Raw genomic sequence first — 115343 nt, forward strand, 5'->3', positions numbered from 1 at the left:
CTGCCGAAAATTACAAAGAAATTATTTAATATTTGCACCTGTGATATGGATGTGATATATATAGAATGTTTTTTGCCATTGTTTTAGATCAGATTTACCGGAGGGCAATACGTGAGCTTGTTTAAAAAGAAGGCATGGTTTTTTATGATTCTGCCTGGAATGCTTTTTTTATCGGTTTTTATGCTGATTCCATTGTTTGCGCTGATTCTCACCACCTTTTTCCATCCGGACAGTGGCTTTACGCTGGCCTCCTATCAGGAGATTCTGACAAGCGCTTATTTCCAGCAGATTTTTATCCGAAGCCTGAAGCTTAGTATCTTAAGTACGTTCATCTGCGCACTGCTGGGCTATCCCGCTGCCTTTTATATTGCAAAGTATGCTAAAAACAAGGGTATACTGATGGCGCTCACAGTCTTCCCGATGTTTACAAGCCCGGTCATCCGCTCCTTCAGCTGGATGGTCATCCTTGGTAAAAAGGGTATTGTCAACCGCATCCTGGTTTCCCTCGGACTTTTCTCAAGACCACAGAGTCTTTTATACAATGAATTTTCCATTACTGTTGGTTTTATCCAGTTGTTCCTTCCTCTTATGATTCTATCGCTGATCGGCGTGCTCGAGAGCATACCGGATGATCTTACCCTTGCGGCAAGAAATCTCGGGGCCACAGCTTTTGACAGCTTCCGTAAAATCACCTTACCGCTCAGCGCAACCGGTCTCGTAACCGGCAGTGTCCTGGTGTTTACCGGCTGCATTACAGCATATACAACACCGCAGCTTCTCGGCGGCACAGATACCCGGGTACTGTCCACCATGATTTATCAGTACGCGATGAGCCTTGGCGACTGGACGGAGGCTTCCGTTGTTGCTGTTATTATGATTGTCGTAACAATGTTGGTTTCCACAACGTTTAATACCATCAGCCGGAAAGTTAATCCGCTGGTATAAGAGGAGGCAAAGCAGGTGTCATTACTTGAACTTAGAGATATTACAGCAGGATATGGTAAAAATATCATTCTCAAAGATCTGAACCTGAATGCAGAAAAGGGAGAGCTTGTAAGTCTGCTCGGATCGAGCGGCTGCGGCAAGACGACAACACTTCGTCTCATTGCGGGATTTTCCGAGCCTGTATCCGGAAGCTTTTATTTTAACGGGCAGGACTATACGCATATCCCGCTGCATAAAAGAAATTTCGGTTTTGTCTTCCAGAGCTATGCGCTGTTTCCGCATATGAATATTTATGATAATGTCGCATTTGGGCTGAGACAAAGGAAAATGCCGGAGGCTGAGATCCGCAAGGAGGTTACCAGCATGCTCCGCACTGTGGATCTCGAGGGCTTTGAAAAGCGTCTTCCAAAGGAGATGTCCGGAGGACAGCGGCAGAGAGTCGCGCTGGCACGAGCGATGGTAATCAAACCTGATCTTATGCTGTTTGATGAGCCGCTCAGTAACCTGGATGCCAAGCTGCGTGTCAAGATGAGAGTGGAAATCCGTAAGCTGCAGCAGAAGCTTGGCTTCACGGCCATCTATGTTACACATGACCAGGAGGAGTGCTTTGCCATTAGTGACAAGGTTGCCATCATGAATCATGGTGTGATTGAGCAGATGGATACTCCGGCAAAAATCTACAGCCATCCTGAAACCGAGTTTATCGCGCGCTTTGTCGGCTTTGAAAATTTCCTGAAGCTTACGAGGCTTGGGGAAGGCTTGTTCCAGACAGAACATGGAGCAGAACTCAGGGTATCAAATGATACGCTTCCGGGACAGAGCATGAAGGCATGCATCCGCCCGGATGATATTGTGATTTCCGGAGAAGAAGGGCTTCCCAATGCGATCCGCGGAAGGGTTACCGTACAGACATTCCTCGGAAAACGGATGCAGTACAACGTCTCCACAGAGCTTGGAGAGTTTGTTGTCAATGCAGACGATGAAAAAGTATTTTCTGTCGGTGATAGCATAGTGCTGTCTCTGACACCAAATAAAATTGTTCTCATTCCATAAACCATGAGGAGGAAGTTATGAAAAGAGTATTGTCACTTGCTGTTGTTGCTGCCATGGGTATGAGCCTTGCTGCATGCGGATCTTCATCAGCACCGAAGGACACCACGGCTGCTGCGTCATCTGCAGCATCTGCTGAAAGTACAGCTGCTGCCGGTTCTGAAGCCGCTCAGGAGAGTACAGAGGCAGCCGGAGATACACAAGCTGCAGAGGGAGATCAGAAGTTTAAGGGTCAGAAGCTTACGGTCAGCACCTTTTCCTTTAATGCAGAGCTTCTGCAGAAAAATGTCTATGACCCGTTTATGGCAAAGACCGGAGCAGAGCTTGTGGTAGAAACCGGAAAAAATGCCGAGCGTGTTACAAAGATTGAGCAGTCACCGGAAAATTATGATGTTGTGGTGATCAGTGATTCCTTTGCTGCACAGCTTGCCAAGGATGGTATTTTTGATACGATCGACCGGAGTGCTCTTACAAATCTTGACTCTGTTTATGATTCCGCCAAGGCACCTCTTGGAGAGGAGTATGGTCCTGCATACACATTTAACCGCCTGGGTATTGTATATGATCCATCTCTTTGCAATGTTGACATCAAGAGCTTTGCGGATCTCTGGAATCCGGAGCTTAAGGACAGCGTTGTGATTCCGGATATCACCGCTACCTCCGGCGTACTGTTTTATTATGGCACTGCTGCAGCATTTAATCTTACTCCGGGTAAGGATGATGATGCCATCTTTGCAAAGCTTGAGGAGCTTAAGCCAAATGTAGTTAAGACCTATACCTCTGCTAATGATACCATTACCATGCTGAACCAGGGTGAGGCCTCTGTTGCAGTACTTCTGGATTACAGCTACACAACTGCAAAGCAGGCGAATGATGCCTATGTCTGGGTTGATCCGTCCGAGGGAAGCTTCTCCGGCTTTAATACACTTAACATTGTAAAGGGCAGCAAAAACAAGGAGCTTGCAGAGGAGTTTATTAACTTCTATCTTTCCAAGGAAGTGCAGGAGGCTGAGGCTCTGGACGGTGTTGACTCCCCGGTAAATACTAAGGTTGAGCTTACCAAGGAGCAGTCTCAGAACTTTACATATGGTAAGGATATGGTAGACAAGCTGATCGTTCCGGACTGGGATCTCATTACGGAAAAGAAGGCAGACTGGATTGAGAAGTGGAACAACCTGTTCTCTGTACAGTGACGAGGTTCTGATGGGTATTATGTGAATGCCTCTTAAGGACAGAAATACACAAAATACACAAATTGCTATACAGCCCGACGGAGCTTCAGCTCTGCCGGGCAGGAAACCAAAGGAAAGGATCATCAATGAAAAAGAGTAAGGGAATCCTCCTTGTTACAATCCTGGTATATTTTTTTCTGATCGGTCCGCTTGTCATCATCATGGCGGCATCGTTTAGTAATACAAATTACCTGACTTTTCCGGGACAGGGCTTTACTTTAAAGTGGTATGCGCAGGTGCTTGGCATGAGCTCTTTTATCAATGCAGCCCGAACGTCCATCATCATTGCGGTCCTTTCCACTCTGATTGCCCTGCTCCTCGGACTTCCGGCAGCGTATGCATTGAACCGCTACAGCTTCCGTGGAAAGGAAGCAATCCAGACGGCATTTCTCTCGCCGGTCATGATTCCGATGGTGGTGCTGGGCTTTATGATGCTCCGCTATGTTATCAGTGTCTTTCATGTGCCGATTCTTCCGGGACTTCTGATTGGACATACACTGCTGGGAATTCCATATGTTATGAGAGTCATTACAGCAGCGCTGGCTAATTTTGACTTTGCGATTGAGGAAGCAGCGGGAAGCCTGGGCGCAACCAAGGTCTACTGCTTTTTCCATATTATCCTGCCAAACATACAGTCAGCAATGGCATCCGCCAGTATCATGGCGATTATCAATTCCTTTAATAATGTTTCATTGTCGGCATTTCTGACAGGTCCCGGCATTAACGTGCTGCCGATCGAGATGATGTCCTATGTGGAATTTCATTTTGATCCGACCATAGCTGCGCTGGCCACACTTCTCATGGTGGCGACCATGGCGGTGATGCTGATCATTGAAAGAACGTTGGGGCTTCGGAGTGTGTTCTGATTTCCGGGATGAAAATTGTTTCAACTTAAGATGTTGTGTATAATGTCAAAGAGCGGTATCCTTGGGGATGCCGCTTTTTTGAGCTTGGTTTATATAGGAGGGTATCAGGGGATTGTATGAATGAGGAAAACAGGGAACTAAGGGAGGCATTGCTCAGCTACCGGGAGATACCAGATGAAGGAAACCGGAAGCTTGTCCTGGCGGGACTTCTGGAGTATCTGCATCATGACAAAGTATTATACATTCCGGTAACCGGACGCAGGCTTCCGGGTGGCAGAGAGCAGATCCTCACCGATAAGCTGATTAATGAGGATGGAGAAGCTTTTTTTACAGCATTTACAGATAAAGCCGCTGCTGCGCGGGACCGGAACTGTAAGCGTGTTCTGAATCTTTCTCTTGTGCGGATTTTTAATAATGTCCTGAAAGATAAAAATGTCAGCGGACTTATATTAAACCCCTACAGCCCGGAGCAATGTACACTGCTAAAAGAAACCATACAACTGCTAATCGAAGCAGAGAAGCAGTGGCAGTAAGTGTAAAAACAGCGGAAGGCATGTATTTTACGCAAAAATTCATATAAATTTCAGATTTTCGTTCTAAAAAACGATTAAAATACTTAGCATGGCTTCAGAATATATCAAACATCTCAATAATTTAAAAAACAGACTGGAGAGCATGCCAGTGCAAAAAAAGGCAGTGCTTGGAACTGGTGCTGTGCTGGTGATTGTTTCCATGACCTTTGCTACGGCACATCATCCTGCACCTAAGCCTCAGGAAACCTTGGTTTCTACTCCTTCAGATCTTATTGCTTCCGACTCGGATCTTACCGAGACAGCGGAAGCACTGCTCGCTACAGAAAATGAACTTCCGCAGGAAACCGTCGCGGAGCCAAGAGTTGGCTGGTGGCAGGATCCGGATAGCGGCAACTGGTATTATTATGGAGAGGACGGGCGGATGTTCCGTTCAGAGGAAACGCCGGACGGCTACTATGTCGGAGAGGACGGTGCCTATATCCCTCCGGTCACCGATCCGGACAGCAGCTTTGTCTGGAACAGGACTGCCGGTAAGCCCGGGGATCTCTCGGGACTGGAAATCGCCGGAAAGCCTGCGGAGTTTTATATGCTCTCGATGGCAGGGGAAACCAGCGGAGGCTCAATCATTATTGGTGACTATGGGCGCGCCTATGGATTTCTGCAGTTTGACTACCGCTATGATCTCCCGGCATTTATGAATTATGCTTACCGGAAGCACCCGGAGCTCTGGGGTGGTTTTGCAGATTATCTTGGCAAAAGTACCGGAAGCAGTGTTCTCATCAATAACCGGGATATCGCGGATACCTTTGTCAATGCGCTTTCAGAAAATTATGAGGAAGCTGTATCGGATCAGATGGCATTTGCGCGTCTTCGTTACTGGGATGATTTTGCCGATGCGATGAATAAGGCAGGATATCATCTTGATACACGGCATGTTGCGGTATCTGCGGCACTTCTTTCTGTTAATATCAACTGCGGGTCACAGGCGAATGTCTTTCTCCGCGGGCTTTCGCCGGATATGTCGGATGAGGAAATGATCCGCGGCATCTATCGGATCCGTAATACGACACTTGCGTCTCAGTATGTCGGTTCGGTATTAAAGGGAACCACCACGAGATATGTACGTTCGGAGCCGCAGATGGCGCTGGACCTTTTGTATGGCTATACAACCATTGATTCCGATATGAATTACGGTGGCGGTGTAGAGTGGCATGGCAATCCATTTTCGGATACAGTAAGTACCAAGGCAAGAATCGGCAGCATCCGTTATCAGGCAGATGCAAGCATTGCCGCAGTGCAGCAGGATGCGGAGCAGATTGCGGAAAGAGATGCTGCAAATTTTGATCTGGCAACCGCATCTGATCTTACAGAATTGAATGCATCTGTTTCTGCGTCTACGGATTCCTCTGCTTCTGCATCCGGAGCTGTATCCGGAACTGCAGCTGCATCCGGGGATGCCATTTCAGACAGAAGCTCTGAGGATGCTTCGTCACAGGAGAGCAGTGCTGCTTCAGAACCTATGGCTACTACAGCTGCGCCCAATACCTATATTTACAGTGGATCGCTTGCTGCAACAGCCGGGGCTCTTACAGCGCAGGGTACAGATACGGCGAATGCAGCTGCAGCAGAATCCACGCAGGGAGCCGAAACAGAGTCAGCAGAAGCTGTAAAAGAAGGATAAATAAAGATGTATGATATAAATGATAAGAAATCCGGGCGCGTTACATCGTCTCCGATCCGACTGGTTGCATTGGACCTCGACGGGACACTGCTGGATTCGGAGGGCAGAATTTCGGATGCCAATCTACACGCCATCCGGGCATGTATCGACAATGGAGTCGAGGTCGTGGCATCCAGCGGTCGTGCATACAATGGCTTACGGACGGAGGAGCTTGGAAATGCCGGAGTCAGATACGGAATTACTGTGAACGGCGCTGCGATTTATACCATTCCCGAGAAACACTGTCTTTATGAGGAGGCGATGACGCCGGAGTTCGGTGCATCGCTTTTACGTGAGGTTATGCGGAGAGATGTAAGCTTTGTTGCCTTTATTGATGGGATCGGATATACCGATGCGTATCAGGAGCAGGATATAAAGCGTCTGCCCTTGTCCGAAGCGACACGCCGGTATATCCATAGCAGCAGAACCTTTGTAGATTCCACACTGGATCTTATTTTGGAGAAGCAGCTGCCGGTGCAGAAAATCACCATGAACTTTTACAAGGACGCAGATGGCAATTATATTGACAGAGAAGAGCTGCGGCAGTATTTTGCGTCTATCCCCGATGTTACGCTGGTATCCGGTGGATTTAATAACCTGGAAGTCACATTATCGGATGTCACCAAGGGAAACGGTCTCCGGAAGCTCTGTAATATTCTTGACATACCCGTAGAAGCTGCCATGGGTGTCGGAGATTCGGGCAATGACTTAAGTCTGCTTCAGGCTGCAGGCGTCGGGGTCGCAATGGCAAATGCAGAGCCTGAGATCCTGAAAGCCGCAGACTTTATCACCCGCAGCAATGATCAGGATGGTGTGGCGTATGCCATTGACAGGCTAGTGTTTGGTGCGAATGTATGAGTCCTGACATCATCGCCCTGACTCCGGATTATGTGGTTGCGGTAAAGCCTGCCGGTATGGATGCCGAGCGGGATATGCCGGCGCTTTTAGCCAAGGCTTCAGGCGGCGCTTCGGAATTTTACTGTGTGCACCGTCTCGATCAGGCGGCATCCGGACTGCTTGTGTATGCGAGAAATCGCAAGACAGCAGCGGCGCTCTCGGAAATGGTTAGAGAACATCAGTTTAAAAAAAGCTATTATATCATTGTCTCAGGGAAACCTATGGAAACCGAGGGAACCTTTGAAGATCTGTTGTTTAAGGAAAGCAAGCGGCAGAAAGCCTTTACCGTTAAAACAGAACGGAAAGGGGTAAAGCGCGCAAAGCTTCTATACGAGGTGCTGGAAACAAGCTCGATCCTTAATTTTGGAAATACGGAGGAGCTGAGTCTCATCCGGGTGCAGCTTAAAACAGGCAGGTTTCATCAGATCCGCGTGCAGTTTGCGAGCCGCGGGATGCCGATTGCAGGAGATGGTAAATATGGTTCACGTATCAAATGCGGACTATGCCTTTTCTGTCAGTCACTCAGCTTCCCGGAATATAAGAAAGTACAGGGACGCACTAAGGATCTAAGCGAAAAATCTCCGAGCCTTACGTTTGAAGCCCCACTTCCTGCAGAGTTTCCCTGGAACCGTTTTAAGACCATCCTGTCTGATGTGTCCGACAGGCTTTAATCAATTTTAATCAACAGATTTACGTCAATTCATTAACATTTGGATAATAATTTAATTCAGAATTTAGTTTAGATCGAAGGAAAAGATATATGAAATGTCCCCATTGTGGAGCGGAGATCCCTGACGACAGCAGAAGCTGTCCGAGCTGCGGAACTCCGATTATCAAAATCAAACCGAAGCGTGTCTGCATGAATTGTGGATCCGAGGTGCCGGATGGTGCCGAGGTCTGTCCGGGCTGCGGCAGAAAGATTCGCAGAAGACCGGAGCAGAAGGACAGCTGCCGTAGCTCTGCAGCCGGTGCCAATGCAGGAGCTTCCACCGGATGTACACAAAAGAATGGAAGCTCACGCCAGAGCGGATTTTTTATTTTGCCCGGAGATCGTTTTGCTCTTATGCAGTGCATCCTCCCGGCAGCAGCTGCTGTGTTGTACCATAGCTTTATTTTACAGCAAAATCTTGTATTTAATCTCATAAACACCGCGCTTCTGTATGAGGGACTCATTTTCTTTTTCGGCTATATGGACTTTGACCTCCTGGAGGAGCGCTTCCACAATCTTTATGGCAGAAGCCTGGATCATCGATACCGGAGTTTGAGCTGCTTTTTGCCAGTACTTGGATTTTTTGAGAGACGGAAGCTCCCGGGGCAGGACCCTAAAGCATGGTATCCCTATCTGCATGTGGTGATTTTGATGCTGTTTCTGATCTATACGGGGCTTAGCTCATTCGCCATGCTGCCGCATCAGCTTTAAGTATTGAAACCCGGCCTTCTGTAAGCTGATATAGCATAACCGCTATCAGAGAAATCTATAGCCAAGTAAAAATATTATATAATACCCTGAAGGGGATGCATTTGTTAAGATACTGTGGTCAGCAGAATGACAGAACACAGTATCTTTTTTTATATTTAGAAATCTTTCATGCGGAGGAAGCTATGGCGCAGAAAACAGAGACTGCAAGGTATGATTTTGATACCATCATAGACCGGCACCATACCGACTGCCTTAAATATGATTTCGGTATGGAACGGAAGGGAAGAACGGATCTTTTGCCGCTCTGGGTTGCCGATATGGATTTCCGCCTGCCAGAGGAAGTGCTCCTGGATCTTAAGGCAAGGATTGATCATGGTATTTTTGGGTATACCGATCCTAAAGAAGGATATTTTGAGGCATTGAATCACTGGTTCCGGAAGCATTATCACTATACTGTGGAGCCAGGCTGGGTAACGGTAGGGCCGGGCGTTGTCTACGGGCTTGCCACCTGCGTCCGGGCATTTACCAAGCCGGGGGATGCAATCCTGATCCAGCAGCCGGTATATTATCCTTTTGGGGAAGTGATTCAGGATAACGGAAGGCAGCTTGTCAACTCGCAGCTTAGGCTTCAGGCTGGTCATTATCAGATTGACTTTGATGATTTTGAGAGGAAAATCGAGGAGTATAAGGTCAAGCTGTATCTGCTCTGCAATCCGCACAATCCGGCGGGCCGGGTTTGGACCAGAGAGGAGCTTACAAGGATCGGAGACATTTGCCTGAAACACGATGTGCTTATCGTTTCAGATGAGATTCACTGCGATTTTATTTACCCGGGGCATGAATTTCACTCCTTTCTTACGATGGACCCGAAATACCGGAGCCATCTTTGCGTACTGCATTCTCCAAGCAAGACCTTTAATATCGCAGGTCTGCAGGTTGCGAATGCTATCATCCCGGATGAGACACTGCGCGCGAGATATAAAAAGGAAAACGCTGCAGCGGGATACAGTCAGGCAAATGTTCTTGGGCTTACGGCACTGGAGTCTGTCTATACCAGGGGCGAGGAATGGTATCAGGAGCTCCTCTCCTATATCAATGGCAATCTAAGCTTTGTACGAGCGTATCTTACGGAGTATCTGCCGGAGCTTAAGCTCATTGAGCCGGAGGGTACCTACCTTCTCTGGATCGATTTTTCCGGTCTTGGATTGTCAGAGACCGAGCTTCAGGAGCTTATCACGGACAAGGCGAAGCTATGGCTTGATTCCGGAAGTATCTTTGGTCCGCAAACGGCGCAGTTTGAAAGGTTTAATATTGCCTGCCCGAGAAGCATCGTGAAGCAGGCTTTTGAGCAGCTTCGGGAAGCCGTGTCGGAGCTTAAACGAAATCGATGTTGATTTTATGTAAAAGGAGACAAATCATATGAGCTACAGCATAGAGACACTTTGTCAGCACCTTGAGGGAGATGATGTAAATGCACATTTCGGAGCGATCAGCTATCCGATTTATCAGACAGCGGCATTTGCACATAAGGGCTTTGGTCAAAGCTCCGGTTATGATTACACAAGGCTTCAGAATCCGACCCGCGCGCAGCTGGAGAAGACCGTGGCGCAGCTTGAGCATGGGATCGACTGCATTGCTTTTTCCAGCGGTATGTGCGCAATCGGCTGTGTAATGGAGCTGTTTCATCCGGGAGACCATATCCTGATTGACGAGGATCTCTATGGCGGAAGCATTCGCCTGTTCCGTGAGATCAACGCAAAAAACGGCATAGAGTTTACTTCTGCTCCTTTAAGCCGGGTAAATGTCGAGGAGTATATCAAGGATAATACCAGGGCAGTTTACCTGGAAACGCCGACCAATCCGATGATGAATGTAACCGATCTTGCGGCGCTCGCAAGGGTTACAAAAAAACACGTCATCCTGCTGATTGTAGACAATACCTTTTTGTCTCCATACTTTCAGAATCCGCTGGAACTTGGAGCTGATATTGTGCTTCACAGTGGCACAAAATTCCTCGCAGGACATCATGACGCCATTGCAGGCTTTGCCATTGTCAAGGATCCGGAGCTTAGAGACCGGCTGAGATTTCTGTTTAAGACAACCGGCGCGGGGCTGGATCCCTTTGATGCATGGCTTGTGCTCCGGGGAATTAAGACGCTGGCTGTCCGGATGGACCGGGCAGAGCAAAATGCAGAGAGGCTGGCAGCGTTTCTGGACAGCGATCCGCATGTAACAAGGGTGCTGTATCCCGGACTTCCGAAGCATCCCGGATATGAGATTATGAAGAAGCAGGCGCGGGGATTTGGTGCTATGATTACCTTTGATGTACCGTCCCGGGAATTTGCCATCGCTGTGCTTGAGCATGTGAATGTAATCCTTTTTGCAGAGAGCCTGGGAGGAACCGAGTCTCTCATCACGTATCCGGTGACACAGACGCATAGTGATGTGCCAAAGGATGTGCTGGAGCGGAATGGCATTCATGAGACGACATTAAGGCTGTCTGTCGGCATTGAGGGCGTGGAGGATCTGATCGGAGATCTCCGTCAGGCTTTTCAAAAAGCAGCAGAGCTCTGCGGTTGGAGTCAGGAGGCATGAAGCTTTTTATAGAGCAAATGAAGGTTAAAAATATTTTTATGGAAATGGCGCTGTTTATCGCAGCGCTGTTTCTTGTATCCGGATTTCTGCATTTTTCCGTGCGGGCAGAAATAGCAGCAAAGTACCTGGAAAATGGAAGCTACAGGATTTCAGTAAAAACTGAGTATCCGGAGCAAAGTACCGAAGCGTTCCCTCTTGTGGAGCGGGCGATTCTTAAGGCGCAGGACGGGGAAGCAGAAGCGGAGATCACATTCGCAGGCTTAAATGCTCCGGTCTCGGTACCGGTGGCAGCGCTTGACAGCAAGGAGTCCTATACTCTGCCGCTTGGGGAAAATGGCGCCCTGGTACATGTAACGCTTACGTTTGCATCTGACAGTCTGCCGGCAGGGGCGATCCGGGAGGAGGCATCCCCTGCATATCAGGAAGCGGAGCCGGAGAAGCTCTCGTTTACGGATGGAGAATATCTGATCCCGGTGACACTCACGGGAGGCAGCGGGAGAGTACAGATCGAGAGCCCTGTATCCTGTAAGGTAAAAGATGGATATGGCACACTGACCCTCATCTGGGATAGTCCGCATTATGATTACATGATTGTGGCAGGCAGTAAATATCTGCCGCTCGATGCATCGGAAACCCGGGAGGATACGAGAGAACGTTCTGTGTTTCAGATTCCGCTGATCTCACTTACACAGCCTATGACGGTGATCGGAGATACGACGGCGATGTCAGTACCGCATGAAGTGCAGTATACGCTTACGTTCTCCGGGGAGGAGATCCGGTCAGCGGGATACGGACCTTGGCTTTGGAATTTAAAAACCGGCATGACGATTTTTGTTTTACTGTCTGCTGTTTTCTGTGGCATAATAGTAGGCATATGGAAACACAGACAAAGAAAAAAAAAGTCTTGATGATAGAGACAGGCAGAATTGTAAAAGCAGGCTTGTTATGTGTCATACTGGCAGCGCTCATGGTCCTTAGCGGCGGATGCGGGATGCAAACGGCACCTATGAAAGAAAGCAGGACGTCAGCACAAGCCGCACCGGCGCCTGAGATCCCCGGGATTTCGTTTATTAAGGCAGAGGAAAATCAATATAGTGAGGAGTTCCGGATCCTGGATTATACGGATGGATTTCATGTTATCGAGATCCCGGAAAGCAGAGAAGCTTATCTGGTTGTACCAGAGGGCGGCAAATCACCGGCAAAGCTGCCGGAGCACATGACGGTGCTCTCCCTGCCGCTTACGCACATCTATCTTGCGGATACGGCAGCCATGGCGCTCTTTGATGCGGTAGACGCGGTTTCCGGGATTCGTTTCAGCTCCATCCGGCAGGATCAGTGGTATATACCGGAAGCTGTCGATGCGATGAAGGCGGGCGACATATTGTTTGCCGGGAAGTATTCGCAGCCGGATTATGAAACCCTGATGCTGGAGGGCTGCGATCTCGCCATCGAGTCCACAATGATCAATCACTCTCCGGAGGTAAAGGAGCAGCTTACGGAGCTTCACATTCCGGTTTTTACGGATTACTCAAGCTATGAGTCTGATCCGATGGGCCGGGTGGAATGGGTGCGTGTCTATGGGCTTCTCAGCGGTAAAGCGCCGGAGGCAGAGGCGTTTTTAAAAGTGCAGAGTGCAAAGCTTGAGGAGTTGATGGAAGCGGATGCAGCTTCAGCTTCCGATGCAGCTTCAAATTCCGTTTCGGATCCAGGTTCCTATTCAGACCCCGCCCGGACAGAAACCGGTACCTTTGCTTATTTTTATCTTAACAGCAGCGGTCAGGCGGTGATCCGGAGCGCAGATGACTACATCCCGGCCATGTTTCAGATGGGCGGGCTCAGCTATGTTTTTAAAGATTTAAAATCTCCTGACCGGAAAGCAAGTATTACGATTGGGATGGAGGACTTTTACCATAAGGCAAAGGATGCGGATTACCTTATCTACAATGGATTTCTGGGAGCGCTGCCTAATGTAGAGGAGCTTATAAACCGGAGTTCATTGTTTCAGGATTTTAAGGCAGTCAGGGAGGGACAGGTCTATACGACGTCGCCTGCCTTTTATCAGAGGACAGATGCGATGGCGGATTTTATCCGGGATGTGCATCTCATGTCAGAGGGAGAAGCATACGATATGACTTTTATCTCAAAGGTAGAGTAATGTGAAAAATTTTTTCTTTACGAAGCTTAAAACCGGCAGACGATGGGCTCTTATGTACCTTTTGATGGCGGTACTGCTGCTTCTGGTGTTATATTTCAATCTGTTTTCCGGTACGGTTTCTGTGACTCCGGCTGATTTTCTGCGGCTTGTTTTATTGCAGGATCAGGGCTCCATGGAAGCCTCCATCCTCTGGAATTTAAGGCTTCCGAGAGCGCTGATGACCGTGATTCTGGGCGGCGCACTGGCTTTATCCGGCTTCCTGCTGCAGACCTATTTTGCCAATCCGATCGCGGGACCGTTTATCCTGGGGATTTCATCCGGCGCAAAGCTTGCGGTGACGATTTGCCTTATTTTACTTTTGAATGTTTCCGGCAGCGTATCGTCCTTTGTCCTGATTGTGGCAGCCTTTGCAGGAGCCTTGTTTTCCACGGTCTGGATCCTTTATCTGTCCGGACGTGTCAAAAATATGTCTTCGATTTTGATCGGCGGCATTATGATCGGTTATGTATGCTCTGCGGCAACCGATCTCATGATTACCTTTGCGTCCGATGCGGATATCGTAAATCTCAGAAACTGGTCGCAGGGAAGCTTTTCCGGGATGAGCTGGGACAATGTACAGGTCGCTTTTCCTGTGGTCGGGGTTGCATCGGTTCTTACATTTTTTCACTCTCGGGAGATCAGCGCCTTTCAGCTGGGAGAGGGCTATGCCAGATCCGTCGGAGTTCCGGTGGTCCGCTTTCGCAGAATTCTGATTCTGCTCTCGAGTATCCTCTCCGCCACGGTTACAGCCTATGCCGGACCCGTAAGCTTTGTAGGGGTTGCCGCGCCATATCTTATAAAGCATCTGTTTCATACCTCACGACCGGAGATTATCATCCCGGCATGCTTTATGGGTGGAGCTGTTTTTACCGGAGGCGCGGATCTTTTAGCACGCATGCTGCTTCGCCCGACAGAGCTTAACATTAGTACCGTAACCTCCATCCTGGGAGCGCCGATTGTGATCATGATGCTTATGAGAGAGAGGAAGCATAGATGAGTCTTAAGGTAGAGATCCGGTCGCTATGTGCCGGATATGATAAGCAGGAAATTGTAAGGAAGTTCTCGCTTACGATCTCACCCGGAGAGATCATTTCCGTGATCGGACCCAATGGCTCGGGGAAAAGCACCCTGCTGAAAACGCTCTCCGGGCAGCTCTCCATACTTTCCGGACATGTATTTTACGGAGATAAAGAGCTTACAAATATGGGCGGCAGAGAGCGGGCAGAGCAGATTTCCGTACTTCTTACGGACCGGGTGCATCCGGAGCTTCTTACGGTGCGGGAGGTTGTAGCTCTCGGACGGATTCCGTATACCGGGAGACTAGGAGGCTTGTCGGTGGAGGATGAGCGCGCAGTGGATCGGGCGATAAGAGATGCCGGCATTGACGAGCTTCAGGAGCTTGATTTTAATACCTTAAGTGACGGTCAGAAGCAGAGAATACTTCTTGCAAGAGCCTTCTGCCAGGAGCCGGAGGTGCTGATCCTCGATGAACCGACAGCGTATCTGGATATTAGATATAAGCTTCTGCTCCTGGAGGCTCTAAGACACAAGGCGGAAACCAGCAAAATCTCCGTGCTCATGTCCATCCATGAGATTGAGCTTGCCAGTATGATATCGGATCAGATGATTCTTCTTAAGAAGGGACAGGTCCAGAGCATCGGGGCTCCAAAAGAGGTTTTTACAAGAGATAAGATCAGCGCGTTGTATGATATTCCGGAGGAGGTATTTCTCCGTCTGTATGGAAGCTTTGAGGGAGCAGGCAGGTAGCATGGAGCTCTATCGATATCGTAATCAGAAAAAAATGAGGCGGGGACTTAGTACCGGGACCTGTGCCGCAGCGGCGGCCAAGGCAGCAATGGAGGAGCTGGTGAGAGACCGGTCTGAGACGAAGGTATCTGTGCGTCTGCCGGGTGGCGAGCAGGCTTCTCTTGACGTTGCAAAAGCACCCGATGGATCCTTTTTTACCATAAAGGATGGCGGGGATGACCCGGATGCCACGAGTGGTCTGGAGATACATGTCCGTGCAGCTCGTATGGACTTCCCTCCTTTAGAGGAGGACTTAAACAGACTCCATATGTTCCATGATCCGGAGGATCCGAGAATGTATCTTACCGGCGGACCGGGGGTCGGGATGGTTACAAGGAAGGGACTGGAACAGGACATCGGTATGTATGCGATCAATCAAGTCCCGCGCAGGATGATATTTTCGTCTGCAAAGGAGGTACTGGACGCTGCAGAGATCGGGCATGCAGACCGCGTTTTATTGACGGTATCCGTACCGGGTGGAGAAGCTGCTGCATTAAAAACCTTTAATCCGAAGCTTGGTATTATTAACGGTATATCGATCCTCGGAACCTCCGGCGTGGTGGAACCCATGTCAGAGCAGTCTATTGTCGATACCATTGAGGTGGAAATCCGACAGCAGCTTGCAAACGGCAGCAGAAGCATGATTTTTGTGCCGGGAAATATGGGTGCACGATATGTGGAACATGACGTGCTGCCGAGGCTCGGGGACTTACGGCTTCCCATCATTCAGATCAGTAATTATGTGGGAGACGCTCTGGATCTTGCGGTTTCCTATGAGCTTGAAAATGTACTGCTCGTCGGAAACATCGGGAAATTCATAAAGCTTGCTGCCGGGATCATGAATACGCATTCTCATACTGCGGATGCGCGGTGGGAGATTATGGTCAGCCATGCGGCACTGCAGGGTGTGGAGACTCCGAGACTTAAGGAGCTCCGGCAATGTATCACTACGGAGGAAATGCTGACGAAGCTTCTGGAGTGGGGATCGCTGGAGCCTGTGGTCCGGTCGTTACTCTCTGAAATTGACCGTCATCTGAGCGCAAGGCTGGGAGATCGTGTCCCTTTTGGGCTTAAGATGTACTCCGAGAGGTACGGACTACTTGGAGAGACTCCGGGGACAGGTAAAATATTAAAAGCACTGAAGCATGCAGGAGGGACAGAATAATGGTTCATTTTGTAGGCGCAGGTCCGGGAGATCCGGAGCTTGTGACCGTAAAGGGACGGCGGCTCATCATGGAGGCGGATGTCATCATCTATGCAGGATCACTGGTAAACCCGGAGCTTCTTACCCTTGCAAAGGCGGATGCGGAAATTTATGACTCCAAGGAGATGGCGCTACCGGACATTATTTCCGTGATACAGAAGAAGCATCAGGAGGGGAAAGACATTGTTCGGCTCCAGACCGGGGACATTTCTCTCTACAGTGCGCTGCATGAGCAGACAGAAGCGCTCCGGGCGCTCCAGATCCCCTATGATCTCTGTCCGGGGGTGGGTGCCTTTGCAGCGGCGGCAGCAGCATTAGAAACAGAGTATACGGCACCGGAGCTGACACAGTCTGTTATTATTACACGGGCAGAGGGGCGGACACCGGTTCCGGACAGAGAATCCCTTAAAAGCTTTGCAGCGCATGGAGCCACGATGGTACTGTACCTCTCCTCTGCACTTGCAGTAAAGGTGCGGGATGAGCTTACGAATGGAGGTATGCCGGGAAACACACCTACAGCCATTGTTTATAAGGCGAGCTGGCCGGAGCAGAAGGTGTTTCGCACGACACTTCTACATTTGCCGGATGTCATGGAGCAGAACGGAATCCGAAGTACTGCGCTTATTATCATCGGTGAGGTACTTGGCGAGGAAGGCGCTGCAAAGGAAGCCTCCAGGCTCTATGCTCCAGAATTTACGACCGCATATCGTAAAGGCTCCGATGAAACGAGCAAGACAGGTGCGGTTGGAGAAGCATGAGATGCAAAGTTTCCGAAGTACCGGAAGCTTAAAGAGCATCTTGCGTATCCGGAGCGTAAAAGCAGACAAGGCATAAAAAACTTTAAGAGATAAGATGTAAGAAGGAGCGCGTGTCATGAACGCTGGTATCATTGCCTTTACAGAAAAGGCATATCGACTGGGCGAGAGGATCAAAGCACAGTGGATCGATAACGATAAGGACAATCCGCCGGACATTGAGCTTATAGCTAAAACTAAGGCTTTGCCGGAGCTGATGGATCGCCGCGAAACCATGGACATCATTGCTGCATGGTTCCGGGAAAAGGATGCGATCCTTTTTCTTTCTGCCACAGGTATTGCCGTAAGATGTATTGCACCATATCTTAAGCATAAATCTGTAGACCCCGCGGTTCTCGTCATGGATGAGGATGCCAGGTTCTGCATTTCGCTTTTGTCAGGACATCTGGGAGGAGCCAACGCACTCGCAGCGAAAATCGCAGGCTGGACGAAATCTACACCCGTGATTACGACAGCGACCGATGAGGAAGGGATGTTTTCTGTCGATCTTTTTGCCAAGGAAAATCATCTTATCATAACGGATTTTACCAAGGCAAAGGAAATCAGCGCCAAGGTACTGCGAGGTGAGAAGCTCCGTATCGTAACGGAAATCTCACAAGAGAGCCTTAAAAAATTACCCGGGGCAGACGAAGCGGAATATGTGGAGCGAGATCAGGCGGCGCAGGCGGATATCCTGATTTCCGAGCGGCGGGATGCGGAAACTGCAGGTCTTTTACTGATACCTGTCAGAATCTGTATCGGCATCGGTTCCCGTAAGGGAGTGAGCGAGGAGGCTGTCCGATATGCAGTAGAGGAATGTCTCAGCGCCTATAATCTCAGAGAAGCGGCTGTAGAAGTTATGGCAAGCATTGACCTGAAAAAATCAGAGCCCGGAATCCTGGCATTTTCCTACCGGAGCGGAATCCCCTTTGTAACCTATACAGCAGAGGAGCTTGCCGCAGTGGATGGATCCTTTAGCGAGTCCTCATTTGTGCGGTCTGTGACAGGTGTCGCCAATGTCTGCGAGCGGGCAGCAGCACGAGCCGCAGGAAAGTCCGGACGGAAAATCGCGGCAAAGACCATATACGGAGATGTTACGATTTCACTATGGGCAAAGGAATAATGATTCATACGCCGCCGCACCTGCTTCAGGCGACCGGTTGGAGCTGGTGGAGAGCTTCACTAAAGGTTCTTGCAAGGACAGATCGTTTTACAGAACGACTTTATGTGATGAGAGATTGAACGGGAATTAGGATTAAAAATAGGATGGGAGACTTTATATGGCAGTCCTTGGTACAGTTTATGTAGTAGGCATCGGACCGGGTGATCGGGAGCATCTTACACTGGAAGCGGAATCCGTGCTTAAAAAATCCGAGGTGATCGTCGGCTATACCCTGTATGTGGATCTAATCCGCAGGTATTTTCCAGATAAAGTTTGGATCACAAGCGGAATGATGCAGGAGGAGACACGGTGCCGTATGGCACTTCTGGAAGCTGCAAAGGGTAAAATCGTCTCCATGATTTCCAGTGGCGACAGTGGCGTATATGGTATGGCAGGTCTGATGCTATGCCTCGGTACAGAATACCCGGAGGTTGCGATCGAGATCATCCCGGGCATTACTTCAGCGCTCTCCGGAGGAGCTATGCTGGGAGCACCGCTTGGGCATGATTTTGCTGTCATCAGTCTCTCGGATCTGCTGACTCCGTGGGAACGCATCGAGAAACGTCTGAGACTTGCCGGTGAGGCCGACCTTGCCATTGCAATCTATAATCCGTCCTCCAGGAAGAGGAAGGAGTATTTGAAGCGCGCCTGTGATATCCTGCTGTTATCCAAAGCTCCGGAAACAATCTGCGGAATTGTAAGAAACATCGCGCGCGAGGGCGCAGAATCCAGAATTTTAACGCTTAAGGAACTGAGAGATACGGAGGTCGATATGCTGACAACCGTCTTTATAGGTAACAGTGAGACCCGTATCATTGATGGGCGAATGGTTACGCCACGGGGGTACCCGCTGTGAACATCATGATTTTTGGCGGCACCACAGAAGGCCGGGAACTTGCCCAATGTCTTATGAAAACAAGGCATAAGATCCTTTACTCTGCAGCAACAGAATATGGAGCATTGCTCATCCCGGAGAGCGGCAATCTTAAAGTCCGGTATGGCCGCATGCAGGTGGAGGATATGCTCCAATGCTTTAAGGAAGAAGATATTTCCATGGTTTTGGATGCAACCCATCCGTATGCGGTACTGGCAGGAAAAACAATACGAAAAGCAGCAAGGCTCGCAGACATACGATATCTCAGAATCCGGAGAGATCTGGAAGCGTCCACGTCTATGCTATCCGGAAGAGACTTTCGTACGTTTCCAACCGTGAAGGATGCGGCAGAGTGGTTACGTCATGAGGAGGGAAAGATTTTGATCACCACCGGTAGTAAGGAAATTGAAGCTTACACCTGCATCCCTGATTACAAGGAGAGATGCTTTGTAAGAGCGTTACCCCAGGAAGCTGTACTCCAAAAGCTTAAAGCACTCGGGTTTCCGGGGAAGATGCTCTGTCTTATGCAGGGACCCTTTTCCGAGGATTTAAACTTTGCCCTACTGAAGCAGACGGGGGCACGTTTCCTTGTAAGTAAAAATTCCGGAGAAACCGGAGGCTTTCCGGAAAAGTGCGAGGCAGCCATCCGCGCAGGTGCAGAGCTTTTGGTGATCGGAGCTCCGCCGGAGACAGATCCTCTCAAACCTCCGAGAGAGCAGGAAATGACTCTGATCCAGGCGGAAACATATCTTAGCCAAATTTACGAGTAATTATACATGATGAACTACAGGAGGCAACATTGGCAAAACGGCATTATCCGAGAATACTGATCGCGGCGACGAGAAGTGGTGCAGGTAAAACTACAGTGACCTGCGGACTTTTGTCTGCACTTAAAATGAAGGGAAAGAAACTCTGTGCATTTAAATGCGGTCCGGATTATATTGATCCGATGTTTCATCAAACCGTACTGGGGATCCCATCTGCAAACCTTGATCTCTATTTTACCGGAGAGTGTGGTACGAGATCGCTGTTTTTAGAGTATGCTAAGGATGCGGAACTCTCCGTAATAGAGGGAGTCATGGGTTTTTATGATGGACTGGGTGGGGTGTCGGAAGATGCTTCCTCCTGGCGGCTATCTGAAACCATCCGTACGCCGGTGATTCTGGTAGTAGATGCAAGGGGCGCCAGTGTGTCGATCGCTTCGGAAATTCTCGGGTTTAAGGCATTCCATCCCAACCGGATCCGGGGAGTGATCCTGAACCGGGTGACAGCTGCCTTTTATCCGAGGCTTAAGGAAATGCTGGAGGCAAGAACCGGGATAAGAGTTTTGGGATATCTGCCGGAGCAGAACGAACTTCGCGTGCCATCTCGTCATCTTGGGCTTTTCAGCCCGGAGGAGCTCCCGGATATTCAGAACTGGACTGAAAGGCTTGGTAAAAAAGCAATGGAAACGCTGGATCTTGAAAGCATTCTTAAGCTTGCAGACGTGGCAGAAGACTTCACCGAGGAGGAGCTCCGGGAGAAAGAGCATTTTTTTAATCTTCCAGTGCTGCCGGAAACAGTCCGGGTGGGGATTCCGGAGGATGCTGCATTCAGCTTCTATTACCGTGAAAATCTGGATTTACTGAAACGTATGGGCGCGGAGCTTGTGCCGTTCCATCCAATGACGGGGGAAGGTCTGCCATCAGAGCTGGATGGTCTCATGCTTGGCGGCGGATATCCTGAGCTTTACGTAAGGGATTTATCAGAAAACAAAAAGCTGCGGAAGGCTGTACGGAGAGCAGTACGGAAGCAGCAGATGCCCTGCATTGCGGAATGCGGTGGATTTATGTATCTCCAGGAGGAGCTTACTGATGCGGAGGGCTACTGCGGCAAAATGGCAGGAGCGATTCCGGGGATAGCCAAGCCACAGGAACATCTCGTCCGATTCGGATATCTCGAGGCAGAGACCTTGACAGGTGGTCTGTTTGGCGATGCTCATCAAAAAATCCGGGGACATGAATTTCATCACTGGGACTCCACAGAGATCGGTCATGGATTCCGGATCCGAAAGCCAAAGTCGGAACGCACATGGACAGAGGAGGTATATACGGATACGCTTACCGCCGGATATCCGCATTTTTATTATTACAGCAATCCGATGATGCTGTATCATTTTCTGGAAGCCTGTCTCAGGTTTAAAATCGAGCGTAAGACAAAGCTTAGATTTGACAGGATGGCAAAGCCTATTGACAGTCTTGGAAAGCTTGAGGAGCTTACGGTAAAAATTCATGGCATTTACCGGACGGAGGCGCCGCTTGCACTTACACCCCAAGCACTGGTGGTGCTGGCGGGAGATCATGGCGTTGTTAGAGAGGGTGTGTCGCAGACAGACAGCTCCGTCACCCAAATTGTGGCGGAGAACTTTGCTAAGGGTAAAACCAACACAAGTCTCCTTGCGCGTGATGCCGGAGCCGATCTTTTTATTGTGGATGTCGGCATGGATACAGAGCCCTATCCGGAAAAAGCGCTTGTTACCGGTGCGGTTGTGGACCGGAAGGTCCGGAGGGGAACCGGTGATATTGTCAATGAAAAAGCAATGCAGTATCAGGAAGCAGTCAAAGCCGTGGAAGTCGGTAAGGAGCTTGTGAGAGAGCTTCGTCAAAAGGGGTATCGTTTGATCGGAACCGGAGAAATGGGGATCGGCAATACAACCCCTACAAGCGTCCTTGCGGGATTACTTTTACAGCTTCCGGCGGAGAAGGTGACAGGGCAGGGTGCGGGTCTCTCGGAGGACGGGAGACTTAGGAAAGTAAGGGTCGTAAAGAAAACGATGCAGCGTATCCGGGAAGCAAAGACAACGGATCCGATGGAACTTCTCTCACAGGGTGGAGGTCTGGAGATCGCTGCTATGTGCGGGATGTTTCTCGGTGGTGTCGAGTACCAGATCCCGATCCTTGTGGATGGCGCAATTTCCGCAATTTCCGCACTTCTTGCCGAGCGGATGGACCTGAGAGTCCGAAATTATGTCATTCCCTCGCACATACCAAGAGAAACCGCCGGCAGGGAAGCATTAAAGGCACTCGGCATTAAAAAGCTTGCCATGATTGATGGAAATCTTGCGCTCGGAGAGGGATCCGGTACCATGCTGCTGCTTCCGCTTATTACGATGGCAGAGCATATTTACCGGGAGATGGGAAGCTTTGATGACTACAATATTGAGCCTTATAAGCGATATCAGGAGAAAAAATGATACATCTTATTACCGGCGGAGCCGGATCCGGCAAGTCAAGCTATGCCGAGCACTTGATACAGAAATTTGCAGAGCAGGTTCCGGAAGCAAAAAAGATCTATATTGCAACTATGCATCGGAATCAGGATCCGGAAACCATCCGGCGGATCCAACGGCACCGGGAGCAGCGAGCCGGCATGGGATTTAAAACCCTGGAGTGGGAAATTTTGCCGGACATTGATGCGAATACCTCCGGCGCGGAAACTACGTGTTTGTCAAAGTCGTATATTTTGCTGGAGGATCTCTCTAATCTTTTAGCCAATGAAATGTTTCTCCCAGCCGGGCATATGAAATATGATGAGGACCGGCTTTGGATGAGGGCGGAGGAAACGTTACTTACACCGATTACAGCACTCTCCAGGCAGGCTGAGGAGCTTGTGATTGTCAGTAATGAGATCTTCTCGGATGGGATCAGGTACGATCCTGATACGGAGAGATATATTACGCTGCTCGGAAGGCTCAACCAAGGCATTGGACAACAGGCGGCAACGGTAACAGAGGTTGTCGCCGGCATTCCGATCCGGTGGAAAGGATAAAAATGAAATCGTTGATTATCGCGTTTTCCATGTATTCCAGGATACCTATGCCAAAGGTTTCGTGGAGCAGAGAAAGCATGAAGTACAGTATGTGTTTTTTTCCTCTGATCGGGGCAGTCATCGGGGTTCTGAGTGTGCTTTTATATAAGCTTATGATTTTTCTGAGCTTCCCAGGATCCATAAGAGCCGCTGTGCTCCTTGCGGTACCGTTGCTGGTTACCGGAGGGATTCACATGGATGGATTTTTAGATACGATTGATGCGATCAAGAGCTTCCGTACAAGGGAAGAGAGACTGCAAATCCTTAAGGATCCGCATTGTGGTGCCTTTGCGGTAATCATCGGAGCGTTTTATCTTGTGCTAGAGTATGCATTTTTGCAGGCGGCGGATGCTGATACTGTAAAGATCATTGCTGCATCCTACGCCTTATCAAGGATCTTATCCGGAATCTCGGTGGTTCGCTTCCCAAAGGCTAAAAAGGATGGCACGCTTCGGAGCTTTGCCGATGCAGCAGACAGGAGAGTCTACCGGATCCTCCTTATGGAGCTTATCGTAATGCTTCTTGTCCTGCTCTATATGGATCCGCTTCTCGGAGCTGCGGCGATGGTGTCTGCGATGCTTGTGTTTCTCTATTACTGGTTCATGTCCCAGCAGAGCTTCGGGGGTACGACGGGGGATCTTGCCGGATATTTTTTAAGTCTCTGTGAGCTCTGGATGCTGATTTTGGTGACTATTGTTTCATTATTACGAGGAGTGCTGCTTACATTTCTGCAGTAAGTATATATTTAGAGAGGATGATGTATGATACTGATCATCGGCGGTAAGAGCCAGGGGAAAAAAGCATTCGCAGCTAAAGAATTTCCGGAATACAAGGTAGTGGAGCAATACCAGGAAACGGTACGTAAGCAGATGCTGGACGGTCTTGACCCGATGCAGGAGGCTGAGAAGCTGTTTTTACAGGGAGATGAGCAGCTTCTCATCATCACGGATGAGATCGGCTGCGGGATTGTTCCGATGGACCCGTGGGAGAGAGCGTACCGCGAGACGGACGGCAGGGTCAACGGTTATCTTGCAGAGCATGCGGAATCGGTTTACCGGGTGCTCGCCGGGATTGCGATGAAGATAAAATAGCCGGGAGTAAGCTTCTGATCACAAATGGGGAAACAATGATGAATCAAAGTACGCGGGTCATATATCTTATACGGCATGGCATGACGAAAGGAAATCTTGAGCACCGCTATCTCTCTTATACGGAGGAAAGCATCCTGCCATCGGAGGAAACCTTACTTAAAGCTTTCCGTGTGACGCATCGCGAATGTCTTTTAAGGGAGTTTGCCCCGGAAAGTACCAGTTTGGTGCTTAGCCCCCGGAAGCGCTGCATGGAGACGGCGGAGGTCCTGCTGCCGGAGCTGCGGGATCATGTCATGGTAAGAGAATGTCTTGGCGAAATGGATTTTGGCGCGTTTGAATATGAAAACTATGAGAGTTTGATGTCAGATCCTGAAAAACAGGCATATTATCAGCACTTCATTGACTCCGGAGGAGAACTCCCGTTTCCGGAGGGAGAGAGCAAGGCGGAATTTATTACTCGTGTAAGTGACGGGTTTTGTGATATACTGCAGGAATTATGGCATTCGAATGTTAAAACCATCTGCTTTGTCGTGCATGGCGGGACAATCATGGGAATTCTGGACAGCTTTTCCTATCCGCGGCGGTCCTATTTTGACTGGATGTGCGGATGTCTTGAGGGCTATCGCATGAACGCATGTATGGAAAATGGGCTGCCGGTACTTACGGAAATTACAAAGGTGACGTTACGTAAATGAAAGATCGTATTATAATTCTGCTTCTTGCATCGCTCCTGGATCTTTTGCTGGGAGACCCGCATGTGCTTTATCATCCGGTGCAGGCGATGGGGGCACTGATTCAACTCCTGGAACACGTGCTTCGCCGCATGCTACACATTCGCCCGGAAAAAGAAGCAGATCCATGGAAAAAAAGAATCGCGGGTTTTATAGTTGCGCTGCTTGTGCCGACGATCTCTGCCGGCATTACCGTAGCTTTATTGTTTGCCGCCGAAAGTCTGCATCCTTTTTTAGCCAGGCTTTTAGCTGTCTGGATCTCTTATCAAATGCTTGCGGCGAGATCCTTATACCAGGAGAGCATGAAGGTCTATGACGCACTGAAAAGGGATAAGCTTGAGGATGCCCGGAAGGCGGTATCCGGCATTGTCGGGAGGGATACGGCTGTGCTGTCAAAAGCCGGCATCATCAGGGCAGCGGTAGAAACGGTAGCGGAAAACACATCCGATGGGGTGATCGCACCGTTATTTTACATGATCCTTTTGGGACCGATCGGCGGAGTTATATATAAGGCGGTGAATACGATGGATTCCATGATCGGCTATCGCAATGACCGGTACTGGTATTTCGGTACAGCAGCCGCTCGTCTGGATGATCTTTTTAATTTCATCCCTGCAAGACTTTCCGGGCTTTTGATGGTTGAGGCATCGTTTCTGCTCCGGCTGGATGGTAAAAATGCGTGGAAAATCTTTCTTAGGGACCGAAAGAAACATAAAAGTCCCAATTCAGCGCATACGGAAGCGGCATGTGCCGGTGCGCTCGATATAAGTCTTGCAGGAGATGCGCAGTATTTCGGAAAGCTTGTGCATAAGCCGGTACTTGGGGAAGCTCTCCGGGAAATTGAACCGGAGGATATTGTCCGTGCCAATCGGCTGATGCTTGTGACGGCGTTTCTCTGCCTGTTTCAGGCGATCGTGATCCTCTTGATACTACGTCTGCTTGTACCAGGTTTTATTATACCAAGACTTCTTGCATCAGGATTTCTTGCACCAGGTCTTCTTGCGCCGGGATATTTTTTATATTGACGGGGTGCCTTAAGCTTATAATTTGTCACATGGAACATGTTTTTTAAGCATATTCAGAATCACATTTAGAATTATATTTAGAACAAAGCGATGGAAACGTATGTACATGGCGGTGATATTTACCGCGACAATATTGAGATGGACTTCTCGGCAAATATCAATCCTCTGGGGATGCCTGAGGCTGCGATTGCGGCGGCTGTTACGGGGATCCGAAGGTCCGTGCATTATCCGGACTGGAAGTCGGAAACGCTGGTCAAAGCGATTTCCGCGTTTCATGGGATACCGGAAGATGAGATCCTACCGGGCAATGGTGCTGCTGAGCTGATTTATGCCTTGTGCCTCGGATTCCGCCCGGAGAGTGCCTGGGTGCCAGCTCCCGGCTTTCAGGAATACGAAGCTGCGCTTACAGCTGCCGGGGCATCCGTGCACAGGATCTTTTTAGAGGAGAGCAATGGATTCCGGGTCGATCAGAGTAAGGATATCATTGATGTACTTCTTAAGGACCCGGATATCGCAGGAACATGTATGAAAAATGTACCGGAGGGAGGCAGGCTGGCAGAGATGACTTCCAAAATGCGAATGCTGTTTCTCTGTAATCCCAATAATCCGACGGGACAGCTTCTTAGCAAAACGGTGCTGAAGGAGATTCTTGCTTATACGGAAAAACATCATATTATGGTTGCAATGGATGAATGCTTCCTGCCGTTTCTTCCGGATGAGCAGGAATACAGTATGCTTTCAGAGCTGGAAAACTATCAAAACCTCATTATTTTCCGTGCATTTACCAAGATTTACGGGATGCCGGGGTTAAGACTTGGATATGCGGTATCAGGAAACCGGGAGATCCTTCATAAGATGCGCCGGGTGCTGCAGCCATGGAATGTGTCGATCCCGGCACAGATGGCTGGAACTGCCGCTTTGGGCGCAGAGGATTTTTTAACGGAGACCAGAGTACTTGTAAGGAAGGAGCGGGAGTACCTTGAGAACGCATTGTCGCATGGACTTGCAGAGAAGGTTTATCCCGGCTCTGTGAATTATGTATTCTTCCGAAGTCGTCCCGATTTAAAGGAAAAACTCAGAGAAAAAGGCATTCTGATCCGCTCCTGTGGAAATTATGCGGGACTGGACTCAAGATATTTCCGGATCTGTGTGAAAACGCATCCGGAAAATGAAATGCTGATCCGGAAATGGAAGGAGATTGTATGGCAAAATCCATTATGATCCAGGGCACGATGTCCAATGTCGGTAAAAGCTTCCTTTGCGCCGGACTTTGCCGTATCTTTCATCAGGACGGCTACCGGGTTGCTCCATTTAAGTCACAGAATATGGCGCTAAATTCTTATATTACGTCAGAGGGACTGGAAATGGGCAGGGCGCAGGTGGTACAGGCGGAGGCGGCAGGTATTGCACCATCGGTAAGGATGAACCCGATCCTTTTGAAGCCGACCGGAGATATGGGATCACAGGTCATCGTCAATGGAGAGGTTGTCGGAAATATGCGTGCTTCGGAGTATTTCCGGTACAAAAAAGAGCTGATCCCCGTCATCCTTAAAGACTATGAGGAGCTCTCGGAACAGAATGACATCATAGTCATTGAGGGCGCAGGGAGTCCTGCGGAAATCAACCTTAAAGAGGATGATATTGTTAACATGGGGCTCGCCGGGATGACCGACAGTCCTGTGCTTCTGGTCGGAAATATTGATCCCGGAGGAGTCTTTGCCCAGCTTATCGGGACGCTTGTCTTGCTGGAGCCGGCAGAAAAAGAGCGGGTTAAGGGCTTTATCATAAACAAGTTCCGGGGAGATCCGGGGATACTTGCGCCCGGACTTCGTATGCTGGAGGAAAAGGCAGACAAAAAGGTGCTGGGGGTTGTTCCATACATGGATATCCGGCTTGAGGATGAAGATTCGCTCTCCGAGGTCCTGTCTCATAAAAGCATCCATGGTGACATCGATATTGCCGTGATCCGACTGCCGAGGATTTCCAATTTTACAGATTTTGAGGCTCTCGACACAGATCCATCGGTCTCGGTGCGTTATGTCTCATCTCCTAAGGAGCTTGGCAATCCGGATGTGATCATCATCCCCGGCACAAAAAATACGATAGAAGATCTTATGTGGCTTCGCCAGCATGGTCTGGAAGCTAAAATTTCCAGTGCCTACCAGAAGGGCTGCATCCTGTTAGGAATCTGCGGCGGGTATCAGATGTTCGGCGAATGGATTCTGGATCCGGAGGGGCTCGAGACGGAGAGAGGCAGCCGCGTCCGCGGTATGGGGTATCTGCCCATGACAACAGAATTTGCCCATCAAAAAACGAGAACTCTGGTACAAGGCAGAACGGGGAGCTTCCAGGGACCATTGGCAGGCTTATCTAATCTTCCAGTATCCGGTTATGAAATCCATATGGGTAGAAGCGAGAGGAGAGATTCGGGTACTGCATGCAGCTCTTTTGCGGATATCCGCGAAAGAACGCATGGTTCAGATCTGCCTCGTCCGGATGGGATGCTGAAGGATCGCGTTCTGGGAACCTATCTGCATGGCATATTTGATGAAAGTGCATTTCGTACCGCTTTTGTCCGGATGCTTCGGAAGCAGAAAGGACTCCCTCCGGATAAATCACAAAATTCCGGTTTGGATTACAGAGCATACCGGGAACAGCAGTATGATAAGCTGGCGGATGTTCTGAGAAATTGTCTTGACATGGAAGAAATTTACCGCATTATGGGGATCAAGAGATGATACAGATTTATGATGGAAACGGAAAGGGTAAAACGACAGCTGCGATTGGTCTTGCCGTCCGTGCTGCCGGACATCGGATTCCGGTATTGTTTATACAGTTTTTAAAGGATGCGCACAGCGGGGAAATATCTGTGCTGCGGCATATTCCCGGTGTGCATGTGCTGCATGCCGAGCATTTTTTCGGCTTTTCCTTTCGGATGACGGAGGAGGAAAAGGAAATCAGCCGCGAGGAGTACCGGGGACTTTTAACGAGCGCTGCGCTCTTTTTAAGCGAGCATACAGAGAAAATTCCGGAAAGCAGCAAGAACCCAGCTGAACTGTGTCTCCTTAAAAATCAGGCTGCTAATAAAGATCCGTATGATATGAAGCATCAGGGTGATGGCAAAAATCTGAATGATAGAGACAGTGCTTCCCCCGACTGTTTGATTGTACTGGATGAGGTCTTACATGCTGTAAATGCCGGGCTTCTTGAGGAATCGGAGCTGCTGCATTTTCTGGATGAGGCAAAGTGCTCTCTCGGTGCGGAAATTGTGCTCACGGGCACCGATCCCGGAGAGGAAATCAGCAAAAGAGCAGATTATATCTCTGAAATCAGGAAGGTCCGGCATCCATTTGACCGTGGGATCCTTGCCAGAAAGGGGATAGAGGAATAGTCAGCACCAAAAGAATCTTATAATAGTCAGCATTGAAAGGACCTTATTTATGGTACAGGAAATCAAGCTCCTTCATATAGAAGCAAAAGACATTGAGCATCGCAGTATGGAAATCATTTCAGACACGATCCGTCAGGAGTATCCGGAGAGGATGATCCCGCAGGAGCTTCTGCCGGTTATGCTGCGAGTGATCCATACGACCGCCGATTTTGAGTATCTTGATACAATGACATTCACGGATGGTGTTGTAAGCATTTTATCCGATGCGCTCCGACAGGGTGCTGTTGTTGTGACAGACACAGAAATGGCGCGGGCAGGCATCAATAAACGCAGGCTCTCTCAATATGGAGGCGAAGTACGCTGCTTTATGTCAGATCCTGAGGTTGCAAAGGAAGCTAAGGCACGGGGAATTACAAGGGCAGCTGTCAGCATGGAGCATGCAGCACATATCCAAAAGCCTGTAATTTTTGCCATTGGCAATGCCCCGACGGCGCTCATCAGCCTTTATGAGCTTATAGAGAAGCAGCAGCTTCACCCGGTCGGTATCATTGCTGTCCCGGTTGGCTTTGTGAATGTTGTTGAAGCCAAGGAGCTCATTCTATCGTTAAAGGATATCCCTTCTATTGTTGCAAGAGGAAGGAAGGGCGGAAGTAATGTAGCTGCCGCCATTGTTAATGCAATGCTGTATCAGCTGCCAGAGAAATAGTATTGTGTAGAGGAGAAACTTTATGAAGGAAATCTTTCCAAGATCTTATGCGGCTTTTCACTGCATCGGTGGAGACTGCAGCAATACCTGCTGTCAGGAGTGGAAAATTACCGTAGATGAGGCATGCTTTCAGCGATGGAAGCATTTACCGGTCCCGGAGACGTCTGTACACGCACAGGCGGCAAAAGACAGGAAGCTTTCTTTTCATACGGAGATTAGGGATGGCGTGAGAGTAATCCGTCTTAATTCTGAGAGAAAATGCCCGTACTTAACGGAAAATAGACTTTGCAGTCTTGTAATTCGCTATGGAGAGGAGGCTCTGCCGTATACCTGTGATGTATTTCCCCGGCAGTATCATGAATTTCCAGACCGGATCGAGCGATCTTTGGTTTCATGCTGTCCGGAAGTTGTGGATCTTTTGAAAGAACCGGGATCGATGACATTCGCAGACTACTCGGTACAAGATAAAACAGGAGACTGGAAGCAGGATCTCAGAAATCTTGCCATGGGATACCTCATGGACGAAGCGTGTACTCCGGAAACGAATCTGAAACGATGCTTTTTTGTACTTCTGGATGTGGCAGACCGCAGGAAGCGGGAAGTGGAACCGGAATTAGGACGCTACCGGGAGCCTGGATTTTTAAACGAGCTATTGACTGCAATCGAAGGTCTCCCGGTAACAATAGATAGCATACTTGAGAGAAATGAGCTGTTTCTGGATCTCACATTTGAATATCACAAACAAGGCATGTATCGCAACTGGCTTCCTTTACTGATCCGGCAGGCGGAAATACTGGAAGTTGAGCTCACGCAGGATGCAAAGAACGGTCACAAGAGTATATATACAAAATACCGGGCCTATAGAGAAAGCATGCGGCAATACGATACGCTTTTCAGAAGCTTTCTGGGATCCGAGATTTTTACCAGCATGCTGCTTCCGGAATCAGAGTATCCGGACATGGTGATGATGTATGAGTGGATCACGATGGAATATGCCGCAGTGATGCATGCCTTGTTTCTTTTATATAGCATTAAGTCTTCACTTTCCTATGAAGATGTCCGGGACCTTCTTGTAACGATTACGAGGATCACCGGCTTTGATGAAGATGATATTTCTGATTATATGAAGGAGAGCTTTGCAGCTCCGGTCTGGGAGTGGGGGTATTATGCCCTTGTTACGGGATAATCCCCCAGAGTCCCCGGATTGGAGTAAGCGTTAAATAACAAAACAAGTGATAAAAAAGCTTAGCTATACAGATCAGTGTACCCAGACGCCGTCTGCATTAAGTGTATAACCGTCCGGGGTTATGGTGCTGAACCACATATTGCCATTGGCCGGATCCAGATAATACCAGTACCCGTTAATGTACTGCCAGCCGGTTGCCATGTAGCCGGAATTGTTGAAATAGTACCAGTATCCATTAATATACTGCCAGCCATTGGTCGTATAGGTGCCATTGGCATTACGATACCACCAGCCGACACTGTCCTTGATCCATTGTGCCGTGTTGATTGTAGAAGCAGATGGTCCTGTGGAGCTGTAGCTGGAAGTGCTTGAAGAGCTGCTGCTTCGGATTTCACTTGCCTCTGAGGATGTCACATAAAAGCTGTCAGAGCTCTCCCAGCTACCCTTGTTGGAGGAGTTGTATACGCCTCTCACCTTGAACTGATAGTCTCCGGAGGTTGTAAAGTAGGAAGCAAAATTATAATACTCATTGGAGGTTGTTACGGATTTTACCAGCTTGTCTCCACGGTAGAGCTTAAGCTCGTATTTTTTGGCTTCTCCATCTGAATTCCAGTAAGCAGTTCCGGCGTCTTCATCCCACTCGAGGTCAGATACCTGCAGGTCATAATCACTGGAGCTTGTATCATCATCCTCAAGATCATCCATCGTATAATAAATATAAAGATGGCTTCCGGACTTGGAAACAGAGGTTACCGTTCCGTCATCTCCACTGATGGAAACCTTGGACTTGGTAACGTTCCAGTTGTAACGGCTGGAGTTCTCAAGCTCTAATGTGATTTTAAGCTTGGGATTGTCTCCTTCCTCCCACGCATCACTTGGCTTATTGGTGACCTTGTAGCTGTCTACAGAATAGAGACTGGAATTACTTGTAATATCCACGTCCGTATTATCGTCGCCTACCTCAATGCCGGAATCAATGGTTAAGGATACGGAACTGATATTGGTTGCTGCCATTGCCGTAAATGGAATCATGCTGAGACCGAGTGATACCAGCGGCACGGCGAGCAGTTTGGTTAAGAAACTTGATTTTGCAGTCATTATATTGTCCTCCTTGATTTTCTCTTAACTTTATTATAACGGAAAAATCTGAAAATAAGCTGAAATTCAAGTGCCTTTTTGTTACAAATTTACAATAGACCATAAGCAGTAAAATGAAATACCTTCAGATCAATAGTTCAGGTAAAGAATTTACGTAGTATGGAACGTGGATCAATTTCCCGGATATCCGGCCATTGCCGGTACCCAGACGCCGCTTTGATCTACATAATAGTGATCCGGAGTCCAGGCACCTGCAAGCATTGCACCATCTGCGTTAAGATAATAATACTGCTGATTCCAGAAGATCCAACCGGTTTTCATATAGCCGTGTTCATCAAAAAAATACCATTTTTCTCCGATGTACTGCCAGTTGTTTACTGTATAGCTTCGGTCGGCATTGCAGTACCACCAACCCTGGGAGTCCTTGAGCCATGCGCCTTGAGAGCTTCCGGTGGGGCTTATGGAGGTGCTTATGGAGGTGCTTTCGTTAGCATCGTTTGAGGATGTGACACGGCCTTCTGTATTTGCACGTAATTTTGCTGCCTGCGCGGCTGTCAAGGTGATATCATCGGAGTAGATCCAGTCGCCTTTCTCCGGAGATGCGGTACGCACCCGGAAGCGATAGGTACCGGCTGCATCTATATATTTGGAAAAGTCATAACTTTCTTTTTTAGATATCTGCGAGGTTACAAGGGAACTTCCTTTGTAAAGGCGCAGGTCATATTTTACCGCGTTTCCTTCCCAGGAAGCTTTGCCTGTAGATTTTGACAGGACCGCGTCACTTACCGTTGACGTATCGTTATAGGAGTGTTTACCGGAGCTATGAGATTTGGTGTCAGAATCCTGATCGGAATTTTTATCTGAGTCATGATCAGAGCTGCTTCCGGAGGTCTTTCTGGTCCTTCCGTTTTTATCCTTGTCTTTCACATCTATCCGGATTGTAAGTGTGTGGGAACCAGTGGTAAGATCTGTTATGTCAGACCAGGAATAAGCTCCGCCATAGATGGTAATATCAGATTTTTTAAAATCGCTGCTCCAACTGTCACCGGATGAGGCCGTTACCTTAATATTCAGGATATCGTCGTCGGAAACAGAGCTTGTTACACTATATCGTGATGCAGCGGAATACTTGGATGCGGTTGCAGAGCTCCCGGAATCCAATACATATAGAGAACACTTCTTAAGTGTAGAAGCGAGAACACTGGTCGGTGTCAGACCAAGACTTAGGATCAGTAATGGCAGGATCATATATGGTTTATGCTTCATTGTAGGATTGCCTCCTTTACTATCTATAAATGCATCATAGCATGAAGCCGGAAAAATTATCTTGCGATGACTCGTCAATAAAATAACATTTTTGTAAATTTCATTAAGAATTTCTGAAAGCACAAAAGACATGACAGGACATGTAAAGGAACAGCGTATAAGAATATGGGATTTCATTGGAAAACATGAAAGAACAGCAAATATTTATGATATAATGCTTAAATCAGTGTCAGAAATATGGAGGATATGCCATGATGAATCCTGTAGAAATGATGAAAGCCGCACAGGAATTTAAGAGATTTCAAAAGGACCATCCGAGAGTGGTCAGCTTTTTCCAATATGTAATGTCGGGCGGTGTCCCGGAAGGCTCTGTGATTGAGATCAGTGTTACAAAGCCGGGACAAAAAACCTTAACCACCAATTTAAAGGTTTTACCCGAGGATGTGGAAATGATAGAGCATCTTAAAAATCTGAAGGGCTGATCATGAGAGAGTCGGATCATAACAATGAAGGCGAGAGCTACGGATGGCTTTTTCCGGATGGAAGCTTCCGGGAGAGTGACTGGGGAACGCATGGTGAGGAAGCAGAAAAAATCATCATCGAACGAGGCTGGAGCAGTGAATATTATGCCGGTGTTTCCAATGCCCGGGATTTTTTATGCTCCAGGGGATTCTGCCTGATCCATAATCCGGGACGCTGGGATATCCGCATCACCCATATTTTACCTCTTACGGAACGGCAGAGAGATTTCCTCTATGCATTCTTTATGGATCTGGGTGAGAGGGAGAAGGCGGAGAAATACCTCAGGGAGGAATTTTAAATGTTTTTCTTTTTTGGCATCAACAATGAGAGTCACAAGCTGGACTTCCATCAGACCATCATCTGCCGGATCTGTGGCAGATATGGAAGCTACGAGGTTTATATGAACTGTTTGGTTTTTTCTCTTTTCCTGATTCCTCTGTTCCGATGGAACAGGAAGTACTATGTTAAAACGAGCTGCTGTGGTTCTGTTTATGAACTGGATCCTGCGATAGGAAAGCGGATCGCCAGAGGAGAATCCGTAAGTATTGAGGATAATAATCTGTATCTTTTGCAGAAGGGCAGTTCACAAAATGACAGTCTGCATGCTGCAGGAAGCCATAAGAGATGCCCGAACTGCGGATATACTACGGATGATGATTTCAGCTACTGCCCGAAATGTGGTGCTAAGCTGGAGGAATCAGATGATTAAGAGGATTAAGTCCTTAAGGAGAATGAAGATATGAATCATAAGGAAAAAGCAGATATGCTTCACAAAAAAGGTTATAATTGCTGTCAGTCGGTGCTGCTTGCATTTCAGGATGAACTGGGTGTGGATCCGGAAACTTTGTTCCGGATCGGAGAGGGCTTTGGTCTTGGAATGGGCAATATGGATCAGACCTGTGGAGCGTTGTCTGCCGCGGTAATGATTGCCGGACTTAAAAATTCTGACGGGAATCTTGCGGAACCGAAGTCAAAACGTGCGACGTATCAGCTTGCAGACAAGCTGCAGAAAAGCTTCCTTGAAAAGTCGGGCGCACTTGTCTGCCGGGAGCTGAAAGGCATTGAAACAGGTAAGGTTCTGTGTCCATGCCCGGTGTGCATCAGCAACGCAGTCGAAATCGTAGAGGACATGCTTGAATCAAGAGCTGATGAAAAATAAAAATGCTACGCTTCCCGGATTGCTTTTTGGAGTGTGTTGAGTACACGTTTTTTATCTCCACTCCACAAGGGTGCAATCAGCAGGCTTTTGGGACCGTCCCCGGTAATCCGGTGTACAACGGTTTCCGGCGGCAGCAGCTTAAGACAACGGACGATGATGTCGCAGTACTCCTCCAGTGTCATGACAGGAAATGGACAGCTCTCAAATTCCTCTGCAAGCTTCGTACCCCGGAGGATGTGCAGGAGCTGGAGCTTAATGCCGTGTAAAACAGGTTTCAGCTTGGCAAGATAGCGGACGGTAGCCAGCATATCCTCCTGTGTTTCCCCGGGGAGACCCAGGATCACATGCACAACCACCCGGATTCCGTGATCTGTTAGACGGCGGTAAGCATCGTTAAAAGTTTCAAGCGGATATCCCCGGTGGATCCGCCGTGCGGTTCTCTCGTGAATGGTCTGAAGCCCCAGCTCTACGTAGACCGGCTTTATCTGATTAAGGTTGGAAAGCATGGAAATGATCTCCTCGGGCAGGCAGTCCGGGCGGGTGCCAATGCTGATGGCTGCAATTTCAGGATAAGAAAGGGCTTCCTTAAAGAGTTTAAGCAAACGCGCCGGATCTCCATAGGTGTTGGTATAGGATTGAAAATAGGCGATGTATTTCCGTTCACTTTCCGGTATGCTGCCGGGAAATTTCCGATTGACTCTTTCTTTTGCGAGCCGGATCTGCTGATCGATCGGAAGGAGTGGTGCGGCAAAATCTCCGGAACCTCCCTGCGAGCAGAAGGTACATCCTCCTGTACCAAGCGTTCCGTCACGGTTAGGGCAGGAGCATCCGCTCTGTAAGGATAACTTATATACTTTTGTGCCAAAGGTATCTTTAAGATAAGAGGATAATGAGTAGTATTGCATTGCTTCTGCCTCCCGGGAGTGATTTTACGGGATCATATGTGAGATCCATTACTATAGATGGTGGCATGCAATCATATTACTGCATTCTGCTGTTTTTTAAAATATGATAAACCTGTCCGGTTACCTGTTTTGGAATATGGACGGCAAAATAAATCCATAAATTGTATTCGTATAAATTTTTATTTTGTAAAAACTAAAAGAAAATGTCTGGCTATGCCGGCATTAAAAAAGAGGTAAGATTTTGTCTCAGTTAACTTTATATAATGGACGTCCGGTAAATGAGGAGGGGCGTCTGGCAAAGGAAATCCGTACATATGACCTTCTGGATACATTGGGAATACCGTACCAGAGGGTGGACCATGAAGCTGCCAATACAATGGAGGCATGTGAGGAAATCGATCAGGTACTCGGCATCTTTATCTGTAAAAATCTATTTCTCTGTAATCATCAGAAAACGAAGTTCTATCTTTTAATGATGCCGGGAGATAAGCCGTTTAAGACGAAGGAGCTCTCGAGCCAGATACATTCCGCAAGACTCAGCTTTGCTCCGGAATCGTATATGGAGGAGTTTCTGGATATTACGCCGGGATCCGTCAGTGTGATGGGACTTATGAATGATACGGACAATCAGGTGCAGCTTCTGGTGGATGAGGATGTTTACAACAGCGATGTGCTCGGATGTCATCCGTGTATCAATACATCGAGCTTAAAAATTTCATCACAGGATATCTGGGAGAAGTTTCTACCTGCGGTTCATCATGAGCCCTGGATTGTGCATCTGGAAGGAAATGTATAAGGAGTTTACTATGAAAATTACAATGCTTGGTACCGGCAATGCGCTTGTTACAGAATGCTTTAATACCTGTTACGTGATCAACGATAATGATAAGCTTTTTATGGTGGATGCAGGAGGCGGAGCACAGGTGTTTCGTCAGCTGAAATATGCAGGCATTGACTGGACCGGAATTCACGAAATTTTTCTTACGCATAAGCATGTAGATCATTTTACAGGAATGATCTGGATGGTCCGGATGATCACGCAGTATATGAAGGCTGGAAAATATGAAGGAGAAACCAATATTTACGGTCACAGCGAAGTGATTTCCCTGCTGGATGATATTTCCAGAAAGCTGCTGCAGCCGGGACCCTGTAAATTTATCGGAGACCGCCTGCATCTGATTCCGGTGGAGGATGGAGAGACCCGGATCATTAACGGGCGGGAGATTACTTTTTTTGATATTGGCTCGACCAAGACAAAGCAGTTTGGCTATATGCTATCTATGGATGATGGCAGAAGGCTGACTTGCTGCGGGGATGAACCATATAATCCTTGTGAGAGGAAATATGCAGAGGGCAGCGACTGGCTGCTTCATGAAGCCTTCTGTCTCTATGAGGAAAGAGATACTTTTCATCCTTATGAAAAGCATCATTCTACAGTAAAGGATGCTGCGGAGCTCGCGGAGAGCCTGGGCGTGAAGAATTTGCTTTTGTATCATACAGAAGATGCCAACATCCTGAATCGTAAATCGCTCTATACTAAGGAAGCCATGGAGTATTTTCATGGATCGGTTTATGTACCGGAGGATCTGGAGACCATCGAGCTCTGATGCATTAAATCAAGTACATAGCTGTAAAATATATGTAAATAGTTACATATAATTTAAAAAATGGGTAAACTATAAAAAGCGGTGCGGAACAGCATCGCTTTTTATATGTTTTACAGGGGGTATAGTATTATGACAGTTCCAGCCTGGCTATCGATTCCGTTTGCAGGTTTACTTCTGTGCATTGCGATTGTGCCGCTGATTTTTGGAGAGTGGTGGGAGTCACATAAGCAGTATGCGGTTATATTCTGGTCGCTGCTCACTGCGATCCTTTTTGCCACACAGTTTGGCATCGGAGCAGCCTTAACCAAGGTATCCGAATGCTTCTTTAACGATTATCTCACGTTTATCGTGCTGCTTTTCGGTTTGTACTGTGTTTCCGGTAATATCACATTTGAGGGCGATCTTGCGGGTTCACCGATGGTAAATGTGTTTCTTCTGGCTGTGGGTACCTTGTTATCCAGTTGTATAGGAACCACGGGATCCAGTATGCTGATGATACGTCCGGTTATCAAGATGAATGCCTGGCGCTCTAAAAAGTCGCATATCATGATTTTTTTTATCTTTCTGGTTTCCAATATCGGAGGCTGTCTTACACCGGTGGGCGATCCTCCATTGCTCATGGGCTTTATGAGAGGAGTCCCGTTTTTCTGGAGTCTGCATCTGTTTCCGGTACTGTTGTTTAATATGATCGTACTGCTGTTTGTCTTTTATCAGCTTGATATGAAGGCATACAGAAGTGATATTTCTTATGGTGGAAAGCCGGATATCTCAAAACCCGGTACAAGCCTTACCATTGGCGGCGGACATAATATTTTGTTTCTCCTTATGATCATTCTGGCGGTAATTCTGAGTGGTGTGCTGCCATCTCTGCCGGCCTTTCAGACGGGGAACGGAGAGGCGATTGGCATTCCCATCGGTGGAGGAGAAGTTTTTCCTCTTAGCTCATTGATTGAGGTGATCCTGATTCTATTAGCTGCGTTTCTCTCGTTCCGGACAACAGATTCCGGCATACGGAGAAAGAACCATTTTACCTGGGGCGCAATAGAAGAAGTAGCCATTTTGTTTATCGGCATTTTTATCACCATGCAGCCGGCGCTTATGCTCTTAAAAGAAGTTGGTCCGACACTTGGTCTGACTCACCCGGCTCAGATGTTCTGGGCAACAGGTGCATTGTCCAGCTTCCTTGACAATACGCCAACCTATCTTGTGTTTCTGACAACTGCCGGCTCTCTGGGCTTTACACAGGGAATGGCCAGTACGGTAGGCACAATACCGGTGAGGATGCTGATGGCGATTTCATGCGGTGCAGTATTTATGGGAGCAAACAGTTATATTGGAAATGCTCCTAACTTTATGGTAAAGGCAATGGCGGATGAAAATGGTATCAAAATGCCATCATTTTTTGGCTATATCGGGTGGTCACTTGCTTTTCTGATTCCGGTATTTTTACTGGATACCATTGTATTTTTTCTGTGAGGAGGGATAAGGATATGAATGGTGATCTGAACAATGATCATGTAATAGATGAAAAGGATATCAGAATCCTTGCGGAAGAAATTTATGATCTGGATGAACGGGTATACAAAGCACTCGGATCAGGGCTTGGACGAGTGTATAACTATGACCGGGATCGCTCTGTAAAGTATCTTATGGACATCTTGGAAACTCCCGGACAGGATCATACCATACGGGCTGAAATAGCCCTGATCGGCAACATGGCGCGGACCATTCCGGAAAAGGGTATTCGTCACGAGATTATGACCGAATACGATACGGTTATGAAACGATTTCAGCAAGTTTCGGCTACGTTTACCGGAGTAAAGGATAAAAAAAGAGCGGGGCTTAATGAGCTGAATAGCGCCGATATGTCCTGGCGTTTTAAGGGCGGGCATCATCTTATAATATGCATCAGCAGAACCTATGGCAGTGGCGGGAACAGCATTGGATTGAAAATTGCAGATAAGCTGCATATCAATTTTTACGACCGGGAAATTTTTAATGCTGTTCTGCGCCGTATGGAGGTAGAACAGGATCATAAAATCACGGACGACATGGGGTATGAAAAGCTGCCGGAGGGTAATGAAAGTAGTCTTGAGATCTCAGGTGTTAATGCGAATGATCCTGCACCGAGTTTTACAAATAAAAAGCTCACCTTTAGAGATATGTTGCGTAAGCTGAATCGGTATCACGGATTACCGACCAGGGATGCGCTGTTTTTTAATATGTCCGATCTCATCATCCGGATGGCAAAGGAACAGGATTTTGTAGTCATGGGGCGCTGTGCAGATCAGATCCTGAGTAATGCAGGGATTCCGCATGTCAGTATTTTTATCACGGCACCTTTTAAAATCCGGGTCAGTCGTATGATGGCGGTGGATCAGCTGGATTATCACCATGCCAAAAAAAAGCTTAAGTACACGGATCGTAAGCATGCAGAGTATTATCAATATTTTACCGGTAAGAAATGGGGAGATTCCAATAACTATGATTTGTGTATCAATACGTCCAGCTATGGAATCAATGGGTCTGTGAATTTTATACTGAATATGCTGGGCTATAACAAGTAATTATAAAGTGATTTTAAATACATGATGAAAGACGCCGTCTTGCTATTTTACATTCCGGGGTATTAGAGATCCCCGGAAAGAGATAGTAAGGCGGCGTTTATATTGGCACTAAATAAGAACGGTATAGACGGGCAAATCGACGCAAGACGGATTAATGCGTGTTTTCGTCGATTACCGCCGGATCAAATTTGGAGAAATGAATTTTTTGTGAAGCATAGATGCCGTAATTACCGGAAAAAAGATACGTCATTGCCACGGCTGCCATAAAAAATGGCGCAGCGTTAAATCCGAACATTTCAAACGCAATCATCAAGGAGGCGATCGGACAGTTTGTTACACCGCAGAATACACAGGTCATACCAATGGCTGCCGCGAGTGCAGGGTCCAGACCAAAGATATGCGCGCAGGCATTGCCAAAGGTGGCTCCGATAAAGAGTGAGGGCACGATTTCACCGCCCTGATATCCACCGGACAGAGTCACTGCGGTAAACAGGATTTTTAGAAGGAAGCCATACGGTGCAATATGGAAGCTGGAATCTCTGATGCAGGCGGAGATAATTGCAGATCCGGTACCGTTATAGGTCTGATCTCCGACAAGCATTGTCATAATAACTACAAGGATGCCGGATATCAGGACACGTATGTATGGATTTTTAAACCGGTCTGCCATCTGGTGCTTCACCTTATGCATTGTCACACAGAAAAGCACACTGACCATTGCGCAGCATATTGCAAAAACTGCAGTCATGAGGAAATGCATCGGGGTAAATTCGGGTACGCTTTCCACGATCATAGACATCTCGCTGGCGCCCAGAGCCTCTGCAACAAAATGTGCTGTGAGGGATGCCACTACACAGGGCAGAAGCGCGGAATGGTACATGATGCCGACCGTGGTGATTTCCATTGCGAGCATTGTCGCGGCAAGCGGAGTACCAAAAAGTGCAGAGAAGGAGGCTGCCATACCGCACATGATCATCCGGCGGCGATCCTCCTTATGGAAATGCAACAGATGTCCGATGCCGTATCCGAGACTTCCTCCAACCTGGAGAGCGGCACCCTCACGGCCTACAGATCCGCCAAAAAGGTGTGTGATTACAGTTGATACAATGATAAGGGGTGCCATTTTTACCGGTACGGATTCATTGTTACGGATGGAATCCAGTACGAGATTGGTGCCTCTTGGCCTATCTGCCCCCAATATATGATAGTAAAAAATAACGCCAAGACCTGCAAGTGGCAGAAGAAAAATAAGCCATCCGTGTGTTGTACGTATGCCGGTCACAAGAACGATCAGATTTGCAAAAACTGCGGAGACCGTACCGATCACGGCTCCGCAGATCAAACCAAAGCAAATCCATTTCAAACCGCTCTTCAGATCCTTCCATAAATGCATAAGATATTCTGAAGACATATAGAAATTCTTCCTCCGATATTATTTTGTAAGTGACTTCACAAGAGCTTCCTCGTCGATTGCAAGCTTGATGCAGCCCATGATACCCTGATCATCCTTGAGACTTGCAGGTACAATATAGTGCTCAATATCCTTTAACTCCTTTGTCGATAAATATCCGTTGAGCATTTCCAGAACCTTTTTACGGATCATTGGGAAAAGCTGTGTCTGGTGCATTACACCGCCGCCCAGGATGATGATCTGCGGACTTAGGATCAGGATCAGATCCGCGAGAGCCTGCGCGATGTAAAAAGACTCAAATTCCCAAACCTTTGGATTATCTTTAAGCTCAATTGCCTTCTTACCCCAGCGGTCCTCAATGGCAGGTCCGGCAGCGAGTCCCTCTAAGCATTGTCCGTGAAAGGGACAAAGTCCTTTGTAGGTATCCTCGGGATGCATGATAAGCCTCATATGCCCAAGCTCCGGATGCAGCATACCGTGGAGAAGTCTGCCATTGGTATATACTCCGCCGCCAACACCTGTGCCGATGGTGAGATACAATGCATCGGTAAGTCCCTGTGCCTGCCCATATGTGATTTCTCCGAGAAGGGAACCATTTACATCGGTGTCAAAGCCTACAGGTACATGCAGAGCCTCCTTCATTGCGCCGACAATATTATAGCCTGCCCATTTCTGCTTTGGCGAGGTCGTGATATATCCATAGGTCGGAGATTTACGATCAAGATCAATCGGCCCAAAGCAGGCGATGCCCAGAGCTTTGATATCCTTATCTTTAAAGTACTTTATGATCTCAGGCATTGTGGTGTCCGGATCTATGGTTGGGATGGACACCTGTTCCAGAATCCTGCCATTTTCATCTCCCAAAGCACATACCATTTTTGTACCGCCAGCCTCAAGTGCACCATACAACATGATAATTTCCTCCAGCATAAGTTCGCAATCTTATAACAGCGATCTGATATAGATTTAGTTTAATGTAGACGATGGTAAAAATCAATGTTTCGCTATGCAAAATGACAGGAAAATGACAGAGTGGAAAAGGAGGCGTAGAAACAGTGGAAATGACATAGAATAGAAAAGCTAAAATTCCGGATGTAAAATCAATGCCGAATAATTAAAAATATTACAAATAGGAAGTATTTAATATTTACAAAAAATATGAATATATCACAGATTCTTTTTGATATTTCGCACAAATAATGATACAATGAAAAAGAAATTAATACCATATTTGAGATAAATTGAAAAAATTAGATTTTTTCTTATAAAAATAGTGAAATACATGGAGGAGAGTATGTTTAGCGAGCTCGAACTGGAACCTGAATTTAAAGCGCGTCTGGATCGTCATTATGATGAACTGAAATGGCTGTACTCTGAGCTTTATCACAATGACACCAACGCTTTTGATTATTTCCTGACCATGCTGCATAATTACTATACCGAGAGATCTCCTGAACTCAGGGAATGGGATGAAGCAAGAGAGCTGGTTCCGGACTGGTATAAGGGCAATGAGATGCTGGGTATGCAGATGTATGTGAACTGCTTTGGTAAAACTCTGCAGGGAGTGCGGGAGCATCTGGATTATATCCGGGAAGCCGGTGCCAATTATATTCACCTTATGCCACTGCTGGAAAGTCCTAAGGGCAGGTCAGATGGAGGCTATGCGGTGTCAGACTTCCGCAAAGTGAATCCTGCACTGGGAAGCATGGAAGATTTGTCCGAGCTTGCGCATGACTGTCACGCTTTGGGGATGAGCGTCTGTCTTGATTTTGTCATGAATCATACTTCAGAAGATCATGAGTGGGCGAGAAGGGCGCGGGCAGGTGAAAAGGAGTATCAGGACCGTTACTTTTTCTTTGATAACTGGAACATCCCCAATCAGTTTGAAAAAACGGTACCACAGGTTTTCCCTAAAACTGCACCGGGCAATTTCACCTGGTGTCAGGAAGCCGGAAAGGTGGTCATGACTACCTTTTATCCGTATCAGTGGGACCTGAATTACGGCAACCCGACTGTTTTTAACGATATGACCGCCAACATGCTGAATCTCTGTAATCATGGTGTGGATGTGATTCGTCTCGATGCGGTACCGTACATCTGGAAGACTCTGGGTACCAATTGCCGGAACCTGCCGCAGGTGCACACACTTGTGAGAATCATGCGGATGGCGTCTGAAATTGTTTGTCCGGGGACGCTGCTGCTTGGAGAGGTTGTAATGGAACCGTCCAAGGTTGTGCCGTATTTTGGTACGGTGGATAAGCCGGAATGTCATATGCTTTATAATGTTACCACGATGGCGACTACCTGGCACACCGTGGCTACACACGATGTAAACCTCATGAAGCATCAGCTGCGACAGATTTTTGCACTGCCAAAGCAATATGTATTTTTAAACTATCTGCGCTGTCATGATGATATCGGATGGGGACTTGATTATGACTATTTGAAGCAGTTCGGCGTGGATGAGGTTGCACATAAGAAGTTCCTTAATGAATATCTGCGCGGATTTTATCCGGGATCCGATGCAAGAGGAGAGTTGTATAATGATGACCCGGCACTCGGGGATGCAAGACTCTGCGGCACGACAGCTTCGCTTTGCGGGATTGAAGCGGCGGAGTATGAAAGAAATGAGGAAAAGCTTGATAAGGCAATTGACCTGGATATTATGCTGCATGCGTTTCTTTTGACACAGAGTGGTCTGCCGATCATATATTCCGGAGATGAGATAGGACAGCTCAATGACTATACCTATCATGATGATCCGCTTAAGTGGGATGACTCCAGATATATCCACAGAGGGGATTTCCACTGGGATGAAGCCAAGAAGCGTCGTCTCACCAAAACGCGTCAGGGTAGAATTTTCAAGGCGCTGAGAAAGCTGGAAAAGCTCCGGGCAAAGCATGATGTATTTGAGTCTGAGGCAGATACATGGATCGTGGAGACCTATAACCCGCATATTCTCGGAATCGGACGATATTATCATGGTGAAAAGATGATTGCGCTGTTTAATTTCTCGGATTTCACGGAAACGGCGTGGGTCAATGAAGTTGAGGACTATAAAGACATGCTGACCGGCAAGGCGCGTCCGGCAAAGGCAGTGGAGCTTACTCGGTACGGATTTGCCTGGCTCATAACAAGCTTTAGATAAGGAGGTGATCAGATTGGGAAAGCTGATTTTTCTGGATATTGACGGGACTCTCACACCGGCAGGAACCAATGTTCCTCCGGAAAGCGCGGTGAATGCGATCCGTCTTGCACAAAACAGAGGTCACAAGGTGTTTTTGTGTACCGGACGTAATGTGGATATGCTGAAGCCGCTTTTAAAGTATGGCTTTGACGGTATGGTCGCAAGCTCCGGTGGCTATGTCACATGCGGGGACCAGATCCTTTTTGACTGTCCTATGACGGAAACACAGCTTCATACTGCACTGGATTCTCTGCACAGACATGGGGTTTTCTGTACAATTGAAGGTCGTGACGGTTCGTTTGGAGATTCCAGCCTGAAGGAGTTTCTGGACAGCACGGAGGGAGGAAATTCCGAGATCGAGCGCTGGCGCAAGGCACTATCGGATAATTTGGGTATCCGTCCCATGGAACAGTATGATGGACAGCCGATTTATAAGGTTGTCATCATGGCAAAAACAACAGATCAGATCGAGGAGTGCAGATCACTCCTGGAAAAGGATTTTCAGTTTGTCATACAGGATGTACCTGCCCATGGATGTGTCAACGGAGAGCTGGTAAATCGTGCTTTTGACAAGGGAAGGGGAGTCAAAAGGATCGCGGAATATCTTGGACAGCCGCTCTCTGATACGATTGGATTTGGAGACAGTATGAATGATCTGGAAATGATACAGACAGTCGGCATCTCTGTTTGTATGGCAAATGGATCGGAAAAACTGAAAAAAATCAGTGACAAAATCTGTCCGTCGGTTACAGAAGACGGCATATATCAGGCGTTTATAGATCTGGAACTGATCTCAGAATAATCGTTGTCGTGTCCGGCAGAGCTTCTGGCTGCCGCTCATAATAAAATTCTATTAAGGAAGGTAGTAAAGATGGCACTTGACTACAGAAAATGTGCGCAGGAAATCGTTGATCACATCGGCGGAAGAGAAAATGTCGCACAGGCAGCACACTGCGCAACAAGACTCAGACTCGTTATCAAGGATAACAGCAAAGTCGACAAGGAATACCTTGACAACGTAGAAGGCGTGAAGGGTATGTTTGAGTCCAATGGACAGCTTCAGCTGATCATTGGTACCGGAACAGTCAACAAGGTGTACGATGAATTTCTTAATATCACTGGCATGACTGCAGCAACCAAGGATGATGTAAAGGCCGCAGCTGCTGCAAAGCAGCCACTCTGGAAGCGGCTGCTTAAGCCAATCGGAGATGTCTTTGTGCCGATTCTGCCTGCCATTGTAGCATCCGGTCTGATGATGGGTCTGGTAGAAGCCCTTGGTAAGATTCCGGGGCTTGGATTTGCAGACTCTGACTGGTACGGATTCCTGGATATGGCAGCCAATACGGCATTTGCATATCTCCCGGTTATTGTAGCAATTTCAGCGGCAAGAGTTTTTGGGGGTAATATATTCCTCGGAGCGGTCATTGGTCTTATGATGATTCATTCCGGGCTGCTTAACGGCTGGAATGCAGGCTCTCCGGAAGCCATCAATAACTTTTTCCATGTTACGGATGGTGTGATTCCGAAGTGGCATCTGTTTGGACCGATTCTTCCTATCTCCAGGGTGGGTTACCAGGGACATGTTATACCGGTAATACTCGCCATCTTCATTATGTCCAAGGTCGAAGGATGGTTGCATAAGCATGTTCCGGAGATGCTGGATCTTTTTATCACTCCGCTTTGCACCGTACTTGTTACGGCACTGCTTACATTCTCCATTATTGGACCGATTTTCTCTAACCTTGAGACTATGGTACTGAAGGGTGCAGAGGTTCTTGTTAAGAATCCGTTTGGCGCGATGATAATGGGTGCAATTTATCCTGTTACCGTAGTTATGGGTCTGCACCATATGTATAACGTCATTGAAGCAGGTATGCTTGGAACTGTCGGACTTAATACCTGGATGCCGATTGCGTCAGCAGCCAACTTTGCACAGTTTGGAGCCTGCCTTGCTGTTGGTCTTAAAACAAGAAACCAGAAGACCAAGGTCGTAGCAGTTCCGTCCTCACTTTCCGCATCGCTTGGTATTACCGAGCCAGCAATCTTTGGTGTCAATCTGAGATTTTTTAAACCGTTTGTTGCAGGTATGGTAGGTGGTGCCGTCGGAGCAATTTTTGGAGCTCTTACCGGAATCGGAGCTACTGCATATGGAGTTACCGGTCTGCCGGGATACCTTACGATAAATAATCCTCTAATCTATACGATCCTGCTGGCAGTATCAGGAGGTGTAGCGTTTGCAGGTACTTGGATTTTCTGGAGCGATGAAGCACCTAAGAAACCGACAGCTTCTGAAATAAAAGAAGAAAAAGCAGATACACCAGTGAAAGAAGGGTTTGCCCAGAAGCCAGTGATCAGTTGTGAAGCGGGAGATATATTATCACCGGTGAAGGGAAGCATTGTAAAACAGGCGGATATCCCGGATGCAACCTTTGCTGAGGGAGTACTCGGAGCCGGTCTTGGAATTGAGCCGGAGGATGAGACAATCTTTGCACCATGCGATGGTGAAATTTCTTCTGTCGCAGATTCCAAGCATGCAATCGGTATTACCGGTCCCGGCGATATGGAAATCCTGATTCATGTTGGCATTGATACTGTTGCTATGGAGGGCGATGGATTTGAGCCGCTGGTAAAGGAGGGAGATAAGGTGACTGCCGGTCAGCCGATCCTGCATTTTTCCAAGGCTAAAATCGCAGCCGCAGGACATCCTGATGTGGTAGTTATGCTGCTTACCAATTCCGATGATTACCAGGATGTTAAGATTGCAGAGTCATAAATTACTGTGATTAAATGAAAAGTTAAATTCTGTCAGAACGCAGACTGCCGGAGCAGATACTCCGGCAACTGCCTGAAATAAAAGGAGAAAATCAGATGAAAGAAATTACTTACACAATTACCGATCCTAATGGAATCCATGCTCGTCCAGCTGGTCTGCTTGTTAAAACGCTTAAGACCTTTGAAAGTAAGGTCACAGTATTTAAGGGTGATAAGAATGCGGATATGAAAAAGCTTCTTGCACTTATGGGGATGGGCATCAAGCAGAACGATACCATTACCGTCCATGTTGAAGGTGCTGATGAAGATGCATGCGCAGCTGAACTGGAAAAGGCACTGAAGGAAAACTTCTGACAGGCAGGAGGAAAATATGCAGGTTGCTACAGGTAAAAGCGTTTTAAACGGTATTGCCATAGGTAAAATCAAAGTATATACTCCGCCAAAGGTTACGATCTCTGAAGATCTGATCGAGGATATTGAGGCAGAACTTAAGAGATTTGATGCTGCCAGGGAAAAAGCCATTACGCAGCAAAATGCTCTGTATGAAAAGGCTGTAATTGATGCAGGTGAGGACAGCGCGGAAGTATTTTCTGTCCATGCCATGATGCTCGAGGATGATGACCTTATTGATGCAACCAAAGAAATCATCAAAAACCAGAAGCACAATGCAGAATACGCAACTAAAATTGCCTTTAACAATCAAGCCAAGGTATTTGCTGAAATGGATGATCCCTACATGAAAGAGCGCTCTGCGGATATCTATGATATTGAGCAGGCAGTGCTGAATGTGCTTTTTGGCATTGATCCGGAATCCATGCAGGGTAAGGAACCGGCAATTCTCGTAGCAAATGACCTTACACCGTCAGAAACCGTCCGTCTGGATAAATCTTTGCTCCTTGGAATTATTACAAGACAGGGCTCCTTAAACAGCCATACGGCGATTCTTGCGCGTTCTATGGGTATACCGGCTCTGGTGCAGTGCGGTGAGGTACAGTCCAAATGGGACGGAAAAACTGCGATTATCGATGGCTATAATTCCTGTGTTTACATCGATCCGACAGAGGACCTGATGGCGTCTCTCAAGGCGAAGCAGGACAACGAAAAAAAACAGAAGGCACTGCTTCAGGAGCTTAAGGGACAGAGCAATACGACAATCGATGGTAAGACCATCAAGGTTTATGCCAACATTGGCGGTCCTTCGGACATCGGGCTGGTGCAGCAAAACGATGCCGGCGGTGTCGGACTTTTCCGGTCCGAATTTGTCTATCTTAATGCCAAGGATTATCCATCCGAGGATGAGCAGTTTAATGCGTATCGTCTTGCAGTAGAATCACTTGCTCCGAAGCAGGTGATCATCCGAACCTGTGATATTGGTGCGGACAAGCAGGTTGGCTATATGGGCATGCATAAAGAGGATAATCCTGCCATGGGATGTCGGGCGATCCGACTCTGCCTTACCAGACGGGACTTCTTTAAAACCCAGCTTAGAGCTTTATTAAGAGCAGCGTCCTACGGGAATCTAGGAATTATGTTCCCGATGATCATTTCTACACGAGAGCTGCATGAATGTAAGGAATTACTTGCGGAGTGTACCAAGGAGCTTAATGCGAGAGGTATTACTGTAGGTAATTACAGTATTGGAGTCATGATTGAGACTCCTGCTGCTGTCATGATTGCAGATGAGCTGGCAGAGGAGTGTGATTTCTTCTCCATTGGCACCAATGATCTTACCCAGTATACGCTTGCCATTGACAGGCAGAATGCATCACTGGATCCGTTCCTGGATACACATCATCCGGCAGTGCTCCGTGAAATCCAGATGACGATTGATGCAGGACACCGTCATGGAACATGGGTAGGTATCTGCGGAGAACTGGGAGCAGATCTGTCTCTTACGGAGACCTTCCTCCGGATGGGAGTAGATGAGCTATCCGTAAATCCGGTATCTGTGCTGCCGCTGCGTAAGACGATCCGGGGTATTAATCTGAAAAAAGAAAAATAACAATTTACGGAATCATCTAGTATTTTCAGGTTCGTTTCTATGATGTTGAAAATGAAATGATTTAATTAAAGACAGAAAAAAGGAGCTTTGTTTTGTACGAGCTCCTTTTTTTCTGCCTTGTTTCTACGCTTATTTTAACATTTTTAATTGTTAAGCTGTTAGATTATAGTTTTGCAACGCATGCGTATCAGCTTTAAGCTTCCTCAACCGTAACCTTTTTCATCACTACCTTAGTTACAGGTGCGTCCTGCCAGCCGGTAGGCACGGAAGCAATCCGGTCGACCTCATCCATACCATCAATAACTTTACCAAACGCGGCATATTGTCCATCCAGGTAGTCTGCGTCCGCATGCATAATAAAGAACTGAGAACCGGCGGAATCCGGGTCCATAGCTCTTGCCATGGAGATCACACCTCTGGCATGATGGAGATCATTTTTTACACCATTGGAATTAAACTCTCCTTTAATAGAATATCCGGGACCACCGGTTCCATTACCGTCCGGATCACCACCCTGGATCATAAATCCGGGAATAATTCGATGGAACGTAAGACCATCATAAAATCCCTTTTTTACCAGCTTTACAAAATTATCAACTGTAATTGGAGCAACATCAGGATAGAGCTCGATGCGGATGTCCTTATCATCATCCATCGTTATGGTTACGATTGGGTTTGCCATATTTAACCTCCGATATTCTTAGATTTTAATCTTAAATATCAATGATTGTACCAGTTTTTTCTGATTCTTACAATATAGCGTCAGAAATCGCGTTCAAACAGTCAGAGGAAACTAAAGAAAACTTGCAGTATTCGATTAAAGTATGGTATTATAAGACTAATGTGCCAAGGCACTAAAGTTTAGAGAAATGAGGTTATGTCACAATGGCAGACGAGGTTAAGAACGAAGAAAAAAAGGAAGAGGCTATTCCTTCCATGGATGATTTTAAGGAGGAGCTGGAAGCTTCCTTAAAACAGCATGCAAGAGGCAAGAGAGCTGATATGGCTCAGTGGGAGAAGCTGCAGGATGATCTTGACAATAAGACTGATGTTGAGGTTGAGGTCAATGAGGCTGTCAAGAGTGGCGTTACGACAACATTAGAGGGTATCCGCGCATTTATTCCTGCATCCAAGCTTTCTCTTGGATATGTAGATGAGAAGGACCTTCCTGAGTGGGTTGGCAAGAAGCTGATGGTGCGTGTCATCACTGCAGATCCGGATAAAAACAGACTGGTTCTTTCCGCTAAGGACATTCTACGTGAGGAAGCAGATAAGAAAAAAGCAGAAAAGGCTGCACAGGTTGAAGTAGGTCAGGTGCTGGAGGGTACCGTTGAGACACTTCAGAATTATGGCGCTTTTGTAGACATCGGAGATGGAGTGACTGGTCTTTTACATATTTCACAGATCTCCAACAAGAGAATCAAGCATCCGTCTGTTGTCCTGAAAGAGGGTCAGAAGGTTACTGTTAAAGTCATCGATGTAAAGGATGGCAGGATCAGCCTGTCCATGAAGGCTCTTGAAGCTGGTGCAGACGACCAGGATGAGACAAAGGATCGTGCTGAGCGTCATGACCGTCGTGACCGCGGCGAGCGTCGCTCCAGAGATGAGAGAGATAATTACAAAAATGATTTTAAGGGAGATGGTGCTGTAACAACCTCTCTTGGAAGCCTTATGAAAAAAAGCGGCATCAAGTTCTGATTGCATGCTTCATTTAAAAGCTTCTAAGCATCTTTAATCTCAAATCCGGTTCCTCTAAGGGGAGCCGGATTTTTTTGACGGTATTATCAGGATTTTATGGAAGCTTATGTGAAACAATAGATATTTTTACAATAAACTGTTACAATAAATTTTTGTTTCTGAACTTTCCATCAAAATTTTATTTGGGATTTTCTTGAATCATTTAATATACAGATACAGGAGCGTGTATGGGATATCTTGCAAAAGAAATTACGCCGGAGGAGCTGGATACCTGGAGCAGACAGGAATATTACCTCGTGGATGTGAGAGAAGAGAGTGAGTTTCAGGCAGGGAAAATGCCGGATGCCATGAGAGTGGATCTATTGAAGATCGCTGACCATGTGTCTAACATTCCAAAGGACCGTAAGGTTGTCGTCTATTGCAAATATGGTACGGTTTCCATGCAGGCAGCAGAAACTCTTGCTGAGGATGGGTATGAAGCATACAACCTTGCCGGAGGATACGGCAGATGGCTGCTGCGACAGATTGAGCGGGACCTTGCCTCGGAAGAGCGTAGAGAGGATATCGAAAAATCCATCCGTAAGAAATTTAAAAGAGATTTATACAGTAAATTTGTAAAAGCAATCTGCGATTACGACATGATCCGGGAAGGAGATAAAATTGCAGTTTGTATCTCCGGAGGAAAAGACTCCATGCTCATGGCAAAGCTGTTTCAGGAATTGAAACGGCACAATAAATTTCCGTTTGAGCTGGTATTTTTATGCATGGATCCAGGCTATAACTCGGCAAACCGTAAAATAATCGAGCAGAATGCAGAGCTTCTCGGCATCCCGCTTAACTTTTTTGAAACGGAGATTTTTGACGCTGTACTGAATATAGAGAAATCCCCCTGCTACATCTGCGCGCGTATGCGGCGAGGGTATCTCTATCGCAAGGCATCCGAGCTTGGATGTAATAAGATTGCACTCGGGCATCATTACGATGATGTGATTGAAACCATCCTGATGGGTATCCTGTACAGTGGACAGTTCCAGGCAATGATGCCTAAGCTGCATTCGACAAATTTCCCGGGGATGGAGCTGATCCGGCCGATGTATCTGATCCGGGAGGATGACATTAAGCATTGGCGGGATTACAACGGTCTTAACTTTATACAGTGTGCTTGTAAATTTACAGATACCTGTACGACCTGTCATACCGATGGACAGACAAGCTCCAAACGTCTCGAGATCAAAAAACTGATTGCGGAGCTTAAAAAGACCAATCCGTTTGTTGAGAAAAATCTGTTCCGCTCGATGGAGAATCTCTCTCCGACAACGATCCTTGGCTATCGTAAAGGCGGAGTAAAGCATAGCTTCCTGGAGTGGTATGACAAAGAGGATCTGGATCTGGGGAGAGCTGCGGAAGGTACTGCACCCGGAGAGGAGCTTTTATGAGCGAAGGCATGACACTAGACCTCTTCGGAAAGCAGGAGCTGGATGCCTGCGCGATCTGCCCGAGACATTGCAGAGTCAACCGGAATCTGGGTCAGACCGGCGTATGTGGTGTAAGCTCTGATATTTATGTCGCAAGAGCCGCGCTTCATTTCTGGGAGGAGCCTTGTATTTCCGGAAAAGAGGGCAGCGGTGCGGTGTTTTTTTCGGGATGTACGCTGAAGTGTGTGTTTTGTCAGAATTATGAGCTCGCTCACGCAGAAGCAGGCATCAAGGTTAGCCCGGAGCGTCTTACGGAAATTTTCCTTACGCTGCAGGATCAGGGCGCCAATAATATCAATCTGGTCACACCGGATCATTATATACCGATCCTGACAGCATCCATGCAGTCTGCCCGTGACCAGGGCTTACGGATCCCCTTTGTCATAAACTGCTCCGGATATGAAACCGTGGATTTGATCCGGAGGCTTGAGGGCCTGGCAGACATCTATCTGGACGATTTTAAATATATTGATGCCGTCAAGGCAAAAAAATATTCCGGTGCGGCTGATTATCCTGAGCGTGCCAAAGAATCTCTTAAAGAGATGGTTCGCCAATGCCCGCAGCCGGTATTTGATGACCGGGGGATGCTGCAGCGCGGTGTGATTGTGCGGCACCTTCTTATGCCGGGGATGGTTCATGATGCAGAACGCATCGTAAAATATCTTTATGAAACCTACAAGGATCAGATTTATCTGAGTCTTATGCACCAGTTTACTCCATTTAAAAGACTTGAGAAGTATCCGGAAATTAACCGCAAGGTTACAGCGCGCGAATATAACCGGCTGCTGGATTACGCGCTGAACCTCGGGGTTACCAACGCCTTTATACAGGAGGGCGGTGCAGCTAAGGAAAGCTTTGTACCAGCCTGGGATGGAGAGGGCATTATAAAATAAAAAAACAGGAGAATACAGCTAGGTGGAAACAATTAACGAAAAAATTAACAATACGAAGCAATATGACGTGGTTATTATTGGAGCAGGTCCCGGAGGTGCGTTCTGCGCCCTTACACTTAAAGAGGAAAATCCTGATCTCAGAGTGCTGATGATAGAAAAAGGAAGAAGGATTGAAAAGCGGGTATGTCCGAAACGTAGAACCAATTTCTGTGCGGGCTGCAAGCCATGTGCCATTACCACGGGATTTGCAGGAGCAGGAGCATTCTCCGATGGAAAGCTGAGCTTAAGCCCTGATGTGGGAGGAAATCTCCCGGAAATCCTGGGCTATGATACGACAGAAAAGCTCATGCAGGAGGCAGATGCGGTTTACCTTAAATTTGGTGCGGATAAGACGGTTTATGGCCTCAACAAGCAGAAGGAAATCCAGGAAATCCGTCGCAAGTCCATTGCCGCCGGTATCAAGCTGATTGAATGTCCGATCCGGCATCTCGGGACCGAAGAGGGGTATAAGATCTACACCCGGATAGAGCATTATCTTGAGGAACAGGGTGTGGATATGATTTTTGATACCTCCGTCGACGACATTATTATAGAAAACGGAGCTGCAAGAGGAGTGATTACGGAGGCAGGTGACCGCTTCTATGCCAAAGAGGTTGTTGCTGCCGTCGGACGTGACGGTTCTGAATGGTTCTCCGGAATCTGCAGAAGCCATGATATTGAAACCTCTGTGGGTACTGTGGACATTGGTGTCAGAGTCGAGGTAAGAGATGAAATCATGCAGTTCCTGAATGATAACCTCTATGAGGCAAAGATGATTTACCATACCCGCACGTTTGACGACAAGGTCCGGACTTTTTGTACCAATCCGTCCGGTGAGGTTGCAACGGAGTATTATGACGACGGGCTTGCGGTAGTGAACGGACATGCCTATAAATCCAAAGAGTTTAAGACCCATAACACCAACTTTGCTCTGCTTGTATCTAAAAATTTCACAAAGCCATTCCGTGAGCCGATCGAATACGGCAAATATATCGCAAGGCTCAGCAACATGCTTTGCGGAGGCAAGATCATGGTACAGACCTTTGGAGATTTCCTGCGTGGCAGACGAACAACGGAGGAACGTCTCTACCGGAACAATATCGTACCGACGCTGAAGGATGCGGTTCCCGGGGATCTGAGCCTTGTGCTTCCGTACCGTATCATGCTGGATTTAAAGGAAATGCTGGAGGCACTGGACAAGGTTACACCAGGTATCGCGAGTGATGAAACTTTGCTGTATGGAGTAGAAGTCAAGTTCTATTCCAATAAGGTCAATGTCAATGAGGACTTTGAAACATCCGTGAAAGGCTTGAGAGCCATAGGTGATGGTGCCGGCATTACCAGAGGGCTGCAGCAGGCGAGTGCCAATGGTATTTCGGCAGCGCGGTCCATCCTGAGATCACTTAACTAAAATGAACGGATTATGTACTTTTTGTAAAAATCCTAGATATAAAGTAGGAAATATCTTGCGGTATGATTTTTCCTGCGCTATAATCCCTTAAGCAGGCTGAAAATGGCTCTGCAATCCTATAATCAATAATTAATATCTGTTTTATTTATGGTATTTTAATGGAGGAAAATATGGCAGATTTACTGAATGTAAAGGATCTGGCAGTATCCGTAGAAGATAAGGAGATTCTTCACGGCGTGAACTTAACAGTAAACCGTGGAGAAACCCACGTATTGATGGGACCGAATGGTGCCGGTAAGAGTACACTGGGCAATGCACTTATGGGCAATCCTCAATATAAAATCATTGGCGGAAGTATCTTTTTTGAAGGTGAGGATATCACCAATGAGCCGACAGACAAGAGGGCAAAGAAGGGTATGTTTTTATCGTTCCAGAACCCGCTGGAGGTTCCGGGTATCACACTTGGCAACTTCATCCGTTCTGCTCTTGAGCAGAGAACCGGAGAGCACATTCGCCTCTGGGACTTCCGGAAGGAGATGAAGCGGGCGATGGAAATCCTCAATATGGATCCGGCGTATGCGGACAGAGATCTTAATGTAGGATTTTCCGGAGGAGAAAAGAAAAAAGCTGAGATTCTGCAGCTGCTTATGCTGAAGCCGTCACTTGCAATCCTGGATGAAACGGACTCCGGTCTGGATGTAGATGCGGTACGTACGGTATCCAAGGGTGTCGAGGAATACCAGAAATCTATGGATGGCGCGCTGATTATTATCACGCACTCGACCAGAATTCTGGAGGCTCTGCATGTAGACAAGACGCATGTCATTGTCAACGGAACCATGAGAGCAGAGGGAAATGCCGATCTTGTGGATAAGATTAACGAGCAGGGATTTGAGGAGTTTGTCAAGCAGTAATTGAAGGAGATACCGATGGCAAAGGAAAAAGCTGAGGTCAGAGATATTGACCGTTCCATGTATGATTTCCGGTATGAAGAAAAAGATACGGACTTTTATAAAATCCAGGAAGGTCTGACACCGGAGATTGTAGAGGAAATTTCAGAAAAAAAGGGCGATCCGGAGTGGATGCGGGAGTTCCGCCTGAAGTCGCTTGAAATATATAATAAAAAGCAGGTTCCGCAGTGGGGTCCTTCCATTGACGGACTGGATATGAATAACATTGTTACTTATGTAAAGCCCAAAACCAAGATGACGGCGGACTGGGACGAGGTTCCTAAGGATATCAAGGAAACCTTTGATAAGCTGGGCATCCCGCAGGCAGAACGGAAGTCTCTTGCAGGTGTCGGCGCACAGTATGATTCGGAGCTTGTGTATCATAATCTGCAGGAATCCGTTGCCGCGCAGGGCGTTATTTATACAGATATCGAGTCCGCGCTGCATGGTCCGTACGCGGAAATGATTCATGAGCATTTTATGAAGCTGGTTCCTCCGACAGATCATAAATTTGCAGCACTGCATGGTGCTGTTTGGTCCGGCGGATCCTTTGTATATGTTCCGAAGGGCGTTTCTGTGGAAATTCCACTGCAGTCCTATTTCCGTCTCAATGCTCCAGGCGCAGGTCAGTTTGAGCATACCCTGATTATCGTGGATGAGGGTGCACAGTTGCACTTTATCGAGGGATGCTCGGCTCCAAAATACAATATTGCCAACCTGCATGCAGGATGTGTGGAGCTTTTTGTCGGTAAAAACGCGAAGCTCCGTTACTCCACCATTGAAAACTGGTCCAAGAACATGTATAACCTCAACACCAAGCGTGCCATTGTTGATGAAGGCGGCGTGATGGAGTGGGTTTCCGGTTCCTTCGGGTCACATGTTTCCTATTTGTACCCTATGACGATTTTAAATGGCAAGGGTGCACGTATGGAGTTCACCGGTGTTACATTTGCAGGCAAGGGTCAGAATCTGGATACCGGTGCCAAGGTGGTACATAACGCTGAGGATACCAGTTCCTATATCAGCACACGGTCCATTTCCAAGGACGGCGGAATCAGCACATATCGTTCTTCAGTAGTCATCAACAATAAGGCCAAAAACAGTAAATCCTCTGTTTCCTGCCAGTCTCTGATGCTGGATGATATTTCAAGATCCGATACAATCCCGGCTATGGATGTAAGGACACAGCAGGCAGATGTGGGACATGAGGCCAAGATCGGACGGATTTCCGATGAAGCGGTATTTTACCTTATGTCGAGAGGTATTTCCGAGGAAGATGCTCGCGCGCTGATTGTTTCCGGCTTTGCAGACAATGTTTCCAAGGCACTGCCACTCGAGTATGCTGTTGAAATGAACAACCTCATCCGTCTGGAGATGAAGGGTGCAATCGGATAAGGAGGCAGAAATGGAAAAAGAAAATTTACTTGTAAATGTGCTTCCTTCTCCAACCTACAACTGGCTTAAGATGAATGAGGCTAAGGTTCAGGTTCCGGAGGTGCTTAAGGAAGGAAATCCGATCGTGGAGAGACCTGTCTGCATCGCAGCTTCTGCGGTTTCCTACCAGGAAATGCAGGACATTGCCGGCGGTATGGGCTATGATATGGATAAGCTTGTAAGGGATGCAGGAGTAGATGTACTTAAGCTTCATGCTGGAGAGGGTGTCAAGGCTTCCCAGCCGGTGCAGGTGAGATTTGCATATCAGCAGGAAGACAACCTTTTAAATGCGGTTTTGATTGAGGCGGAGGACAACAGCGAGCTTACTGTTGTGATGGATTTTTACGCGCCGGAGGATGCGCATGGCTTTGCCGGAGTGCAGACCAAAATCCGGCTTGGTAAAAATGCCGTTGTAAGACTCATACAGGTACAGAGACTTGGTCAGGGATTCCGCTTCTTTAATGATATAGGCAGCGTTACCGCGGAAGGTGCTTCCTTTGAGCAGATTGAGCTGATCCAGTCCGGTACAGAAACGTACCACGGTTCCAGAACAGACCTTCTCGGTGCACATAGTACTTTAAAGACGGACATTGCCTACCTCTTAAAGAATGATGACCATCTGGATATGAACTACATTGCAAACCACATTGGCAGAAAAACCAACTGCAGCATTAATGTAAATGGTGTCCTGAGAGACACCTCCAGTAAGCTGTTCCGTGGAACTATTGATCTCAGAAAGGGAGCCAAGGGTGCTGTAGGCAACGAGATGGAGGATGTGCTTCTGATGGATGATCACGTGGTCAATCAGACGATCCCTGTGATCCTCTGTGATGAAGAGGATGTGGAAGGTAACCATGGCGCTACCATCGGCAGAATCGACGAGGGACTTTTGTTCTATCTCGAGTCCAGAGGCATGAGCCGGAACGAGGTTTATGAGATGATGGCAGAGGCAAGAATTGATGCAGTGATCAATCAGATTTCGGACGCAGAGACCCGGGAAACGGTATACAAGCATCTGACAGGACATGGCGCTGTGAAGTTTGCAGATTAAGTCAGAAGGGGAGAAACCATGCAGGAAATTTCAAGAGAACAACGGCAGCTTGAGGATCAGAAGATTCTGTCAAAATTTTTGATTTTCAAGTCTGCGGATTTTACATATCTTGACAATGCGGCAACCACGCAGAAGCCGGAATGTGTTCTGCAGGCAATGAACAATTATTACCGGACGCAGAACGCCAATCCGCTCCGTGGACTGTATAAGCTTTCCATCGCCGCAACGGATGCATATGAGGATGCAAGGGAAGAGGTTCGGAAATTCCTCAATGCGGAAAGCACAGAGGAAATTGTATTCACAAGAAATGCTACCGAGAGTCTTAATCTTGTTGCCTACAGCTATGGCAGAGCTTTCATAAAAGAGGGTGACGAAATTGTCATCACAATTATGGAGCATCACAGCAATATGCTTCCATGGCAGCAGCTGGCAAAGGAAAAGGGTGCGAAGCTTACATACATCATGCCGGAAGAGGATGGAACCATCACAGAAGAGGTGTTCCGTTCCTATATGAATCCGCATGTCAAGCTTGTAGCAATGACACAGGTTTCTAATGTACTTGGCTGCCGCAACGATGTAAAGACCTTTGCAAGGATTGCACATGAAAACGGCGCGGTATTTGTCTGTGACGGCGCACAGTCCGTCCCTCACATCAAGGTGGATGTACAGGATCTCGATGTAGACTTTCTGGCTTTTTCCGGTCATAAGATTTACGGACCGATGGGCATCGGCGCATTTTATGGCAAGAAAGAGCTTCTGGACAAGATGCCGCCGTTCCTTTTTGGCGGTGAGATGATTGAGTACGTCACAACGGAGGGCGCCACCTGGAATGAGCTTCCGCATAAGTTTGAGGCTGGTACGGTGAATGCCGGCGGGGCGGTTGGACTCGGAGAAGCGCTTAGATATGTGAGCTCCATCGGTATGGACCGGATCGAGGAGCGGGAGGCACATCTTACAAAGCTTCTGATGGAAGAAATGAAAAAGGTTCCGCATGTGCATATTCTGGGATCACAGGATCCTGAGAAGCACTACGGAATCGTTACATTCACCATAGATGGAGTGCATCCGCATGATATCGCGGCAATTTTTGATGAGCATAATGTAGATATCCGGGCAGGTCATCACTGCGCGCAGCCGTTGATGAAATTCTGCGGAACTCCGAGCACGACGCGAGCAAGCATCGGTCTTTACAATACGGAAGAAGATATTTACAAGTTTATTGAAGCGCTGAAACTGATCCGAGGTGAAATGGGGTACAATGGCTAATACATTTTATAATGAGGTTCTGACTGATCACAATATTCATCCGACACATAAGTATAAGATGCAGGATGCAACGTATTCGCTGGAGGGTGTAAATCCGAGCTGCGGAGATGATATTGTGCTGTATCTTAAGGTAAACGACCAGGGCGTCATTGATGAGGCGTCCTTTGACGGAGATGGCTGCGCGATTTCGCAGGCAAGCGCGGACATGATGTGCGATCTGATTTCCGGCAGGAGCAAGGATGAGGCACTGCATCTGTCAGAAATTTTCCTGCGAATGATTAAGGGTAAGATTACCGATGAGGAGAAGGATGAACTTGAGGAAGCAGGGATCCTTGAGGATATCTCCCATATGCCTGCACGTGTAAAATGCGCGGTTCTCGGCTGGCATACGATGGATGAAATTTTTAAGGATGCTGACAATGGCAAGGTAGATCAGTATTCCGGAAAATTTGATTAAATCAATTGTTTCTTAAGGCTTATAAGCAGCAGTGGGATATATCGTTTCCTCCTGCTGCTTATTTTTTGAATTTTTTAAATTTTTCTCTTTTTTATGACAATATACGGATACGCTTGAAAGTAAAAATTCTCTTGGATATAATGTATCCGTATTATTTTGGCTGGAGAAGATAAAGCAGGCATATATATGAATTTTACCAGATACCATATTGAAAGCACACTTGACAATCTGGATAGCAAAAAGCTTAAGATCGGACATAAAATACAGCATGTCGCAGCGATGGCAGTGGTGATTCTGCTCCTGTCAGGAGTCGTTTTAGGTGCTGCTCTTGGATTTGGTATGTTCCGGGGAATACTGGATTCCGCGCCGGATATTCATTCAATTCATGTAATGCCGACTGCCTATGCTACCCGCACCTATGACCGGGATGGAAATCTCACTGCTACACTTGTTACCGAAGGCTCGAACCGTGAAAAGGTGAGCTTTGAGGAAATCCCGACGGATATGATCAATGCCTTTGTTGCGATTGAGGATGAACGATTCTGGGATCATAATGGTATCGACATGAAATCCATTTTGAGGGCTATACATGGAGTTTTTACAGATGATGACTCCGCCGGCGGCGGATCCACACTTACGCAGCAGCTCATTAAAAATAATGTCTTTGGCGGTGGACTTCATGAAGGTAAGTTTGAGAAGTATATCCGTAAATTCCAGGAGCAGTATCTTGCGCTTGAGCTTGAAAATCAGCCGGGAGTAGATAAGCAGACGGTAAAGAAAAACATCATCACTGCTTACTTAAATACGATTAATCTCGGATCCAATACCCTTGGAGTAAAGGTAGCTTCTCGGAGATACTTTGATAAAGAGGTATCAGATCTTACATTATCGGAGTGTGCTGTCATTGCGTCCATTACGCAGAATCCTTCGGCGTTAAATCCAATCACCCATCCGGAAGCCAATAATGAAAGACGCAAGAGAGTTCTTTCTAATATGAAAGAACAGGGATATATCACAGATGCACAGTACAAGGAAGCACTTGCGGACAATGTATATGACAGAATCAAGGATGTCGATGTACATACCAAGGAAGTGGATAAACCATACTCTTACTTTACAGACGAGCTGACTGCACAGGTGATCCAGGAGCTGCAGGACCGTCTCGGCTATACCAAGGAGGAGGCGAGAAATCTGCTCTATGCCGGAGGCTTGTCGATCTACACTACGCAGGATCCAAAAATCCAGGCGATTGTCGATGAGGAGGTCAATGATCCTGCAAATTATGATTCCGTTAAGTATTCGGTAGACTGGAGACTTACCGTACGGCATAAGGATGGCTCAATCGTAAATTACTCAGAGAAGGATCTGCTGCGTTACATGCGTGAGATCCTGGGAATGAACTTTAACGGTCTTTTTCTGCAACAGGATTCTGCCAAGGAATACATAAAGAAATATAAAGCACAGCTTCTCTCGGATACGGATGAAATTGTCGGAGAGACGTATAATACCCGTCTGGAGCCGCAGGTTTCCGTTGTCCTGATGGACCCGCATACCGGAGAAGTGCTGGCAATTAACGGTGGCCGTGGAGAGAAAACGCAGTCTCTTACACTAAACCGTGCAACCAATACACTTCGTCAGCCCGGATCTACCTTTAAGGTGTTATCTGCCTTTGCGCCGGCGATTGATAAGTATGGTGCAACCCTGGCAACCCCGTATTACGACGCGGAATATACCATCGGCGACAAGACATTTAAAAACTGGTACAGCGGCGGTTACCTTGGCTATCAGACGATCCGCGATGGTATTCAGTATTCACTTAATATTGTTGCTGTACGGTGTCTCATGGAAACCGTACAGCCTGTTAATGGTCTTGCCTATGCGAGATCCCTCGGTATTACATCTCTTTTGGACACGGATGCCAACCCCGCGCTGGCACTGGGAGGCCTTACTTATGGAGTTTCCAATCTGGAGCTGACACAGGCATTTTCCTGTATTGCGAATGGAGGCAAGCTTAATAAAGCAAAATTCTTTACTAAGATTCTTGATCAGGATGGCAAGGTGCTGATTGATACCACAGAGGATACACCCAAGCAGGTGGTGCAGCTGGAAACAGCATATCTTTTGACTTCCGCCATGGAAGGCTCCATGCTGCCAAACAAGGCCTTTGCCAATGGACTAACTGTGCGGTCCACATCTACCAGAGCACATTTTGATGGTATGAGTCTGGCGGGAAAATCCGGAACCACAACAAATAATGTAGATGTCTGGTTTGAAGGCTTTTCTCCATATTACATCACCGGCATTTGGGCAGGCTGCGATGAAAATCAGTCGCTGAATGATAAGAAGACCGGTGAATACAATGGCGGTACAGGCTTTCACAAGGATATATGGAAAAAAATCATGAGCAGGGTGCATGAGGGACTCCCGGATCCAGGATTTACAAAGCCTGCTGATATCGTAGAGGCGGAGGTTTGCCGGAAATCAGGGAAGCTTCCGATCCGGGGCTGCAGCAACGATTACAGAGGAAGTGCAGTTATCACAGAATACTTTAAAAAGGGTACGGTGCCTATCGAAGACTGCGATGTGCATTATAAGTGGGGAGGTATTAAACTTCCTGAGGATGAGGAGGATAAGCAGACGGATGATCGCGATTACTCCTACCGTAGTTCACCTGAAGTGTCCGATCACAGTAGTAATGAAAGTGCTGTAATTGATGATGCAGGTCCGGTGACAGAGACGGAGCATGAGACAGAGGAAATCTCTGATGATGGCCCCGGTACCGTACAGGAAGAGCATGATGCAGATGATGCGGAGCATGGCGAGGAAGGCTGAAGATTTATATGATTTATGAAGTTAGAAATTCCCCATAATAAAAGACTGTACTTTTTCATCTAAACAGGGTTCATACGCTCTCGGCAAAGAAAGAGGAAGGATGGCAGCAAAATACATAAAAGAAGCCGCGGATGGCTTTTATGAAGAAAAAAAGTCACGCTTTATCAGTACGATTTTTCCGCTTTCCACAGAGGAAGACGCACTTGCCAGGATACAGGAGGTGCGCAAAAGGTACTATGATGCAAGGCATCACTGTTTTGCTTATGTGATTGGCGCCAAAAATGAGATTTCCAGACAATCGGATGATGGGGAGCCATCACAGACTGCCGGGATGCCGATTCTCAGCGTACTGCTTGGCAATGACATTCATAATGCGCTTATTATTGTCACGCGATATTTCGGCGGTACTCTGCTTGGTACAGGCGGACTTGTACGTGCGTATACCAGTGCAGCTAAGGACGCGGTGGAGCATGCAGAGCTTTTAACACTGCAGAACGGCTTTAGAGTGAGTGGAGAAATTCCGTATACGCTGGTCGGAAAAATTAAGTATATGGCAGAGACTATGCAGATCCGCGAAGAAAGCAGCGAATATACAGACAAAGTGAAGATGACGTGGCTGGTTCCGGAGGAAAAGAAAGAACAATTTGAGACACAGATCAGAGAACTCAGCGGTGGTAGTGTTTCTCTTGCAATGGATAAAGCGCAGTGGTATAATTTGTAAGGTTTTTTTTCCGGAGGGGCTGATTTACGGAAATTCCGGTGATTCTGTCCTGATTTATATAGAAAACTTGTTATTTAGATACAAGGAGAATTGAATGAAAGAAAAAAGAGAGAATATTAGAAACATTGCGATTATTGCCCATGTCGATCACGGTAAGACAACTCTGGTTGATGAGCTTCTGAAGCAGTCCGGTGTATTTAGAGATAACCAGGAGGTTGGAGTAAGAGTCATGGACTCCAATCCGATCGAGCGTGAGAGAGGCATCACGATTCTCTCTAAAAACACTGCTGTTACGTATAAGGGTACAAAGATCAATATTGTCGATACTCCCGGTCATGCGGATTTCGGAGGAGAGGTAGAGCGTATCCTTAAAATGGTAAATGGTGCGATCCTCCTTGTCGATGCCTTTGAGGGACCGATGCCGCAAACCCGTTTCGTATTACAGAAAGCGCTGGATCTCAGGCTTCCAGTTCTGGTTGTAATTAATAAAATAGATAAGCCACAGGCACGTCCGCTCGAGGTAGAGGATGAGGTTCTGGAGCTTATGATGGATCTCAATGCATCGGATGAACAGCTGGACTGCCCGTTCCTTTTTGCTTCCTCCAAGCAGGGCTTTGCCAAGAAGCATCTGGAGGATCCGGATGTAGACATGCAGCCGCTCTTTGATACAATTCTGGACTGGATTCCGGCACCGGAGGGTGATCCGGATCAGCCGACGCAGATGCTGGTATCGACGATTGACTACAATGAGTTTGTCGGCAGAATCGGTATTGGAAAGATTGAAAATGGTTCCATCCGTGTAAATCAGGATGCGCTGGTTATCAACCACCACGATAAGACGAAACGTCAGAAGGTAAGAATTACAAAGCTTTATACCTTTGACGGACTGAAACGGGTAGATGTTCCGGAGGCTTCCTTTGGTGAAATCGTTGCAGTATCCGGTATTGAAGACCTGCATGTTGGAGATACCATCTGTACTGAGGCAAATCCTGTTGCCATCCCATTCCAGAAAATATCCGATCCGACCATTTCCATGGATTTCATGGTAAATGATTCGCCTCTGGCAGGTACAGAAGGCAAGTATGTGACTTCCAGACATATCCGCGACAGACTGTACCGCGAATTAAATACCGATGTTTCTCTGAGAGTCGAGGATACCGATTCCGCGGATACCTTTAAGGTTTCCGGTCGAGGAGAGCTGCATCTTTCTGTTCTGATTGAGGAAATGAGACGTGAGGGCTATGAATTTGCGGTTTCCAAGGCAGAGGTTATCATGAAAACCGATGAGCAGGGACGTAAGCTCGAGCCTATGGAGATTGCTTACATAGACGTTCCGGATGAGTGCACGGGTACCGTCATTCAAAAGCTTACGCAGAGAAAGGGTGTCCTCAATGGCATGAGCTCTCTTGCAACAGGCTATACAAGACTTGAATTTGAAATTCCTTCCAGAGGACTGATCGGTTACCGTGGTGAATTTATGACCGATACCAAGGGAAATGGTATCCTTAATACAGAGTTTGAGGAATACGGTCCATACAAGGGAGAACTCAGCTACCGTCATAATGGATCTCTGATTGCCTTTGAGGCTGGAGAAGCAGTAACCTATGGTCTGTTTAATGCGCAGAACCGCGGAACCTTATTTATCGGACCCGGTGAAAAGGTCTATGGTGGTATGGTAATTGGTCAGAGCCCGAAATCTGAGGACATTGAGGTGAATGTCTGCAAGACCAAGCATCTCACCAATACCCGTACATCCTCCTCGGATGAAGCACTTAAGCTGGTTCCACCTAAAAAGATGTCTCTTGAGCAGGCAATCGATTTTATTGATACCGATGAGCTTCTGGAGGTTACTCCGGAGAATCTGCGTATCCGTAAAAAGATCCTTGATCCTGTACTTAGAAAGAGAGCAGGTTTTGCCAGAAAACAAGGCTGATTAAAATAACAGAAATCTGCAGGAGACCGCAAATTCCGGTCGCCTGCATTTCAATATTTGTGTATAATACAATAAAAAGTTTCTAAGATATTTATCGGACTTGTTCCGAAATATGGAGGATTTCATGGCACTTTTTAAAGGAGCAGGAGTAGCTCTTATTACTCCATTTAAGGCTGATGGTTCTGTGGATTATGATGTACTCACCCAACTGATTGAGGAACAGATTGCCGGAGGCACCGATGCGATTATCGCTTGTGGAACTACCGGAGAAGCTTCTACTATGAGTGAGGAGGAACACATGGATGTGGTCCGCTTCATCATAAACAAAGTAAACCATAGGATTCCGGTCATTGCAGGAACCGGTTCAAACTCTACCGAGACAGCGGTCAAGCTGTCTAAAGAGGCTGAGGAGTATGGTGCTGATGGTGTATTGCTTGTTACTCCATATTACAATAAGGCAACACAGGGTGGATTGATTCAGCACTATACAACCATTGCAAAGGCGATTTCCATCCCATGTATCCTTTATAATGTACCGTCGAGAACCGGTGTAACGATTCAGCCGGAAACCATGGCATATCTCTATAATAATGTAGATAATATTGCCGGTATGAAGGATGCAACCGGAAATATTTCCATGACCACAAAGCTTATGACGATGGTGGATCGTGATTTTATGCTTTACTCCGGAGATGATGACGAGATTGTACCGATCCTTGCTGTCGGCGGTTCGGGTGTAATTTCTGTGCTCTCTAATGTTGCTCCGAGAGAGACGCATGAGATCTGTCAGAAATGGTTTGACGGAGATATTGAGGGATCTTTACAGGCGCAGCTCAAGGCATATCCTCTGATCAAGGCGCTGTTTAACGAAGTGAATCCGATCCCGGTCAAGGCTGCAATGAACCTGCAGGGTAAGAAGGTTGGAGGGCTGAGACTTCCGCTCACAGAAGCAGAAGACAGCACGAAGCAGCTGCTGGAAAAAGAAATGGCAAAGTACGGCATTTTATAAAAACCGGTAAGGCGGATGATTAATCTGAATCATCCGCCTTACTTGGTATTTACATTAAAGGAGAAATACATGGTAAAAATTCTGCTCAATGGTGCACTTGGCGAGATGGGTAAAAATGTTCGTCTCTGTGCCGGAAACATGGAGGATGTGAAAATTGTCGCCGGAGTCGACCGGGAGGAAAGACTCGATGATCCAGGTATTGGATACCCGGTATACGCATCCTTTGCTGATGTAAAAGAGGACTTTGATGTCATTATAGATTTCTCGGTCGCAAAAGCCGCAGATCAGCTGTTGGATTTTGTATCAAAAGTTAAAAAGCCATTGGTGTTTTGCACTACAGGATTGTCGGAAGCGCAGCTTCGTAAGACAGAAGAAGTTTCGGCATCGGTTGCCATACTACGCAGTGCCAATATGAGTCTTGGAGTCAATCTCCTTCTGGATCTCGTGGCAGAAGCTGCCAGGAAGCTGTATAGCAAGGGCTTTGATATTGAAATTGTCGAGCAGCACCACCACAGAAAAAAAGACGCACCATCCGGAACCGCTCTGGCGCTTGCGGATGCTGTGAATGAAGCTCTGGATCATCAGCTCACATATGTCTATGATCGTTCGACGAGAGATGAAGCCAGACCGCATGATGAAATCGGAATCAGTTCTGTGCGCGGCGGCTCCCTACCGGGAGTTCATGATGTGATCTTTGCCGGAGAGGACGAGGTGATCACATTCAATCATACCGCATACTCCAGATCTATTTTCGCTAACGGAGCTCTCAATGCAGCCAAATTTTTAAAGGACAAGGGTCCCGGAATGTATTCCATGAAGGATGTAATTGCCTGAAAAGAAAGGAGACTATATGGCAGACCAGCACAATCGTTACACAAGCCCTCTGACCGGACGTTATGCATCAGATGAAATGCAGTATATCTTTTCACCGGATAATAAATTCAAAACCTGGAGAAAGCTCTGGATCGCGCTTGCAGAGACAGAGCATGAGCTTGGACTTAACATTACCGAGGAACAGATCGAGGAACTGAAACAGCATCAGGACGATATCAATTACGAGGTTGCCGAGGCAAGGGAGAAAGAAGTCCGGCATGATGTTATGAGCCATGTCTATGCATATGGCGTAGAGTGTCCTAAGGCAAAGGGAATTATCCATCTTGGCGCGACATCCTGCTATGTAGGAGATAACACAGATATCATTATTATGCGGGAAGGACTCAGACTGGTCCGTAAAAAACTGATTAATGTTATCAATGAGCTTTCCAAGTTTGCTGTAGAATACAAGGATCTGCCGACGCTCGCATTTACGCATTTTCAGCCGGCACAGCCGACGACCGTGGGTAAGAGAGCAACGCTTTGGCTCAATGATCTTGTGATGGATCTTGAGGATCTCGAGTACGTACTTCATTCGCTTAAGCTCCTTGGGTCAAAGGGAACCACAGGTACTCAGGCAAGCTTCCTGGAGCTTTTTGACGGAGATCATGAAAAGTGCCGGAAGCTAGATCAGATGATTGCGGAAAAGATGGGCTTTGATGCATGCTATCCGGTTTCCGGGCAGACCTACTCCAGAAAGGTGGATTTCCGTGTACTGTCAGTGCTTGCCGGGATTGCGCAGTCTGCACATAAATTCACCAATGATATCCGTATGCTGCAGCATATGAAGGAGGTGGAGGAGCCGTTTGAGAAGCATCAGATCGGTTCCAGCGCGATGGCATATAAGCGGAATCCGATGCGCTCCGAGCGTATCGCGTCCCTGTCGGATTATGTTATGTCAGATCTCATGAATCCGATGCTGGTTGCATCTACGCAGTGGTTTGAGCGTACACTGGATGATTCTGCTAATAAGAGACTATCCGTACCGGAAGGATTTCTTGCTATTGATGGTATCCTGGATCTGTACCTTAACGTGGTAGATGGACTTGTAGTATATCCTAAAGTAATACATAAGCATCTTATGGCGGAGCTTCCGTTTATGGCAACGGAAAACATCATGATGGATGCGGTAAAAGCCGGCGGTGACAGACAGGAACTGCATGAGAGAATCCGTGAGCTCAGTATGCAGGCAGGCAGGACAGTGAAGGAAGAGGGTAAAGATAATAATCTGCTGGAGCTTATTGCAGCTGACCCGAGCTTCCATCTTTCACTGGAGGATCTGAAGGCATCCATGAAACCGGAACGTTATGTTGGACGGGCACCGGAGCAGGTAACAGAATTTGTAGATGAGGTTGTGAAACCGATTCTTGATAGGAACAGGGAGCTTCTGGGACTTACCGCAGAGATCAAGGTCTGATCTCAGAAGTTGTGATGTACTTTTTTACAATTCTTTGGAATCGTAAATTTATGTTTAAAGCCGCAGGTAATTCCTGCGGTTTTTTGTAATGGTTTTTCTAATGTCTCTTGAAAAACCGAGGGCATTCCTTTATACTTTAAATGCTTGCGGAGATGGAGGAACAGCATGAATTTAAAACGACTACTTGCGAGGATTGCGCTTGCATTCATTTTAGTACTTCTTGTACTGCTTCTTTACTCTGCATTTACCGGCAGGACGCAAATGCTTCTTGCGCTTCTTTTTTGTCTGATTGTTGTTCCGGTACTGATTTATGTTTTTATCTGGTTCACCGATCTGATGAGAAGAAAATAATATTTTCAGGTTTTCAAACCACGAATCCGGCGCCGTCCGTGAGCTGAAAAGGTGGGGAGAAATCGACAGTCTTGAGGCTGTATTTTAGGAGGATTTCAATGGTTCGTGCAATTGTAGGAGCTAACTGGGGCGATGAAGGTAAAGGCAAGATCACTGATATGCTTGCAGAGCAGTCAGATATCATCGTGAGATTTCAGGGTGGTGCCAATGCCGGTCATACGATCATTAATGATTATGGCCGCTTTTCTCTGCACCTTCTGCCTAGTGGAGTATTTTATCAGCATACTACTTCTGTCCTTGGCAATGGCGTTGCACTCGATATAGAAAAATTCATCAAGGAGCTGAAATCTCTTGTGGATGCCGGCGTGCCGACTCCAAAGATCCTGGTTTCCAATCGCGCGCAGGTTATGATGCCCTATCACGTATTGTTTGATTCTCTTGAGGAAGCGAGACTTGCCGGAAAATCCTATGGTTCCACCAAATCGGGTATCGCTCCGTTTTTCTCGGATAAGTTTGCAAAGATCGGACTCCAGGTCAATGAGCTTTTTGATGAAGATGTCCTCACGGATCGTTTACATAAGGTTGTTGAAATTAAAAATGCAATCTTAAGAGAGCTGTATCACCAGCCAGAGCTTAAGTATGAGGATCTGCTTGAGGAAATGCACCGCCAGAGAGATCTTATCGCGCCTTATCTTGCAGATACATCTAAGTTTTTGAGAGAGGCACTTAAAGAGGGTAAAACGGTTTTACTTGAGGGCCAGCTTGGTACGATGAAGGATCCGGATCATGGTATTTATCCGATGGTTACTTCATCCTCTACTTTGGCAGCCTATGGCGCAGTTGGAGCAGGTATCCCGCCATATGAAATCAAGGATATCATTGCCGTAACAAAGGCATATTCCTCCGCAGTCGGGGCTGGTGATTTTGTTTCGGAGCTTTTTGGCGAGGAAGCGGAGGAGCTTAGGAAAAGAGGCGGTGACAAGGGCGAGTATGGCGCAACTACCGGACGCCCAAGAAGAGTTGGCTGGTATGATGCTGTAGCATCGAGATACGGATGTCAGATGCAAGGGGCAACGGAAGCAGCACTTACCGTACTGGATACGCTCGGATATCTTAAGGAGCTCAAAATCTGCACAGGGTATGAGATTGATGGCAAGGTTACAAAGGATTTCCCTGTAACTCCGTTGCTTAATAAGGCAAAGCCTGTATATGAAACTTTACCGGGATGGAATTGTGATATCCGTGGCATTGCAGAGTATGATAAACTCCCGGTGGAATGCAGAAATTATATTGATTTCATAGAACGAGAGATTGAAACTCCGATTACTATGGTTTCCAATGGACCTGAGAGACATGCAATTCTCAGAAGAACTCCGAAGATCTAAGCTACTTTCCATATCATGCAATATTGGTATGTATAAGAAGTCAACAAATAATATAAAAAACAGCAGGGCCGGCGATGGTTCTGCTGTTTTCTTTTGACATTGAAATAACAAACTTGTATAATATTTAACAAGAGCAGATGATTTAAGAGGTGCAAAACGATGGCTAAAAAAGAAATTTCACAGGGTGTTATTTTACGACTTCCAAGATATTACAGATATCTTGAGGATCTTATGGATCAGGGCGTGGAGAGGATTTCATCCAATGAACTTAGCAAGCGGATGAAGCTCACCGCATCTCAGATCCGGCAGGATCTTAATAACTTTGGCGGCTTTGGACAGCAGGGATACGGATACAATATTAAAAATCTGCATGATGAGATTGCCAAGATTCTTAATATTGACAAAGATCATAATATGATCATTATCGGTGCAGGACATTTGGGACAGGCACTTGCCAATTATACCAATTTCCGTAAAAGAGGCTTTTTGATTAGGGCAATCTTTGACAAAGATCCAACGTTGATCGGAAAAAAGGTCGGGGATGTAGAAATTCATCCTATGGAGGATATCGATTCCTTTGTAAAAGATAACGCGATCAAAATGGCTGCCGTTTGCATCCCAAAGGAACCGGCGGTAAAGGTGGTAGAGCAGTTAATTGCAGACGGTGTTGTCGGTATTTGGAATTTTGCACATGTGGATCTTGAGGTTCCGGAAGGTGTTGTGATTGAAAATGTGCATCTCTCCGAATCACTTATGAGATTGTCCTATCGAGTTGGAGAGAAATACAGGGAGAGAACAGAAAAATGATTTCCGGAACCGGCTGTGATTTACTGGAAATTGCACGCATCAAGGCTCTGATGGAAAAAAGCTACAGCAATAAAATCTTCACAGATCAGGAGCGCCGGCAGGCAAATGGAAAGATCTCCATGCTTGCCGGCGATTTCAGCGTAAAGGAGGCAGTCGCCAAGGCGCTGGGGACAGGATTCCGGGGCTTCCGACCCATCGATATCGAGGTACTTAGGGATGAATTGGGGAAGCCCTATGTCGTATTGTCTGATAATGCTAAAAAAAGATTGCAGGAGATCGGGGGTAAAAGCATACATGTTTCTATTTCCGACACCAGGGAGCTTGTGATGGCATTTGCCGTAATAGAGGGTGATGAGATTTAATTTATGAAATTGCTTACAAACATAGAAAAGTCGGAGCTGATCCGGGCAATACCAAAGCGGATCGAGACAGCAAACAAAGGGACCTATGGTAAAACACTGATCATTGCCGGATCGGAGGGCATGTGCGGCGCCGCGTTTTTATCAGGACTTGCTGCATATCGTTCCGGCGCAGGGCTTGTCAAGCTACTGACGGTCGACTCTAACCGAAGCATTTTACAGTCCTTATTACCAGAGGCGATTATTGAAACCTATGCAGAAGGCATGGACCTCAATGAACTGATTTCCCGAAACCTGTTCTGGGCGGATTTTATTGTAATGGGTCCTGGGATGGGCACCACAGAGCTTTCCATACGAGTGGTAAAATATGTGCTCGGCAAGCTATCGCTGATTTCAGGACAGGCGCTAAAACTCCGTCCAAGAGGCCTCAGACTCTTGGTTGATGCAGATGGGTTAAATATTCTATCTATGGATCCGGAGGCGATGAGGGTATTTGATGTGACTGCAGATAAAATTCCTGTCATAATTACGCCGCACCCAATGGAAATGTCACGGCTTTCCGGACGGGAACCGGCAGAAATTATTGAACATGCAGAGGCCTATGCTTTGGAATTTTCTGAAGCGCATCATGTCATTGTACTTCTTAAAGGAGCCCATACGGTTATTACGGATGCAGCATTGTCTTTAAAATTTATAAATCACCAGGCAAGTCCGGCACTGTCCAAGGGCGGATCTGGCGATGTACTATCCGGCTGTATCGCGGGTATCGCGGAAATTCTTCATTCGCCAGAACATCCCGGAGCAGCAGGAGCTGCATCTCCGGAAAATAGGGGCGCGGCAGATTTTGCCCGGAGAAAGGAACTGCTATTTGCAGGATCCATTGGTTCACTGGTTCTCAGCGCGGCTGGTGAAAAGGCATCGCTCAGATATGGTGAGCACGGTGTGCTTGCGAGAAATACTGCCGATGAGCTTGGTAAAATGCTGGATGAATTACGGCTCAGTATAGAAAATACTTGATTCCGATTGTTTTTTCGTTTATATTATTACAGTTTGAACTATATTACTTTATGGATAGATGATTTGAGGAGATAAATATGTCAGGACATTCTAAGTTTTCTAACATCCGTGCAAAAAAGGAAAAGAACGATGCCGCAAAGGGTAAGATCTTTACTCTGATCGGTCACGAAATTGCATTAGCTGTAAGAGAAGGCGGACCTGACCCTAGCAATAACTCCAAACTTGCTGCAGTTGTTGCCAAGGCCAAGGCCAACAATATGCCAAACGATACCATCAATAACGGTATTAAAAAGGCAGCAGGTTCGATGGATGCAGATAATTTTGAGGAGCTGCAGTATGAGGGATATGGTCCTAATGGTGTAGCCATGATTGTCAAGGTACTTACAGATAATAAAAACCGTGCTGCAGCTGATGTGCGTTCTGCCTTTACCAAGGGTAAGGGATCCCTTGCAACACAGGGTGCGGTTTCCTTTATGTTTGATGAAAAGGGGCAGATCATCCTGGATAAAGAAGCAATGGATGATATGGGTAAAGACTTTGATACACTCATGGATCTTGCAATTGAGGCAGGCGCCGAGGACATCAAGGATGAGGAAGATTCCTATGAGATCATTACGGATCCCAACGATTTTGCTGATGTTCGGGAGAATCTCGAGAAACAGGGAATCCCGATGGCAGAGGCGGATATTGTCATGATTCCGCAGAACTATGTTTCTGTTACGGATGAGGAAGCAGTCAAGGGACTCCGCAGAACGCTTGATCTGCTGGATGAATCTCAGGATGTTCAGAGCGTTTATACAAACTGGGCTGAAGAAAATGATGAGGATGTCCAGTAATCATAGGAGTAAAGCGCATATACATCGTATTTATATTTGATTTATGTAAAAGATCAGCCGTCGCGTTAATGTCTTCTAAGACATTAACGAAACGGCTGATTTTTTCATATCATTTTGCTTCCTTGACTAAAATGGCAGGTTTTACCGTAACGGAATAATTGGTATGATAGATCACAAATCCCGGCGCGGCATTTGGAACCTTTTTAAGGTTTTTACGTATTGTATAGTCTACATCCACCTTGGCGTCAGCTCGATGCGATGAAAAGTAGGCTGCCAGCGCGGCTGCTTCCAGAAACATACGATCCGGGAGGGACTCCATCGGAGCACCTCCGGTTTTAACAATAACATGTGAACCTGGTACATTTTTTGCATGCAGCCAGAGATCTCCGCCATCGGCAATTTTAAAAGTTACTTCTTCATTCTGATAGTTGTTTTTACCGACAAAGATATCATATCCATCGCTGGAAATATAATGATATGGATGCGATTTCCGTTGGCTTTTGACCTTATCCTTGCCGCTTACCTTATGCAGAAAACCAAAGTCAGCCATTTCACGCCTGATTTCTCGGAGATCCTCCTCACCGTCTGCAATATCTAGCGATGTCTGAATAGATGCAAGATGCTGAAGCTCGCGCCTGGTGTCGGTAAGCTGTACCGTTACGTTTTCTTTGGTGCGTTTTAGTTTGTCATATTTCTCCAGGAATCTGGCAGCATTTTCTGATGCAGTGCTGTCGGCTTTTAAAGGAATCGTGATTTCCTTTCCAGTATAAAAATTCTCACATGTAAGACTCCGTTCTCCGCCCTTCAGCGAATATCCATAGGTGTGGAGAAGCTCACCATAGACGCGATACTTATCCATATCCTCTGTGTTTTTTAGCTGGGCCTCCTGAATCGCCAGCTTTTTAGCAGTTCGCTCCATCAAGGTATTTACTACCTTGCGAAGATCCGTGGATTTCTGCCGTATCCTCGAGGTCTGATCCTTCTCAGCATAGAAGGTCCGGATCACTTCTGACATGGATGTAAATTTCTTTTCTGTGAATGCAGGATTTCCTTCATATGCTACAAGATGAATGGCGGAGAACTCCTGCGGAATATCTTCCTTATATAAAATGTTAGGCTGCGGAGCTTTTTCCAGTACTGCATGTCCTATGATACTTATAAAGCTTTGATACAGACGAGAAAGCGCCTCGCTTGTCTGACAGTTTGAGGACAGGTCCGGGTCAATACCGGCACGAATACACATTTCCGAAGCAGTTAACGGACTCAAGCCTGTGATCGAATGAAACAATGCTTTGAATGTCGGCTCCGGTTTTGTATTCATAAGATGGATAAAGGAATCCGAAGTAAGCTCAAGAGGATTTTTCTTTCCGTTGGAGTCAGGAATAAAGTAAGGACGGTTTGGTAAGACCTCACGTACCGAGGACTGAGATGCAGAAATCCTCTTGATGGAGTCAATAATCGTGAAATCCTCTCTGATCAGGATAATATTGGAATATTTTCCCATCAGCTCCACAGATAAAATACGTCTGCCAAGATCCCCCATCTCATCCAGATGCTCAATCTCAAACAAAATGACTCTTTCCAGTCCGTCCTTCTTGAGATCCTGATCCGGCTGTCGGATGGAAATAATAGTTCCATTACCAATATGCTTTCGGAGTGCCATACAGAAGGAAGGCGCGGTAATCGGAGAGGGCTTGTTATCCATGGTAAAGCAGCAGAGCGGCAGAGATGGATTGACGGAAATCTGTAAGCGGTAATTATCCTTCTGGTTCCGGATCAAAAGCTGGATTTCATCTCTCTCCGGCTGTGATATTTTAGCGATTTTACCACCAATAAGATGATCATTAAATTCTTTAACAGTCGCTGATACGACCAGTCCATCGTATGCCATAAAAACCAGACGTTCCTTTCTTTACTTATGTTTGCAGGTGACGTATAATTTTATTACGATTGTCTGGAAAAATCAAGCGAGGGAGACCTGCCTATCTTTTCCGAAATCTAATTCTACGATTATATCATGGAGGATCGATTCTTTTATGGATCTTAAAAGCATGACCGGGTTTGGCAGATCAGAAATCTCCACTGCGGACTACCGCATTTCAGTAGAGCTTAAATCTGTAAACTCCCGGTTCCTGGATTTGAATATCAAAATGCCCAAGAAATTCAATGCGTTGGAAGCCAATATCCGGAATACATTAAAGCAGTTCATCGCAAGAGGAAAGGTAGATCTCTATATCACATATGAATTATACAGTGAGGGAGATCGTTCCTTACGTCTGAATCTTGAGCTTGCACGCGAGTACCTTGATTCTGTCAATAAAATTTCCGACGTACTTAAGATTAATAATTCAGTTAATGCTGAAAAACTTGCGGAGATGCCTGAAGTACTCGTGCTCTCGGAGGATTCTGAGGATGATGATGAGCTTTGGAACCGTCTTAAGCCGGCATTGGAAGGCGCTCTCAAAAACTTTGTAGCTACACGTATCCTCGAAGGAGAAAATCTCCGAAAGGATCTCATCATCAAGCTGGAGGAGATGGAGGCTATTGTTAACCGCATTGATGCAAGATCTCCGGAAATTGTCAGCGCATACGAAAAAAAATTAAGAGAAAAAATTGCAGAGCTTCTTGGAAGTGCGGGGGTAGACGAGTCCAGACTGGTTCAGGAAGTGACAATCTATGCAGATAAAATCTGCACAGATGAGGAACGGGTTCGTCTTCATAGCCACATTTCTAATATGAAGAAAAAGCTCATGGATGGCGGTCCTGTCGGCAGAGAGCTTGACTTCCTGGCACAGGAGATGAATCGGGAAGCAAATACAACGCTGTCTAAAGCCAACGATCTGATTGTATCAGAGGATGCCATCGGTCTTAAAACAATTATTGAAAAAATACGTGAGCAGATTCAGAATCTTGAATAAACTATAGTAAAATAAGATACAATTTTACTAGAAAGGAGCAGTCATGGAACAAGGACAACTGGTAGTGGTTTCTGGCTTTTCCGGCGCCGGAAAAGGTACTATCATGAAAAACCTGATATCAAAATATCCTAATTATGCCTTATCTGTTTCAGCGACAACAAGGAAACCACGTGAGGGTGAAGTGGACGGCGTTGCCTATCATTTTATGAGTAACGATCAGTTTGAGGAGATGATTGCACACGGCGAGCTGATTGAATACGCCAAATATGTTAACCACTATTACGGAACACCCAGAAAATTTGTAGAGGAAAAAATTCGCCAGGGCAAGGATGTGATTCTTGAAATTGAAATACAGGGCGCGATGAAGATCCGTGCACAGTATCCGGATGCGTTGCTTGTTTTTATTACTCCACCTTCTGCGGAGGAGTTGAGAAATAGACTGATCCATAGGGGGACGGAGAGCCTTGATGTGATCAATCAGAGGCTGAAAAGAGCCATCGAGGAATCAGAGGGCGTCGAGGCCTACGATTACATTCTTATAAATGACGATATTGACACCTGCACCGAAAAACTGCATAATCTTATACGTGCTGCCCATCAGAGGACAGCCATGCATATGGATATTATAGAAAGCATCAGAGAAGATCTCAGGAGGATTTAAAATGTTACACCCATCATATAATGATTTAATCAAGTCACTCAGTAATAATGATGACGGATCCAAGGAAGTGGAGTCCAGATATTCTGTAGTTATTGCTGCCGCAAAGCGTGCCCGTCAGCTTATTGATGGAGAGGAGCCTCTGCTTCCAAATGAATATGGCAAGAAGCCTCTTTCTGTTGCCATTGACGAGATTTCTCAGAATGTTGTAACCATCGAAAGAGGCTCCGAGGTGGATGACGATCCGATTGCACTCCCGGATGACAGTGAAACGGATTTCTCTGCATATGAGGACGACGAAGATGAGAGTGCTGCAGAGGAAGCCGAGAAGGAAGAAGAGGAAGAAGCAGAATCTTCAGGCGAAGACAATTATGAGTCGGACAGCGAAGCATAAGTTATGAAAATATATATGATTTCGCTTGGATGCGATAAAAACCGTGTAGATTCCGAAAAAATGCTGAGTAATCTGCTTAATAAATATCCCGGATCAGAAATTACCGAGGATCCGGAGGAAGCAGATATTGCGGTGATTAACACCTGTTCCTTTATCGGACCAGCTAAAGAAGAAAGCATCAATACCATCCTTGAAATGGGAGAGTACAAGAAAACCGGCAGACTACAGAAGCTGATCGTTGCCGGCTGCCTCGTAGAGCGATATAAGGATGAAATCCGTAAGGAAATGCCGGAGGTTGATGAGGTCACCAGTGTCAGTGATTATGTGGATCGTCTGGATGCACAGATGGCAAGAGTAGAAAGCGGCGAGAACTATACGCAGTATCTCAAAATTGCAGAGGGGTGTGACAAATACTGCACCTACTGTATTATTCCAAAGCTGAGAGGTCATTATCGCTCGATCCCGATGGAGCATCTGTTAGCGGAAGCCAGAGACCTTGCGGAAGCAGGAACAAAGGAGCTGATTCTGGTTGCGCAGGAAACCACACTCTACGGAACAGATCTTTACGGCAGGAAGGCTCTGCCTGAGCTTCTTTCCAGACTTGCGGAAATTCCGGGCATTGCCTGGATTCGTATCCTTTACTGCTATCCGGAGGAAATTGATGATGCGCTGATTGCAGAAATCAGAGATAATAAAAAAGTATGTCATTATCTGGATATTCCTATCCAGCATGCATCCGATAAGATCCTTAAAAATATGCATCGCAGGACCCGGGAAGCGGAGCTGAGAACTCAGATTCAGAAGCTTCGTTCAGCAATTCCGGATATTGTACTGCGTACAACACTCATTACCGGATTTCCGGGAGAAACGGATGAGGATTTTGAAATTCTGAAAACATTTGTTTCCGAGGAAGGATTTGAGAGACTCGGTGTATTTCCTTATTCACGGGAGGAGGGAACTCTTGCCGCGGAGATGAAGCCTCAGGTTCCGGAGAAAATCAAACATCAGAGACAGGATGAACTTATGCGTCTGCAACAGCCCATTGCGTTTCGTAAGGCGAAAGAGCAGGTTGGCAGAGATCTTACGGTACTGATTACAGGTTTTCAGCCGGAATCCAATCAATATATTGCGCGTTCTTATATGGACGCACCGGATATTGACAGCTATGTTTATGTAAATGCAGGTTCTAATCATAATCTTATCAGTGGAGATATGGTAGAGTGCCATATTACCGACGCTGATGGGTATGATCTCATAGGAGAATTAAAATGAATTTACCTAACAAGCTTACAATGCTGAGAGTTTTGCTGGTTCCGGTTTTTGTGGTCCTCTTATTATACAGAGATGGAACTGAGCAAAGCTTCAGAATCGCTGCATTGATTATTTTCTGCATAGCATCTTTTACAGATTTTCTGGATGGTCAGATTGCAAGACGGAACCATCTTGTTACAAATTTTGGAAAATTCATGGATCCACTTGCCGATAAGCTCCTGGTCTGCTCCGCGCTAATCTGCATGATCGAGCTTGGACAGCTGCCTGCATGGTACGTTATTATCATTATCGCAAGAGAATTTATTATTTCAGGCTTCCGGCTTGTTGCAAGCGATAATGGCATTGTCATTGCGGCATCCTGGTGGGGAAAATCCAAAACAGTTTCACAGATGCTTGCAATTATTCTGCTGATACTAAATGTTCCTGTGCTTAAAACCTTCACGATGCTTGTAACGATACTTGCATTGATCCTTACCGTGGTTTCCCTTATTGATTATATTGCAAAAAACAGTAAGGTACTGACGGAGGGAGGCATGTAACAGGAGCAGCAGGATGATATTGGCTGATAATCTGTACTGGGGTAAGCATGCCAGTGAGCACAAGGCATATATCCTTAAAAATCTGAAAAACCGCACGCTGGAGCCTGCCACTTATGTAATTACGGAAGCCCAAGCGCCAAATCTTTATGAAATCTATAATTCCACGATGCTTCTGAATCCTTATCAGGATACATCTACGATGCGAGTCCTTGGCATCGGATATGGATATAAAGATACCCTGGAGTGCCTTAAGCTTATGATCCTGGATGGGATACGGAGAGAAAGCATATGATTATTACCATTTTAAAAATCATTGGTCTTGTGCTTCTTGTTTTACTGCTTTTACTCATTCTGCTCCTGCTCCTTGTTCTGCTGCTTCCGATCCGGTATAAGCTGGATGGCGATTTCCCTGCAAAGAAAACGGGCAGGCAGCCTTATGCAGAGTTTCATGCAGGTTGGCTTTGCAGCCTGCTTCAAGTCAACGGGAGACTTGATCACCGGGGATTAAGCTATAAAGTAATGGCTGCATGGAAAACCATTACTGAGGTTTTGCCGGAGGAAGATCCGCTATGACAGGACAGCAGCTTAAAGAGTTTGCTGCCTGGCTTAAGGATGAGGACAACCGTGAAGCAGTACGACTGATCATAACGGAACTTAAATATTTTCTAAAGCATGCACGTTTCCGCAAAATATCGGGTCATGTGAGATTTGGAATAGAGGATCCGTATACTATGGGCAGAGTGCTGAGTCTGATCAGTATATTTTATCCGGTATATGCAAGAGATCTTACCGTTGTGCCCCAATTTGATGAAACCTATATAGAAGGCGAGATTCACATCCGGGGGCACATTCGCCTGATCCATCTTGCACTGATTATATTTCGCATACTGAAGAACAAGCAGCTTCGTGCGTTGATTTTTGATGGAGGTACTGATGGCAGCAGAAAAAAATAATGTAAAAGAACTGATGGAGACACTGTTTCATGGTATGGACGGATTTGTCACCAGTAAAACCGTCGTCGGAGAGCCGGTAAAGCTGAATGATGCTACCTTGATCCCTTTGATGGAAGTGACGGTTGGCATGGGAGCCGGTGGTTTTGCACAGGATAAGGACAAAAAAGACGGTAATGGCGGAGCAGGCGCCATGAGCTCAAAAATTACGCCGACAGCGGTTCTGGTGCTTCAGCATGGCAATATCAAACTGGTTAACATAAAAAATCAGGATGCCGTAACAAAGCTCCTGGATCTGATCCCGGATGCTCTGGACAGAATCACCGGAGGAAACCGGATTTCTGCGGACGCAGAGGCAAAAGCCGAGAAAATGCTTGATCAAAATCCGGAAACGCAGGAATCTTAATTGTCATTATAAAAAAATACTTGCATTTCATTATATTATTTGCTATTCTATTTAAGTCGCTTATTTGGTATGTGACAATTACTGCAAGAGGGAGGTGCAACCATGGCAAAATGCGCAATTTGTGAGAAGGCAGTTCATTTCGGAAATAAAGTAAGTCATTCACATAGAAGATCCAACAAGATCTGGAAGGCTAACGTTAAGTCTGTCAGAGTAAAGGTTAATGGCGGTACAAAGAAGATGTATGTATGTACTTCCTGCTTAAGATCCGGAAAAGTTGAGCGTGCTATTGCAGGTAATGCTTAATTTATCTGTATCATGAGATGAATGTATTCAACGGGGGCACTGCGATATGAAAAATATCGTGGTGCCCTCTTTTGGTGAAAGAATATGCTTCCTTTGTCTCATATGAAAAAATGCACACAAGGGTCGCCTTATGATATAATCTACATGCAATATGAATGTCCATCGATACTATGAATCTTATGGAGGTAATATATGAAGGGAACGATTGCATCTAAAATGGGTGAAATCACGATCAACCCCGATGTCATTGCAACGTATGCAGGAACAACTGCTGTTGAGTGCTTTGGCATTGTCGGCATGGCCAAAATGTCCGTAAAAGACGGAGGCTTTGCAAGATTACTTAAGAGAGAAAGTCTTACCAAAGGTATCTCCGTGGAGATTGAGGACAATGCAATCAACCTTGATTTTCATGTAATCGTTGCATATGGCGTCAGCATTCAGGCAGTAGCTGACAATCTGATTGAAAACGTCAGATACAAGGTGGAAGAGTTTACCGGCATTGAGGTAAGAAATGTCAACATCTATGTAGAGGGCGTCAGAGTTATCGATTAACAAGGAGGATTTTACCTGTGGGTAAACAGATAAACGCAAACCAGCTCCATGATGCATTTCTCGCTGCAGCCAACAACCTGAATGCAAATAAAGAGTTCATCAATGAACTGAACGTATTTCCGGTTCCGGATGGAGATACGGGTACAAACATGACAATGACAATCATGTCTGCGGCAAAGGAAGTCGCTGCTATTACAGAGCCTACAATAGAAAATGTCGCAAAGGCAATGGCTTCCGGCTCTCTCCGGGGCGCAAGAGGTAATTCCGGTGTTATCCTTTCACAGCTGATCCGTGGCTTTACAAAGGAAATCCGCGAGAACCAGGATATAGATAATCTTGTCCTTGCCAGAGCGTTTTCCCGAGCTGTGGAGACTGCTTATAAAGCAGTTATGAAGCCGAAGGAAGGTACAATCCTCACTGTGGCAAAGGGAATGTCCGAACGCATTACAGAGCTCTCTGCCTCGGAAGAGGACGTTGTCGTTTTGCTGGATAAGGTCATCAGCTACGGTGAAGAAGTACTTGCCAAAACTCCGGAAATGCTCCCAGTCTTAAAAGAGGCAGGCGTTGTAGATTCCGGTGGTCAGGGACTCATTACCGTATTGAAGGGTGCCCTTGCAAGTCTTAAGGGAGAACGTGTCAGCCTGGATATTGCTTCTGAGCCGGCAGCCTCCACAGTAGGTGCTGCGCCTCAGGAGAGAAAGTCCAGAGGAGACATTTCCACGGCAGATATTAAATTCGGCTATTGTACGGAATTTATGGTCAATGGTGATCATGAGTTTTCTGATGATGAGGTTGACGGGCTGAGAGCTTGGCTGAGTGGTGTCGGCGACTCCATCGTATGCTTCTCAGATGGAAACATTATCAAGGTTCATGTACACACCAATCACCCGGGAAATGCATTTGAGAAGGGTTTATCCATGGGATATCTCTCCAGGATGAAGGTCGACAATATGCGGCTCGAGCATAACGAGGTTTTAATTCAGGACGCTTCTAAAATTGCAGCGGAGCAAGAGCATAAGAAGGAAAATGCGGAGCGCACAGAAGGTGAGCTGAAGGCCCCGGAAAAGCAGGAAACAGCGAAGGAGTATGGCTTTATTTCTGTATCTGCCGGAGATGGCCTGACGGAAATCTTTAAAGGAATCGGAGTGGATTATGTTATCGAAGGCGGACAAACGATGAATCCATCTACCGATGACATTTTACGTGCCGCGGAGCAGGTAAACGCAAAGCATATTTTTGTGCTGCCAAATAATAAAAATATCATTATGGCTGCAAACCAGGCAAGAGACCTGATGGAGGATCGGGAGATTATTGTGATTCCGACAAAGACCATTCCTCAGGGAATCAGTGCTATGATCTGCTTTAGTCCTGAACTCTCGGTAAAAGAAAACACCGAGTCCATGACAGAAGCATTGAGTACGGTACATTCTGCAGAGGTTACCTATGCTGTGAGAAATACTTCCATCGACGGACATGCGATTTCCGAGGGCGATATTATGGTCATTGGTGATGCAGGGCTTTTGTCTGTTGAAAAGAATATCGAGGATGCGGTGCTGGAAGCTGCCAAAGAGATGGTCGATGACGATTCGGAAATCTTAACACTTTATTATGGTAAGGATGTCAAGGAGGCAGATGCAGAAGTACTCGCTGATCATCTACGTGCAAAATTTAAGCATGTGGAAGTGGAGCTTCAGTATGGCGGACAGCCCATATACTATTATTTCCTCTCAGTGGAATAATTTCTGAAACATCATACTTAAGGGCCAGATCATCGGATCTGACCCTTTGTTTATATAGAGATGAAACTGACAGATTTAAAGGGAATTGGTCCCAAAACGGAACAGCGATTTCATGCACTGGGAATACATTCGCCTGAGGAGCTTGTGCATTATTATCCTAGAACGTATCTTACCTATCCTGCATTGGTCCACATTGCGGAGCTTAAGGAAGGCGAGACGCAGGCATTTACAGGTGCACTTGACCGAAATGCATCCATTGCGAATGTCAATGGTCTCAGGATGACCACGGTATACGCAAGAGATCTGAGCGGTAAGCTGCGGCTTACCTGGTTTAATGCACCCTACCTTAACAGTATGCTTAAAGCAGGCACTGTGTTTGTGTTTTACGGCAAGGTCAGCGCATGGAAAAACAGCCTCCGGATGAATCAGCCAAAAATTTATACTTTGGCAGAATATCAGAAAAAGATCGGGACACTGGAACCTGTTTATGGACAAACCAAAGGTCTGTCAAATCTGACAATTCAGAAGGCTGTACGACAGGCGCTCCAATCGATCGGGCAGATGGGTTCCGAAATGAAGCCGCTCGGGGAAGATTTTGTTCCTTTGGAAATACGGTATAACCGGAAGCTCATGGACCTGAGAGAGGCGCTGTTTAAAATTCACTTTCCGGAAAGCTTTACAGAGTACCAGGATGCACGGAGAAGATTTGCCTATGATGAGTTGTTTCTTTTTGCACTGGCCCTTGCTGAAAAAAAGAAAACAAGAGATCACGCTGCCTCCTCGTATATAATAGGAAGGCATGCAGAAGTAGATCAGTTTTTAAAGAATCTTCCATATGAGCTTACCAGGGGACAGCAAGAAGCCATCCGCACAATCCGGGAAGATCTGTCCGGCGGCTTTGTAATGAATCGGCTTTTGCAAGGAGATGTCGGTTCCGGAAAAACCATTGTAGCCATGACGGCTATGCTGGAAGCTGCCTTCAGCGGATACCAGTCTGCCTTGATGGCACCGACCGAGCTCTTAGCTGTGCAGCATTTTGAAGCACTTAGTAAAATCATTAAGGAAAATCATTTTGACTTTCATGTAGTGTTAGTCACCGGTGCTCTGAGCGTAAAGCAAAAGCAGGAAGCTTATCGGAAAATCCGGAATCATGAGGTCGATTTTATTATCGGAACTCATGCACTGTTTCAGGAAAAAATAGAATTCCATGAGCTTGCTCTGGTTATTACAGATGAGCAGCACCGGTTCGGGGTTCATCAGCGGAAGGAACTATCAGATAAAGGAAGTCAGCCCCATGTACTAGCAATGTCTGCTACTCCGATTCCAAGAACGCTGGCGATGCTTCTGTATGCTGATATGCAGGTTTCTCTGATACGGGAGCGTCCTGCCAATCGTCTGCCAATTAAAAATGCGGTGGTTCATGCAGAGGATCGCAAAAAAGCATACAAGTTTCTCTATGATGAGATCCGGAAGGGTCGGCAGGCGTATGTGATCTGCCCCATGGTGGAGGCAAACGATATGCTGGAGCTGGAAAACGTTACAGATTACACAAGTACGCTTTGCCGGATTTTTCCGGGAGATATACGAATCGGGCTTTTACATGGCAAAATGAAGCCGGCGGAAAAGGATGAAATCATGCATCGCTTTTTACAGCATGAGGTGGACATCCTTGTCTCTACAACGGTAGTGGAGGTTGGCGTGGACGTTCCAAATGCGACAGTTATGATGGTTGAAAACGCGGAACGCTTTGGACTTGCACAGCTGCACCAGCTACGTGGAAGAGTCGGCAGATCGGGCTATCAGAGCTACTGCATTTTTGTAGATACGCAAAATTCCAAGGCTTCCAAAGAAAGACTGTCCATCCTGGCAGGATCCAATGATGGATTTTATATCGCAGAGCAGGATCTTAAACTAAGAGGACCGGGAGATATTTTTGGCATACGGCAATCCGGAGCGCTGAATTTCAGTATTGCCGATGTTTATGAAGATAAAGACGTATTAAAACAGGCATCGGAAGACGCTATGTATGTATTAAAAAGTGATCCGGAACTAAAAGCAGCGGAGCATGTACTTCTTGGAAAACGTCTTTCCGAATACCTGGAACAGAGTTATACTCTATGATGCAGAAGAACACCGATTCCAACAAATACACTTCCTTAAGAAAGGATACGATATGAGAGTAATTGCAGGAACTCGCAGGAGACTCCAGCTTAAAACCATTGATTCTATGGATACCAGACCTACGACGGATCGGATCAAGGAAACATTGTTTAATATGATTCAATTTGACATTCCGGGAATAGATTTTCTGGACCTTTTTGCAGGCTCCGGTGGTATAGGTATTGAAGCATTGTCAAGAGGTGCGAGACGTGCGGTCTTTGTAGACAGTAATCCTAAGGCATGTGCCTGCATCCGTGATAACCTGGAGCATACAAGGCTTACCGATGTTTCAGAGGTTATCCAAAGTGATTTCATGTCTGCACTCAGCAGGCTTAAAAACCGGGAGTATCACTTTGGCATTGTCTTTATGGATCCGCCATACAACAATGGTATGGAACGAAAGGCATTAAGGCTGATACATGATCTGGACTGTGTGGACACGGAAACCTTATTTATCATAGAGGCGGATATGAATGACGATATGTCTGATCTTCCAGAGCTGGGATATACGATTACAAGAGAAAAGCTGTATAAAACCAATAAGCATGTTTTTCTCAGAAAAAAATAAGAGGATAGAATGAAAATTGCTGTGTATCCGGGATCATTTGACCCGATTACGTTAGGACATCTGGATATTATTGAGAGGTCTGCCAAGATGGTGGATCGACTGATCGTGGGCGTGCTGGTAAATCAGGCAAAAACTCCATTGTTTTCTATGGAGGATCGTGTTAAAATGATTCAGGATTTGACAAAAGATTATGGTAACGTCGAGGTACGGGCATTTAAAGGTCTTCTGGTGGATTTTGCACATGAGTGCAAGGCTACCATTATTGTCCGGGGTCTTCGGGCTGTTACGGATTTTGAGTATGAACTTCAGCTGGCACAGACCAATAAGGTGATTGCACCTGACGTTGATACTATTTTTCTTACTACAAATCTCAAATATTCCTATCTCAGCTCCAGTACAGTTAAGGAAATCGCAAGCTATCATGGCGATATTACGCCGTTTGTTCCGGAAGAGATAGTTGAAAAAATAAAAGAACAATATAAGGTGGATCATTGAGATGAGCAGAATTGAGCAGTTAATCGGAGAAATTGAGGAGTATATTGACAGCTGTAAATATCAGCCGTTATCCAATACAAAAATTCTTGTAAATAAAGAGGAGATGGAGGAGCTTCTGGTAGAACTCAGACTCCGTGTTCCGGATGAAATCAAAAAATACCAGAAGATTATTTCTCAGCAGGATGCAATTCTTGCCGATGCCAAAAATCAGGCGGAAAGTATGATCGCTGATGCCAAAGCTCAGACAGAGGAAATGGTATCGGAAAATGAAATAATGCAGCAGGCATACAATAAGGCAAATGAGCTGGTTCAACAGGCGCAGTCGCAGGCAGATACCATCGTAAACAATGCGGTTACGGATGCCAACAACATTCGCAGCAATGCGATTAAATATACCGATGATATGCTTGCTTCACTGGAAACGATTATCAGTCGTTCCATGGAAGATGAGAGAAGCAAGTTTGAAGCTATGCAAAACTCACTCCAGAACACCTATAATATTGTCACCACCAACCGTCAGGAGCTGAGCACTGCTCTGCAGCCTGCAGCGAATGCTGCTCCGCAGGATGCCCAGGACCAGGGTAATGGTCTTAATGTTCCACTGGGAAATCAGTAATGCAACGGGTAAAATCCGGAGAGATCAGAGTCGGATTAAAAAACTACCTTGCAGCATGTAAAATTACGTTAAGTCAATAGCTTCCATATGCACCCTGTTCTGCTGATGTGCGCCTGTTTAAGGCTTGGTACATCTTACAGACGGGGCGTTTTTTAATAGACCTTTTTATAGACATCAGAGCAAAGTCGCGATGTATAGATAATAAAAAAGATTCTGCAAAAGAAATTTTACAGAATCTTGAAAGAAATCGATGCGACTGGATTCGAACCAGCGGCCTCTGCGTCCCGAACGCAGCGCTCTACCAAACTGAGCCACGCATCGTTTAAATTATTTGTTGTCCGTTTGTTCTCCCGAACAACATGTTAAATGATACTAAATATCTTTAGACTTGTCAAATACATTTTGCAATTTCACTTATCTTTTTTTGCCCCTTTTTGTTCTTTTTTTAATCAGCCTGTTGCTGCGTAATTGCATCGCGAAATTATATTTGAAATTATATTTGAAATTATATTTGAAATTACATTTCAAAAAAGAACAAAATTTTGTGGATTGCCGGGGATATGCTATAATATATAGAAAACAGATTGGAAAGAGGGATCGAATGAAGTGTATCAGAGAACAGCTGGAGGAGCTGGAGAGAAATACGTTATCAAAATATGCATCATTGTCCTCGGAATCTGCGGGGAGAGACCGGTTTGAGCCGGAGGATGATATCCGCCCGGTTTATGAGCGGGACAGAGACAGAATCCTGCACTGTAAGTCATTCCGGAGATTAAAGCATAAGACACAGGTTTTTATTGCTCCGGAGGGAGATCATTACCGCACAAGGCTGACCCATACACTGGAGGTGAGCCAGATTGCCAGAACCTTTGCCAAGGCGCTCCGCCTCAATGAGGACCTGACGGAAGCAATCGCACTTGGACATGACCTTGGACATACCCCCTTCGGGCACAGTGGAGAACGTGTGCTTAATGAGCTGTGTCTGGAAGGCTTCTCACATGTACAGCAGAGCGTACGAGTGGTTGAGGTACTGGAAAAGGGCGGTCAGGGACTAAACTTAACAAAAGAGGTCCGGGATGGAATCCTGAACCACAGGACATCCGGTACGCCGCATACACTGGAGGGACAGGCGGTAAGATTTGCCGATAAAATTGCCTATATCAACCATGACATTGATGACGCGATCCGCGCCGGGCTTTTTGCCGAGTCGGATTTACCAAGGCGGTATACGGATGTGCTGGGGCACAGTGTCAAGGAGAGACTCAATACGATGATCCGTGCGGTGATTTTTGACTCTGTAGATCAGCCAATGCTCAAAATGGAGCCTGAAATTGAGCAGACCATGAAAGGTCTCCGTCAGTGGATGTTTGAAAATGTATATATCAGCGGAGAAGCCAAAACTGAGGAATGGAAGGTGAACTCCATGATCCGCCTTTTGTTTGACTTTTATATGAAGCATCCGGATGAAATGACAGATGAGTATACTTCGATGCTGGAGCGGAACCTGTCTAATATATCAATAACAGATCCTGATAAAGAGCATAAGGAAGAGATCGCGCGGCAGCGCTCAGTCTGCGACTATATTGCAGGCATGACAGATGATTACTGCACAAATAAATTTATGGAATACTTTGTCCCAAAAGGCTGGAAAAAGTACTGATACAGTGAGGTGAACCATTTTGTATTATTCCGATGAGGTTGTTGAGGAAGTAAGATCCAGAGCCAATATTGTCGATGTGATCGGGAACTATGTGGCTCTTAAAAAAAAGGGAGCCAATTATTTCGGGCTCTGTCCTTTCCATGGAGAAAAAACACCTTCCTTTTCTGTTTCGCCGGGGAAACAGATGTTTTACTGCTTCGGCTGTGGCAAAGGCGGGGATGTCGTAAAATTTCTTATGGATTACGAAAACATCACCTTCCCGGAAGCAGTGGAAAAGCTTGCGGAGCAGGAGGGTTATCAGCTTCCGACACAGCAGTACGCAGATCCCAAGGCAAAAAAGGATCGGGATATCCGCGGCAGACTGATGGAGATCAACAAGCTCGCGGCCATGTTTTATTATGCCAGTCTGAGATCCGCCCGCGGTGAGATCGGCATGAATTATTTTAAAAAGCGCGAGCTCAACGATTCCACCATTGTACACTGGGGACTTGGGTATGCGGATCAGACAAAGGACAGTCTGTATCAGTATCTAAAATCCAAAGGCTTTGATGACGCGATTCTCAGGGAGTCCGGTTTGATTACATATTCGGAGAAGGGGATCTATGATAAGTTTTTTAACAGAGTGATGTTTCCAATCATGGATTATAACAACAGAGTGATCGGATTTGGCGGTCGCGTTATGGGACAGGGGGAACCCAAGTACCTGAACTCTCCGGAAACCAAGCTGTTTGATAAATCGAGGAATCTTTTTGGACTGAATTTTGCCCGGAAGACCCGCCTTAAATTTATGATCCTCTGTGAGGGCTATATGGATGTCATCAGTATGCATCAGGCGGGCTTTACCAACGCGGTCGCGTCCCTTGGAACAGCTCTTACGGACGGACAGGCAAGACTCCTGAAGCGATATGTGTCAGAGGTGCTATTGACATATGATTCGGACGGGGCGGGTGTAAAGGCTGCAAAACGGGCGATCCCGATCCTCCGGAATGTCGGCATAGAAACCAAAGTCATCAATATGAAGCCGCATAAGGATCCGGATGAGTTTATCAAGGCTTTGGGAAAGGAAAAATTTCAGGAGCGTATCGACCAGGCACGTAACTCATTTTTATGGGAAGTGGATGTGCTGAAGCAGGGGTATGATCTTAAGGATCCTGCCGGACAGACAGCCTATGTCAATGCAGTTGGAGAGATGCTTGCGGAAAGATTTACAGAAAAGCTGGAACGGGACAATTACATTAAAGCAGTAGCAAGAGAACAGATGATTGACGCGGACGGTCTCCGGCGGCTTGTGTATGAAAAGGACAGTCAGAAAAACAGTCTGTATGGTAAGAAAACGTATACACAGACAAACTTCACGGAGCGTAAACCTAAAAAGCCGGTGGAATCTGCTATACAGAAGTCGGAACGCCAGCTGATCACATGGCTCTCGGACAAGCCGGAACTCATTCAGCTTGTACAGAAATATATACATGAGGAAGACATTTCCGATGAAACCTATCGGACCGTGCTTGGCATGGTATACGCCCAGATGCCTCCCACAAAAATTATGGATCATTTCCGTGAGGACAGTGATACCTATAATAAGGTGGCTGCTATGTTTAATGGAAACCTCCTCTCTCATGAGACGGATGAGTTTGAGTTCCGGCGGGGACTGGAGGATGTGATCAGAAACATTCGCATGTCTGCACTCAATGAAAAAATCAACCAGGAAACCGATGGCAAAAAACTGACAGAGCTTTTCCGGCAGCAGACCGAACTGGAAAACCTGCATTTATCATGATGAATTTACCCTACAGATTAAAAAGGATTGTGGCGCATGTTCCGGAGGATAGCCGGAAGGCAGCGGATATCGGATGCGACCATGCGTATGTCGCGATCGAGCTGATTCACCAGCATAAGGTTGAAAAGGTCCTCGCATGTGATGTGCGGGAGGGTCCTCTGAGAGCTGCAGAGCGAAACATCCGGGCTGCCGGCGTGAGTGACCAGGTGGAAACCCGCCTGGGGGATGGGCTTCATCCGGTCCGAAGTGGTGAGGTGGATACCGTGATTATTGCAGGGATCGGCGGAGAGCTTATGATCCGGATCCTGGATGGGCGTCTCGGAGATTTTAAACGATTCATCCTGTCACCGCAGTCCGAGCTTAGTAAGGTGCGCAGGTTTCTTACCGACAACGGGATGGAGATCTCGGACGAGGAGATGCTTACGGATGAAGGCAAATACTACGTAATTATGTCGTGTACTGCCGGAAACAAGACTTCGGTCCGCGGGCATGCGCAATATGAATATACTTATGGCTGGAAGCTGCTTGAGAAAAAAAGCCCGGTACTTCGTGCGTATCTTTTAAAAGAACAGGAACGTTATCTTGGAATCCTAAAAAAAACACAGGATCCGGTAGTCCTTCGTGACTATATGGATCTTACAAAAGCCTTGGAGGTTTATAAATGAGTATCACAGTAAATGATATTATCAACAAACTGGATGCGCTGGCGCCCAGAGCTGCTGCCTGCGAATGGGACAACCCCGGCTTGCTCGTGGGCCGCTCAGATCAGGAGGTATCCAAAGTGTATGTTGCACTGGACGCAAGTTTGGATGTAGTGAATGCTGCCATTGAGGAAGGCTGTGATCTGGTTGTTACACATCATCCCATTATTTTCCATGCGATTAAATCCATCAATGATGAAACCGGACTTGGAATCAAGCTGCTGGACCTGATCCGTAATGATGTGGCGGTGTACTCCATGCACACAAATTTTGACAGCTGTCCGGGCGGTATGGGAGATCTGGTCTGCGGGAGGCTTGGTCTCAAAAAGCTTGCACCGATGGAATATACCAAAGCTCCAATGACTCCCAATGATGGAAATGCAGCTCCTGAAAAAGCATTGGCAGAGGAAGCACCCTACGGAATCGGTTTTATCGCAGAGCTTCCGCACAGCATGACAGCAGAAGAATTGAGCCTTCTCGTCAAGGAAAAATTTCAGCTTCCATTTGTACAGTATTACGATGCCGGATCCATCATCCGGAAAATTGCATGCTGTCCCGGCTCCGGCAGAGGTGAGCTTAAAACCGTGCTCGGGCATCACGTAGACGCCTTTCTTACCGGTGATATGGGACATCATGAGGGACTTGACTATACGGAGGAGGGCATTTCTCTGATTGATGCCGGACACTATGGGCTTGAGCATGTATTTACTGAGTATATTGCAGATTTTATAAAGGGGAGCTTTCCGGAAGCGGAAGTACTTACGGCGCCGCTCCATTTCCCTGCAGCACTCGTTTGAGATACTGAAATTCGAGGTATTGAAATGAATATTACAGCAAATGGTATTACAAAAGCTTTTCATCGGGAGAGTATCTGGAGAGATGTTGCGAATGCTTTCCAGCAGTATTACCCGCTTGACATTTTGCTGGTAAAGGATGGCAGCAGATTTTATGAGCTTCATAAAAGATGTCCGGATCAGGATATGAAAGTCGAGTTTATAACTGCAGCCTCCCGGATCGGCATCATGACGTATCAGCGCTCTGCAATCTTTATGATGCTGAGAGCCTTTTATAATGTATGTGAAACAGTTCCAGGATTTGAAGTTATCGTGGATTATACGATCGGAAATGGCTTTTACTGTTTCCTTAAAGGTTCTGTAGAGCCGACAAAAGAACTTCTGCAAAAAGTAAAGGACAAGATGCAGGAGTATCAGGAGCAGAAAATTCCAATCCTGAAGCGTTCTGTCAATACAGAGGATGCGATCCGCTTTTTTGGCAAGGTTGGGATGCATTCAAAGGAGCATCTGTTCCGCTATCGTATGACGAGCAGAGTGAATATCTACTCCATGAAGAACTTCTCCGATTATTTTTATGGTTATATGACGATGGATACCGGATATATCCGCTGGTTTGACCTGATTCCCTATGGAGAAGGTTTCATCCTGCTGCTTCCGACCGAGGAGCATCCGGATCAGCTGCCGGAATTTAAACCATCTCATAAGCTCTATGAGGTACAGCAGGAGTCTTCTAAATGGGCAAGGACCATAGGTATCTCCAATATCGGAGCATTAAATGAGATGATCGTGCGGGGACAGACGGATAATCTGATTCTTATGCAGGAAGCAATTTTTGAAAAGACCGTTGGAAATATTGCAACCCGTATTGCACATCAGAAAAAAAGAATCGTACTCATTGCAGGACCATCCTCCTCGGGTAAAACCACATTTTCCAAACGATTATCCATTCAGCTGCAGGCACTTGGACTGCATCCGCATCCGATTACAGTTGATAACTATTTCAAAAACCGGAAGGATGCTCCGAGAGATGCCAATGGAAACTATAATTTTGAGTCCATTGACTGTCTGGATCTGAAACAGTTTAATGATGACATGAATGCGCTGCTCAAGGGAGAGCGGGTCCCCATGCCAACCTACAATTTCATCAGCGGCGAACGTGAATACAACGGGAAATACATGCAGCTCTCGGATCAGGATGTGCTTGTGATTGAGGGCATTCACTGCCTCAATGACCAAATGTCCTATGCTCTGCCGGAGGAGTCCAGATTCCGGATTTATATTTCCGCTCTTACGCAGATTAATGTAGATGAGCATAACAGAATCCCGACAACAGATGGCAGACTATTACGCCGGATGGTGCGAGACAACCGGACGCGAGGATATTCGGCGCAGCAGACCATTGCGATGTGGAAAAATGTCAGGAAAGGTGAGGATGAAAATATCTTTCCATATCAGGAGAGCGCAGATGTGATGGTAAACTCATCCATGATTTATGAGCTCCCGGTGCTGAAAATTTATGCAACGCCTTTACTGTTTCAGATCCCGGAGGATGCGCCGGAGTATCGCGAGGCAAAGCGGCTTTTAAAGTTTCTTGACTATGTGCTGCCGATCAGTCCGGAGCTGATCCCAAGTAACTCTATCGTACGGGAGTTTATCGGCGGCTCCTGTCTCGATGTCGGTTAAGGACTAAGCTGCGATGTCAGATGAAAAAATGAATACCTCGATTTCAGATGATCACGAGAGATTTGACATTTGGCTTTTTTTTTAATAAAATACTGGCTTGAGTATTGCAGGTGGTCGCTGCCGGAACCGCGAAAGCTACCGGGAGAGGAAAGTCCGGGCTTCATAGAGCAGGATGCCTGATAACGTCAGGTTGAGGTGACTCACAGGATAGTGCAACAGAAATAAACCGCCGGCTTGTCCGGTAAGGGTGCAAAGGCAGTGTAAGAGACTACCGGTCTCGTGGTAACAGGAGACGCTCTGTAAACCCCATCCGAAGCAAGACCAAACAGAAGGCTAAGGGCTGCTCGTCTGCCTTCGGGTAGGTCGCTTGAGACTTATGGTGACATAAGCCCTAGATAGATGACCGCTTAATACATAACCCGGCTTACAGCAGTACTCAGAATCATAAGGAGGCCTGATCCGATGGGAGAAGGCTTCTTTTTTTATTTCTTATTATGACTTGACAAGCACGCCGCAAAGACGTATCATAACAGCAATATCGTAAAACCGTTGACGGAGAGAAGTAGCAGATTCCCGATATTACAGAGAGCCGCGGAGGGTGGAATCGTGGTATAAAGAGCATTTGTGAATGGACTTCGGAGGGCGTTTCGGAAGAAGCTTTAAGGTTTTCATCTGGCTTAGTATGAAACGACGGGTACTGCACCGTTATCAGGCAGCACATATGCTGGTATGTGTTAAAAGTGACCAAATGGTAATATGAGTGGTACCGCGGATCAATTATTCGTCTCATGCAAGGGTGGAAGCCCTGCATGGGATTTTTTGTTATTCGGGACACTTCCGGTCACAAACTCCAGTGCGAAACAAAAATATTTCAGTTACTACGGAGGAAAAGTACAATGAAAAAAAGATTAATGGCAGTTTCCATGGCAGCTGTATTGCTCGGTGCTTCCCTTGCAGCATGTGGCTCATCCAAAACACCGGATGCTTCAACACAGGCGGAATCAAAGACTGAAACCAAGGCTGAGGGTAATGCAGCAACAGAAGCAGCCAGTGAAGCTGCAGAGACTACTGCTGCTTCCCAGGACGCAGGCGGAGAGAAGACATTCAAGGTAGGTATCCTTAAGTTTATGGATCACCCATCTCTTAACCAGATCGAAAACAATGTTCTTGAGGAGTTGGATGCACTTTCTGTCAATGGTGTAAAATACAATTATCAGAATTATGTATTAAATGGACAGGGAGATGCCACCGTGCTGAATCAGATGGCAGCGCAGCTGATTTCTGATGGTGTGGATGCAGTGATCCCGATTGCGACTCCAGCAGCGCAGATCATGCAGTCTCAGGCGGAAGGTAAGGATCTGCCGATTGTTTTTTCTGCAGTATCTGATCCTGTTTCCGCTAAGCTGGTTTCATCCATGGATGCACCGGGAGCCAACATTACCGGAACCTCCGACTTCCTTAATACCAATGCAATTATGGATCTCATGCTTGCGGCAAATCCGGATACCGATTATGTAGGACTTTTGTATTCCAAGAGTGAGGATTCCTCGGAGGTTCCGATTGCGGATGCCAAGAAATATCTGGATGAAAAAGGCATCAAATATATTGAAAAAACAGGTACCACGACAGATGAGGTTAACCAGGCGGTGGACGCGCTGATCGCCGAGGGCGTGGATGCGATCTTTACGCCGACGGATAATACAATCCAGAAGGCAGAGCTTGCATTTTATGAGAAATTACAGGACGCCAAGATTCCTCATTACGCAGGAGCGGATTCCTTTGCTCTGAATGGTGCGTTTGTGGGTTACGGTGTAGATTACGCTAATCTCGGTAAGGCAACTGCTGACATGGTGGATCAGATTCTGAACCAGGGCAAGGATCCGGCAACGCTTGGTGTCGAAACCTTTGATAATGGTATCGCAACGATCAATACGGATACCTGTGAAGCGATCGGATACAATCTCGATGATGTTAAGACTGCTTTTAAGCCGCTCTGCACGAAGATTGTAGAAACAAAGACCACACAGGAGTTTGGCGATAATAAGTAAAGCAATAATCTGGAGGAAAATTTAAGTGACTGCTTTTTTAACAGCTGGAATTGTGCGGACCGCGCTGGAAGTCGGTTTGATCTATGCACTGGTTGCGCTGTCTCTGTTTATCAGCTACAGCATCCTTAATATCTGTGATCTGTCCACGGATGGATGCTATACTCTTGGATGCGCAGTAGGAGCGATGCTTACCATTGCGGGACATCCGTTTCTCGCGGTTCTCGCCGCGATGGCTGCCGGAGTCTGCTCCGGTTATGTAACTGCACTCTTGCAGACAAAATTTGGTGTAGAGAGTATCCTGGCAGGCATCATAGTAAATACCGGACTTTATACCATTAATCTTGCAGTCATGGGATTTTCCTCCAATGTTTCGATTTTCGGCAAAGACACTCTGTTCAGTCTTTTTGAAAGTCTCAGCGGAGCTCCATTCTGGCATGACTGGAATAAAACGGTTTTTCTCGTGCTGATGATACTTCTGGTATGCTTCCTGATCCGCTGGTTCCTCGGTACAACACTTGGCTTATCGATCCGTGCGACAGGAGACAGTCCTGCCATGGTACGTGCATCCTCGATCAATCCGGGATTCACTGTTACCGTAGGACTCTGTGTTTCCAACGCGCTTACCGGACTTGCAGGCTGTCTCATCGGGCAATACAACAAGACCTGTGATATCAATCTGGGTACCGGTATGGTCACCGTTGCGCTTGCATCGCTTGTCATCGGAGAGTCGCTGTTTGGCAGAGGCAGGATGCTGACCAGGATCTTTGGGGTAATTATAGGATCCTGCCTGTATCGGTTTGTGATCTCGCTTGCGCTGCGCCTCAATGTACCGACGGAAACCTTTAAGCTTGTGTCTGCAGTGATTGTCGCAATCGCCATTGCAGCGCCTAAGGCACGTCAGATTCTGAAGCTTAAGCATCAGGAGATTAGCAGCCGGAAAGAACGGAGACTGTATCGTGAGGGGGCAAAGCATGCTGAAGATTGAACATATTTCCAAGACCTTTTATCCGGGTACGGTCAATGAAAAAAAAGCCCTGGATCATCTGAGTCTGACCATGGAAGATGGGGATTTTGCAACCATCATTGGCTCCAATGGTGCCGGTAAGTCGACCTTGTTTAACGCGATTGCGGGCAGCTTTTTTACGGATACCGGATATATCGAACTTGATGGAGAGGATATCACCTTTACTCCGGAGCATGTAAGAAGCCGCTATATCGGGCGGCTCTTTCAGGATCCGCTGATGGGCACGGCTCCGCATATGACGATTGAGGAGAATCTCGCAGTAGCGTATCTGCGCGCTTCTGATACGAGACATCATCTTTTTGGCAGAGTTTCCAGAAAGGACCGGGAGATGTTCCGTGAACAACTCGCACTTCTGGATATGGGGCTGGAGGATCGCATGAATCACCCAGTTGGACTTCTGTCCGGAGGGCAGCGGCAGGCGCTTACACTTTTAATGGCAACGATGGTGACACCTAAGCTGCTCCTTTTGGATGAGCATACGGCAGCACTGGATCCTGCTACTGCAGCCAAGGTTCTGGAGCTGACCAAAGACATTGTGAAGGAACGTCATATTACCTGTCTTATGGTAACCCATAATATGAATCAGGCTCTTGAGCTTGGTAATCGCACACTTATGATGAATACCGGTACCATTGTGCTGGATGTTAAGGGCGCGGAACGTGAGGGAATGACTGTTCAGGATCTTCTGGATCGCTTTGCAGTCGGATCTGGCAGGGAATTTAATAACGATCGGATCCTTTTATCTACAAAAGAGGACATCTGATATAAACCTCGCTGTCGGTATTTTTCTACTGTTAAGCTGCTTCTTTTACAGCAGAAATTACTTTTCTTTATAGACTACATTTCAAGTTTCTATGTCCCGTTCTCTTGTAACGGGACATTCTTTTATTGTATAATTTGTATAGAAAATTTCGTCCAGTCAAGGAGGCAAATATGATCAAACAGCATTTTGTGATTACCATTGGCAGACAATATGGATCCGGCGGAAGATTGGTTGGCAAACGGCTGGCAGAGGAGCTTGGGATTCATTTTTATGATAATGATATTTTAAAGCTCACTTCTGAACGGACAGCTATTGGTGAGCAGTATTTCCGTATGGCAGATGAAAAAGCAGGAAACAATATCCTGTATAAGATTATCAATAATCTGACTCCGGATATCGGCAAGCCTAATCTTGATGATAATATTGTATCTCCGGAAAACCTTTTCCGTTTCCAGGCAGAAGTGATCCGGGAGATTGCAAAAAATGAAACCTGTATTATCGCCGGCAGATGCGGAAACTACATTTTAAAGGAAAACAATACACCAAATCTTGTGAACCTTTTTGTATATGCCGATATGACGACACGGATACAGAGAGTCATGGATTATGATAAAATCAATAAAGAGGATGCGGAAAAGCGGATCCGAAAGATTGACAAGGAGAGAACGGAGTATCATAGATACTATACCGGTGAAGACTGGATGAATCCAAGCAGCTATGATCTTCTGATCAATGCAAGCCGGATCAGCTATGATGAGATGGAAGTTCTCATGAAGGATTATATCAGGATGAAGGGATTTATAGATTGATGAAGATCACCGTAAGAAGCGCATCCATGCCACTGCATGGCACGATCACTGTACCGGGCGATAAGAGTATCTCCCATAGGGCTGTGATGCTGGGTGCATTGTCCGATGGAACAACACATGTAAGCGGTTTTCTTAACGGAGCTGACTGCCTTTCTACTATTTCCTGCTTCCGTAAAATGGGTGTCGAAATTGCACTTAGTCCGGATGAATCCGAGGTGGTGATCCATGGCAAGGGCATGCACGGATTAACAGCCCCCAAGGACACCTTGGACTGCGGCAATTCCGGTACAACTACACGACTTCTCACCGGGATACTCTCCGCGCAGGCTTTCACCTCGGTGATTACCGGCGATGAAAGCATACAGAAGCGTCCGATGAAGCGGGTGATGCTGCCACTGAGAGAAATGGGAGCTGATATCCGTTCAATCTACGAGAATGACTGCGCGCCCATGGAAATTCATGGAAAAAGACTACATGGCATTACGTATGTTTCACCTGTTGCGAGTGCACAGGTGAAGTCTTCCATTCTTTTTGCAGGACTTTATGCGGATGGCAGTACAACCGTGATTGAGCCATCCCTGTCGCGAGATCATTCCGAACGTATGCTACAGGCGCTTGGCGCTTCCGTCCAGACGGAGATACTTCCGGGCGGCAGGGCAAAAATCACGGTGGAGCCGTGCCGGAGTCTTACGGCATACCCGGGGACACTGGAGATTCCTGGTGATATTTCTTCCGCAGCTTATTTTATTTCTGCGGCAATGCTCGTCAAGGGGTCCGATCTTGTCATCCGAAATGTCGGAATCAATCCTACGAGAGCCGGGATCCTGGAAGCTTATCAAAGCATGGGAGCAGATATTACCTTGGAAAACAAAAGACTTGCCGGATCCGAGGAAATGGCGGATATCCATGTACGATATCACAAGCTGCACGGTACAGAAATCGGCGGAGTTCTGATTCCAAGGCTTATTGACGAGCTTCCGGTGATTGCAGCTGTTGCTGCGTCCGCAGAGGGTGAGACAATCATCCGGGACGCATCAGAACTTAAGGTGAAGGAATCCAACCGGATCCGGGTCATGGTCGAGGGTCTTATGAAGACAGGCATCAGTGCCGATGAAACAGAAGACGGAATGGTGATTCATGGACAGGGTACAGACCTTAAGATCCAAAGTACGGAAATTGATACCAAAAAGGATCACAGGATTGCCATGACATTTGCGGTACTTGCGCTTGCAGGAGATCTTAATACTGCAATTACACTTAAGGATGCAGAGTGCATCCGGATTTCCTATCCTTCCTTTTTTGAGGATTTTAAAAAAGTGGTTGACAACAGAGAGTGCCTTTGATAGTATTATCAAGTCGCAAGTGACGCGGCTTGATATGGCAGATTGGTCAAGAGGCTAAGACGCAGCCCTCTCACGGCTGAATCCCGGGTTCGATCCCCGGATCTGTCATCAAAAACTTAGAAAAGCATACCGGCTTTCCCGGTATGTACTGCGGCAGATTGGTCAAGAGGCTAAGACGCAGCCCTCTCACGGCTGAATCCCGGGTTCGATCCCCGGATCTGTCATTAAACCAGATCTTACGGATCTGGTTTTTTGTTGTCTTATGGTATCCTGAGTGAGGAAATCCTTGAACAGATCTACTTTATGGGATGTTTACGTCATGGTTTGGAGGTATGGTTTATTTTATGAAACATATTACCGAGTACAAAAACATAGTTTTTGATATGGGATGCGTGCTGATGGACTACGACCCTGATCGGTCGATCAGGAAATATACCAGCGATCCGGATATCATCCGGGAAATCCGCAATACGCTGTTTCTGTCCATGGAGTGGTTAAAGCTGGACTGCGGTCTGATTTCTGAAGAAACCGCTATCGAGAGAGTGCTTCCAAGACTATCGTCGGATGAAGCACGCGAGATTGCAGAAAAAGCGTTTAGCCATTGGGATGAATATAATATGTGGATCAAGGATGGCGCAGAGGAAATGATTCATAAGGTTCATGACCGTGGTCAGAAAATCTACATTCTTTCCAATGCAAGTGCCAGACTTCCTAAAATATATCGCCGGGTTATGCCGGCAGCAGAATTATATGATGGAGTTTTTTTCTCCGCAGAATATCAGTGTATAAAGCCGCAGGATCTCATTTATCAGACCTTTTTTAAGACCTTTCATTTACATCCGGAGGACTGCTTTTTTATCGATGATACCCCGGAAAACATTGAGGCATCGAGACGCAATGGCATGGAAGGCTATGTTTTCAGCGATGGAAGGATTGCCACATTAAAACATGTTCTGGAATTTTAACACGCACCACAAAGAGGAGACAGGAAGTATGCCGGGAATATCCGATATTAAGATACATCGTAAATCATATGGTCCAGTCATGCAGATCAATAATTTCACGAATCCGGATGGTTCAGAGCTTGATTATCTTACGTTCCCGGCATTGGAATGCTATGATATGGTTCAGCATGCGGTTTCCACACGTTTCGGCGGTGTGAGTAAGGGAATTTTCAGCAGTATGAATCTGAGCTTCACCCGCGGAGATGACGACAATGCAGTACGGGAGAATTTCAGAAGATATGCAAGACTATTTCATACGACAGAGGATCACTTTGTATTATCTTATCAGACGCATACGGTGAACGTACGAGAGATCACGGAGGCGGATGCCGGCAAGGGGCTTACACGGGAGCGAGGATTTACAGATGTTGATGGTCTGGTCACAAACGTACCCGGTCTGGTACTCGGAATTTTTGCGGCTGATTGCATTCCTCTTTTATTTCTGGACCCGGTTCACAAAGCGATTGGAGCGAGTCACGCGGGATGGCGCGGCACCGTAGGCAGAATCGGACGGGTTACGGTAGAAAAAATGCATGCCCTCTATGGCACGGAGCCGAAAGATCTGATTTGTACCATCGGTCCGGGAATTTGTCAGGACTGTTATGAGGTGTCAGCGGACGTTGCGGATCAGTTTATGAAAGAATTTCCTCAGCATGTTGTTGAAATTCTGAGAGAGCGAACAACTACGGATCAAGGAGAGCGTAAGTTCCTTCTGGACCTTTATCGTGCCAACTCGATCGTACTGAAGGATGCAGGAGTTTTGCAGGAGCATATTTCCATTACGGATATCTGCACCTGCTGTAATCCCGCGCTTCTTTTTTCTCATCGTTTTACGCACGGAAGGCGTGGAAATAACGCGGTTTTTATGAAGCTTCAGCGGGAGCGCTGATGTAAGAACAAGGATATTTGCAAAAACTCCTTGCAGAGCCAGCCGATTAAGCTTATGATAAAAGTTCGTAAGACAAATCACAGCTACAAATACATAAGATAAAGCAATGTGAACCATCATATTGCATTTGGAGGAAGCCATGGCATTAATTATCCCAAAGGATTATGATCCGAGATTATCGGTAAGAGAAACGCAGGAAGCAATTAAATATATCCGCGATACTTTCCAGAAGGAATTTGGGCGGGAAATGAACCTCAGCAGAATTTCCGCGCCGCTTTTTGTACCCAGAAGTTCCGGCTTCAACGATAATCTTAACGGTTATGAAAGACCGGTCAGCTTTGATGTGCCATGGTGGCCGGATGAAACCATTGAGGTAGTACATTCCCTTGCCAAATGGAAACGTATGGCGCTTAAGAAATACGGATTCCGTCCCGGAGAGGGTCTCTATACCAATATGAATGCAATCCGTCGGGATGAGGAGCTTGACAACGTGCACAGCTGCTATGTGGATCAGTGGGACTGGGAAATGGTTATCAACAAGGAGGATCGGAACCTGAATACGCTGGAGGGTACGGTTCGCATGATTTTCCGTATCATAAAGCATATGGAGCATGAGGTCTGGTATAAATATCCGCAGGCTGTAAAGAAGCTGCCGGATGACATTTACTTCATTGATTCTGAGACCCTGCTTCAGATGTATCCTGATAAAACACCAAAGGAACGGGAAAATGCCATCTGCAAGGAGCATGGCTGTGTATTTATTTCCAAGATCGGAGATAAGCTGTCCAATGGCAAGCCACATGATGGCAGAGCACCAGACTATGATGACTGGCAGTTAAATGGCGATATCCTTTTCTGGTATGAAACTCTGGGCTGCGCGCTTGAGATTTCTTCCATGGGTATCCGTGTGGATGAGGAGAGCCTCAGGTCTCAGCTCAAGAAAGCAGGCTGTGAGGACCGTGAGAAACTGCCATACCATGAGATGCTCTTAAAGGGTGAGTTGCCGTATACCATCGGCGGCGGTATCGGTCAGTCGAGATTATGCATGCTGCTTCTGGACCGCGCACATATCGGTGAGGTGCAGGCAAGCATCTGGCCACAGGATATGATTGACGAATGCTTCAAGCATAATATTTTCCTTCTGTAATACGAAATACCTGTTCCTGAGAAACTACTAATATATAACAGCCGCCATATCCTTTCATGGGTATGACGGCTGTTTTCATAATGACCGGTATAAGATGATATTTTGAGCCGCTTAGAGTTCATTGCCAACCGCCTGCTTTGCAATCCGGTCTACAAACTCGTTAAAACGAACCCCGGTATGTGCCGGAACCTTGTGAAACTCGATCCGGATGCGTGCGGACTGCGACTGCATAAACTGCTTATAGGCAATCGTCCCGGCTTTGTTGGTTTTCCATCTGCCCTGTGCCCACATCTCAATCCCCATATAATCATAAAAAATCGTAATGCTTTGAGCGCCGGCACGGACAGCCTCCTGCACAGCCCGCATGGATCCATGAATCTCCCCGGCAACATTACGCATGGATGCAAGGTCCGGATCTGAACCGGAGCCTTGGAAGCTTTGGTACGTCCCATCCCGGTGCATGAGCAGCACACCATATCCGAAGACATGCGTTGCATTATTAAAACTTCCGTCAACATAGGCAAGACACTCGGTGTCTACAGAGTCAAATTCCGCGGTAACATCAAAAGCACTGATCCCCTGATCGTCTGATCGCCCCGGGTTTTTTATTTCCGAATGAGAACCAGACATAGGTACATCCTTTCTCGCTACGGAAATTTTCCGCCTGGATTCTGATCCACCTTTGATGCTATGCTTCTGAGATGGCATAGCCCTCCCAGGACCAGCAAAGCGCTCCGCCTCCTCACGAGTCTTGAACTTTTTATATACTGCGCCGGAATACCCATCGACTTCCGCCTTGCATGCTTCCCATGAGAGATAGACCCCTGGCGTTCTGCCCTTTTGGACTGCGTAATAAAACATTCTAACATCTCCTATTTATTTGCATTTTATTAGGGATTTTAACATGGAAACATTTGCATGAAAAGATGGCTTATGTTATTATCGCGGAGAACTCAAGGATACATACATGTTGGGAGGATGCGCGATGTCAAAAGAATATAAGGCAGTTCTGCTCGACCTGGATGGCACTCTGGTAAATACACTTTACAGCCTCCAGGACACAATGAACAAGACGATGGAGCATTTCGGACTGGATCCGATTTCCATAGAGCAGGTGAAAAAATATATCGGAAACGGGTATCATGTTTTTGTAGAAAAATCCATCTCAGCTACAGCGGATCGGTATTACAGAGAAGCTGAAAAGTGGGAAGCCCGGGATGAGGATAAGGCTATGGACCTGGATCAGAAGGCAGATGAGATCATGGAGTTTTATGATGATGCCTGCGACTTCTACATTCGCCTTTTTGCCACGAACTGCACATATGGAAATGAAGCTTATCCCGGCATGAAGGAGAGTCTTGAGATACTGAAACAAAGAGGTAAGAAGCTTGCCTGCGTAACCAATAAATCACTTGAGGAAGCCAATAAAGTGCTGGATCAGGTCTATGGAGCCGGCTATTTTGATTATGTTTCCGGAGATGATGGTACGCATCCTCTGAAGCCGGATACCGGAGTAGTCAACGATGTCTGCACAAAGCTTCAGATTCCTGTTTCAGAATGCATCTTCGTCGGAGATACCAGAACCGATATGGAAACTGCGGCAAAGGCTGGGATGCCGTCTGTAGGATGTGCATTCGGATACCGGGGAGCAAAGGAGCTTGAGAAATATCATGCGACAACGATCATTGATCATGCAGGAGAGCTTGTTAAGGCAATTGATTCCATCTCCCGCTAACGACGCCTGGATGCGAATGCGGTCTGTTTAGAGAAATTTCACATTCCCGCGGGGGAAAGACCAACCGTACAGGTTGACAAAGCCTTTACGCGGGGACTATAATTAGCAATGCTTTTTAGAGAGTGCTAATGTCCCTGACGGATCCAGGTTATGGCGTGTCCGCAGGGTTTTGTTATTGCCATTTTGAGAGGAGTATAGTTATGACACGTATAGATATTGTCTCCGGCTTCCTGGGAGCGGGTAAAACCACATTTATTCAGAGACTTCTGGATGAGGCACTGAAGACCCAGAAGGTGGTTCTCATCGAAAATGAATTTGGAGAAATTGGTATTGATGGCGGCTTTTTAAAGGAATCCGGCATTGAAATCCGGGAGATGAACCAGGGATGTATCTGCTGCTCACTGGTCGGAGATTTTGAGAAATCTCTTACAGAGGTAGTAAACAGATATCAGCCTGATCGTATTATCATTGAACCGTCCGGTGTCGGCAAGCTCTCGGATATTATTGGCGCGGTAAAAACCGTGTCCGGAAAGCTTGATGTCGTACTGGATGCTGCCGTTACGGTCGTTGATGCCAAAAAGGCAAAGCTTTACAGCAGAAACTTCGGCGAGTTTTTTAATAACCAGATCCTGTACGCCGGTACGGTTGTTCTTTCCAGAACAGATATTGCGGATGATGCTAAAATTGAGGAAGCGGTTAAGATTGTAAAGGAAATCAATCCTAAGGCAACTGTCATTACCACACCGGAGGAAAAGCTTACAGGTGAGCAGCTCATCAATATCATTTCGGGTAAGGATACCCTGGAGGATGATATGATGAAGGAGGTCATGGACCGGGTTCACGAGCATGAGCATGAAGAGGAAGACGATGACGATCATGACGTAATCGAGACTCTGAGCAATGGTATCAGCATCCATCACCATCATGATCACCATCACCACCATCACGAGCATGACCATGAGGCTCACGAGCATGATCATGAAGAGGAGCATGATCATGATCACCATGACCATGACCACGACGAGCATGATCATGACCACCATGACCATGAAGATCATGATCACGAGCATCACGAGCATGAGCACCATCATCATCACAATCATGATGCGGATGAGGTATTCACAAACTGGGGTATGGAAACACCGCATCCTTTCAGCAAGGCAAAGCTTGCCGAGATTCTTAAGGATATGTCTGATTCCGATAAATTTGGAACGGTCGTAAGATGTAAGGGTATGCTTGAGATCGCGGAAGAGAAGGGCAAGTGGATGTATTTTGATCTGGTACCAGGTCAGACAGAGATCCGCGAGGGCAGTCCTGAGTATACAGGCAAGGTTGTCGTTATCGGCTCGGATCTTAAGGAAGATGTACTGAAGCAGGAATTTTGCGGGGAGAATTAATATATGGCAGAAAACGAAAATTACGAGAGTCTGAGAGATGATCAGATTCCTGTATTTGTCATAAACGGATTTCTGGAAGCCGGAAAGACGGAGTTTATAAAATTCACAATGGAGCAGGAATACTTCCAGACGGAAGGAACCACAATCCTGCTTCTATGCGAGGAGGGCGAATCCGAATATGATCCGGCTATGCTCAAGCGGAACCATACGGTGCTGGTTCCAATTTCTAAAGAGACCGAGCTCACCAAGGAGTATCTCGGTAAGCTTGCTGAAAAGTATGATCCGGAGAGAATCCTAATCGAGTGGAACGGCATGTGGAATCAGGACGATCTGTATGATGGTCCAATGAGCGAAAAGCTCCTTGCCAAAGCACAGAACCGGGAACCGGGTTACGAGGTATCCATGCCGGAGGACTGGGTCATCTATCAGGTGATTACCATTTTGGACGGCTCCAGTTTGGATCTTTATCTTAATAACATGAAATCCTTCCTGGGACAGATGTTAAGAAGGGCAGAGCTTGCGATTGTAAACCGCTGTGACGGCATCAGCAATGACAAGCTCGTGGACTATCGTAGAAAAATCCGTGCAATGGGACAGAATGCCATGATTGTCCTGGAAGATAAGGATGGCGAAATCCCTCAGGATACTTTGCCGGAGGATCTGCCATATGACATTAATGCGGACAGAATCGATCTGAAGCCGGAGGACTATGGCACCTGGTTTATTGACTGCATGGATAATCCGGACCGCTATATCGGTAAAGAGGTTTCCTTTGATGCGATGATTCTGAAGCGGAAAGGAAGTCCCGCAAATGAATTTGTTCCGGGACGTATGGCGATGACCTGCTGTGCACAGGATATGACCTTCCTCGGCTTTGTCTGCAAGGGAGATCCGAAGGAGCTTAGTGCCTACAAGACCAGAGACTGGGCTAAGGTAACGGCAAAGGTTGGTATGGCGGAACGGGAAGAATATAATGGCGAAGGACCCGTGCTGGAATGTCTGTCTCTCGTAAGAACGGGCGAAATTTCCGATCCGGTTACATTCTGACCTCATTGTGCTTAAATTTGTAAGAAACATATATATAAAAGAGCAAAAGGACCTTCAGTTAAAGCTTTAGTCCTTTTGCTTTTTTATTCATTGATTATATAAGTAATAACATAGAGTTATATAATTAAGTTCTGCTTGCAAATATTATAAAGCTGGATTATAATGCACACATATCAAAGATATTAACGCGTTAAAGCAGATTAGTGCAAATTGGTTAATATTGAGGGGGAAAATTATGAAAAAAGTAAAAAAACTTACAATTGTATCTATGACAGCGATTCTTGCAGCTTCCTCACTTGCAGCATGCGGATCTTCCTCTACGCCCAATGCAACAACTGCGGCAGCTGCTGCAGAAACCACTGCTGCATCAGAAACAACGGCATCCAATGAAAGTACTTCAGCGGCAAAGGAGAGCTCACAGGCAGCAGCCGAGTCCGGTGGTGCTAAAACAGCAGGAGACAAGAAGTTTAAGGTTGGTATCTGCCAGCTGGTACAGCACAACGCTCTGGATGCAGCAACCAAGGGCTTTGAAGAAACTCTTAAAAAAGAGCTGGGAGATAACGTAACAATTGACCTTCAGAACGCTCAAGGTGATTCGGCAACCTGTGCAACGATTGTCAATGGCTTTGTTTCCAATGAATATGATCTCATCATGGCAAATGCTACACCTGCTTTACAGGCAGCTGTATCTGCAACTACAGATATCCCAATTCTCGGAACCTCTGTAACCGATTATGGCACTGCGCTTAACATGAGCAATTTCAGCGGTACTACCGGCATTAATGTTTCCGGAACCTCAGATCTTGCGCCACTCGATCAGCAGGAGGATATGATCCTTGAGCTGGTACCGGATGTAAAGAAGGTTGGTATTCTGTACTGCTCGGCTGAGGCTAACTCCAAGTTCCAGGCAACACAGATCGAGAAGTATCTCGATGAGGACGGTGTGCAATATCAGGAGTATACATTCTCCGATTCCAACGATCTGCAGTCGGTAGTTACCTCTGCTGTTGGAAATATTGATGCGCTTTACATCCCAACCGATAACACGGCAGCTTCCAACATGACCGTTGTTAACAACGTAACGGAACCTGCAAAGATTCCGGTCATCTGCGGCGAGGAAAATATGATGAAATCCGGCGGACTGGCAACACTTTCCATCAGCTACTATGATCTGGGTGCTGCAACAGCCAAGCAGGCGATTGATATCCTTGTAAACGGCGCGGATGTTTCCACCATGGAAATCGCCTATGCAAGTGCTACAACCAAGGAGTACAATAAAAAATATGCTGATGCGATCGGTATCACAATCCCGTCCGACTATACTGCAGTGGAATAATTAGCGATTCCGTACTTTACAGAACTGCATCAGTATCAGTATAATAAACGAAATAGCGCAGGTGCTATAGTGCCTGCGCTTTTTTATGAATTGAGACAGGAGAGTATTTATGGCAGCCTATTTTGCATCCCTTAATCCGGTAGCGCTTTGGAATGCTGCTCCCGGAGGTATCGCGCAGGGTCTGATCTGGGGTATCATGGCACTTGGCGTTTACATGACATTCCGAATCCTTAATTTTGCGGATATGACCGTGGATGGTTCCTTTGCCCTTGGCGGAGCAATCGCCGTCATGCTGATGTTAAAAGGAGTTAACCCGGAGATTGTGCTGGTAGTATCATTTCTTGCAGGTCTTGGCGCCGGCTTTATCACCGGCTTTTTACATACCATGCTGGGTATCCCCGACATTCTTGCAGGAATTCTGACACAGATTTCTCTTTACTCGATTAATCTGAACATCATGGGTAAAGCGAATCAGGCGGTTCCCGTTGGTCAGGTGAGAGTATTCTTTACCTCCAATATCCGTTATCTCGGACAGACAATTGCCCTGACACTGGTGGTGGATGTAATCCTGATTGCGATTTTTTACTGGTTCCTCGGCACTGAAAACGGCAGTGCGATCCGTGCGACCGGTATCAATGCGCATATGTCACGCGCCCAGGGCATTAATACGAACCGCATGAAGGTGGAAGCTCTCATGGTAGGAAATGCCCTTGTTTCTTTATCCGGAGGCATCCTTGCAGAATATCAGGGCTTTGCCGATGTCAAGATGGGACAAGGCTCCATCGTCATTGGTCTTGCTGCCGTCATCATCGGAGAGGTGCTTGCACAGCTTGTTGCAGGTAAAAGGCTTAACTTTATCCTGCGATTGAGTTTTACCGTGATTGGCGCCATCGTATATTACATGGTCTATGTTTTTGTTCTCTGGCTTAAGTTCCCGGCGGATGATATGAAGCTCCTGACTGCAATTGTGGTAGCGATCTTCCTGGCAGTTCCATATTTCCAGGAGCAGAAGACAAGCTCCTTCCATGGGCTGAAAAGAAGAAACGCAAAGCTCAGGGAAGCCATGCGCAAGGCTGCGGAGGGCGATGACGTGATTAATGATACAGCAGCTGAGGATGAGCGACAGGAGCAGACGACAGAAACCGGGAAGGAGGCAGACTGATGCTGGAGTTAAGACATATTTACAAAACATTTAATCCCGGAACCATCAATGAAAAGAAAGCGCTGGTTGATGTCAATCTGACACTTGAGGACGGCGACTTCTGCACAGTGATCGGCGGTAATGGCGCCGGTAAATCTACGATTATGAATGCCATTGCCGGAGTGTGGCCGCTGGATTCTGGTATGATTCTTGTAGATGGAGTAGACATTTCCGGACTCTCGGAATACCAGAGAGCTCCTTTTTTTGGACGCGTGTTCCAGGATCCGATGACTGGTACCGCTGCAGATATGCAGATTGATGAAAATATGGCGCTTGCTGCAAGGAGAGGTCAGAAACGAGGGTTACGCTGGGGCTGCACAGCCAGAGAGCGTCAGACTTATCGCGCAATGCTGTCGAGACTGGACCTTGGACTTGAGGACCGCCTGACTGCAAAGGTCGGACTGCTCTCCGGAGGTCAGCGACAGGCGCTTACACTGATCATGGCAACCATGAAAAAGCCCAAGGTATTGCTGCTGGATGAGCACACAGCGGCGCTGGATCCTAAGACTGCGTCCAAGGTATTGCAGGCGACCGACCAGATTGTAACAGAAAACAATCTGACGACTTTGATGGTAACCCACAATATGAGGGATGCCATCGCTCATGGCAACCGGCTGATCATGCTGGACAGCGGACATATTATCTATGATGTAAAAGGTGAGGAAAAGAAAAAGCTAACCGTTGAGGATCTGCTTAAAAAGTTTGAGGAGGTGTCGGGAGGCGCCTTTGCCAATGACCGTATGATTCTCTCAAAATAATCAGAGGCAGGGAGCTGTCTGCCGGTTATGAACTGATTATATAAATCTGATTCTCAAGTAAAAGTCTGCCGATTCTGTCGGCGGACTTTTTTCGGTCTGTATATATAAGAAAGGTCAATTTAGGATAACGAAACTCAGACTCGCTGAGATTCGTTAACATACGCACACGAATAACATTGTACTTCTTAGTGAAAAACTGCTATGATAGGAACCTATATAAATTATATAAGGAAGTCGTATGAAAAAACCTAATATCAAAATAAAATTTGAGCCAGGCTCTGATCGGGACAGACTCCTCCTTAAAATTTCCAGTATCATTTTGATTGTACTGGTGCTCCTTTTATGCGGGGTACTGATTGCACGTCGCACAGGCTCAACAAACGGAACTAAGAAGCGTTGGCAGGCTTCCGCTATGAGTGAGCTTGCGTCTGCTTCAGACCTCTCCGACGCAACAGTATCCGAGATCAGGAATTTAACCGATGCGCTTAAGGCGGAGACAGTAAAAAATACAATTTCAGAATATCAGAATCTTGGAATTGTGCAATGCAGCTCTTACATCAATCTCCGTTCTGCACCGGACCAGAAGGATATTTCCAACATCAAAGGGATGCTGTCCAATCACGCGGCGGTTGACATTATAGAGGAGCACCCGGAGGGTGCGGATGGGTGGATGAAGATCCGTTCCGGCGGCATGGAGGGTTACATTTCGAGCAGCTTCGTCATTACCGGAGAGGAAGCAAAGGAACTTGTGCCGGAGCTTATCGAGAGCAGGGCATGTATTGTTACCGATAAACTGAGAATCCGTTCCACACCTGAAATCAGGGACGGAAATACCGTCGGTTCTGCCGCAAAGGGAGAGAAATATCAGGTCCTCCGCCGTATTGGCTCGGACTGGCTGGAAATTGTGCCGGATAACATCGATGGCGTAGATGTGGCTTACATGTCATCTAAGCCGGAGAATGTTTCCATGTCTTATGGGCTCGATGAAGCCCGAAGCCTTGATTTAAGGCAGAAGGTGCTCAACATGTATGACCATCTGGGCGTTTCCAAGGCATCCGATTATGTAAATGTCCGTAAAACGCCGGAGGAAGATGGCATCAACAACATCGTCGGGAAGCTTCCTGGATTTGCCGGTGCCAATATCCTCGGGGAAGAAAATGGCTGGTACAAGATTCAGTCCGGTAAGGTTACCGGATATGTTAGGGCTGATTTTATTGCGAGCGGAACAGAAGCGGAACAGCTTGCCGTGAACCACGCCCAGGTTATGGCAATTGTCAATACAGATGCTTTGAATGTGCGCTCTGAACCATCTACAGACTCGCAGGCATGGACGCAGATCACCAGGGATCAGCGTTACAGCGTGATCAATCAGCTGGATGGATGGGTGCAGCTGGATCTTGACAGCGGTGATGATGAAGACACAGAGCAGGGCTCTTATGTTTCAACCAGAGACAATAATGTATCTGTTACATACGCACTGCAGGAAGCGGTAGAGTATTATCCGGCCCTTGACGCAGCAAATAAAGCGGCAGCATTCCGTAGTCAGATTGTAAACTTTGCATGCCAGTATGTCGGCGGCAGATATGTCTGGGGTGGAAATTCGCTCACCAACGGTGTAGACTGCTCCGGATTTACACAGCAGGTACTGAAGCATTTCGGAATCTCTGTGCCGAGAGTTTCCAGAGATCAGGCAAGGACCGGTACGGCTGTCAGCAGTCAGAACATGAAGCCTGGTGATTTGATTTTTTATGCCAACCGTAGGGGCACCATTAATCACGTTGGTATGTACATTGGAAACGGGCAGGTGGTGAATGCTGCCTCCAGAAGGTCCGGAATCCGCATTTATCGCTGGAATTACCGAACGCCTGTCGCAATCCGCAATGTCATCGGAAGCTGAGAATAAGAGATCCCCGGCAGTATCCAGCAGACAGTCTGATAAAAGTTTTGAAATGATTTGAAACTTCTCATTGTATTCTATACAGGTATACGCTATGATTAAATCGTTTTTGAAACTTTGAATCACATCTTATCAGGGGAATACACATGGCTAATTATGTAATCAGCTGCTGCTCAACGGTAGATATGCCGGAGAGCTGGGTAAGAGAACGTTCGGTATATCCCGCATATTTCCATCTGTATGTGGGCGAAGATGAGTATCTGGATGATTTTTTCCAGTCAATTCGTCCTGACCAATTATATAAAAGGATGCTGGCGGGGGAGCCGACCAGAACCTCTCAGGTTAATGTAGAGGAGTATGAGGAGCATTTCCGTAGATTTCTTAAGGATGGTAAGGACGTTTTGCATATCGCCCTTTCCAGTGGAATATCAGGAACTGTCAATTCAGCCAGAATCGCCGCGGAGGATCTGAAGGAGGAATTTCCGGACCGTAAAATTTATATCGTAGATTCACTTTGCGCATCCTCCGGATATGGACTTCTGGTGGATAAGGCTGCCGACCTCCGGGATAGCAGTTCATCAATCGAGGAATTGCGGGACTGGCTGGAAGAACATAAGTCAGAGGTTCAGCACTGGTTTTTTACTTCGGATCTTACCTTTTTTATCCGTGGCGGCAGAGTATCAAAGACTGCCGGGTTTATAGGCTCAGTCTTAAATATCTGTCCACTGCTGCATGTTGCTGCTGATGGCACACTGCAGCCGGTGGAAAAGGTCCGCACCAAAAGAAAGGTTATAGAAAAAACCGTAAGTAAAATGGCAGAGCTTGCCGTTCATGGCAGTGAATATGATGGGAAGTGCTTTATCAGTCATTCCAATTGTTTGGAGGATGCGGAAGCTATGCGAAGCCGGATTGAGGCTGTATTCCCGCACATGAAGGGTAAGGTGCAGATTTATCCGATCGGCTCAACCATCGGCTGCCATACCGGTCCCGGAACCGTGGCGCTCTTTTTCTGGGGACAGAAGCGATAACAAATTTTTATATTCATTGTTGCATGGCATTGACTCATTGGATTTTCTATTAGTGTATAAGGATATATTGAGTATACATAATGAGCCTTTACTAAAAAAGAAGACGTTTCCCCGGTATATACTGGGAAACGTCTTCTTTTTTTGCTTCTTTTGGTTCAAAAGGTAATTTATCAGAGCAGGGCATTCCGGAATTCTTTGGAATTAAATTTATAATAATGTGTCGGTCGTCCAAGATGCGAGGCTTTTTTAGGAGTATCCTCTGCCTCGGTAAGATCCAGAATATGAAGCTCTGTCAGCTTCACCAAAATCCTGCTCGCGGAACGTGGTGTAATTCCAAGCAGAGTAGCAAGATTCATGGAGCTTAAAATCTGCCCCTCATCCTGCTCAAACATACTGATCAGCTTCAGGATGTTTGTTTCATTGATGCCTTTGTCTCTTGCAAAAGCCAGTGCCTTTTCGTTAGAGTAGCTGTAGATCAGCTTGGTGTCAGCAGACAGAGGTCCTGTTACCGTGCCTTCCTCACCGACAAAAAATGCATCATTTCTGCCATAACGATTTGCCTCAAGCAGTGCGTGCTCTGAGAAATAGCGGCTTCTCTCCCGAGAGGATCCCAGTCCTGCACCTATGCGGAAGGGAAATCCTATTTTTTTTCTAAGATCCAGTAAAATCGGCCGCAGTGATTCAGCTTCAAATGTCCCTGCATCCATCTGTGTATGCAGTTCAAATTGATTAAACCCCTGATTGATGGAAAAATGCAGGTGATTGGATTTGCGATAATCCGCAAGCATTTTATAAATGGTGGCTTCTCTGTATTCCTGCTCCTCCTGGTCAATGTCCTCACCAAAGGGTAAGCGGATCAGGATATTGAGCTCATCCTTCTGTTCAATGCTGTCAAGCTTCAGTTCATTGAGTGCTGATTTAATAGACTTGATGATCATCTCCCTGGAAGGCCAGACGGCTACATACGGGATATGCAGTTCGTCCAGACGTTTCAGATTATTAATACTCCTTGAAAGGATAAGATCAATCTTGCCCTGGTCAAAAAGATCTTTGGCATAGCTTGTAATGTGCCGGTAGTCGTAATGGGTGTCATTAAAACAGTAGGGCATGTTCTCTGGCTTGATATACTGATCTATATCCATATAATGATTGGTAATCGTCAGGAAATCGCAGAATACCCGATTTAACGGGATATCCGGATGCTCAATTTTAAAATTCAGCAGGATGGAGAGTACATCGATGGTTTCATATGCAGTAAATGCACATGGAATCCGGTTGTCGGGAAACTTGTTTTTCATGTAATGATATCCAAGCTCTCCGGAAAAGAATATGACATCACATTTTCCCCGACACTCATCATAAATACTGTCGATGTCAGACATCTTTTTATAGATGTATGTATGGAACTGACATCCAAGGTCCATTTCACTAATGGCTTTATCAATGGGCTCCAGCCCATGGTCAGGGCTGACCACGGCAACACTGATCATATTACAGCCTCGCTTCCAGATTTTGTAAAAGACATAAACGACATAAACTATATTGAAGATTACCACTGCAATATGTAAAAGTCAATTGCTCCGGGGATGTATAATTAGACATACAGTTTAAGGCTGATACTATCGAGGGCTGTCATTTTGATAAAAAATCGTATATAATAAATTGGTTCATTAATTATTAGCGAGGATTTCATGGGTAGACCAAAAGGAAGCAAAAACAAATCAAAAAATACAGAAAGAAACAGAAGCAAG

The 115343-nt window shown here is 46.6% G+C and carries 113 protein-coding genes, 3 tRNA genes, 1 other RNA gene and 1 other annotated feature (2 of these 118 cut by a window edge); of the genes, 107 read left to right on the forward strand and 10 right to left on the reverse strand.

Annotated features, from left to right (window positions below):
* From ACTNEN_RS00260 to fliB, 32 genes are all read left to right on the forward strand, one after another.
* Positions 1-29, forward strand: partial view of an amidohydrolase gene (locus tag ACTNEN_RS00260; protein WP_441204062.1) — the end only. It extends 1300 nt beyond the left edge of the window; 29 of the gene's 1329 nt are visible here — the last part of the coding sequence; its start codon lies off the left edge, out of view; the stop codon is at positions 27-29.
* 82 nt (positions 30-111) lie between these two features.
* Positions 112-945, forward strand: coding sequence for an ABC transporter permease (locus ACTNEN_RS00265; RefSeq protein ID WP_441204063.1), 834 nt, complete (start codon positions 112-114; stop codon positions 943-945).
* A gap of 15 nt (positions 946-960) precedes the next feature.
* Entirely contained in the window at positions 961-1998 is a 1038-nt protein-coding gene (locus ACTNEN_RS00270; RefSeq protein ID WP_441204064.1) for an ABC transporter ATP-binding protein, read from the forward strand.
* A 17-nt stretch (positions 1999-2015) separates the two neighbouring features.
* Positions 2016-3188 carry a polyamine ABC transporter substrate-binding protein gene (locus tag ACTNEN_RS00275; protein WP_441204065.1) on the forward strand — a complete coding sequence of 391 codons (1173 nt, stop codon included), beginning with the start codon at positions 2016-2018 and terminating at the stop codon, positions 3186-3188.
* A gap of 125 nt (positions 3189-3313) precedes the next feature.
* Entirely contained in the window at positions 3314-4093 is a 780-nt protein-coding gene (locus ACTNEN_RS00280; RefSeq protein ID WP_441204066.1) for an ABC transporter permease, read from the forward strand.
* Positions 4094-4209: 116 nt separating this feature from the next.
* The gene (locus ACTNEN_RS00285) at positions 4210-4626 is read left to right on the forward strand and encodes an SseB family protein (RefSeq protein WP_441204067.1); all 417 of its coding nucleotides are present in this window, start codon (positions 4210-4212) and stop codon (positions 4624-4626) included.
* Between the two features lie 142 nt (positions 4627-4768).
* A complete protein-coding gene (locus ACTNEN_RS00290) occupies positions 4769-6307 on the forward strand; it encodes a hypothetical protein (protein WP_441204068.1) in 1539 nt (512 codons plus the stop codon).
* Between the two features lie 6 nt (positions 6308-6313).
* Positions 6314-7204: a Cof-type HAD-IIB family hydrolase gene (locus tag ACTNEN_RS00295; RefSeq protein WP_441204069.1), complete on the forward strand. Its 891-nt coding sequence runs from the start codon at positions 6314-6316 to the stop codon at positions 7202-7204.
* Entirely contained in the window at positions 7201-7914 is a 714-nt protein-coding gene (locus tag ACTNEN_RS00300; RefSeq protein WP_441204070.1) for an RluA family pseudouridine synthase, read from the forward strand. The genes ACTNEN_RS00295 and ACTNEN_RS00300 overlap by 4 nt, the downstream gene beginning before the upstream one ends.
* An 89-nt stretch (positions 7915-8003) precedes the next feature.
* Positions 8004-8663 (forward strand): zinc ribbon domain-containing protein, encoded by a 660-nt coding sequence (locus ACTNEN_RS00305; RefSeq protein WP_441204071.1) that lies wholly within the window; start codon positions 8004-8006, stop codon positions 8661-8663.
* Positions 8664-8845: 182 nt separating this feature from the next.
* Positions 8846-10057: a MalY/PatB family protein gene (locus ACTNEN_RS00310; RefSeq protein ID WP_441204072.1), complete on the forward strand. Its 1212-nt coding sequence runs from the start codon at positions 8846-8848 to the stop codon at positions 10055-10057.
* 25 nt (positions 10058-10082) lie between these two features.
* Positions 10083-11258, forward strand: coding sequence for a trans-sulfuration enzyme family protein (locus tag ACTNEN_RS00315; protein WP_441204073.1), 1176 nt, complete (start codon positions 10083-10085; stop codon positions 11256-11258).
* Positions 11255-12166: a hypothetical protein gene (locus ACTNEN_RS00320; RefSeq protein ID WP_441204074.1), complete on the forward strand. Its 912-nt coding sequence runs from the start codon at positions 11255-11257 to the stop codon at positions 12164-12166. The genes ACTNEN_RS00315 and ACTNEN_RS00320 overlap by 4 nt, the downstream gene beginning before the upstream one ends.
* A complete protein-coding gene (locus ACTNEN_RS00325; protein ID WP_441204400.1) occupies positions 12166-13413 on the forward strand; it encodes an ABC transporter substrate-binding protein in 1248 nt (415 codons plus the stop codon). The genes ACTNEN_RS00320 and ACTNEN_RS00325 overlap by 1 nt, the downstream gene beginning before the upstream one ends.
* 52 nt (positions 13414-13465) lie before the next feature.
* On the forward strand, positions 13466-14449 hold the full coding sequence (locus ACTNEN_RS00330; RefSeq protein WP_441204401.1) for a FecCD family ABC transporter permease: 984 nt from the start codon (positions 13466-13468) through the stop codon (positions 14447-14449).
* A complete protein-coding gene (locus ACTNEN_RS00335) occupies positions 14446-15219 on the forward strand; it encodes an ABC transporter ATP-binding protein (RefSeq protein ID WP_441204075.1) in 774 nt (257 codons plus the stop codon). The genes ACTNEN_RS00330 and ACTNEN_RS00335 overlap by 4 nt, the downstream gene beginning before the upstream one ends.
* Before the next feature lies 1 nt (position 15220).
* Positions 15221-16423 carry a cobalt-precorrin-5B (C(1))-methyltransferase CbiD gene (gene cbiD / locus ACTNEN_RS00340; protein ID WP_441204076.1) on the forward strand — a complete coding sequence of 401 codons (1203 nt, stop codon included), beginning with the start codon at positions 15221-15223 and terminating at the stop codon, positions 16421-16423.
* Complete coding sequence (gene cobM / locus ACTNEN_RS00345; protein WP_441204077.1) at positions 16423-17220, forward strand: precorrin-4 C(11)-methyltransferase; 798 nt, start codon at positions 16423-16425, stop codon at positions 17218-17220. Before cbiD ends, cobM begins: the two co-directional genes overlap by 1 nt.
* 115 nt (positions 17221-17335) lie before the next feature.
* A complete protein-coding gene (locus ACTNEN_RS00350; protein WP_441204078.1) occupies positions 17336-18379 on the forward strand; it encodes a cobalt-precorrin 5A hydrolase in 1044 nt (347 codons plus the stop codon).
* A 157-nt stretch (positions 18380-18536) separates the two neighbouring features.
* Positions 18537-19274, forward strand: a complete 738-nt coding sequence (gene cobJ, locus ACTNEN_RS00355) for a precorrin-3B C(17)-methyltransferase (RefSeq protein ID WP_441204079.1) — start codon at positions 18537-18539, stop codon at positions 19272-19274.
* Positions 19275-19279: 5 nt separating this feature from the next.
* Positions 19280-20062, forward strand: coding sequence for a precorrin-6A reductase (gene cobK, locus ACTNEN_RS00360; protein ID WP_441204402.1), 783 nt, complete (start codon positions 19280-19282; stop codon positions 20060-20062).
* Between the two features lie 29 nt (positions 20063-20091).
* Complete coding sequence (locus tag ACTNEN_RS00365) at positions 20092-22524, forward strand: cobyrinate a,c-diamide synthase (protein WP_441204080.1); 2433 nt, start codon at positions 20092-20094, stop codon at positions 22522-22524.
* Positions 22521-23099 carry a bifunctional adenosylcobinamide kinase/adenosylcobinamide-phosphate guanylyltransferase gene (locus tag ACTNEN_RS00370; protein WP_441204081.1) on the forward strand — a complete coding sequence of 193 codons (579 nt, stop codon included), beginning with the start codon at positions 22521-22523 and terminating at the stop codon, positions 23097-23099. The genes ACTNEN_RS00365 and ACTNEN_RS00370 overlap by 4 nt, the downstream gene beginning before the upstream one ends.
* A 2-nt stretch (positions 23100-23101) precedes the next feature.
* Positions 23102-23875: an adenosylcobinamide-GDP ribazoletransferase gene (locus tag ACTNEN_RS00375; RefSeq protein ID WP_441204082.1), complete on the forward strand. Its 774-nt coding sequence runs from the start codon at positions 23102-23104 to the stop codon at positions 23873-23875.
* A gap of 24 nt (positions 23876-23899) precedes the next feature.
* The gene (locus ACTNEN_RS00380) at positions 23900-24229 is read left to right on the forward strand and encodes a bifunctional adenosylcobinamide kinase/adenosylcobinamide-phosphate guanylyltransferase (protein WP_441204083.1); all 330 of its coding nucleotides are present in this window, start codon (positions 23900-23902) and stop codon (positions 24227-24229) included.
* A gap of 35 nt (positions 24230-24264) precedes the next feature.
* On the forward strand, positions 24265-24924 hold the full coding sequence (locus ACTNEN_RS00385; protein WP_441204084.1) for a histidine phosphatase family protein: 660 nt from the start codon (positions 24265-24267) through the stop codon (positions 24922-24924).
* Positions 24921-25985, forward strand: coding sequence for an adenosylcobinamide-phosphate synthase CbiB (gene cbiB / locus ACTNEN_RS00390; protein ID WP_441204085.1), 1065 nt, complete (start codon positions 24921-24923; stop codon positions 25983-25985). Before ACTNEN_RS00385 ends, cbiB begins: the two co-directional genes overlap by 4 nt.
* 90 nt (positions 25986-26075) lie before the next feature.
* Positions 26076-27206 (forward strand): pyridoxal phosphate-dependent aminotransferase, encoded by a 1131-nt coding sequence (locus tag ACTNEN_RS00395; RefSeq protein ID WP_441204086.1) that lies wholly within the window; start codon positions 26076-26078, stop codon positions 27204-27206.
* Positions 27188-28723 carry a cobyric acid synthase gene (locus ACTNEN_RS00400; RefSeq protein WP_441204087.1) on the forward strand — a complete coding sequence of 512 codons (1536 nt, stop codon included), beginning with the start codon at positions 27188-27190 and terminating at the stop codon, positions 28721-28723. The genes ACTNEN_RS00395 and ACTNEN_RS00400 overlap by 19 nt, the downstream gene beginning before the upstream one ends.
* Entirely contained in the window at positions 28720-29376 is a 657-nt protein-coding gene (locus tag ACTNEN_RS00405; RefSeq protein WP_441204088.1) for a cob(I)yrinic acid a,c-diamide adenosyltransferase, read from the forward strand. Before ACTNEN_RS00400 ends, ACTNEN_RS00405 begins: the two co-directional genes overlap by 4 nt.
* Positions 29377-29425: 49 nt before the next feature.
* Entirely contained in the window at positions 29426-30082 is a 657-nt protein-coding gene (locus ACTNEN_RS00410) for a precorrin-8X methylmutase (RefSeq protein WP_441204089.1), read from the forward strand.
* 22 nt (positions 30083-30104) lie between these two features.
* Positions 30105-31268, forward strand: coding sequence for a flagellin lysine-N-methylase (fliB, locus tag ACTNEN_RS00415; RefSeq protein WP_441204090.1), 1164 nt, complete (start codon positions 30105-30107; stop codon positions 31266-31268).
* Positions 31269-31340: 72 nt separating this feature from the next.
* Here fliB and ACTNEN_RS00420 read toward each other — a convergent pair whose 3' ends face one another.
* Both ACTNEN_RS00420 and ACTNEN_RS00425 read right to left on the reverse strand, forming a co-directional pair.
* Positions 31341-32366 (reverse strand): hypothetical protein, encoded by a 1026-nt coding sequence (locus tag ACTNEN_RS00420; protein WP_441204091.1) that lies wholly within the window; start codon positions 32364-32366, stop codon positions 31341-31343.
* A gap of 171 nt (positions 32367-32537) precedes the next feature.
* A complete protein-coding gene (locus ACTNEN_RS00425) occupies positions 32538-33632 on the reverse strand; it encodes a hypothetical protein (protein WP_441204092.1) in 1095 nt (364 codons plus the stop codon).
* Positions 33633-33883: 251 nt separating this feature from the next.
* Here ACTNEN_RS00425 and ACTNEN_RS00430 point away from each other — a divergent pair, with 251 nt between their 5' ends.
* The 4 genes from ACTNEN_RS00430 to ACTNEN_RS00445 are packed head-to-tail and all read left to right on the forward strand — an operon-like array spanning position 33884 to position 35313.
* Positions 33884-34114: a hypothetical protein gene (locus tag ACTNEN_RS00430; protein WP_441204093.1), complete on the forward strand. Its 231-nt coding sequence runs from the start codon at positions 33884-33886 to the stop codon at positions 34112-34114.
* Between the two features lie 2 nt (positions 34115-34116).
* Positions 34117-34452 (forward strand): hypothetical protein, encoded by a 336-nt coding sequence (locus ACTNEN_RS00435; RefSeq protein ID WP_441204094.1) that lies wholly within the window; start codon positions 34117-34119, stop codon positions 34450-34452.
* Positions 34453-34863 carry a zinc ribbon domain-containing protein gene (locus ACTNEN_RS00440; RefSeq protein ID WP_441204095.1) on the forward strand — a complete coding sequence of 137 codons (411 nt, stop codon included), beginning with the start codon at positions 34453-34455 and terminating at the stop codon, positions 34861-34863. It begins immediately after the preceding gene.
* Between the two features lie 30 nt (positions 34864-34893).
* Complete coding sequence (locus tag ACTNEN_RS00445; RefSeq protein ID WP_441204096.1) at positions 34894-35313, forward strand: C-GCAxxG-C-C family protein; 420 nt, start codon at positions 34894-34896, stop codon at positions 35311-35313.
* Positions 35314-35318: 5 nt separating this feature from the next.
* On the opposite strand, the gene ACTNEN_RS00450 is transcribed toward ACTNEN_RS00445, so the two are convergent.
* Entirely contained in the window at positions 35319-36218 is a 900-nt protein-coding gene (locus ACTNEN_RS00450; RefSeq protein ID WP_441204097.1) for a TIGR01212 family radical SAM protein, read from the reverse strand.
* A 241-nt stretch (positions 36219-36459) separates the two neighbouring features.
* Between ACTNEN_RS00450 and ACTNEN_RS00455 the strand changes: the two genes are divergently transcribed.
* The 4 genes from ACTNEN_RS00455 to ACTNEN_RS00470 all read left to right on the forward strand — a co-directional run bounded on the left by ACTNEN_RS00455 (position 36460) and on the right by ACTNEN_RS00470 (position 40392).
* Positions 36460-37014 carry a prolyl-tRNA synthetase associated domain-containing protein gene (locus ACTNEN_RS00455; RefSeq protein ID WP_441204098.1) on the forward strand — a complete coding sequence of 185 codons (555 nt, stop codon included), beginning with the start codon at positions 36460-36462 and terminating at the stop codon, positions 37012-37014.
* A gap of 10 nt (positions 37015-37024) precedes the next feature.
* Positions 37025-37825 carry an MBL fold metallo-hydrolase gene (locus ACTNEN_RS00460; RefSeq protein WP_441204099.1) on the forward strand — a complete coding sequence of 267 codons (801 nt, stop codon included), beginning with the start codon at positions 37025-37027 and terminating at the stop codon, positions 37823-37825.
* Positions 37826-37930: 105 nt separating this feature from the next.
* Positions 37931-39301 carry a sodium:proton antiporter gene (locus ACTNEN_RS00465; protein ID WP_441204100.1) on the forward strand — a complete coding sequence of 457 codons (1371 nt, stop codon included), beginning with the start codon at positions 37931-37933 and terminating at the stop codon, positions 39299-39301.
* A gap of 14 nt (positions 39302-39315) precedes the next feature.
* On the forward strand, positions 39316-40392 hold the full coding sequence (locus tag ACTNEN_RS00470) for an AAA family ATPase (protein ID WP_441204101.1): 1077 nt from the start codon (positions 39316-39318) through the stop codon (positions 40390-40392).
* Between the two features lie 151 nt (positions 40393-40543).
* Here the strand turns inward: ACTNEN_RS00470 and ACTNEN_RS00475 are convergent, their stop codons facing one another.
* On the reverse strand, positions 40544-41803 hold the full coding sequence (locus ACTNEN_RS00475) for a chloride channel protein (RefSeq protein WP_441204102.1): 1260 nt from the start codon (positions 41801-41803) through the stop codon (positions 40544-40546).
* Between the two features lie 21 nt (positions 41804-41824).
* Positions 41825-42715, reverse strand: a complete 891-nt coding sequence (locus ACTNEN_RS00480) for an ROK family protein (RefSeq protein WP_441204103.1) — start codon at positions 42713-42715, stop codon at positions 41825-41827.
* 382 nt (positions 42716-43097) lie between these two features.
* Here ACTNEN_RS00480 and ACTNEN_RS00485 point away from each other — a divergent pair, with 382 nt between their 5' ends.
* From ACTNEN_RS00485 to ptsP, 5 genes are all read left to right on the forward strand, one after another.
* The gene (locus tag ACTNEN_RS00485; protein WP_441204104.1) at positions 43098-44951 is read left to right on the forward strand and encodes an alpha-amylase family protein; all 1854 of its coding nucleotides are present in this window, start codon (positions 43098-43100) and stop codon (positions 44949-44951) included.
* A 13-nt stretch (positions 44952-44964) separates the two neighbouring features.
* Positions 44965-45792 carry an HAD family hydrolase gene (locus ACTNEN_RS00490; protein ID WP_441204105.1) on the forward strand — a complete coding sequence of 276 codons (828 nt, stop codon included), beginning with the start codon at positions 44965-44967 and terminating at the stop codon, positions 45790-45792.
* Positions 45793-45861: 69 nt separating this feature from the next.
* Positions 45862-47763, forward strand: coding sequence for a glucose PTS transporter subunit IIA (locus ACTNEN_RS00495; RefSeq protein ID WP_441204106.1), 1902 nt, complete (start codon positions 45862-45864; stop codon positions 47761-47763).
* Positions 47764-47858: 95 nt separating this feature from the next.
* Complete coding sequence (locus ACTNEN_RS00500) at positions 47859-48116, forward strand: HPr family phosphocarrier protein (RefSeq protein WP_441204107.1); 258 nt, start codon at positions 47859-47861, stop codon at positions 48114-48116.
* 16 nt (positions 48117-48132) lie between these two features.
* Complete coding sequence (gene ptsP, locus ACTNEN_RS00505) at positions 48133-49764, forward strand: phosphoenolpyruvate--protein phosphotransferase (RefSeq protein WP_441204108.1); 1632 nt, start codon at positions 48133-48135, stop codon at positions 49762-49764.
* Between the two features lie 193 nt (positions 49765-49957).
* Here the strand turns inward: ptsP and ACTNEN_RS00510 are convergent, their stop codons facing one another.
* The gene (locus tag ACTNEN_RS00510) at positions 49958-50446 is read right to left on the reverse strand and encodes a peptidylprolyl isomerase (RefSeq protein WP_441204109.1); all 489 of its coding nucleotides are present in this window, start codon (positions 50444-50446) and stop codon (positions 49958-49960) included.
* 203 nt (positions 50447-50649) lie between these two features.
* On the opposite strand from ACTNEN_RS00510, the gene ACTNEN_RS00515 reads away from it, so the two are divergent.
* From ACTNEN_RS00515 to ACTNEN_RS00615, 21 genes are all read left to right on the forward strand, one after another.
* Positions 50650-51462: a S1 RNA-binding domain-containing protein gene (locus ACTNEN_RS00515; protein WP_441204110.1), complete on the forward strand. Its 813-nt coding sequence runs from the start codon at positions 50650-50652 to the stop codon at positions 51460-51462.
* Between the two features lie 227 nt (positions 51463-51689).
* A complete protein-coding gene (locus ACTNEN_RS00520; protein WP_441204111.1) occupies positions 51690-52898 on the forward strand; it encodes a rhodanese-like domain-containing protein in 1209 nt (402 codons plus the stop codon).
* The gene (locus ACTNEN_RS00525) at positions 52895-53830 is read left to right on the forward strand and encodes a radical SAM protein (protein WP_441204112.1); all 936 of its coding nucleotides are present in this window, start codon (positions 52895-52897) and stop codon (positions 53828-53830) included. Before ACTNEN_RS00520 ends, ACTNEN_RS00525 begins: the two co-directional genes overlap by 4 nt.
* Positions 53831-53873: 43 nt before the next feature.
* Positions 53874-55280: an NAD(P)/FAD-dependent oxidoreductase gene (locus tag ACTNEN_RS00530; protein WP_441204403.1), complete on the forward strand. Its 1407-nt coding sequence runs from the start codon at positions 53874-53876 to the stop codon at positions 55278-55280.
* A 170-nt stretch (positions 55281-55450) separates the two neighbouring features.
* Entirely contained in the window at positions 55451-56194 is a 744-nt protein-coding gene (gene sufC / locus ACTNEN_RS00535) for a Fe-S cluster assembly ATPase SufC (protein ID WP_441204113.1), read from the forward strand.
* 15 nt (positions 56195-56209) lie between these two features.
* Positions 56210-57625, forward strand: coding sequence for a Fe-S cluster assembly protein SufB (sufB, locus tag ACTNEN_RS00540; protein ID WP_441204114.1), 1416 nt, complete (start codon positions 56210-56212; stop codon positions 57623-57625).
* 10 nt (positions 57626-57635) lie between these two features.
* The gene (locus ACTNEN_RS00545; RefSeq protein WP_441204115.1) at positions 57636-58715 is read left to right on the forward strand and encodes a SufB/SufD family protein; all 1080 of its coding nucleotides are present in this window, start codon (positions 57636-57638) and stop codon (positions 58713-58715) included.
* Between the two features lie 18 nt (positions 58716-58733).
* Entirely contained in the window at positions 58734-59981 is a 1248-nt protein-coding gene (locus ACTNEN_RS00550; protein ID WP_441204116.1) for an aminotransferase class V-fold PLP-dependent enzyme, read from the forward strand.
* A complete protein-coding gene (sufU, locus tag ACTNEN_RS00555; RefSeq protein ID WP_441204117.1) occupies positions 59974-60438 on the forward strand; it encodes a Fe-S cluster assembly sulfur transfer protein SufU in 465 nt (154 codons plus the stop codon). The genes ACTNEN_RS00550 and sufU overlap by 8 nt, the downstream gene beginning before the upstream one ends.
* A gap of 186 nt (positions 60439-60624) precedes the next feature.
* Entirely contained in the window at positions 60625-63270 is a 2646-nt protein-coding gene (locus ACTNEN_RS00560; RefSeq protein WP_441204118.1) for a transglycosylase domain-containing protein, read from the forward strand.
* Between the two features lie 100 nt (positions 63271-63370).
* A complete protein-coding gene (locus tag ACTNEN_RS00565; RefSeq protein ID WP_441204119.1) occupies positions 63371-63991 on the forward strand; it encodes a YigZ family protein in 621 nt (206 codons plus the stop codon).
* Positions 63992-64085: 94 nt separating this feature from the next.
* The gene (gene typA, locus ACTNEN_RS00570) at positions 64086-65924 is read left to right on the forward strand and encodes a translational GTPase TypA (RefSeq protein WP_441204120.1); all 1839 of its coding nucleotides are present in this window, start codon (positions 64086-64088) and stop codon (positions 65922-65924) included.
* A gap of 124 nt (positions 65925-66048) precedes the next feature.
* Entirely contained in the window at positions 66049-66933 is an 885-nt protein-coding gene (gene dapA, locus ACTNEN_RS00575; protein WP_441204121.1) for a 4-hydroxy-tetrahydrodipicolinate synthase, read from the forward strand.
* Positions 66934-67002: 69 nt separating this feature from the next.
* Positions 67003-67767, forward strand: coding sequence for a 4-hydroxy-tetrahydrodipicolinate reductase (dapB, locus tag ACTNEN_RS00580; RefSeq protein ID WP_441204122.1), 765 nt, complete (start codon positions 67003-67005; stop codon positions 67765-67767).
* Between the two features lie 16 nt (positions 67768-67783).
* Entirely contained in the window at positions 67784-69223 is a 1440-nt protein-coding gene (purB, locus tag ACTNEN_RS00585; protein WP_441204123.1) for an adenylosuccinate lyase, read from the forward strand.
* 165 nt (positions 69224-69388) lie between these two features.
* Positions 69389-69574, forward strand: coding sequence for a phosphate ABC transporter substrate-binding protein (locus ACTNEN_RS00590; protein WP_441204124.1), 186 nt, complete (start codon positions 69389-69391; stop codon positions 69572-69574).
* A 98-nt stretch (positions 69575-69672) separates the two neighbouring features.
* On the forward strand, positions 69673-70959 hold the full coding sequence (locus tag ACTNEN_RS00595) for an adenylosuccinate synthase (protein WP_441204125.1): 1287 nt from the start codon (positions 69673-69675) through the stop codon (positions 70957-70959).
* 159 nt (positions 70960-71118) lie between these two features.
* A complete protein-coding gene (locus tag ACTNEN_RS00600; RefSeq protein ID WP_441204126.1) occupies positions 71119-71766 on the forward strand; it encodes a redox-sensing transcriptional repressor Rex in 648 nt (215 codons plus the stop codon).
* The gene (gene acpS / locus ACTNEN_RS00605; protein WP_441204127.1) at positions 71763-72128 is read left to right on the forward strand and encodes a holo-ACP synthase; all 366 of its coding nucleotides are present in this window, start codon (positions 71763-71765) and stop codon (positions 72126-72128) included. Before ACTNEN_RS00600 ends, acpS begins: the two co-directional genes overlap by 4 nt.
* Before the next feature lie 3 nt (positions 72129-72131).
* Positions 72132-73142: an NAD(P)H-hydrate dehydratase gene (locus tag ACTNEN_RS00610; RefSeq protein ID WP_441204128.1), complete on the forward strand. Its 1011-nt coding sequence runs from the start codon at positions 72132-72134 to the stop codon at positions 73140-73142.
* Between the two features lie 77 nt (positions 73143-73219).
* Entirely contained in the window at positions 73220-73978 is a 759-nt protein-coding gene (locus ACTNEN_RS00615; RefSeq protein ID WP_441204129.1) for a YebC/PmpR family DNA-binding transcriptional regulator, read from the forward strand.
* A gap of 109 nt (positions 73979-74087) precedes the next feature.
* On the opposite strand, the gene ACTNEN_RS00620 is transcribed toward ACTNEN_RS00615, so the two are convergent.
* Positions 74088-75869 (reverse strand): Rqc2 family fibronectin-binding protein, encoded by a 1782-nt coding sequence (locus ACTNEN_RS00620; RefSeq protein ID WP_441204130.1) that lies wholly within the window; start codon positions 75867-75869, stop codon positions 74088-74090.
* A 145-nt stretch (positions 75870-76014) separates the two neighbouring features.
* On the opposite strand from ACTNEN_RS00620, the gene ACTNEN_RS00625 reads away from it, so the two are divergent.
* The 16 genes from ACTNEN_RS00625 to ACTNEN_RS00700 all read left to right on the forward strand — a co-directional run bounded on the left by ACTNEN_RS00625 (position 76015) and on the right by ACTNEN_RS00700 (position 87548).
* Positions 76015-76896, forward strand: a complete 882-nt coding sequence (locus ACTNEN_RS00625; protein ID WP_441204131.1) for a YicC/YloC family endoribonuclease — start codon at positions 76015-76017, stop codon at positions 76894-76896.
* A 43-nt stretch (positions 76897-76939) separates the two neighbouring features.
* Positions 76940-77557 carry a guanylate kinase gene (gene gmk / locus ACTNEN_RS00630; RefSeq protein ID WP_441204132.1) on the forward strand — a complete coding sequence of 206 codons (618 nt, stop codon included), beginning with the start codon at positions 76940-76942 and terminating at the stop codon, positions 77555-77557.
* A 1-nt stretch (position 77558) separates the two neighbouring features.
* Positions 77559-77948 carry a DNA-directed RNA polymerase subunit omega gene (gene rpoZ / locus ACTNEN_RS00635; protein ID WP_441204133.1) on the forward strand — a complete coding sequence of 130 codons (390 nt, stop codon included), beginning with the start codon at positions 77559-77561 and terminating at the stop codon, positions 77946-77948.
* Positions 77949-77951: 3 nt separating this feature from the next.
* Entirely contained in the window at positions 77952-79220 is a 1269-nt protein-coding gene (gene rimO, locus ACTNEN_RS00640; RefSeq protein WP_441204134.1) for a 30S ribosomal protein S12 methylthiotransferase RimO, read from the forward strand.
* Entirely contained in the window at positions 79217-79759 is a 543-nt protein-coding gene (gene pgsA / locus ACTNEN_RS00645) for a CDP-diacylglycerol--glycerol-3-phosphate 3-phosphatidyltransferase (protein ID WP_441204135.1), read from the forward strand. Before rimO ends, pgsA begins: the two co-directional genes overlap by 4 nt.
* A 13-nt stretch (positions 79760-79772) precedes the next feature.
* Entirely contained in the window at positions 79773-80051 is a 279-nt protein-coding gene (locus ACTNEN_RS00650) for a hypothetical protein (protein ID WP_441204136.1), read from the forward strand.
* Positions 80048-80332 carry a hypothetical protein gene (locus ACTNEN_RS00655; protein WP_441204137.1) on the forward strand — a complete coding sequence of 95 codons (285 nt, stop codon included), beginning with the start codon at positions 80048-80050 and terminating at the stop codon, positions 80330-80332. The genes ACTNEN_RS00650 and ACTNEN_RS00655 overlap by 4 nt, the downstream gene beginning before the upstream one ends.
* Positions 80329-80712 (forward strand): hypothetical protein, encoded by a 384-nt coding sequence (locus tag ACTNEN_RS00660; RefSeq protein WP_441204138.1) that lies wholly within the window; start codon positions 80329-80331, stop codon positions 80710-80712. Before ACTNEN_RS00655 ends, ACTNEN_RS00660 begins: the two co-directional genes overlap by 4 nt.
* Positions 80693-81115, forward strand: a complete 423-nt coding sequence (locus ACTNEN_RS00665; RefSeq protein ID WP_441204139.1) for a GerW family sporulation protein — start codon at positions 80693-80695, stop codon at positions 81113-81115. Before ACTNEN_RS00660 ends, ACTNEN_RS00665 begins: the two co-directional genes overlap by 20 nt.
* 102 nt (positions 81116-81217) lie before the next feature.
* The gene (rpmB, locus tag ACTNEN_RS00670) at positions 81218-81418 is read left to right on the forward strand and encodes a 50S ribosomal protein L28 (protein WP_441204140.1); all 201 of its coding nucleotides are present in this window, start codon (positions 81218-81220) and stop codon (positions 81416-81418) included.
* A gap of 192 nt (positions 81419-81610) precedes the next feature.
* Positions 81611-81970: an Asp23/Gls24 family envelope stress response protein gene (locus ACTNEN_RS00675; RefSeq protein WP_441204141.1), complete on the forward strand. Its 360-nt coding sequence runs from the start codon at positions 81611-81613 to the stop codon at positions 81968-81970.
* 17 nt (positions 81971-81987) lie between these two features.
* Positions 81988-83709, forward strand: coding sequence for a DAK2 domain-containing protein (locus ACTNEN_RS00680; RefSeq protein WP_441204142.1), 1722 nt, complete (start codon positions 81988-81990; stop codon positions 83707-83709).
* A gap of 60 nt (positions 83710-83769) precedes the next feature.
* Positions 83770-85830 carry an ATP-dependent DNA helicase RecG gene (recG, locus tag ACTNEN_RS00685; RefSeq protein WP_441204143.1) on the forward strand — a complete coding sequence of 687 codons (2061 nt, stop codon included), beginning with the start codon at positions 83770-83772 and terminating at the stop codon, positions 85828-85830.
* A 52-nt stretch (positions 85831-85882) separates the two neighbouring features.
* Positions 85883-86437: a 16S rRNA (guanine(966)-N(2))-methyltransferase RsmD gene (gene rsmD / locus ACTNEN_RS00690; RefSeq protein WP_441204144.1), complete on the forward strand. Its 555-nt coding sequence runs from the start codon at positions 85883-85885 to the stop codon at positions 86435-86437.
* A gap of 9 nt (positions 86438-86446) precedes the next feature.
* On the forward strand, positions 86447-86932 hold the full coding sequence (gene coaD / locus ACTNEN_RS00695; RefSeq protein WP_441204145.1) for a pantetheine-phosphate adenylyltransferase: 486 nt from the start codon (positions 86447-86449) through the stop codon (positions 86930-86932).
* Position 86933: 1 nt separating this feature from the next.
* The gene (locus tag ACTNEN_RS00700) at positions 86934-87548 is read left to right on the forward strand and encodes an HrpE/YscL family type III secretion apparatus protein (protein WP_441204146.1); all 615 of its coding nucleotides are present in this window, start codon (positions 86934-86936) and stop codon (positions 87546-87548) included.
* Between the two features lie 247 nt (positions 87549-87795).
* On the opposite strand, the gene ACTNEN_RS00705 is transcribed toward ACTNEN_RS00700, so the two are convergent.
* Positions 87796-87869: transfer RNA gene (locus ACTNEN_RS00705), tRNA-Pro, on the reverse strand.
* A 280-nt stretch (positions 87870-88149) separates the two neighbouring features.
* On the opposite strand from ACTNEN_RS00705, the gene ACTNEN_RS00710 reads away from it, so the two are divergent.
* The 16 genes from ACTNEN_RS00710 (at position 88150) to asnA (ending at position 103193) form a co-directional block, all read left to right on the forward strand.
* Positions 88150-89208, forward strand: a complete 1059-nt coding sequence (locus tag ACTNEN_RS00710) for a deoxyguanosinetriphosphate triphosphohydrolase (protein ID WP_441204147.1) — start codon at positions 88150-88152, stop codon at positions 89206-89208.
* A gap of 19 nt (positions 89209-89227) precedes the next feature.
* Positions 89228-90988: a DNA primase gene (dnaG, locus tag ACTNEN_RS00715; RefSeq protein WP_441204148.1), complete on the forward strand. Its 1761-nt coding sequence runs from the start codon at positions 89228-89230 to the stop codon at positions 90986-90988.
* A complete protein-coding gene (locus ACTNEN_RS00720) occupies positions 90985-91653 on the forward strand; it encodes a tRNA (adenine(22)-N(1))-methyltransferase (RefSeq protein ID WP_441204149.1) in 669 nt (222 codons plus the stop codon). The genes dnaG and ACTNEN_RS00720 overlap by 4 nt, the downstream gene beginning before the upstream one ends.
* Positions 91650-92486 carry a Nif3-like dinuclear metal center hexameric protein gene (locus tag ACTNEN_RS00725; protein WP_441204150.1) on the forward strand — a complete coding sequence of 279 codons (837 nt, stop codon included), beginning with the start codon at positions 91650-91652 and terminating at the stop codon, positions 92484-92486. The genes ACTNEN_RS00720 and ACTNEN_RS00725 overlap by 4 nt, the downstream gene beginning before the upstream one ends.
* Before the next feature lie 24 nt (positions 92487-92510).
* Positions 92511-94166 (forward strand): nucleoside kinase, encoded by a 1656-nt coding sequence (locus ACTNEN_RS00730; RefSeq protein ID WP_441204151.1) that lies wholly within the window; start codon positions 92511-92513, stop codon positions 94164-94166.
* Positions 94167-94264: 98 nt separating this feature from the next.
* Positions 94265-94609: RNase P RNA component class A (gene rnpB, locus ACTNEN_RS00735), an RNA gene on the forward strand.
* 97 nt (positions 94610-94706) lie between these two features.
* Positions 94707-94958 (forward strand) — a binding site (T-box leader).
* Between the two features lie 104 nt (positions 94959-95062).
* Positions 95063-96214 carry an ABC transporter substrate binding protein gene (locus ACTNEN_RS00740; RefSeq protein ID WP_441204152.1) on the forward strand — a complete coding sequence of 384 codons (1152 nt, stop codon included), beginning with the start codon at positions 95063-95065 and terminating at the stop codon, positions 96212-96214.
* 25 nt (positions 96215-96239) lie between these two features.
* On the forward strand, positions 96240-97199 hold the full coding sequence (locus tag ACTNEN_RS00745) for an ABC transporter permease (protein ID WP_441204153.1): 960 nt from the start codon (positions 96240-96242) through the stop codon (positions 97197-97199).
* The gene (locus ACTNEN_RS00750) at positions 97186-98001 is read left to right on the forward strand and encodes an ABC transporter ATP-binding protein (RefSeq protein ID WP_441204154.1); all 816 of its coding nucleotides are present in this window, start codon (positions 97186-97188) and stop codon (positions 97999-98001) included. The genes ACTNEN_RS00745 and ACTNEN_RS00750 overlap by 14 nt, the downstream gene beginning before the upstream one ends.
* 170 nt (positions 98002-98171) lie before the next feature.
* On the forward strand, positions 98172-98810 hold the full coding sequence (locus ACTNEN_RS00755) for an AAA family ATPase (protein WP_441204155.1): 639 nt from the start codon (positions 98172-98174) through the stop codon (positions 98808-98810).
* Positions 98810-100153, forward strand: a complete 1344-nt coding sequence (gene aroA, locus ACTNEN_RS00760; protein WP_441204404.1) for a 3-phosphoshikimate 1-carboxyvinyltransferase — start codon at positions 98810-98812, stop codon at positions 100151-100153. The genes ACTNEN_RS00755 and aroA overlap by 1 nt, the downstream gene beginning before the upstream one ends.
* A 36-nt stretch (positions 100154-100189) precedes the next feature.
* Positions 100190-100261: transfer RNA gene (locus tag ACTNEN_RS00765), tRNA-Glu, on the forward strand.
* 44 nt (positions 100262-100305) lie between these two features.
* A tRNA-Glu gene (locus ACTNEN_RS00770) sits at positions 100306-100377 on the forward strand.
* 120 nt (positions 100378-100497) lie between these two features.
* A complete protein-coding gene (locus tag ACTNEN_RS00775; RefSeq protein ID WP_441204156.1) occupies positions 100498-101118 on the forward strand; it encodes an HAD family hydrolase in 621 nt (206 codons plus the stop codon).
* Positions 101119-101146: 28 nt separating this feature from the next.
* On the forward strand, positions 101147-102046 hold the full coding sequence (gene pgeF / locus ACTNEN_RS00780; protein WP_441204157.1) for a peptidoglycan editing factor PgeF: 900 nt from the start codon (positions 101147-101149) through the stop codon (positions 102044-102046).
* A 139-nt stretch (positions 102047-102185) separates the two neighbouring features.
* The gene (gene asnA / locus ACTNEN_RS00785; RefSeq protein ID WP_441204158.1) at positions 102186-103193 is read left to right on the forward strand and encodes an aspartate--ammonia ligase; all 1008 of its coding nucleotides are present in this window, start codon (positions 102186-102188) and stop codon (positions 103191-103193) included.
* Positions 103194-103304: 111 nt separating this feature from the next.
* On the opposite strand, the gene ACTNEN_RS00790 is transcribed toward asnA, so the two are convergent.
* The gene (locus tag ACTNEN_RS00790; RefSeq protein ID WP_441204159.1) at positions 103305-104054 is read right to left on the reverse strand and encodes a ribonuclease H1 domain-containing protein; all 750 of its coding nucleotides are present in this window, start codon (positions 104052-104054) and stop codon (positions 103305-103307) included.
* 124 nt (positions 104055-104178) lie between these two features.
* Here ACTNEN_RS00790 and ACTNEN_RS00795 point away from each other — a divergent pair, with 124 nt between their 5' ends.
* From ACTNEN_RS00795 to ACTNEN_RS00830, 8 genes are all read left to right on the forward strand, one after another.
* Entirely contained in the window at positions 104179-104928 is a 750-nt protein-coding gene (locus tag ACTNEN_RS00795; protein ID WP_441204160.1) for an HAD family hydrolase, read from the forward strand.
* A gap of 200 nt (positions 104929-105128) precedes the next feature.
* Positions 105129-106325 carry a GTP-binding protein gene (locus ACTNEN_RS00800; RefSeq protein ID WP_441204161.1) on the forward strand — a complete coding sequence of 399 codons (1197 nt, stop codon included), beginning with the start codon at positions 105129-105131 and terminating at the stop codon, positions 106323-106325.
* Positions 106326-106328: 3 nt separating this feature from the next.
* Positions 106329-107372 carry a TIGR03943 family putative permease subunit gene (locus ACTNEN_RS00805; RefSeq protein ID WP_441204162.1) on the forward strand — a complete coding sequence of 348 codons (1044 nt, stop codon included), beginning with the start codon at positions 106329-106331 and terminating at the stop codon, positions 107370-107372.
* A gap of 235 nt (positions 107373-107607) precedes the next feature.
* Positions 107608-108708, forward strand: a complete 1101-nt coding sequence (locus ACTNEN_RS00810; RefSeq protein ID WP_441204163.1) for an ABC transporter substrate-binding protein — start codon at positions 107608-107610, stop codon at positions 108706-108708.
* A gap of 109 nt (positions 108709-108817) precedes the next feature.
* The gene (locus tag ACTNEN_RS00815; RefSeq protein ID WP_441204164.1) at positions 108818-109870 is read left to right on the forward strand and encodes an ABC transporter permease; all 1053 of its coding nucleotides are present in this window, start codon (positions 108818-108820) and stop codon (positions 109868-109870) included.
* Entirely contained in the window at positions 109870-110667 is a 798-nt protein-coding gene (locus ACTNEN_RS00820) for an ABC transporter ATP-binding protein (RefSeq protein WP_441204165.1), read from the forward strand. Before ACTNEN_RS00815 ends, ACTNEN_RS00820 begins: the two co-directional genes overlap by 1 nt.
* Before the next feature lie 238 nt (positions 110668-110905).
* Positions 110906-112564 (forward strand): C40 family peptidase, encoded by a 1659-nt coding sequence (locus ACTNEN_RS00825; protein WP_441204166.1) that lies wholly within the window; start codon positions 110906-110908, stop codon positions 112562-112564.
* A gap of 146 nt (positions 112565-112710) precedes the next feature.
* Positions 112711-113592, forward strand: a complete 882-nt coding sequence (locus ACTNEN_RS00830; RefSeq protein WP_441204167.1) for a DegV family protein — start codon at positions 112711-112713, stop codon at positions 113590-113592.
* Positions 113593-113762: 170 nt separating this feature from the next.
* Here ACTNEN_RS00830 and ACTNEN_RS00835 read toward each other — a convergent pair whose 3' ends face one another.
* Positions 113763-115082 (reverse strand): MarR family transcriptional regulator, encoded by a 1320-nt coding sequence (locus tag ACTNEN_RS00835; RefSeq protein WP_441204168.1) that lies wholly within the window; start codon positions 115080-115082, stop codon positions 113763-113765.
* 201 nt (positions 115083-115283) lie between these two features.
* On the opposite strand from ACTNEN_RS00835, the gene ACTNEN_RS00840 reads away from it, so the two are divergent.
* Positions 115284-115343 carry the 5' end (the start) of a DNA translocase FtsK 4TM domain-containing protein gene (locus ACTNEN_RS00840; protein ID WP_441204169.1) on the forward strand. The gene runs 3075 nt beyond the window's last position, so the window shows 60 of its 3135 coding nt (coding positions 1-60); it begins with the start codon at positions 115284-115286; the stop codon falls past the right edge of the window.

Origin of the sequence: Oribacterium sp. HCP28S3_H8 (assembly GCF_052064775.1) — a bacterium.
Lineage (GTDB): Bacteria > Bacillota > Clostridia > Lachnospirales > Lachnospiraceae > Oribacterium.

Excerpts from the sequence above, each read along its gene's own strand:
- ACTNEN_RS00285 (WP_441204067.1), top strand. The coding sequence starts at position 4,210 with ATGAATGAGGAAAACAGGGAACTAAGGGAGGCATTGCTCAGCTACCGG.
- ACTNEN_RS00800 (WP_441204161.1), top strand. The coding sequence starts at position 105,129 with ATGACACGTATAGATATTGTCTCCGGCTTCCTGGGAGCGGGTAAAACC.
- ACTNEN_RS00280 (WP_441204066.1), top strand. The coding sequence starts at position 3,314 with ATGAAAAAGAGTAAGGGAATCCTCCTTGTTACAATCCTGGTATATTTT.
- ACTNEN_RS00520 (WP_441204111.1), top strand. The coding sequence starts at position 51,690 with ATGGGATATCTTGCAAAAGAAATTACGCCGGAGGAGCTGGATACCTGG.
- ACTNEN_RS00790 (WP_441204159.1), bottom strand. The coding sequence starts at position 104,054 with ATGTTTTATTACGCAGTCCAAAAGGGCAGAACGCCAGGGGTCTATCTC.
- ACTNEN_RS00565 (WP_441204119.1), top strand. The coding sequence starts at position 63,371 with ATGGCAGCAAAATACATAAAAGAAGCCGCGGATGGCTTTTATGAAGAA.
- ACTNEN_RS00835 (WP_441204168.1), bottom strand. The coding sequence starts at position 115,082 with ATGATCAGTGTTGCCGTGGTCAGCCCTGACCATGGGCTGGAGCCCATT.
- recG (WP_441204143.1), top strand. The coding sequence starts at position 83,770 with ATGAAACTGACAGATTTAAAGGGAATTGGTCCCAAAACGGAACAGCGA.
- ACTNEN_RS00325 (WP_441204400.1), top strand. The coding sequence starts at position 12,166 with ATGATAGAGACAGGCAGAATTGTAAAAGCAGGCTTGTTATGTGTCATA.
- ACTNEN_RS00485 (WP_441204104.1), top strand. The coding sequence starts at position 43,098 with ATGTTTAGCGAGCTCGAACTGGAACCTGAATTTAAAGCGCGTCTGGAT.
- ACTNEN_RS00395 (WP_441204086.1), top strand. The coding sequence starts at position 26,076 with ATGGAAACGTATGTACATGGCGGTGATATTTACCGCGACAATATTGAG.
- ACTNEN_RS00615 (WP_441204129.1), top strand. The coding sequence starts at position 73,220 with ATGTCAGGACATTCTAAGTTTTCTAACATCCGTGCAAAAAAGGAAAAG.
- cobJ (WP_441204079.1), top strand. The coding sequence starts at position 18,537 with ATGGCAGTCCTTGGTACAGTTTATGTAGTAGGCATCGGACCGGGTGAT.
- dapA (WP_441204121.1), top strand. The coding sequence starts at position 66,049 with ATGGCACTTTTTAAAGGAGCAGGAGTAGCTCTTATTACTCCATTTAAG.
- pgeF (WP_441204157.1), top strand. The coding sequence starts at position 101,147 with ATGCCGGGAATATCCGATATTAAGATACATCGTAAATCATATGGTCCA.
- cbiB (WP_441204085.1), top strand. The coding sequence starts at position 24,921 with ATGAAAGATCGTATTATAATTCTGCTTCTTGCATCGCTCCTGGATCTT.
- ACTNEN_RS00475 (WP_441204102.1), bottom strand. The coding sequence starts at position 41,803 with ATGTCTTCAGAATATCTTATGCATTTATGGAAGGATCTGAAGAGCGGT.
- ACTNEN_RS00380 (WP_441204083.1), top strand. The coding sequence starts at position 23,900 with ATGATACTGATCATCGGCGGTAAGAGCCAGGGGAAAAAAGCATTCGCA.
- ACTNEN_RS00305 (WP_441204071.1), top strand. The coding sequence starts at position 8,004 with ATGAAATGTCCCCATTGTGGAGCGGAGATCCCTGACGACAGCAGAAGC.
- acpS (WP_441204127.1), top strand. The coding sequence starts at position 71,763 with ATGATTTCCGGAACCGGCTGTGATTTACTGGAAATTGCACGCATCAAG.
- ACTNEN_RS00515 (WP_441204110.1), top strand. The coding sequence starts at position 50,650 with ATGGCAGACGAGGTTAAGAACGAAGAAAAAAAGGAAGAGGCTATTCCT.
- dapB (WP_441204122.1), top strand. The coding sequence starts at position 67,003 with ATGGTAAAAATTCTGCTCAATGGTGCACTTGGCGAGATGGGTAAAAAT.
- ACTNEN_RS00525 (WP_441204112.1), top strand. The coding sequence starts at position 52,895 with ATGAGCGAAGGCATGACACTAGACCTCTTCGGAAAGCAGGAGCTGGAT.
- ACTNEN_RS00550 (WP_441204116.1), top strand. The coding sequence starts at position 58,734 with ATGCAGGAAATTTCAAGAGAACAACGGCAGCTTGAGGATCAGAAGATT.
- ACTNEN_RS00495 (WP_441204106.1), top strand. The coding sequence starts at position 45,862 with ATGGCACTTGACTACAGAAAATGTGCGCAGGAAATCGTTGATCACATC.
- cbiD (WP_441204076.1), top strand. The coding sequence starts at position 15,221 with ATGGAGCTCTATCGATATCGTAATCAGAAAAAAATGAGGCGGGGACTT.
- sufU (WP_441204117.1), top strand. The coding sequence starts at position 59,974 with ATGGCTAATACATTTTATAATGAGGTTCTGACTGATCACAATATTCAT.
- ACTNEN_RS00350 (WP_441204078.1), top strand. The coding sequence starts at position 17,336 with ATGAACGCTGGTATCATTGCCTTTACAGAAAAGGCATATCGACTGGGC.
- ACTNEN_RS00595 (WP_441204125.1), top strand. The coding sequence starts at position 69,673 with ATGGTTCGTGCAATTGTAGGAGCTAACTGGGGCGATGAAGGTAAAGGC.
- rpmB (WP_441204140.1), top strand. The coding sequence starts at position 81,218 with ATGGCAAAATGCGCAATTTGTGAGAAGGCAGTTCATTTCGGAAATAAA.
- sufC (WP_441204113.1), top strand. The coding sequence starts at position 55,451 with ATGGCAGATTTACTGAATGTAAAGGATCTGGCAGTATCCGTAGAAGAT.
- ACTNEN_RS00810 (WP_441204163.1), top strand. The coding sequence starts at position 107,608 with ATGAAAAAAGTAAAAAAACTTACAATTGTATCTATGACAGCGATTCTT.
- ACTNEN_RS00560 (WP_441204118.1), top strand. The coding sequence starts at position 60,625 with ATGAATTTTACCAGATACCATATTGAAAGCACACTTGACAATCTGGAT.
- rimO (WP_441204134.1), top strand. The coding sequence starts at position 77,952 with ATGAAAATATATATGATTTCGCTTGGATGCGATAAAAACCGTGTAGAT.
- ACTNEN_RS00710 (WP_441204147.1), top strand. The coding sequence starts at position 88,150 with ATGAAGTGTATCAGAGAACAGCTGGAGGAGCTGGAGAGAAATACGTTA.
- ACTNEN_RS00375 (WP_441204082.1), top strand. The coding sequence starts at position 23,102 with ATGAAATCGTTGATTATCGCGTTTTCCATGTATTCCAGGATACCTATG.
- pgsA (WP_441204135.1), top strand. The coding sequence starts at position 79,217 with ATGAATTTACCTAACAAGCTTACAATGCTGAGAGTTTTGCTGGTTCCG.
- ACTNEN_RS00700 (WP_441204146.1), top strand. The coding sequence starts at position 86,934 with ATGAGCAGAATTGAGCAGTTAATCGGAGAAATTGAGGAGTATATTGAC.
- ACTNEN_RS00545 (WP_441204115.1), top strand. The coding sequence starts at position 57,636 with ATGGAAAAAGAAAATTTACTTGTAAATGTGCTTCCTTCTCCAACCTAC.
- ACTNEN_RS00275 (WP_441204065.1), top strand. The coding sequence starts at position 2,016 with ATGAAAAGAGTATTGTCACTTGCTGTTGTTGCTGCCATGGGTATGAGC.
- ACTNEN_RS00725 (WP_441204150.1), top strand. The coding sequence starts at position 91,650 with ATGAGTATCACAGTAAATGATATTATCAACAAACTGGATGCGCTGGCG.
- cobM (WP_441204077.1), top strand. The coding sequence starts at position 16,423 with ATGGTTCATTTTGTAGGCGCAGGTCCGGGAGATCCGGAGCTTGTGACC.
- ACTNEN_RS00385 (WP_441204084.1), top strand. The coding sequence starts at position 24,265 with ATGATGAATCAAAGTACGCGGGTCATATATCTTATACGGCATGGCATG.
- ACTNEN_RS00820 (WP_441204165.1), top strand. The coding sequence starts at position 109,870 with ATGCTGGAGTTAAGACATATTTACAAAACATTTAATCCCGGAACCATC.
- typA (WP_441204120.1), top strand. The coding sequence starts at position 64,086 with ATGAAAGAAAAAAGAGAGAATATTAGAAACATTGCGATTATTGCCCAT.
- ACTNEN_RS00465 (WP_441204100.1), top strand. The coding sequence starts at position 37,931 with ATGTTTTACAGGGGGTATAGTATTATGACAGTTCCAGCCTGGCTATCG.
- ACTNEN_RS00405 (WP_441204088.1), top strand. The coding sequence starts at position 28,720 with ATGATACAGATTTATGATGGAAACGGAAAGGGTAAAACGACAGCTGCG.
- fliB (WP_441204090.1), top strand. The coding sequence starts at position 30,105 with ATGAAGGAAATCTTTCCAAGATCTTATGCGGCTTTTCACTGCATCGGT.
- ACTNEN_RS00730 (WP_441204151.1), top strand. The coding sequence starts at position 92,511 with ATGAATATTACAGCAAATGGTATTACAAAAGCTTTTCATCGGGAGAGT.
- ACTNEN_RS00295 (WP_441204069.1), top strand. The coding sequence starts at position 6,314 with ATGTATGATATAAATGATAAGAAATCCGGGCGCGTTACATCGTCTCCG.
- ACTNEN_RS00815 (WP_441204164.1), top strand. The coding sequence starts at position 108,818 with ATGGCAGCCTATTTTGCATCCCTTAATCCGGTAGCGCTTTGGAATGCT.
- ACTNEN_RS00590 (WP_441204124.1), top strand. The coding sequence starts at position 69,389 with ATGAATTTAAAACGACTACTTGCGAGGATTGCGCTTGCATTCATTTTA.
- ACTNEN_RS00510 (WP_441204109.1), bottom strand. The coding sequence starts at position 50,446 with ATGGCAAACCCAATCGTAACCATAACGATGGATGATGATAAGGACATC.
- ACTNEN_RS00470 (WP_441204101.1), top strand. The coding sequence starts at position 39,316 with ATGAATGGTGATCTGAACAATGATCATGTAATAGATGAAAAGGATATC.
- ACTNEN_RS00310 (WP_441204072.1), top strand. The coding sequence starts at position 8,846 with ATGGCGCAGAAAACAGAGACTGCAAGGTATGATTTTGATACCATCATA.
- ACTNEN_RS00435 (WP_441204094.1), top strand. The coding sequence starts at position 34,117 with ATGAGAGAGTCGGATCATAACAATGAAGGCGAGAGCTACGGATGGCTT.
- ACTNEN_RS00795 (WP_441204160.1), top strand. The coding sequence starts at position 104,179 with ATGTCAAAAGAATATAAGGCAGTTCTGCTCGACCTGGATGGCACTCTG.
- ACTNEN_RS00370 (WP_441204081.1), top strand. The coding sequence starts at position 22,521 with ATGATACATCTTATTACCGGCGGAGCCGGATCCGGCAAGTCAAGCTAT.
- ACTNEN_RS00500 (WP_441204107.1), top strand. The coding sequence starts at position 47,859 with ATGAAAGAAATTACTTACACAATTACCGATCCTAATGGAATCCATGCT.
- ACTNEN_RS00805 (WP_441204162.1), top strand. The coding sequence starts at position 106,329 with ATGGCAGAAAACGAAAATTACGAGAGTCTGAGAGATGATCAGATTCCT.
- ACTNEN_RS00480 (WP_441204103.1), bottom strand. The coding sequence starts at position 42,715 with ATGTTGTATGGTGCACTTGAGGCTGGCGGTACAAAAATGGTATGTGCT.
- gmk (WP_441204132.1), top strand. The coding sequence starts at position 76,940 with ATGGAACAAGGACAACTGGTAGTGGTTTCTGGCTTTTCCGGCGCCGGA.
- ACTNEN_RS00665 (WP_441204139.1), top strand. The coding sequence starts at position 80,693 with ATGGCAGCAGAAAAAAATAATGTAAAAGAACTGATGGAGACACTGTTT.
- ACTNEN_RS00330 (WP_441204401.1), top strand. The coding sequence starts at position 13,466 with ATGTACCTTTTGATGGCGGTACTGCTGCTTCTGGTGTTATATTTCAAT.
- ACTNEN_RS00625 (WP_441204131.1), top strand. The coding sequence starts at position 76,015 with ATGGATCTTAAAAGCATGACCGGGTTTGGCAGATCAGAAATCTCCACT.
- ACTNEN_RS00675 (WP_441204141.1), top strand. The coding sequence starts at position 81,611 with ATGAAGGGAACGATTGCATCTAAAATGGGTGAAATCACGATCAACCCC.
- ACTNEN_RS00450 (WP_441204097.1), bottom strand. The coding sequence starts at position 36,218 with ATGCAATACTACTCATTATCCTCTTATCTTAAAGATACCTTTGGCACA.
- ACTNEN_RS00610 (WP_441204128.1), top strand. The coding sequence starts at position 72,132 with ATGAAATTGCTTACAAACATAGAAAAGTCGGAGCTGATCCGGGCAATA.
- ACTNEN_RS00830 (WP_441204167.1), top strand. The coding sequence starts at position 112,711 with ATGGCTAATTATGTAATCAGCTGCTGCTCAACGGTAGATATGCCGGAG.
- coaD (WP_441204145.1), top strand. The coding sequence starts at position 86,447 with ATGAAAATTGCTGTGTATCCGGGATCATTTGACCCGATTACGTTAGGA.
- ACTNEN_RS00600 (WP_441204126.1), top strand. The coding sequence starts at position 71,119 with ATGGCTAAAAAAGAAATTTCACAGGGTGTTATTTTACGACTTCCAAGA.
- ACTNEN_RS00320 (WP_441204074.1), top strand. The coding sequence starts at position 11,255 with ATGAAGCTTTTTATAGAGCAAATGAAGGTTAAAAATATTTTTATGGAA.
- ACTNEN_RS00300 (WP_441204070.1), top strand. The coding sequence starts at position 7,201 with ATGAGTCCTGACATCATCGCCCTGACTCCGGATTATGTGGTTGCGGTA.
- ACTNEN_RS00410 (WP_441204089.1), top strand. The coding sequence starts at position 29,426 with ATGGTACAGGAAATCAAGCTCCTTCATATAGAAGCAAAAGACATTGAG.
- ACTNEN_RS00290 (WP_441204068.1), top strand. The coding sequence starts at position 4,769 with ATGCCAGTGCAAAAAAAGGCAGTGCTTGGAACTGGTGCTGTGCTGGTG.
- ACTNEN_RS00315 (WP_441204073.1), top strand. The coding sequence starts at position 10,083 with ATGAGCTACAGCATAGAGACACTTTGTCAGCACCTTGAGGGAGATGAT.
- ACTNEN_RS00720 (WP_441204149.1), top strand. The coding sequence starts at position 90,985 with ATGATGAATTTACCCTACAGATTAAAAAGGATTGTGGCGCATGTTCCG.
- ACTNEN_RS00445 (WP_441204096.1), top strand. The coding sequence starts at position 34,894 with ATGAATCATAAGGAAAAAGCAGATATGCTTCACAAAAAAGGTTATAAT.
- ACTNEN_RS00440 (WP_441204095.1), top strand. The coding sequence starts at position 34,453 with ATGTTTTTCTTTTTTGGCATCAACAATGAGAGTCACAAGCTGGACTTC.
- ACTNEN_RS00400 (WP_441204087.1), top strand. The coding sequence starts at position 27,188 with ATGGCAAAATCCATTATGATCCAGGGCACGATGTCCAATGTCGGTAAA.
- sufB (WP_441204114.1), top strand. The coding sequence starts at position 56,210 with ATGGCAAAGGAAAAAGCTGAGGTCAGAGATATTGACCGTTCCATGTAT.
- ACTNEN_RS00750 (WP_441204154.1), top strand. The coding sequence starts at position 97,186 with ATGCTGAAGATTGAACATATTTCCAAGACCTTTTATCCGGGTACGGTC.
- ptsP (WP_441204108.1), top strand. The coding sequence starts at position 48,133 with ATGCAGGTTGCTACAGGTAAAAGCGTTTTAAACGGTATTGCCATAGGT.
- ACTNEN_RS00620 (WP_441204130.1), bottom strand. The coding sequence starts at position 75,869 with ATGGCATACGATGGACTGGTCGTATCAGCGACTGTTAAAGAATTTAAT.
- ACTNEN_RS00460 (WP_441204099.1), top strand. The coding sequence starts at position 37,025 with ATGAAAATTACAATGCTTGGTACCGGCAATGCGCTTGTTACAGAATGC.
- ACTNEN_RS00660 (WP_441204138.1), top strand. The coding sequence starts at position 80,329 with ATGACAGGACAGCAGCTTAAAGAGTTTGCTGCCTGGCTTAAGGATGAG.
- ACTNEN_RS00755 (WP_441204155.1), top strand. The coding sequence starts at position 98,172 with ATGATCAAACAGCATTTTGTGATTACCATTGGCAGACAATATGGATCC.
- cobK (WP_441204402.1), top strand. The coding sequence starts at position 19,280 with ATGATTTTTGGCGGCACCACAGAAGGCCGGGAACTTGCCCAATGTCTT.
- ACTNEN_RS00430 (WP_441204093.1), top strand. The coding sequence starts at position 33,884 with ATGATGAATCCTGTAGAAATGATGAAAGCCGCACAGGAATTTAAGAGA.
- purB (WP_441204123.1), top strand. The coding sequence starts at position 67,784 with ATGGCAGACCAGCACAATCGTTACACAAGCCCTCTGACCGGACGTTAT.
- ACTNEN_RS00335 (WP_441204075.1), top strand. The coding sequence starts at position 14,446 with ATGAGTCTTAAGGTAGAGATCCGGTCGCTATGTGCCGGATATGATAAG.
- ACTNEN_RS00425 (WP_441204092.1), bottom strand. The coding sequence starts at position 33,632 with ATGAAGCATAAACCATATATGATCCTGCCATTACTGATCCTAAGTCTT.
- rsmD (WP_441204144.1), top strand. The coding sequence starts at position 85,883 with ATGAGAGTAATTGCAGGAACTCGCAGGAGACTCCAGCTTAAAACCATT.
- ACTNEN_RS00775 (WP_441204156.1), top strand. The coding sequence starts at position 100,498 with ATGAAACATATTACCGAGTACAAAAACATAGTTTTTGATATGGGATGC.
- ACTNEN_RS00825 (WP_441204166.1), top strand. The coding sequence starts at position 110,906 with ATGAAAAAACCTAATATCAAAATAAAATTTGAGCCAGGCTCTGATCGG.
- ACTNEN_RS00650 (WP_441204136.1), top strand. The coding sequence starts at position 79,773 with ATGATATTGGCTGATAATCTGTACTGGGGTAAGCATGCCAGTGAGCAC.
- aroA (WP_441204404.1), top strand. The coding sequence starts at position 98,810 with ATGAAGATCACCGTAAGAAGCGCATCCATGCCACTGCATGGCACGATC.
- ACTNEN_RS00655 (WP_441204137.1), top strand. The coding sequence starts at position 80,048 with ATGATTATTACCATTTTAAAAATCATTGGTCTTGTGCTTCTTGTTTTA.
- ACTNEN_RS00420 (WP_441204091.1), bottom strand. The coding sequence starts at position 32,366 with ATGACTGCAAAATCAAGTTTCTTAACCAAACTGCTCGCCGTGCCGCTG.
- rpoZ (WP_441204133.1), top strand. The coding sequence starts at position 77,559 with ATGTTACACCCATCATATAATGATTTAATCAAGTCACTCAGTAATAAT.
- asnA (WP_441204158.1), top strand. The coding sequence starts at position 102,186 with ATGGCATTAATTATCCCAAAGGATTATGATCCGAGATTATCGGTAAGA.
- ACTNEN_RS00740 (WP_441204152.1), top strand. The coding sequence starts at position 95,063 with ATGAAAAAAAGATTAATGGCAGTTTCCATGGCAGCTGTATTGCTCGGT.